The organism is Bacillus sp. PK6-16 (assembly GCF_056530295.1).
The window spans coordinates 1,634,795-1,750,137 of the sequence record NZ_CP096511.1; the positions used below are offsets into that span (position 1 = coordinate 1,634,795).

Consider the following 115,343-nt stretch of genomic DNA (forward strand, 5'->3'; position numbering starts at 1 on the left):
TTTTGATCAGTGGAAGAGCTTTTTAGGAGAACGTTTAGAGCAAGCGCAAGACAAAGGTTTAGATGGCGGTGCGGTATCAGATATGGCGTTTCGTGTTGGCGACTATCTTGCTAATGAAGTAGAAGGACGCAATGACCAAGAGAAATTATTAGCTGAGCTTTGGAAAGTTGCTGATGAACAGGAGCAACATACAATTGCAAATTTAATGGTTAAGTTCGTACAACATAAGTAAAAGTAGAGAGGAGATTCTCCTCTCTACTTTTTTTGTATAATAATTACACAGGGTAGATTATACATTTAGCTTCCCTATTAAGGTGAAATCATATAATATAGTACGTAGGTGTAAAGTAAGCAAGGGGAGTGATCTTGGATGATTGAATGGTATTTTGAATATGAAATACATAAAAACCGACCTGGCTTGCTTGGTGACGTTTCTTCGTTAATCGGTATGCTCGGCATTAATATTGTCACAATTAATGGTGTAGATAATGCACGACGTGGGTTACTTCTTATGTGTGATAATCAAGAGCAAATCTCTAGACTTGAATCAATTTTAAATACGATGGATAACATAACGGTAACGAAATATCGTCCGCCCAAGCTAAGAGATAAGCTAGCGGTTAGGCATGGTAGGTACATACAACGAGATGCAGATGATAAGAAAACATTTCGATTTGTGCGTGATGAATTAGGCTTACTTGTAGACTTTATGGCAGAAATTATGAAAAAAGAAGGCCATAAACTAATTGGGATACGCGGAATGCCTCGTGTCGGAAAAACAGAATCCATTGTTGCTGCAAGTGTTTGTGCAAATAAAAGGTGGTTATTTGTATCATCTACTCTTATTAAGCAAACTGTTCGTAGTCAATTAATTGAAGATGAGTATAGCGATGACAATATTTTCATCCTAGATGGAATTGTGTCAACGAAGCGTGCTAACGAAAGACATTGGCAGCTCGTTCGTGAAATTATGAGATTGCCTGCAACGAAAGTTGTGGAACATCCTGATGTATTTGTGAGTCAGTCAGAATACACATTGGATGATTTTGATTATATTATCGAGTTGCGTAACGATTATGATGAAGAAATTCAATATAATTTAGTAGATGAAATTGAGCAAGGTACGCAAAATAATTTCTCTATGTTTGACTTTTAAAGAAATATTGAGGTGTTAGTAGTGACGGAATTGGGACAAAAGCTGAAAGAAGCAAGAGAAGCGAAAGGCTTGTCTATTGATCAGCTGCATGAGATTACAAAAATTCAAAAACGCCATTTAGTGGCAATTGAAGAAGGCAATTATGATGTATTGCCAGGAGCTTTTTATGCGCGTGCATTCATTAAACAATACGCAGATGCGGTTGGATTAAATGGAGAGGAACTGCTCGTAGAACATCAGAGTACGATACCACAATCTGAAAAGCGTGAAGTTCCACAAGTATCAACGGGACAAAAAACACAAGAAACAATGCAAAAATCTTCATCATGGCCAATTGCAGATCACATGCCGAAAATCTTAGTTGCGCTGTTAGTAATCGCAGTTGGAGTGGTAATCTGGTTTGTGTTTCAAGCGTTAACTGGAAAAGATGATGAAAAAGTTCCGAGCGCTCAAAGTGAGAAAATTGAAGTTCAAAAAGCGAAAGATTCTCCGTTAGATACGAAGAAAGATGAAGTGAAAGCGGAAGAGCCAAAAAAAGAGGAACCAAAGAAAGAAGAACCAAAGAAAGAGGAGCAACCAGCACAACCAACTGGACAGCAAGAAGTGAAAGTAGTTGGAACAACTGGAAAGGTATCTACTTTGGAAATTCATAATAATAAAACATTAGAACTGGAATTATCGGGTAAAGGTGCGAGTTATGTAGATGTTAAAGATGATGCTGGGAATGTGATTCTAAACGCTACAGTACAAGAGGGCCAAATAGAAAAACGTGATGTATCAACATTAAAAGAAGTGCGACTTAATATTGGAAATGCAACGAATGTTGAAGTTAAACTGAATGGCCAAGTGGTCGCTTATCCATTGGATCCAGAAAAAGAACTTCACCAAAGATTGGTGATAAAAAACCAAGGGATAGAGCAACCTGCACAATAACAGTCATCGCTTCGATGACTTTTTTTCGATGAACAAATGTTTTTGATATGATGGAGGAATAGCTGTGAATTTACCAAATAAAATTACAATATCTAGAATCTTCTTAATTCCAATTTTTATGGTAATTATGTTAGCACCCTTTGATTGGGGTTCATACAAAATTGGTGATGTTGATTTACCGATTCAACATTTAGTGGGGGCACTTATCTTTATCATTGCTTCAGCTACAGATTGGATTGATGGACATTACGCAAGAAAATATAATCTTGTAACGAATTTAGGGAAGTTTCTTGACCCGTTAGCTGATAAATTACTTGTTTCGGCAGCACTTATTACATTGGTAGAGATGCAATATGTACCGGCTTGGATTGTTATTGTAATTATCAGTCGTGAGTTTGCGGTAACTGGTTTACGTCTTGTACTTGCTGGAACAGGGGAAGTAGTTGCAGCAAACCAGCTAGGAAAAATTAAGACATGGACACAAATTATTGCGATTGCAGCATATTTATTACACGATGTACCTTTAAATTTAATCCATATTCCAGTTGCGGATATCTTCATATGGATTGCATTAATCTTTACTGTTATTTCAGGATGGGATTATTTCTGGAAAAATAGAGCTGCTTTTGTAAACTCAAAATAGAAGTTTATGGGGGAATTGGGATGAATGCTGAGATTATTGCGGTTGGAACTGAATTATTACTTGGACAAATTGCAAATACAAATGCCCAGTTTTTATCTGAAAAGTTAGCTTCAATCGGAATTAACGTGTACTATCATACTGTTGTTGGTGATAATAATAAGCGATTGCAAAAGGCGATTGAAGCTGCGGAAGAACGTGCTGATATACTTATTTTTACAGGTGGATTAGGACCGACAAAAGATGATTTAACGAAAGAAACGATAGCTATTAGTTTAGATGAAGAGCTTGTGTATGATGAAAAGGCATTAGCCTTAATAAGTAATTACTTTAAGCGTACAGGCCGTGAATTTACGGAGAATAATAAAAAGCAAGCGCTCGTTTTAAATGGAGCAACAGTATTTGCAAATGACCACGGTATGGCGCCGGGTATGGGGGTAAATAAAAACGGAAAAGTTTATATTTTATTACCAGGGCCGCCAAAAGAAATGAAACCAATGTATGTAAGTTACGTAGAGCCTTTTTTACGTAATTTTACAACAGGAGAAAACATTTATTCTCGTGTGCTTCGTTTCTTCGGTATTGGGGAGTCCCAATTAGAGGTGAAAGTTCAAGATTTAATTGATGGACAAACAAACCCAACAATCGCCCCGTTAGCAAATGATGGAGAAGTGACATTACGTTTAACCGCTAAGCATCAAAATGTTAGCGAAGCGGAGAAACTAATTCAACATGTGGAAGATTTGATTTTAGAAAGAGTAGGAGAATTTTTCTACGGATATGACCAAGAATTTTTGCATTATAAGGCAATCGAGTTATTGAAGAGAAAAGGGTTAACTTTAGCGTGTGCAGAAAGTTTAACAGGTGGTCTTTTTGGAAATCAAGTAACTGAAAACGCTGGTGTTTCTTCTGTGTTTAAAGGCGGTGTCATTTGTTATCATAATGATGTGAAGCAACATGTTTTACGTGTGCCTGAAGAAGTGTTGCATACTGATGGTGCAGTTAGTAAAGAATGTGCTCGTTATCTTGCTGAAAATGTTAAGGATGTACTAAAAGCGGATATCGGAATTAGTTTCACTGGTGTAGCAGGGCCAGATGCTTCAGAACAGAAAGAACCAGGAACAGTATTTGTTGGGCTTTCGATTAAGGATGAACCAACTGTAGTCTTTCCTCTTAATTTAAGCGGAAGTCGTCAACAAATTAGAGAACGAACAGCAAAATATGGATTTTATCATTTATATAAAAAGCTAGAAGAGATATAAGTTTCTTCTAGTTTTTTTACGGTTAAATTTAGATATTATTTGATAGAAAATAAAAAAATCGAATAAATGTTCGATTTTTGTTGGCAAATTGAATTGAAAATAGGTATAATAAGATTAGCAATTCAGTTAAGGAGGAATTTTGAATGAGTGATCGTCAAGCAGCGTTAGATATGGCGTTAAAACAAATAGAGAAGCAATTCGGTAAAGGTTCAATTATGAAATTAGGAGAACAAGCGGAGCGTAGAGTTTCTACGGTTTCTAGTGGTTCTTTAGCACTTGATGTGGCACTAGGGGTAGGCGGATATCCACGTGGCCGTATTATCGAAATTTACGGACCTGAAAGTTCAGGTAAAACGACAGTTTCATTACATGCAATTGCAGAAGTACAACGTCAAGGTGGACAAGCAGCATTCATCGATGCGGAGCACGCAATGGATCCTGTATATGCACAAAAATTAGGCGTTAACATAGATGAATTACTATTATCACAGCCTGATACAGGGGAGCAAGGATTAGAAATCGCGGAAGCACTTGTACGAAGTGGTGCGGTTGACATTATCGTAATTGACTCTGTAGCAGCTCTTGTACCGAAAGCAGAGATTGAAGGCGACATGGGTGACTCACACGTAGGTTTACAAGCACGTTTAATGTCACAAGCACTTCGTAAGCTTTCAGGAGCAATCAACAAATCAAAAACAATTGCAATCTTTATTAACCAAATTCGTGAAAAAGTTGGGGTTATGTTCGGAAACCCAGAAACAACTCCAGGTGGTCGTGCGTTGAAATTCTATTCAACTGTTCGTCTTGAAGTGCGTCGTGCGGAGCAATTAAAGCAAGGTAACGACATCGTTGGTAATAAAACAAAAGTAAAAGTAGTGAAAAATAAAGTAGCACCACCATTCCGTGTTGCTGAAGTTGATATTATGTACGGAGAAGGTATTTCAAGAGAAGGTGAAATCTTGGATATGGCTTCTGAGCTTGATATCGTTCAAAAGAGCGGTGCTTGGTATTCTTATAATGAAGAACGCCTAGGACAAGGTCGTGAAAATTCGAAGCAGTTCTTAAAAGAAAATACAGATTTAAGAGAAGAAATTGCCTTCTTTATTCGTGAGCATCACGGAATTAGTGAAGATTCTGGTGCTGAGGGTGCAGAAGATCCAACTCTTCTTGATTAAAAAAATAAAAGACACGGCCTCGTGTCTTTTATTTTTTTATCTACTATTAAGGAGCATAATATTATAGATAAAAAATATTTTTTTACTTCAAATGCGTTGTGTAAAGAGGGATATTTAAATATTTTAAGTAAAAGAAATGGGAATTACTAAGGTTTTCCAGTATAGTAGGCTCCTTACTTTTAAAATTTAGGTCACATTCAAGGCTGAAGGCAAAGAAAGTAAAAGTAGACAACGCTTGACAATGAAAATTACGATAGATACAATGAGAATGTATATTTTTTCTTATATACAATATACTCTTCTCAAGAAGAGAAGTAATATTCGGAGTAAGGTTTAAATCTTACCGAAATAATAATATGACATTTTAATTGTGAAATGAAGAAAGTCCCTTAAAAAAGCGGGACGACGGTCTTTGCTGTATGTTGTAATTCAATGTACATGCCGACAGTCTTTTTTCATTCATAGCAAGGGGAGGTGAAATCATGACGAGTACAGTTTGGATACTCATCTCCATTTTGCTTGCAACAGTCGGTGCAGTTGTTGGCTTTTTTGTTCGAAAGTCTATTGCTGAAGCGAAGATTAATGGTGCGGCTAATGAAGCGAGACGTATTTTAGACGAAGCGAATCGTGATGCTGAAGCACTTAAGAAAGAAGCGCTTTTAGAAGCAAAGGATGAAATTCATACACTTCGTACAGAAGCTGAATTAGAAATTCGTGACCGTAGAAGCGAATTACAAAAACAAGAAAATCGTTTAATGCAAAAAGAAGAGAACCTTGATCGTAAAGACGAAACGCTCGATAAACGCGAGCAACAGTTAGAGAAGAAAGAGGAATCTCTTGTAGCGAGACAACAACAGATTGAAGAGTTGGAAAGCAAAGTGGGAGAGTTAGTTCAAAAGCAACAAACAGAATTAGAGCGCATTTCCAATCTGACACGCGAACAAGCGAAAGCAATTATTCTTGGTAAAGTAGAAAGTGAAGTTTCTCATGAAATCGCTGTTATGGTAAAAGAAAGTGAAGTTCGCGCGAAAGAAGAAGCGGATAAGAAAGCAAAAGAGATTTTATCTCTTGCAATGCAAAGATGTGCAGCTGATCATGTTGCTGAAACAACCGTTTCGGTTGTAAATCTTCCAAATGACGAAATGAAGGGACGTATTATCGGGCGTGAAGGTCGTAATATTCGTACGTTAGAAACGTTAACGGGTATTGACTTAATTATCGATGATACACCAGAGGCGGTAATCCTTTCTGGATTCGACCCAATTCGTCGTGAAACAGCTCGTATCGCTCTTGATAAACTAGTACAGGACGGACGTATTCACCCAGCGCGTATTGAAGAGATGGTCGAAAAATCAAGACGTGAAGTGGACGAGTATATTCGCGAAGTCGGAGAGCAAACAACGTTTGAAGTGGGTGTTCACGGATTACATCCAGATTTAATTAAAATTTTAGGTCGTTTAAAATACCGTACAAGTTATGGTCAAAACGTCTTAAAACACTCTATGGAAGTTGCATATTTAACTGGACTTATGGCGGCAGAGCTTGGCGAGGATGAAAAACTAGCAAGACGTGCAGGTCTATTACATGATATCGGAAAAGCGATTGACCATGAAGTAGAAGGAAGCCACGTTGAAATTGGTGTTGAACTTGCAACGAAATATAAAGAGCATCCTGTAGTTATAAACAGTATCGCATCTCACCATGGTGACACAGAACCAACTTCTATCATTGCAGTTTTAGTTGCAGCAGCAGATGCTTTATCAGCTGCAAGACCAGGAGCTCGTAGTGAAACACTTGAAAACTATATTCGTCGTCTTGAAAAGTTAGAAGAGATTTCAGAGTCTTATGAAGGCGTTGAAAAGTCATTTGCAATTCAAGCAGGACGTGAAGTTCGTATTTTGGTAAAACCAGATACAATCGATGACTTAGAAGCTCATCGTTTAGCTCGTGATATCCGAAAACGTATTGAAAATGAACTGGATTACCCAGGACATATTAAAGTAACTGTTATTCGTGAAACACGTGCAGTGGAATACGCAAAATAAAGTGGTGAAACACCACTTTATTTTTTTGTGTTGGAATTGGATAAAATAAATACAGTTAGTTATATAGTATAAAAGTGAAACAAACTTATAATAAACATATTATAAGGAATTTACTTGATGCTATAGCAATAAAAAATGCAGTACATAGAAAGGGTAAGACATATGAGAATATTATTTGTTGGGGATGTAGTAGGATCTCCTGGTAGAGGTATGATTCAACAATACGTACCGGCATTAAAGAAAAAATATACACCTACAGTAACAATCATTAATGGAGAAAACGCAGCAGGTGGCCGTGGGATTACAGAAAAAATATATCGAAACTTTTTAGAATGTGGGGCGCAAGCAGTTACACTTGGAAACCACGCTTGGGATAATCGTGAAGTATTTGAATTCATCGATGATGCAAAATATCTTGCAAGACCAGCTAACTTCCCAGAAGGAACTCCAGGAAAAGGACTTATCTTTGTGAACTGTAATGGAACAGAAGTTGCAGTTATTAACTTACAAGGACGTACTTTCCTTCCTCCGATTGATTGTCCATTCCGTAAAGTGGATGAATTAATTAATATTGCGAAAAAACGTACGAATATTATCTTTGTTGATTTCCATGCGGAGACTACAAGTGAAAAACAAGCGCTAGGTTGGTATGTAGATGGGCGTGCTACAGCAGTAGTAGGTACGCATACGCATGTCCCTACAGCAGATAACCGTATTTTACCAAGCGGAACAGCATACATTACAGATGTTGGGATGACAGGGCCATATGACGGAATATTAGGTATGGACAGAGAAGCAGTATTGAAGAAGTTTTTAACAAACTTACCAGTACGATTTGAAGTAACAAATGGTAGAACGCAATTAAGTGCAGTGTTAATTGATGTGGATCCAAATACAGGAAAAGCAAAGAAAATTGAACGTATTTTAATTAATGACGATCAACCATTTTTTGAGTAAATTCCCGTTAAATTTTAGATAAGTTATTATATTTTAATTTTTTAGAAAAATTACGAAAATTTAGCAGGAATACGCGCCATTCCTCGTGAATATAAGTTAAAGTGAAATAATTGCTAATACTTTTTAAAGAAACGAGGAGGAAACGCGGAATGGAAATATTAAAAGTTAAAGCAACGTCGGTCCCTAATTCTGTAGCTGGTGCACTTGCAGGTGTTATTCGCGAACGCGGAACAGCAGAAATTCAAGCTATTGGTGCAGGTGCATTGAACCAAGCGGTAAAGGCAGTAGCAATCGCAAGAGGATTTGTAGCGCCTAGTGGTTTGGACCTGATTTGTATCCCAGCGTTTACAGATATTATGATTGATGGCGAAGAGCGTACAGCAATAAAATTAATTGTAGAACCTCGTTAAGTTTTAAACAACCTGTTTGCAGTATGCAAACAGGTTGTTTTTATAATGGAGGAATGAAAATGAAAATTTTTGATGCTCATTGTGACGTGCTTCTTCAGTTATGGAGTGCACAAGGGAAAAGGAATTTTAACGATGATTCACAATTACATATTACATTTGAACAGTTAAAGAGAAGAAAAGGAAGTATACAATGTTTTGCTATATATGTACCAGAAACAGTGGCATATGAAAACCGATTTGAAGCAGCATTACAAATGGTAGATATTTTTTATAATGAAATTTTATCCCTACCAGGTGTAAAGTTTATTCAGACAAAAGATGATATTAACATGTTAAAACAGGACGAGGTTGGAGCGATATTAACACTAGAAGGATGCGAAGCAATTGGAAAAGAAGCAATGAAATTACGGTTGTTGTATCGCCTAGGAGTACGTTCTTTTGGACTAACATGGAATTATGCCAATCTCTTAGCTGATGGTGCGCTAGAGACACGTGGGGCGGGTTTAACGAATTTTGGTAAACAGGTTGTACAAGAACTGAATGCGCTACATGTATGGACTGATGTGTCTCATCTGAATGAAAGAAGTTTTTGGGATGTTATAGAGATTGCAAAAAATCCTATTGCTTCCCACTCAAATTGTATGAAACTTTGCGAGCACCCACGTAATTTAAACGATGAACAACTTAAAGCTCTTATAAAGAAAAATGGCATGATCGGTGTCACTTTTGTACCGCAGTTTCTAACGAATGAAAATGAAGCAAATATAACAGATATAGTAAGACATATCGAATATATTTGTTCATTAGGTGGAGAGTACAATATAGGATTTGGTTCAGATTTTGATGGGATTTTAGAAACAGTTGTAAATGTATCAGTTTATCGAGATTATGAAAATGTAATGAATGAGCTTTGTAAACACTATGCTGCATCTACTGTAGAACGATTTTTATATGATAATTTTGTAGAACATATGAGTTTTTAAGTTTTGGTTTAAAATTCAGAAAAATTAAAATTAATTCATTTGATTTTATTGCTTTTTTTAAGACCTAATACTAGAATGAAAAACAAAATAGCTTTATACTAAAGATTCAGGGAAATCAGAAGAGGCATAATTTGCGTCCGTTGTAGTTTATTTGCATAAAAAATGCTAAACTATTACTGTAAAAAAATACACTACAATGAATGCAGCCAAAAGGGGTGTAGGAGATGATTAGTCAACTTTCATGGAAAGTTGGAGGCCAACAAGGTGAAGGAATTGAAAGTACAGGAGAAATCTTCTGTATTGCATTAAACCGATTAGGATATTACCTATACGGTTACCGCCACTTCTCATCACGTATAAAAGGCGGCCATACAAATAATAAAATTCGTGTAAGTACAACAGAAGTACGAGCGATCTCAGATGATTTAGATATTTTAATTGCTTTTGACCAAGAAACAATTGATTTTAATTTCCACGAACTACGTCCAGGTGGAATTGTAGTTGCGGATGCGAAATTTAATCCAACAATACCTGACAATACAGATGTAAATCTATATGTGATACCGTTTACAGATATTGCTTCAGAATTAGGCACATCATTAATGAAAAACATGGTTGCTGTTGGAGCATCAAGTGCAGTATTAGGATTAGATGAAACAGCTTATTTAGATGTTGTTGAAGAAATCTTTGGTCGTAAAGGAGAGCAAGTCGTTCAAAAGAATATGGACGCAATTAAACGCGGCTCTCAATATATGAAAGAATTACTAGGTGAGAAAGTAAACATGATGCAGCTTGAAAAAGCTGATGGTAAAAAACGCATGTTTATGATTGGTAACGATGCAATCGCATTTGGTGCGGTAGCTGGTGGTGCTCGTTTTATGTCAGCATACCCAATCACACCTGCATCAGAAATTATGGAATACTTAATTAAAAAATTACCGAAAGTCGGCGGAACAGTAATCCAAACTGAGGATGAAATCGCAGCTTGTACAATGGCAATCGGTGCAAACTATGCTGGTGTTCGTACATTAACGGCATCTGCTGGTCCAGGTCTTTCATTAATGATGGAAGCAATCGGTTTAGCAGGTATTACAGAAACTCCATTAGTAATTGTTGATACACAACGTGGCGGCCCAAGTACAGGATTACCAACTAAGCAAGAACAGTCTGACTTAATGGCGATGATTTACGGTACGCATGGTGAAATTCCAAAAATCGTAATGGCGCCAAGTACAGTTGAAGAAGCTTTCTATGACATTGTAGAAGCATTTAACTTATCTGAAGAATATCAAGTTCCTGTTATTTTCTTAACAGATTTACAGCTTTCTTTAGGAAAACAAACAGTAGAACCACTTAAATTAGATAAAGTGGAAATTCGTCGTGGTAAGCTTGATTTAGAAGTAGAATTACCAGAACGTGAAAATAAAGCATACTTCAAGCGTTATGAAGTAACAGAAGACGGCGTTTCACCACGTGTTTTACCTGGTATGAAAAATGGTGTTCACCATGTTACAGGTGTAGAACATGATGAAACTGGAAAACCATCGGAATCAGCAATAAACCGTAAAGATCAAATGGACAAACGTTTCCGTAAAATGGAGAACTTGAAGTTTAATACCCCTGTTTATAAAAATGTTAAGCATGAAGAAGCAGACGTATTGCTTGTTGGATTTAACTCAACTCGTGGTGCGATCGAAGAGGCAATGACGCGTTTAGAACAAGAGGGTATGAAAGTAAACCATGCTCATGTGCGTTTAATTCACCCGTTCCCAACAGCTGAAATCGATCCACTTGTGAAAAAGGCGAAGCGTGTTGTAGTAGTAGAAAACAATGCAACAGGTCAGCTTGCTAACATTATGAAAATGAATCTTGGTAATGGTGAGAAAATTTCTAGTCTTTTAAAATATGATGGAAACCCATTCTTGCCGAAAGAGATTTACAACGAATGCAAAAAAGGGGTTGTATTAAATGGCAACATTTAAGGACTTTCGTAACAGTGTAAAGCCAAACTGGTGCCCAGGTTGCGGAGACTTCTCAGTGCAAGCTGCAATTCAACGTGCGGCAGCTAACGTTGGCCTAAATCCAGATGAACTTGCTGTTATTTCTGGTATCGGCTGTTCAGGCCGTATTTCAGGTTATATTAATTCATATGGTGTGCATAGTATTCATGGTCGTGCCCTTCCAATTGCGCAAGGTGTGAAAATGGCAAATCGTGATTTAACAGTTATCGCTTCAGGTGGTGACGGTGATGGGTTTGCGATTGGTATGGGTCACACAATCCATTCTATTCGTCGTAATATCGACATTACGTACATCGTAATGGATAACCAAATTTACGGATTAACAAAAGGGCAAACTTCACCACGTAGTGAAGCTGGATTTAAAACGAAAAGCACACCACAAGGTTCAATTGAACCATCACTAAATGTAATGGAAATGGCCTTAACAGCTGGTGCGACATTTGTGGCGCAAAGCTTTTCGAGTGATTTAAAAGAATTAACACAAATTATTGAAGCTGGTATTAACCATAAAGGATTTTCATTAATTAACGTATTTAGCCCATGTGTTACTTACAATAAAGTAAATACTTACGATTGGTTTAAAGAGAATTTAACGAAACTAAGCACAGTAGAGGGATATGATCCATCTAATCGCATGATGGCTATGCAAACTTTAATGGAAAATAACGGTTTAGTAACAGGGTTAATTTATCAAAATACTAAGCAACCATCATATCAAGAACTTGTTAAAGGCTATAGTGAAGAGCCTTTAGTGAAATCTGATTTAAATATGGATCAGAAAATGTTTGATGAGCTTGTTGCTGAATTTATGTAATGTAAGAAGAGGAGGTTGCCGATTTGGTAACCTTTTTTTTATGTACAAAAATATAGGGTAGCCTTATTTACTTAGAAAATTCAGAATGATAAAATAATATATAAATCGTTGTATGAAAATGGCAAGTTCATTGCTTATGAAATGTAAGATAATAAAGGGCCTCTTTATTGTTAAAATTGGCGAAATACATCATACTATGGTAATGTTTATAGGGATAAAGCAATATGCTTTTTGGTAGGACAACAAGAAATGATAAAAAGGGAATGTCTATTTGCGTGGGGAAGACTTCATTCTTATGAATGATTAGATTGATTACTCAAGTTTCAAAGGACAAGTTATCTCTCAAGCTATCTAACCATTTTTGAGGTGAGTCTAGGCGCATTAAAATGGACTATAGAGTATGTATAGTTAAGGGTGAAAGGAGATTACCGATGAACGAGCAACAACGATTAGCAAGTCAACAAGCAAATTCCTCTACGAAAAAAGAAGAGAAAGATTATAGTAAATACTTTGAAAATGTATATCAACCACCTTCCTTAAAGGATGCGAAAAAGCGCGGGAAAGAAGAAGTTAAAATTGAACGGGATTTTGGCTTACCTGAAGAGTTTCGCAATTTTGGTACAGGAAGAAAGTTCTATATTCGTACATATGGTTGTCAAATGAATGAGCATGATACGGAAGTAATGGCAGGTATTTTCACCGCACTTGGATATGAACCAACTTTTTCAACTGAGGATGCAGATGTAGTTTTATTAAACACTTGTGCAATTCGTGAAAATGCTGAAAATAAGGTGTTTGGTGAGCTAGGCCATTTAAAGTCACTCAAACGAAGAAATCCAGACCTTTTAATTGGTGTATGTGGTTGTATGTCTCAAGAGGAATCTGTTGTAAATAAAATTATGCAAAAAAATCAGCATGTAGATATGGTATTTGGAACGCATAATATTCATAGATTACCGTACATTCTAAAAGATGCGATGTTCTCGAAAGAGACGGTAGTTGAAGTATGGTCAAAAGAAGGTGACGTAATTGAAAACCTTCCGAAAGTACGTCGTGGTGATATTAAAGCTTGGGTAAATATTATGTATGGCTGTGATAAATTCTGTACGTATTGTATTGTACCGTATACACGCGGAAAAGAGCGAAGTAGACGTCCAGAAGATATTATCCAAGAGATTCGTCATTTAGCTGCAAATGGTTATAAAGAAATTACTTTACTTGGTCAAAACGTAAATGCATATGGTAAAGACTTTGAAGATATAGAATACGGTCTTGGCGATTTAATGGACGAACTTCGTAAAGTTGATATTGCCCGTATTCGTTTTACAACGAGCCATCCACGTGATTTCGATGATCACTTAATTGAAGTGCTTGGAAAAGGTGGCAACCTAGTAGAACATATCCATTTACCAGTTCAATCTGGAAGTACGGATATGCTGAAAATTATGGCACGTAAATATTCGCGTGAGCATTATTTAGAACTTGTAAGAAAAATTAAAGAAGCAATTCCAGATGTAGTATTAACAACAGATATTATCGTTGGTTTTCCAAATGAAACAGATGAGCAATTTGAAGAAACGATGTCGTTATATCGTGAAGTAGGGTTTGATACTGCCTTTACATTCATTTACTCTCCTCGCGAAGGTACACCAGCTGCAAAAATGAAAGATAATGTACCGATGGAAGTAAAGAAAGAACGTCTTCAACGCTTAAATACACTAGTAAATACGTTGGCAATTGAAAAGAATAGTCGTTACAAAGGTCAAATTGTAGAAGTGTTAGTTGATGGGGAAAGTAAAAATAATCCGGAAGTACTTGCAGGTTATACTCGTACGAATAAACTTGTAAACTTCGTCGCTTCAAAATCTTTAATTGGTCAGCTTGTGAAAGTAAAAATAACGGAAGCAAAAACTTGGTCTCTTAACGGGGAATTAGTTGAAGAGCCGATTGAGGTGAAATAATAGATGAAAGTATATTCGAAAGATGACATTGTTGAACAAGCGAAAGAATTAGCAAAAATGATTTCTGAAACAGAAGAAGTTGATTTTTTTAAGAAAGCAGAGGCGCAAATTCATAAAAATGAAAATGTAAAGCGCGCAATCGATGAAATTAAAGCACTGCAAAAACAAGCAGTAAACTTGCAACATTACGGGAAATGGGAAGCTTTAAAAAAGGTAGAAGCTGAAATTGATGCATTGCAAGATAAGTTAGACAGTATTCCAGTCGTACAACAATTTAAATCTTCACAAACATACGTAAATGACTTATTACAGTTAGTTGCTAGTACAATTTCTAACAACGTAACAGATGAAATATTAATTTCAACTGGTGGCGATGTACTAAAGGGTGAAACTGGCGCAGCGGTAGAAAGTAAAAAAGGAAATTGTGGTTGTTAAAGAGATGTCATATTGACATCTCTTTTTTTGTGGATTAAACGTAAGGTCTTCTCAAAAAAAGAATGACACATTCCGCTATTGTCACGCATATGATTAAGTGAATAGTGATTGAGGAGGGTTACGAATGTCCGAATTTAGAGAGATTATTACAAAAGCAGTGGTTGGAAAAGGACGTAAGTATACAAAGTCAACGCATACATGTGAATCGAATAATGAGCCAACAAGTATTTTAGGGTGCTGGGTAATTAACCACTCGTACGAAGCAAGAAAGAATGGAAAACATGTGGAAATTGAAGGTTTCTATGATGTGAACACTTGGTATTCATTTGATGGAAATACAAAGACTGAAGTTGTAACAGAACGTGTGAACTACACGGACGAAGTAAGTATTGGTTATCGTGATAAAAACTTTTCTGGTGACGATTTAGAAATTATTGCTCGTGTTATTCAGCCGCCAAATTGTTTAGAAGCACTTGTATCACCAAATGGTAATAAAATTGTTGTAACTGTAGAACGTGAATTTGTAACAGAAGTAGTTGGAGAAACGAAAATTTGTGTAAGTGTAAATCCTGAAGGCTGCGTAGAATCAGATGATGATTTCCAAATTGCTGATGATGAATTTGAAGAATTAGATCCGAACTTTATCGTTGATGCAGAAGAAGAGTAATAGAAAGCTAGGGAGAAGTTCTTCCTAGCTTTTTACTTTACATAAGTGGCGCTGAATGAACATGATTCTTTATGAAATATGTTATAATGAAGAAAGACTCCTGAAATAGGAGATAAGAGTGTCCGTGAAATGCGACATATATGAAAATAGATTATCATGTAAGAATTATGGAGGAAAAGTATGACTCAATATACGCCTATGATACAGCAATATTTAAAGGTTAAGGCAGATTATCAAGATGCCTTTTTATTTTTTCGCTTAGGCGATTTTTATGAAATGTTCTTTGAGGATGCTGTTAAAGCAGCCCATGAACTTGAAATTACATTAACGAGCCGAGATGGCGGTAGTAGTGAACGTATACCAATGTGCGGTGTACCATATCATGCGGCTAAAAACTATATTGAACAACTTGTTGAAAAAGGATATAAAGTAGCTGTTTGTGAGCAAGTAGAAGATCCGAAAACAGCTAAAGGTGTAGTACGTCGTGAAGTAGTACAATTAATTACGCCAGGAACGATGATGGAAGGGCGTACAATTGATGAGAAAGAAAACAACTTCTTAGCCGCATTAACACATTTTGAAGATGGATCATATGCATTAGCTTGTAACGACTTAACGACTGGACAAAATACAGTAACGTTACTGACTGGTTCAGTAGAAGATATTTTATTAGAAGTGTATGCAACTGGTTCGAAAGAAATTGTTGTTGATTCTTCATTTTCTAAAGATGAACTAAACAAGTTAACTGAAACATTGAAAATGACGATTTCGTATGAAGATGCAACGGCAATTCCGGAAGGATTAGAACATCTTGTGAAAAATGTTTCACAAGCAAAATTAATTAAAGCAGTTGGACGTTTATTTAACTATGTAATAAGAACGCAAAAACGTTCTTTAGATCATTTGCAACCAGTAGAAATTTATTATACGAATCAATTTATGAAAATTGATGTACATTCAAAGCGAAATTTAGAACTGACAGAAACACTTCGGACGAAAGAAAAAACAGGATCACTATTATGGTTATTGGACAAGACGAAAACAGCTATGGGTGGTCGTATGTTAAAACAGTGGATGGAACGTCCACTTATACAGAAAGAAAGAATTGAAGAGCGTTTAGAAATGGTTGAAACGTTTGTAAATGATTACTTCTTACGTGAAGATTTAAAAGAAAAGTTAAAAGAAGTATATGATTTAGAACGCTTAGCAGGAAAAGTTGCATTTGGTAACGTAAATGCAAGAGACTTATTACAATTAAGACGTTCATTACTTCAAGTGCCAGCTATTTTAGAAGCAATTAGTTTGTTAGATAACGCTTATGCATCGAGATTAATTCAAGGTGCAGATCCATGTGAAAGCTTAACAGAATTACTAGGAAGAAGTATTCAAGAAAACCCACCGCTTTCAATTAAAGATGGAGATATTATTAAAGATGGTTATAATGACAAGCTTGATCAATATCGTTACGTGAGTAAAAACGGGAAAACGTGGATTGCTGAGCTTGAAAAAAGAGAACGTGATATTACTGGAATTAAATCGTTAAAAATCGGATACAACCGTATTTTTGGTTACTACATTGAAGTAACGAAAGCGAATCTTGCAGCACTTCCAGAAGGCCGCTACGAACGAAAACAAACGCTTGCTAATGCTGAACGTTTCATTACAGATGAACTGAAAGAAAAAGAAACGTTAATCTTGGAAGCTGAAGAAAAAATCGTACAGCTAGAATACGATTTATTTACAGCACTTCGTGAAGAAGTAAAAGTATTTATTCCGAAATTACAACATTTAGCGAAAGTAATTAGTGAATTAGACGTACTGCAAAGTTTTGCGACAGTTAGTGAAGAAGAACAGTTTGTAAAACCTGTACTGACAACGAAGCGCGAAATCTTTATTAAAGATGGTCGTCATCCTGTCGTTGAAAAAGTATTGAACGGGAAATTGTATGTACCGAATGATTGTATTATGCCAGAGAATATGGATGTCTTTTTAATTACAGGGCCGAACATGTCTGGTAAAAGTACGTATATGAGACAATTAGCACTTGTAACGGTTATGTCGCAAATCGGTTGTTTCGTACCAGCAACAGAAGCAGTATTACCTGTATTTGATCAAATCTTTACGAGAATTGGTGCAGCGGATGATTTAATATCAGGTCAAAGTACATTTATGGTCGAAATGTTAGAAGCGAAAAATGCAATTGCAAACGCATCAGAAAGAAGTTTAATTTTATTCGATGAAATTGGACGCGGTACATCTACCTATGATGGTATGGCACTTGCACAAGCAATTATTGAACATATTCATGACCAAATTGGTGCAAAAACGTTATTCTCTACGCATTATCACGAATTAACGGTGTTAGAAGAGAGTTTAGATCAACTGAAAAATGTACACGTTTCAGCAATTGAAGAGAATGGAAAAGTAGTATTCCTTCATAAAATTCAAGACGGGGCAGCAGATAAAAGTTACGGAATTCACGTTGCGCAACTTGCAGAGCTTCCAGATAGCTTAATCGCCCGCGCGAAAGAAGTGTTAGCACAGCTAGAAGGACAGGAAGAAATTATTATTCCAAAACGAGTAGAAGTGAAAGTACAAGAAGCTGCTCCAGAACCTGTAGTTGTAAAAGAGGAAATAGCAGAAATACAGGAAACGAAAGTAGAGACTGAAGAAGAATCGCAACTATCTTTCTTTGGAGGAGAACAGTCTTCGAAGAAACAAGACAAACCTCTGCTAGATCAAAAAGAAACAGCAGTATTGGCGCAAATTAAAAAAATCGATTTACTTGATATGACACCTTTAGAAGCGATGAACGAATTGTATCGCTTACAGAAAAAGTTAAAGAAAGGATGAGTAAGTAGATGGGGAAAATTCGCAAACTCGATGACCAACTCTCTAACTTAATTGCGGCAGGGGAAGTAGTAGAGCGCCCTGCTTCAGTCGTAAAAGAACTTGTGGAAAATTCTATCGATGCGAATAGTACATCTATTGAAATCCACTTAGAAGAAGCTGGGTTATCGAAAATTCGTATCATTGATAACGGTGATGGTATTGCAGAAGAAGACTGTATCGTCGCTTTTGAACGCCATGCGACGAGTAAAATTAAAGATGAAAACGATCTGTTTCGCATAAGAACACTCGGTTTCCGCGGTGAGGCATTACCGAGTATTGCCTCTGTTAGTGAATTAGAATTAATTACTAGCACAGGTGATGCGCCTGGTACACACCTCATAATTAAAGGTGGAGATATTATCAAGCAAGAGAAGACTGCGAGCCGAAAAGGAACAGATATTACAGTACAAAACTTATTCTTTAATACACCAGCGCGTCTTAAATATATGAAAACCATTCATACGGAGCTCGGGAATATTACAGATATCGTGTATCGTATTGCAATGTCACATCCAGAAGTATCGTTAAAACTGTTTCATAATGAAAAGAAATTGCTTCATACATCAGGTAACGGTGATGTAAGACAAGTACTTGCATCGATTTACAGTATTCAAGTTGCGAAGAAGCTTGTTCCAATTGAAGCTGAATCTTTAGACTTTACAATTAAAGGCTATGTAACATTACCAGAAGTAACGAGAGCATCTCGTAATTATATGTCAACGATCGTAAATGGTCGTTACGTTCGAAACTTTGTACTAATGAAAGCAATTCAGCAAGGATACCATACATTACTGCCAGTCGGCCGGTATCCAATTGGCTTCTTATCGATTGAAATGGATCCAATGTTAGTTGACGTTAACGTACATCCAGCGAAGTTAGAGGTTCGTTTTAGTAAAGAACAAGAATTGCTAAAGCTGATCGAAGAAACATTGCAAGCTGCATTTAAAAAAATACAGCTCATTCCAGATGCAGGCGTAACAACGAAGAAAAAAGAAAAAGACGAAAGTGTGCAAGAACAGTTCCAGTTTGAGCATGCGAAGCCGAAAGAACCATCTATGCCGGACATTGTTTTACCAACTGGCATGGATGCAAAACAAGAAGAACCGCAGGCTGTGAAACAGCCACCACAACTGTGGCAACCGCCGAAACAAGAATGGCAACCACCACAGTCGCTCATAAGAGAAGAACAAAGTTGGCAACCATCCACTAAACCGATAATCGAAGAACCAATTCAAGAAGAGAAATTGTGGGACAGTAATGAAGAGGATTTTGAACTAGAGGAATTAGAAGAAGAAGTTCGGGAAATAAAAGAGATTGAAATGAACGGGAATGACTTACCACCACTTTATCCAATTGGACAAATGCATGGAACATATATTTTCGCTCAAAATGATAAAGGCTTATATATGATTGACCAGCATGCCGCGCAGGAACGTATTAATTATGAATACTTCCGTGATAAAGTAGGAAGGGTAGCGCAAGAAGTACAAGAGTTACTTGTACCGTACCGTATTGATCTATCTCTTACTGAATTTTTACGTGTCGAAGAACAGTTAGAAGAACTAAAAAAAGTTGGGCTATTTTTAGAACAATTCGGCCATCAATCCTTTATCGTCCGCTCGCATCCAACATGGTTCCCGAAAGGACAAGAAACAGAAATTATCGATGAAATGATGGAGCAAGTTGTTAAACTAAAAAAAGTGGATATTAAAAAGTTACGTGAAGAAGCAGCCATCATGATGAGCTGTAAAGCATCCATTAAAGCGAATCAATATTTAACGAACGATCAAATATTTGCCTTACTGGAAGAATTACGTACAACAACAAACCCATACACATGCCCACACGGAAGACCGATTCTTGTGCATCATTCTACTTATGAGTTGGAGAAGATGTTTAAGAGGGTTATGTAGAGTGAATAAATTATATTTCAAAAGGGAGCAACATTTACTGTTGCTCCCTTTTCATATGTAGATTTAATAGTTAAACGAGAATATGGTGGAGTAATTTTACAGTTTATTTCTTGGTCGTGTTAGCTTAAATTTATCTATGTATAAAAAAGCGCTGTATACAGCACTTTTTAAAATGTGCATGAATTGTATCATTACTAACTAAATAACTATGCATGGTTGAATGTTGCTTCTTATTTGGCTAATTGTTATAAAGGTCTATACAATTATTTATTTTTATTATTATTGATTTTTTCAGTGTATAGAACTTGCTCTTTATAGTGCTTCTTAATTGGAAAGTTATGTGTACCTGTCCCGTTCTTGAATTTTTTGTCAATGGGGTTCTTTAGAGGAACTGTTGTAGTTTCAGTAAATTCATATGGGTAATTTATTTTAGATTTATCTTCAAACATGAAAATGCCTCCTTTTAGGATCTCCTAAATTCTTTACTATAACATGATATGCATATAGATATTTTTTGGACTAGTTATTTATATAGGTTAATGGAATTTAATTACATAACTACTGAAACATTTTAAAGGAAAACAATTTGAGAAAGAAATGGTATGAATAGCTGTTGGCTCCTATTGTTGTTTTTTTGTTTGACAGCACAGTGAATTATGTATATAAATTCAATATAGATTGTTTTTATAATATGGTTTATATGGGGTTTTCCTGATAATATAATGTGGAATATTATAGTGTTATTAGGTTATTAGGAACATTTAATGCTGTTTCATAACTGAAAGGGAATTGAAAAAAAACTGAAACTTTTCTCATAAAAATTCAATCTAACTTGAAAAATGAAAGGAAAATGAAATTTTCCAAAAGATATTCTTTGTTAAGATAAAAAGCATACATACAAAAAGTATTGACATATCTTAAAAATGTATTTTCAAGATATAGTGGGGGAAAAGATGAGATTAGAAAAACAATTAATAAAAAAGATGTATTATGAAACATTCCTAATGGAGAATGAAACAAAACCAACTCTTGACGTACTTGGACAAGCTTATGTAAACGAAGAAAAAAATGAGATTTCTGATGGGTCTTATATTCGTTTTGCACAAGGTGAATTTTATTATCGTCATCAAGATTTTGAAGCAGCTATTTTTAAATGGGAGAAGGTTAGTAATGAATTAGCACCATGGGCACAAAAAAATATTGCGGATGCTTATTTCGAACTGAATCAGTTATCATTTGCTGAAAATATTTATACTTCTATTACTACTGATAATAAAATATTGATGACCGAAATTAGACTACAATTACTTTCTCTTTACATTGAGCAAAATAATTTTGACTCAGCTTTCGGTGTTATTAAAGAAGCAGTTTCTTTAAATCCTGATTATCCGAATGTCACAAAAATTGCCCGTTCCTTTTATGAGGAACAGCAAGATTTTGATAGTGCAGTAGAGCTTGCTGTGAATGAGTTAATTCGCATAGAATCGTATCCTTGGTTTGAGGTGTTAAAAGGATATATCGATAAAGGGTTTACTAAACATATTTCACCAGACTATTTTTATGATGCATTAGCTACATTAAATAATGTAGATCAAGTACAATTTACGCAAATGGTTTCATCACTCTGGAACAGTTATAAAAATGAAAAAAATTACTTATTGTGGCTTAACACAATAAATGAATTTTTCTTACATATTGAAATACATTCGTCCGATATATGGAACAAAGTTTCTGCTCTTTACGAAGAAACGTACTTTGCATTAATTCAAGGTCAATATACGCTTAGACAATTAAACGATATCATACCAAATCTGTTAGCAAATTGGTTAAAGGTAGTCAATCCATCTTATGCTGTATTTCCATCTGCAGCTGTATTGGCATGGGATGAGATTTTCCCTTCCAAAATAGATTCAGCAAATATAGAACATGCGGAAAACTTACTGTCACATTCTATTAATCATGTAAATGGCTTAGAGTACAGCTTACACCTTTTTGAATCTATTACACAGTGGGCACAAAAGCAGAATATAGAAATAGGTCACCGATTTAAATGGTTAGTTGACGAGCTCGCAGATTTAAGAACAAATCGTATTTTAGTAACGGGAACTTCAGGGAACGGAAAAACTACATTTATTAACTCTATATTAGGAGAAAATATATTAGAAAAATCAATTTCAAATGTAGTAGTTTTAAAAAATGATGCTCATATAGAAATAAACGCTATAACAGACTCAGCAATTACAACAACGGAAGATGTCTCTGATTACCATAATATGATGTCTCAGCACCATCAAACATATAGAGATAGAGCGTGTGTTGAATTTAAATTACCATGCAGATTTTTAAATGAAAATAAACTTACATTTGTAGTGACACCTGGCTTTAATAGGAATAACGACACTAGAGATGAGATATTCGAATATTTAAATTCTGTAGACGAATTACTGTTCGTATTGAATGCGGATTCACCTTTTACTGATAAAGAACGTGACATTCTATTAAGTATTCAAGAGCATACGCCAAATTTACAAATTCATTTCTTATTAAATAAAATCGATAACATTTACAGTGAAGCAGAAGTGAAAAGGGTATTACATGATACGGCAACGAGAATAAACACATATTTCCCGTATGCGAGAATTTTCCCTTATTCCTCGTTATATACAAGTAGTCAACAATTAAATGATTTAACTGAGTTTATTCATTTTAACTTTAATCATAAAAATATCGATGCAGAACGTACTGAAAAGTTATTATTTTTCATTCGAAAAACAATTACATATCTTTTGGATAAACGTGTTGAGAAAGAAAATAATCTGGTGGATGCTATTAATTGGAATGAAGATATGCTAGTGAAACTAAACGGTAGCATTAATAACCTTACTACATTTGAGAGGGAAAAAATTCATTTCATTACACAATCATATCGTTCAATGAAGACTGAAATTACAAATGATCTTACTGAAAATATTCCGAAGATATTAAAGAGCTGTTCTAATTTAATTAGTGAAGAAAGTGATTTCGGGCACATGGATACGGAACTAAATAAAGCAATGAATGAAAGAGTGCATAAATATTTAGAACAAACTGTGTTACCTAATCTGGCTCTTTCTATGCAAAATTGGATTGCAACTTCTAATAATGAGCTTCTTCAAAGTCAAACGTATTTAGAAGAACTTAGTGAAGGGCTTAATTCACTATTTGGAGAAAATAGAATACAGTTAGAATGTGACTTTAAAGTACTTGATGACTGGCGCAGAGATACTGACAGGATGACGACTAGAATACAAATGGATGAAGTAAATATTTTACGTCGATTTACGCCAGCACAATTTTTACTGAAAAGTGCCGGTAAATTATTTGGAGTTCTTCCTAAAAATAAATCTATGCTATATAACAAATACAAACAGTATGTAGAAAATGAAGATTATACTGAAGTAACGGCTTCTATTATGAAGAAATTTTTCTTGCAATTTGAGCTGTTTGAAAACACACAAGAGCGAGATATTAATATATTCTTTAGGAATCCATTTAACTCCTTAAAGCAAGCTGTAGAAAACACGCATTTAGAAATACAAGAAAAACAAGAGATATTACATAAGATGAAATCAAATCCTGAAATCTATCACGATTCTATCATGCTCTTTGAATTGAGATTGCGTCAATGTGAAGTGATTTTAAATATAGATGATAATAATACTTTTGCGGATGTAGTTTTAGAAACAAGCGTAGAATAAAAAATCTGATGTGTTATAAGAAAGTAAAAAGGAGCAACTGTAATAAGTTGCTCCTTTTTCATATAGATTATTTTTCTGTTTCTTTAATTTTAGTTTGTACTTCGCCAGTTTTAATTTTATTACTTTCTGAGAAACGTAATAAATCGCCTTCAATAATTTTGTCAGACATTCGTAATTCATTTTGTGCACGTTTAATGAGGGCTTGAGCTTCTTTTTTTGGTAAATCTACAATTTCACCTGTTATACGGTCGTAGAAAGTGTTGTTTTTGTATGCATACTTATCTGTAACGAAGCTACCATCACGTAAAACAACAAAGCCAGTATATTCATCTGAAAACATATCATGGCCAAAACGGATATCATTCGTAGAATCAACACCTAATAAATTTAGAATAGTAGGCTTCATATCGATTTGTCCCGTAGGCTTTGAAATAGTTTGACCTTCTGTTTGTCCAGGAATATGAATATATAAAGGTGTACGTTGTAAATTTAAAGTATCAAATTCTGTTATTTGATCTTTTTCTAAAAACTGTGCCATTGCACGATTATGTTTTTCGGAAATGCCATAATGATCACCGTATAACACAATAATAGAATTATCGTAAAGCCCCTCGGCCTTTAGACGTTCAATAAATTTTTTAATGGATTCGTCTAAGTAACGTGCTGTTACGATGTAACGATCAAATACGCCATTACCAGAGTTGTATGGTTCAATGAATTTTGTATCTTCATCATACGTAAATGGATAATGGTTTGTTAAAGTAAGGAAACGAGCATAGAATGGTTGATTAACAGTTTTTAATATATCTACTGATTGATCAAAGTATTCGATATCTTTTAATCCCCAATTTAAATTTGTTTCTGGCGTGATTTTGTAATCAAGTTCATTATAGTAACGGTCATAACCAAGAGCGGAGTACATAATATTACGATTCCAAAATGTTGCGTTATTCGCATGAAATACAGAAGTGAAATAACCTTGCTGACGTAAAATTTCTGGAGTTGCAGTATAATCATTGTTACCGTGTGTAAAGAATACAGCTCCTCGATTTAATGGATACAACGACGTATCGATTAGAAATTCAGAATCAGATGTTTTCCCTTGACCAGTTTGATGGAAAAAGTTATCAAAGTAATAACTTTCATTTATGAATTCATTTAGGAATGGTGTAACTTCTTGCCCGTTCACTGATGCGCCTATTAAGAAGGTCTGCAAGGATTCAAGAGTGACGACAATTACATTTTTTCCTTTCGCTGCACCAAACATATTAGGGTTTGGCTCGCTTTGATTTGCTTTTACGTAGTTTTCAGTTTCTTGTAATTTACTACTATCAGCAAGTGCTTTTTGTGACCCAGCTTTTACTTGCAGTGTTAAGTCATATACTTGGTGAGTATATAAGCCTAAATTTTTGACAAGCATGACTCGGTCGAATGATCTTGTTAATAATTCAGGGCGCTCTTTTTCTGCAAGATGTAGATTCGCAAAGAATACACCAATCGTTAAAAGAAAGTATAACAAGCGCGTAGAATGAGTTACACGTTCTGTTTTAAAGACCAATGATTTCTTTTTTAATAAAATAAAGAAGAAAACAATGTCTACGAATGCGAGTATAATTTTGTAGTTTAATATTTCTATAATACTGCCGCCTAATTGGCCAAAGTTTGAGGTTTGTCCAAGTACTGGTAATGTAACGAAATCATTATAAAAATCATAGAACATTACATTTCCAACAAGCACGATTGTTAATAAGAAATTAATACAGAGCGCTATATAATTTCGCTTTTCACCAGTTGCAAATAATGCTAATCCAACAAATGCTAATGATGCGGCTAGAGGGCTAATAAACAAAATGAGCTCTTGCGTCGAAGACTCGATTTTTAAATCAAAACTGAATCGCGTAATAAGATATGTTTTTAACCATACTGCTAAACCCATTATTATAACAAAACTTATATTTTGTATTTGTAAATTTATTTTGTTCTTCATTTTTACACCTTCTTTATATAATTTATTTAACTAAAGTTATATATTATGTTTTTATAACTATTAGAGTGTAATGAACCATTTAGACTTTGTTTTCTAAAGGGAATAATTTGAAGTATTCATATATATAATGGGGTTTTTTAAAGCGTAGTAGCATAAATATAACTCTTTTTGAGAAACGGGCAGAACAAGTCATAGTTGTAGTGAAATTGACTTATAGACATCCTACCATATTAAACACTATGATGATGTTACAAAATATCGAACAAATAAAAGTGAAAATGGATAGAGACTTTTAAAACGGTTGACATTCAATTTATTAGAATTGAATGTCAATCGTTTTAAATATACAGTTATATTACATATGTATTTTGTAAAATCAAGATTTTTTGTCTGTTAATCATTAGCCGTGAAGGGTAGGGGACTTATTAATATACTTTTACTATATAAGTAAAGTGTTTTGAAATTGAAAATATTTGATTGACATCTTAATGATAAAAATTAAATGTCAGATAAGTACTTTCCAACATACAGACCACTTGCAGCTGCTTGAGATAATGAATGCGTAACGCCTGAACAATCTCCAATTAAAAATAGCCCATGTACACTAGTTTCAAAATGATTATTAATTTTTATCGTAGGAGCATAGAACTTTCCATCAATTCCATATAGTAAAGTATGTTGATCGATAGGCTCTTGTATAAATTGTTCTAAACGTAATAAAAATTCTTTTAGCCCTTCAATATATAATTGAGGAATTTCTTGATTCAAATCTCCATAATCTCCCTGTAGTGTAGGTTGTATACGATTATGTTCCATGCTGTTTTCCACCGTAGGTTGTTTCTTTAGTAAGTCCTCTAAGCGCTGTATAACAATCCGATCTCGTCCTTGGTTAATGCCTTGAATAATTGAACTTGCGTATACATTTGCTTCTTTGAGAGTTGGAAAATAGCGAGGAATAAATAAAGTGAAATTTAAGTTAGAAGTGCCAGTTCCTTGCTCTCGAAAATTTTGACCGTCAGGCATAACTAAACCTTCTTCGTACTTTCGAATGATGCGTCCTTTTGGATTCATACAGTAAGTAGTTGCTATGAAATGCTCACCTTGATAAGAAAGTTTTGTTTCAAAAGTATCTTTTAATATAGAGCGTAATTGATGTTCTTTCATTTCTACTCTAATTCCTAAATCTACACGTGTTTGCTCCTGAGAAATATTTAGGGAACTGCACATTTCTTTTAACCAATCGGCTCCAGAGCGCCCAGTTGCTAATACTAGTTGCTTAGTTTGAACTGTTCCTTGATTTGTCTCTATTGTAAAATGATCTTCCTGTTTCAGAATATGTTGTACATCTATATGAAATTGGATCTTTATTTTCGTCAGTAAAAATTCATAGAGCTGCTGAAAAATGTTACTGGAAAGTGTAGTACCAAGATGTCTTACTTCTGTTGTTAGCATTTGTAAACCACACGCTTCAGCTCTCTTAGTGAGACTTGAATTTTCAGTAGAATATTTTGAAACCGAACTTCCACCAAACTGACATAGAATTTCATCTACTTCAGCCATGAGTTGTATAAAACCCTCTTTACCGACTTTCTTCTCAAGTTCTCCGCCAAATCCGTTTGTATAATTAAATTTCCCTTCAGATTTGCCTAAACCACCAAACCCGAAATATTTATCACATGTAGTACAATTACACACTTTTCCTTCGTCTAAAGGACAATGGCGATCTTCTAGCGCTTTACCTTTATCAAGAATTAAAACTTTTTTGTTACTTTTAGCTAGTGAATAAGCCATAAAAATGCTACTTACTCCAGCGCCGATAATCGTAACATCATACATATTCTTCCACCTGCTAACGAATAGTTTGTTTTTTATTTTTCTAGTGTATAACAATTTTATGAAGTTAAGAAATAGCTTTTATTAATAAAGTGGGAGTTTTTGAACTTGATGCTTTATTAATTTCTACGAGTGGTGGAGTAAATACAAAAATTTTTATTTGAAAGAAAAAATAGTTTGAAAAATAACTATGTCATATGATTAATAACATCTTACATAGAAAAAAACAGACCTTTTAAGTGAAAAGGTCTGTTAATGATTTTAAATCTTATTTAGCAAACACATGGTTACCAATTACTGCTACTGTTTGACGTGTCGTAATCCACTTGTCTGTTGATGTTTTTGGATTGTAGAAATAAAGCCAGTCAGAATGTACTCCATTTGTGGAGATAGCCTCTTCTACAGCCATTTTTGCTTCTGCGCTTGCAGGCTGATTAATTCTTCCATCTGTAACAGGAGTAAATGCATATCCGTATTTAATAGGTTCATAAATAACGCCTGTTATTGTATTTGGAAAACCTTTTGCATTTACACGATTTAGTATAACTTTCGCTACTGCTACTTTTCCTTTATACGATTCGCCACCTGCTTCAGCAGTAACTAAGCGTGCCATTAAGTCTTTTTCTTTTTGTGAAATGCTTGAGTTGATTTTTAAATGTTGTCCTGTATAAAGCTTGTTTCCGACTGTATTGTTCATTTGTTTTATAGATTGGACAGTGACATTGTAACGCCTTGCTATCGTTTCTAATGAATCTCCCGGTTGTACTTGATAAATAATTTGTCCAGAAATGTTCGCTGGCTTGGCGTTTTGAGGAACAGTGATTTCATTTGATTTCACGGACCCTGGAATATGTAACTGTTCGCCAATAAAGGTTTGATCGTTTCCTTTATTATTAGCCTGTTTAATGGATTGTATTGAAACTCCGTATTGTTTACTAATGCCCCAAAGTGTATCGTTCTTTTTTACTGTATGAATGGTAGAAGCTTCAGCTGTGCTTTGACTACATACGAATGTAATTGCAGCTGCAGATAAAGGGATTATATGTTTTAGTTTTAGTAATTTCATTGTAAATCCTCCTAAGAAAAAATTAAGGTGAAACTATTAAGTAATGTAGTTTGAAATGTATATATGCGTAATATATTAATGTAAGTATATTAGCACATATAAAATAAATAATCACTATAAGTTTCATATTCGTGTAGTGTAGAGTCCGAATATGAAATATTGCATATGAAAATACATTGAAGTTCATATTTCTGATTACTATAATCTATTTAGTAGAAAGGGAATACGTTATAGAAATAAAATCATTATAGATTAATATAATAATTAATTATTAATAGGAGGATTAATGGAATGAAAATATTTCAAAAAATGTGTGCGTCAACTGTAATGATTACAGCACTTTTAGGAACAGGAGGTACTATCAATAGTGTACATGCTGATTCTATAGAACAGCAGATTAAATCAGGGATAGAACAAGAAACAGATAAGCAAATCATTGTAAAATTTAAAGCGGATTTGGATTTGCCATATGAAGATGGTATTGAAAAACAAATACAATCTCAAACGAATGATAAAGTAATAAAAGATCTTTTGACAGAATATCCAGATGTAACATTTACTCGTTTATTCACATCTGTAAGCCCGGAACAAATACAAAACCTTGAAGTGAAAGCACCTAATCATGTATCTACAAGTTTATTAAACTACTATATTCTTCAAAATCAAAATAGTGGGTATGAAGAAGAAATAGTAGATAAGTTAAAGGCATCTTCTTTAATAGAAGATGCATATATGAAGAGAAAAGAGAAAATAATGCCACCTGAAGTGCAATCATCAAGTGTAGCTCTTAATCCTAGTAACAATCCTAGATTTAAAAAGCAAGGTTATCTTGAAGCGGCCCCATACGGTATTAATGCGCCTTTCGCCTGGGAAATTCAAGGCGGTAATGGAAATGGTATCACTTTTGTTGATATGGAATACGGATGGCTATTAAATCATGAGGATTTATTACATCAAAATATTGAATTAATGTCTGGAAGAAATATAGATCAGCATGTCGGTCATGGGACGTCTGTACTAGGAATTGTATCCTCTGAGGACAATGAAGTCGGGAATATTGGGATTGCGCCAAAAGCGAAAGCAAAGGTTATCTCTCAAATAAGAGATAACGGACAGTATAATACGGCTGATGCAATATTAAGCGCTGTAAATCAGTTAGAAGCTGGGGATGTTTTATTGTTAGAGGCGCAAGCATCTTTCGATGGATATGGTGATAAATATTTACCTGTTGAAGTACAACCAGATATCTTTGATGCAATTCGTGCTGGTACAGATAAAGGGATTGTAATTATAGAGGCTGGAGCAAATGGGTGGAATGATTTAGACCAGTTCAAAGATAGAAAAGGTAAGCAAGTCTTAAATCGTAATAGTAAAGATTTTAAAGATTCGGGTGCAATTATGGTAGGCGCTGGCTCTTCATCTTTCCCTCATGAACGTATGTGGTTTTCGAATTATGGAAGCCGTATTGATGTGTACGGATGGGGAGAAAATGTAGATACAACTACAGCTGAACAAAGTAGAAGTGCTGTAAATCTTTATACTTCAAGCTTTAGCGGAACATCTAGTGCTTCGCCAATTATTGCTGGGGCAGCGACTTTAGTACAAAGCATTGCTAAAGAAAATTTAGGACAACCATATAGACCTAGTGAACTAAGAGCAATATTAAGCAACCAGAGCACAGGAACAAAATCTAAAGATCCATATGCAGATAAAATTGGTGTTTTACCAGATTTGAAGTCTATACTAGTAAACTTAGGCTATGAACAAAGAAAACCAAACGGTGGGAATGAATTACAAGTAACAGAAAATGAACCAAATAATGATCCTAGACAGGCAAATAAAGTTAACTTTCATACACCGGTGAAAGGAACGCTACATAATAGTGATAGAGTAGATGTATTTACTTTCCAAATTGACTCGCCGGAAAATATTAATATTTCTCTACTAAATGAACAAAATATCGGAATGACATGGGTACTTCATCATGAATCAGATTTAAATAACTATGTAGCATATGGTGAAAATGAAGGCAATGTAGTTAAAGGAACTTATAATGCAAAGCCAGGTAAATATTATTTATACGTCTATAAATATGAGAATAAAGATGGTTCATACGTATTGAACATAAAATAAGTAAAAGGAACTTCAGATGAAGTTCCTTTAAATTTTTCTAATTTAGTATATGTGAATGATTTTTTAACTTTACTTCTATGCAATATTTCATATTGATGAAATGTTATTTATTTTTTCTGAACTAGCTTATATTATATTCAATAAGTTTGATATAAAAACAGAAAAAGAGAGGGATAATAATGAGCAATAAGAAGTTAATTTTGAAATTATTCATATGTAGTACAATATTTATCACATTTGTATTTGCTTTACATGATAAGCAAGTAGTTGCAGCTAGCTCTGTTAATGAGCTTGAAAATTGGTCGAAATGGATGCAACCTATACCTGATAATATCCCGTTAGCACGAATTTCAATTCCAGGAACACACGATAGTGGGACGTTCAAGTTGCAAAATCCGATTAAGCAAGTATGGGGAATGACGCAAGAATATGATTTTCGCTATCAAATGGACCATGGAGCTCGCATTTTTGATATAAGAGGACGTTTAACAGATGATAATACGATAGTTCTTCATCATGGGCCATTATATCTTTATGTAACACTGCATGAATTCATAAACGAAGCGAAACAATTTTTAAGAGATAATCCGAGTGAAACGATTATTATGTCTTTAAAAAAAGAGTATGAGGATATGAAAGGGGCAGAAGATTCATTTAGTAGTACGTTTGAAAAAAATTATTTTGTTGATCCTATCTTTTTAAAAACAGAAGGAAATATAAAACTTGGAGATGCTCGTGGGAAAATTGTACTACTAAAAAGATATAGTGGTAGTAATGAATCTGGAGGATATAATAATTTTTATTGGCCAGATAATGAGACGTTTACCACAACTGTAAATCAAAATGTAAATGTAACAGTACAAGATAAATATAAAGTGAGTTATGATGAGAAAGTAAAATCTATTAAAGATACAATGAATGAAACGATGAACAATGGTGAGGATTTAAATCATCTATATATAAATTTTACAAGCTTGTCTTCTGGTGGTACAGCATGGAATAGTCCATATTACTATGCCTCTTATATAAATCCTGAAATTGCAAACCATATAAAACAAAAGAATCCTGCGAGAGTAGGCTGGGTAATTCAAGACTACATAAATGAAAAGTGGTCACCATTATTGTATCAAGAAGTTATAAGAGCGAATAAGTCATTAATAAAAGAATAAAGATGATGAGAGTGAGAAGCGATAAAATATATCGCTTCTTTTTATTTTCCAATAACCAACATTAGAGATACAGTGTATCTTGTAAATGGAACAATTTTCGAGTTATCTCAGTTGATGTTTCATTATGAAAAGACTAAACTTTTAAATTGAATTAATTTTAAATGAAAAATTATCGTGTGAAAAAAGCAACTGGTCCTAAGTGATCAGTTGCTTTTTATTTTTAAAGTGGATGAGTAAAAAAACACGAAAGTGGTTGGTCCGCTTTTTACAAACATCTATTATGATAAGAGAAGAAAGGTAGTATGTTATCAACGTTTTAAAGAGGAAGGTTTTTATGTAAGTTCTTTCATTAAAATAGATGGGTCTTAGAGAGGTGAAAAGACAATGAGTTTTGCAATTTCACTAGTCGTTATTATTGTAATTGTATCGCTATTTGGGACTGTACTAGTTGCAAGAAACGTGGAGGAGAATTACGGAAAGTCTACAAAGAGAAATGTGAAAAACTTATCAACTATTTATATTATCCTTCTTTTCGTACTACTTGTTGGAGTAACGTGGTATGCAGTAGTGATTTAATAGTTTTTAAAGAAAAAGGTTAATATTGTGTATGATGGAGGAAGATGATTTTGATAAAAAATGAACGTCACGTTTTAATTGTTTTTCCGCATCCAGATGATGAGTCATATTGCGTGGCGGGTACAATTTTAGCTTATGTCCAGCGGAATGTTCCTCTAACTTATGTTTGCTTAACGTTAGGTGAAATGGGGAGAGCGATGGGAAATCCTCCTTTTGCAACACGTGAATCATTATATGCTATAAGAGAGAAAGAACTAAAGAGGGCTACAAATATTTTAGGTATTAAAGATTTACGTATGATGGGATATCGTGATAAGACCCTTGAATTTGAAATTCCTGGAGAGTTAAGACGTGTAATACAAAAATGTGTAGAAGAATTGAATCCTTCATTGGTCATTTCTTTTTATCCGGGATATGCAGTTCATCCAGATCATGATGCAACAGGAGAAGCGGTGGCTGCGGCTTTAGCTACTATTCAGGAAAATAAAAGACCAACGTTTTATGCGGTAGCTTTTTCAAATAATCATGAAGTGGAAATAGGTCCGCCACATTTTAAAAATGAAGTGAAAGAATATGTTCCAAAAAAGCTAGAAGCATTGCAAGCACATGCATCACAGTTTACGACTAAAGTAACAGAACTACAAAGAGAGTATGAAGATGGTGTACCGGAAACAGTCGAGTGGTTAGAAAGAGAACCGTTTTGGATATATTCATTCAAAGATAAAAATAAGTGATGCTACAGCTGAAGGTGATGAATATGTATTTTGTATATAAGAATCGAAAGTTTTTTTATAATATAGAAGGATCAGGTCCAGTCATATTGTTTTTACATGGGCTTGGAGGAAACGCAAATAATTGGTTATATCAAAGGCAATATTTCAAGAAAAAATGGACAGTGATCTCACTTGATTTACCAGGGCATGGAAAATCTGAAGGGCTAGAAATTAACTTTAAAGAATATGTAAATGTTTTGTATGAGTTATGCAATTATTTAAAGTTACAAAAAGTAGTCATTTGTGGACTTTCAAAAGGGGCTAGAGTAGGGGTTGATTTTGCTATCCAATATCCAGAATGTGTTTCTAGCTTAATTATTGTAAATGCATTTCCCTATTTGGAGCCTGAGGATCGAAAGAAGCGGCTTGAAGTATATGATTTGCTTAGCTTACATGATAACGGGAAAAAATGGGCGGATACATTGTTGAAGGCGATGGGAGTAGCGAATAATGAAGTAATTGTCAGGGGATTTTATCAATCTTTACAGTTTATTAATCCGGTGCATATTCAAAGATTATTTGCTGAATTAGTAGATTATGATCAAAGACCATTTCTTTCGAATATTACATGTTCCGCTTTAATTATAAGAGGGGAAAATGATGATTTTGTCCCCGAGAAATATGTAAGAGAGTTTGAAAGCCGTTTGAAAAATACAACTTTTATTGAGTTTAAAAATAGTGGACACTTACCTTATTTAGAAAAGCCAAGTAGCTTTAATGTGACAGTAGAAAGATTTTTAAATCATGTAATTAATTAATACTATTATTACAGTCAATACTGTTATTAGTGAGTAAAATATAGTTAGTTTTGAGAGGGGGCAACTATATGGAATGGAAACCAAATCGTGTAGATAAGACACCTGTATATAAACAAATTGCGGATTATATTGAAAGAGGCATTTCTTCAGGGGAATTTCCTTCTGATAGTAAGTTACCTTCTGAGCGTATGTTAGCAAAGAAATTACAGGTGAACCGGAGTACAATAGTAGCTGCGTATGAAGAATTAAAATCACTTGGAGTAGTAGAACGACAAAAGGGAAGCGGAACACGGGTCAATACAGACATATGGGGTGTCTCACATAAACGAATACCGAACTGGGGTAGGTACGTGGAGGATGGATCGTTCTTACCTAACGTACCACTCGTTCAACAAATTCGAACGGAAACACAAAAAGATGATTTAATTAATTTAGCAAGTGGTGAACTGTCACCAGAATTAATTCCAAGTGATAGATTTCGAACAATTTTGTCGGAGAAAACATTTATAGAAAATCTCGGCTATGACCATCCACTTGGAAATGAGATGTTGAGAAAAACAATTGCAGCACATGTTCAGCAATATAAACAAATTGAAGCAGATTCAAGCTCTATTCTTATTACGTCTGGAGCACAACAGGCGCTTAATCTTATCGTTCAATGTTTATTAAAACCTGGCGATGCGATTGCGATTGAAGATCCGTCATATTGTTTTTCGCTTCCAATGTTTAAATCGGCCGGTTTAAACATATTTCATTTACCTGTTGATGAGCATGGAATGAATCCAGATGACTTAATCGATTTGCACAAAAAGCATCGCATTCGTATGGTATTTTTGAATCCAGATTATCAAAATCCAACAGGTACTGTGCTTTCATTAGCGAGACGTAAAAAAATTTTAGAACTGTCTTCTGAGTTCGGTATACCAATTGTAGAAGATGATCCGTATAGTTTAATTTCTTTTAATGGAGAAGTGAACCCGACATTAAAATCAATGGACCAAAATGGAAATGTTCTTTATATAAGTTCATTATCAAAAATTGTTGCATCAGGATTACGTATTGGATGGATAATTGGTCCTACACGTGTAATTGAGCGTTTAGCAGATGCAAAGCAACAAGTTGATTTTGGCCATAGTGTATTTACGCAGTGGGTAGCAAATCAATTTTTAGAATCAAAGGATTTTCATACACATATTACGATACTTCGTGGACAATTGAAGCAAAGAAGAGATGAATTAATTGCAGAGCTTGAAGGAACATTGGGCGACCGAGTTGAATGTTTCGTGCCAGAGGGTGGAATACATGTATGGTGTAAAGTGAAAGGAAAGTTTGATGAATATCACTTATTAGGTGAATCTATACGGAATGGTGTCGCATTTGTTCCGGGCAGTGTTTTAGGTTCGAAAAATGAATATATACGATTTACGTTTGGTAGAGCGAATATAGAACAAATTCAACTTGGAATTAAACGGTTTGCCGACACGCTAAATGAAATTTCATAATATGGATGTGTGATAGTGAAATGAGGGAAAGAAATGAAGTACGTGATGCTTTTACTTCAAGTAGGCGTGCTATATATATTTAGCTTAGTGGGTACGTGGATTCAGGGAATATTCCATCTATCAATACCGGGAAGTTTAATAGGGATGTTAATGCTGTTCCTGCTCCTTTCCACTCGCATTTTACCGTTAAAATGGTTTGAGTTAGGTGCGGAAAAGTTAATCGTATTTTTACCGTTATTTTTAATCCCTTCGACAACAGGGCTGATGGAATACGGGTCTTTTCTTTTCAGTAAGGGGAGTATTATATTCCTTTTAGTAGTTGCAAGTACTGTAGTAACTTTGATTGTTTCAGGGTATATAAGTCAATTATTAATAACAACAAAAAAATAAAATCGACAAGGTGCACGATTCAAATGGTCTTAATTATTATTACTGTAGCAATTTATTTCTTGGCGACAAAGCTATATAAAAAATTTACGTTTGCATTTACGTTACCGGTGTTAACAGTTACGGCAATTATGATTTGTTTATTTTTCATTTTTGGTATTTCTCATCATGAGTATAGGGAAAATGGAGGAGACATTCTTTCAAGCTTATTGAGCCCTGCAATTGTAGCATTAGCCATACCTCTATTTAAAGAGCGAAAGATACTTATGAAAAATTTTTTATCGATACTTATTGGAGTAGTGATAGGTATAGTGGCTGTAACGAGTATGAATGTAGTGATTGGCGGAATTTTAAATATAGATAAGGAACTTATATTAACTACTTTACCACAGTTAGCAACGATGCCTATTGCCCTATCATTATCGGATCAAATTGGTGGTATTCCATCTATGACTTCTAGTTTTGTAGTTGTTGCAGGAATAACAGGTGCTATGATCGGACCAACAGTACTTAAGTTTTTCCGTATAACAAGTATGATTGGAAAAGGAGTCGGGATGGGGTGTGCATCACATATTATTGGTGTGAGCCGTCTCGTGAAGGAAGGCGAGAAAGAGGCGACAATCGGTTCGGTGACGATGATTGTAACTGGAATACTCATTAGTATATTCATACCGTATGGAACGAAATTTATATTTTAAAATGTAATGGAGATGATGAAAATGACAACATGGTTTATAGTTACATTATTTATTTTTGGCGCTCTTAAAGTGCTAGTTTCTAGTATGCCCACTTCTGTTGTAGAATCAATTATTAGTAGATTTGAATTGCATCAAAAGCTTGAGGCGGAAAATACTTCTATATCGATAGATGGAAAAAATATAGAGGGAGAAATGAAACTACAAGTTATTCATGAATTTAATGAGGCTTTGTTTTTAGATAAACATTATTTCCCGCCGCACGGAGAAGGGACACCAATAGTCATTGATACGAAGAAAGGGAATAAAGAGATTAGATTTTCTCTATATAGCTATGAGGAACATGTTGATGTCATTAAGCAATATAAGAAGAAAGTCGTTGCCTATCGTTTACGCTCTAAAAGCCTTCAAACATTGGCACCATTAGCAATAACGGAAGAGTATGCTTAAGAAGGGACCTATAATGGTCTCTTTATTTTTTTATCCAATTATATACGTTCCAAATAAAAGAATGAAAAATCATATAACCAAATAAAGAATATGTATGGTTCCAATTCGCGCTATGTACAAATAAACCTAAACTTTCAGCAATCTGTTCAAAAAGGCTAGCACAAATACCGATTGAAATAATAAATAAAATTCTAGAAACTTTAGATAATTTTTTTGAAATGTGTATAAAGATAACTGTTAAAATCGGCAGTACGAACAATGTAAAAGCTATATTAACCGAAAATGTGGATGAGAAGGGCCTAGCCGGAAAGGAATATATTTGTTTATGAACAAAAAAGGCATCTAAGCAAGTTCCAATAATAGAAGAGAGAAAGATTGTAACTACTAATGCTAGAAACTCATTCTTCTTCTCGGAGGAGGACATTTTTCTTTGCGAGAATGGCGAGTTCAATTTTTTCGAGTGTTTTGCAGTAGTCTTCTGTAATTTGTCCATTTATATTTTCCTCCTTATCAACTAAGTAATTTACAACTTGCCAATCGGTAAACCAATCTTCACTGTCAACTTCTTCATGCTTCATATCTCGCCATGCATAGATGAGTGCAGGGCTGTATATGCGATAAGCGCCATTTCGTAACTGGCATTTCTTTATTCGGCGCTTATAAAACTCACGGGAAAAAGATTCATTTACACTTGAAAATAAATGGGGCCAGTAATCTTTCCTTGATCCTGTATGTGGATGGTGTTGAGCCCAGCTTATTATTTGAGATAAAACATGTGTATCTCGAAATAATAATGAGTACAATCTTTTTCCAATTAATATCCGTTCATGTAAGGAAGTGAAATGTTTCATTGTATCACCAAATAGTAATACTTTTTGTTTCTTATCATTTTCGTAGAATGGGAAAAGAATATGATTAAACTGAAAGAAATCAAAGAGTTTAAATCCAATACTATTTAGTACAGTCTTTTTAAATTGTACATTTTGAATCACTCTTTTTTCTAAGTAGTTTTGTTCATTAATAATAGTTGCAATCGCTAAAGTTTTTTTGTTACCTGTTTTCCAAAAATGGTTCCACATCGTTTCCATAAATGTAGAAACATTTAGGTGAGAAAGAAGGTGAAATAACTTTTGTGATCTCTTTACACTTTGTTCGTAAAGTAAAAATTGAGGGTATACATCTTGGAAAATAAGCCAATTCCCTCTTTCTAAAAAAGAAAAAAATATGAATTGATCTTTCTCTGATAAAATTCTCGTATATAAATCACCCTTTAAATCAGTCATATTCCAACCGCCGTTACGTGATACCATATGTCCAAGCAGTGCCCAATGTATTTCTGGATATTGAATGTAAAATTGGTAGTATGCGCGTGTTCTTGTAACATTATTTTTATTTAGCTGTTCTGTTTGTATTTTTATTTTGTTGATGATGAGTTGTTCTTCTTTCGTTAATTTATACATGGTGTCAGAAGGAATAAGCTTGCTTTTTTGTTTTAATTCATTTTTTACGTCGAATAGGGAGAGAGGCAGTGCTTTGGAAGGTCCGTTATATGTATGATTTGAATTGCTTCGGTCCATTCCGTTACCTCCCTTTTTCATAAATTTAAACATGATTATTGGCTATGAATCATTCTATTTATTTTATTACGAGTATAAGAAATAAATGAGCGGTGTTTTTTTACAAGGAATTTATTTATCATGCAAACAGTATAAAAAATCTTACTGTTGTGAGGTGAAATGAAAAACAGAAACTATGTTTAATAGTTTCTGTTTTTTTATTTTGTCAATTAAATGTAACAAACGACGATTATGATTTGAATCAATTGAAAATAATTCAATAAATATTATTTAAATTGAGATGTTTCGTAGGAGGAAAAAGAATGTTAAATAAAATAATTTTAATTACTGGTGGGACAGGTTCGTGGGGGCATGAACTTATAAAACAACTATTAGAAAAATCACCGAAAGAAATTAGAATTTTTTCAAGAAATGAAACGGTTCAGTTTGAAATGCAGCAACAGTATATAAATGATGATAGGTTAAAATTTATTATTGGAGATATTCGTGATAAAGATCAACTAGTCTATGCTTGCCAAGGTGTACATTATGTGTTCCATCTTGCAGCTTTAAAACATGTTCCAGTATGTGAGTATTATCCTTATGAAGCTATAAAAACCAATATACATGGTACGCAAAATGTAATTGAAGCCTCTATACAGATGCAAGTTGAAAAAGTTATATATGTTTCAACGGATAAAGCAGCCGATCCATCAAATACGTATGGGATGACAAAAGCAATTGGTGAAAAATTAATGGTTCATGCGAATATACAAACGAAGAAAACAAAATTCATTTGTGTTCGTGGTGGAAATGTTTTAGGAACGAGTGGAAGTGTAGTACCGCTTTTTAAACAACAAATTAAAAAATCTTCACAAGTAGGGATTACCGATGCCAATATGACTAGATTTTTCTTAACAGTTGAAGATGCTGTTGGATTGTTATTTAAAGCCGTATATCAAGGTAGAGGCGGGGAAATCTTTGTTATGAAAATGCCGGCATGTAAAATAACAGATTTAGCAGAAATATTAATTGAAGATTCAAAAAAAGAAAATATTAAGGTGAAAGAGGTAGGGATAAGACCGGGTGAAAAATTAAGTGAAATGCTTCTATCTGAGGTAGAGAGTAAAACAAGTATAAGTTTTGATCAAAATTATTTTGTGGTACTACCGACGATTCCTATAGAAGGACTTCAAGAATATTATTCTAGCTATCCGCTAGTGGATGTGAAGAGTTTTAGTTCTCAACAAGACTTGCTTGCAAAACATGAGGTGAAACAAATGCTATTAAAAGGAGGGTTTTTGCGATGAAAAAAAATGCGAGCCTTTTAATAACTGGTGCAAATGGTTTCACAGGACGCCATGCTTGCCACTATTTTTTAGAGCAGGGCTTTCATGTAATTCCTATGTTTCAAAATCGTGCACATAGAGAAAAAATTAGAAATGGTATTACGTGTAATTTAACTAATAAGAGCGAAGTAATGAAGGTAATGAAACAAATAAAGCCAGACTACGTATTGCATTTAGCAGGAAGGAATTCGGTTATAGAATCTTGGACAGCTGCTCTTGAGTATATAGAGATTAATGTAATAGGAACGTTATATTTATTAGAAGCAATTAAGCAAGAAGCCTCGCATTGTAGAACATTAGTTATAGGATCTGCTTTGCAAACAGATAGTATGAACGAAATAAAAATTTCAAATCCATATAGTTTAAGTAAAACGATGCAAGTCATTATTGCAGAGGCTTGGGGAGGATTAATGGATTCAAATATTATCATTGCAAAGCCCTCAAACTTAATTGGCCCAGGGGAATCGAATGGCATTTGTTCGATTCTCGCAAAGAAAATGATAGATATAGAATCAGGTAGAAGTAAAGCCATTATTGAAGTAAACAGTTTGAAAGATAGTAGAGATTTTCTAGATGTACGTGATGCGATTAAAGCGTATCATGTGTTATTACGAGATGGAATAAATGGAAAACAATATAATATCGGATCAGGAGTAAAACGATCTTTATTAGATGTACTAGAACAATATAAAGAATTAACACAGCTAAATTTTTTTATAGAGGAAACAGAGAAAAGTGGGAGCGACTCAAATGAGAGTTTAGCAACAGAGGAAATAAAAAAGTTAGGTTGGATCCCAGAAATTGAATTTCATCAATCATTAAAAGATGTACTTGAGTATGCGAAGTGTAGTGACATCTGCATGCAATGAAAAACAAAAAAGGGTGTAAGAAATATATGAATGGTTATGAAGTAATAGATAATCAAAATACGCTATTTCTTTCAATTGTTGATACGCTGGACTGGAGAGATGAGGAAGCGCATGTATTGCTTATTTATGAGGCAATACATAAATATCAAGCGTATGTAGAAGAAAAAAGGGTTAATCGAATAAAGTCAGCATTAGAGACGGAAACTAGGTATGTGATTCAAATCTTTGCTCAATACGAGTGTAGTGAGTATGGAAATGATTTTTATGAACTCATTAACGATCTTTTACAAGATATAGGGGTGGAGTTAAAGATTTGTATAAAAAATAATAAGTTTATTTACATTTAAAAGGTAAAGAGAAAGCTAGATTTTTAATAATAAAGGTGGGTATAGGTTATGAGCAAAACGATTCTTTTTACTGGGGGCGGTACAGCCGGACACGTTATGATTAATATTGTATTAATTCCTAAATTTATAGAGAAAGGCTGGAGAGTCGAGTATATTGGATCCAAAAATGGAATTGAAAAATCATTAGTGCAAAATGTTAAATACAATAGTGTTTCAACGGGAAAGCTTAGGAGATATTGGGATTGGGAGAATTTTAAAGATCCTTTTAAAATTATACGCGGTTGTTTACAAAGTTATAATTTAATTAAGAAAACAAAGCCTGACGTTATCTTTTCAGCAGGAGGATTTGTTTCAGTTCCTGTAGCTATAGGAGCATGGTTAAATCGTGTGCCTATAATTATACGTGAACCAGATAGCACATTAGGGCTTGCCAATAAAATAGCATTACCTTTTGCTACAAAGCTATGCACAACATTTCCTCAGACAGGAGAAAATGTAAGTAATGAGAAGAAGGTTTATGTAGGACCAATTGTAAGGGAAGAAATTGAGAAGGGTAACGTATTACGAGGAAGAAGATATTGTGAATTTCAGCAAGATAAACCAGTATTATTAATTATGGGTGGGAGTCAAGGTGCTAAGTGGATAAATGATATGGTAAGGGAATGTGTAGATACAATACTATTAAACTTTAATATTATTCATATATGTGGTAAAGGGAAGGTAGACCCATCTATTGGCATGGAGGGATATATGCAATTTGAATATATAGGCGACGAGTTGCCGCATATACTAAATATGGCAAGTGTTGTAGTTTCTAGAGCGGGTTCTACTGCTATTTCTGAATTGTTATTTTTGAAGAAACCGATGTTGCTTATCCCGTTAACTAACAGTTCCAGTAGGGGAGATCAAGTTTTAAATGCTGAATATTTTTCACGGCAAGGATATGCGGAAGTTATACTCCAAGACAGAGTAAGTACGAATACATTTATACATGCAGTAAATAAGTTGTATACAAATAAGGAGAAATATATTCAAAACATGAATGGATATAAGAAAACAAATGATGAGGGAATTCATCAAATAATAGATATAATAAATGAAGTGGTGAAGTAATAGAAATGTAAATAGAAAAACAAAAGGAAAGAAGGTATCTTCTTTCCTTTTTGCTATATTTGTTCTAATTAGTTATGTACTATGGGTGAATGCCGTTTTCTAATAGCTCAGTAAATGCATGAATATGAATAGGTTTACTGTAATAATAACCTTGAATAAACTGACATTTATTTTTTTGAAGGAAATTTACGTGCTCTTTCGTTTCTACACCTTCAGCAATGACAGACATTCCTAATGTATTTGCTAATGTGATGATCGTTTTAATAATTTCCATTCCATCATCACATGTTTCAGACATTGTAATAAATTCTCTCGGGATTTTTAACGTATCAATTGGATACAAAGGTAAGTAGGCTAGCGAAGAATAACCTGTACCAAAATCGTCGATAGAAATGTGAATCCCTAAACTTTTTAGTGTACGCAGTTTTATCAATGTTTCTCGCTCATCCATCATTGCAATTCGCTCTGTTAATTCAAGATCAAGAGAGCTTGCTGGTAAACCTGTATTTGTTAAAGTAGAAGAAATAGATTTTACAAAATCCTCTTGTTCAAATTCCTTAGCAGATAAATTTACACCTATTTTTAAATGTGAATATCCGAGTGCGTGCCAACGTTTCATTTGTTTACAAGCCTGCTCTAATGTCCATTTACCTATTGAAATAATTTGTAGTGTTTCTTCTGCAATCGGAATAAACTCGTATGGAGAAATAATACCTAATTCAGGATGATTCCACCTAATTAAAGCTTCTGCACCGATAATTTTATTAGATTCACTATCAACTTGAGGTTGATACAAAAGGAACAATTCTTCATTTTGTAGTGCGTTTGGTAAATCTTTTTCTAATCGCAATCGTCTTTCAATTTTTTTAGCGATTACATCGTCATAAATAGATACAGAGTTAAGTTCTTTTGCTTTTGCATCATACATTGCAACATTAGCGTTTTTCAGAAGTGTAGCGGTATCGATTCCGGAATGTGGATAAATAGCGATGCCGATACTCAGTGATAAAGTTAATTTATGCTCATGTATGATAAATGACTTTTTCATGCATTTAAATAATTGGTTACATAATTGGAATAAGTAATCTTCGTCAGTATAGTTTTCAATTATGATTGTAAATTCATCGCCACCGATTCTTGAAAGATGAGTATGTGATGGAAGACATGATTGGAATCGCTTTGCTACTTCTTCTAATATGTAATCTCCTGATGAATGTCCAAGTGTATCGTTAATTGCTTTAAAGCGATCTAAATCTAAATATAATAATGCAAACTCGCTTTCTGTTATTTCAGCATTTTTTATAACTCTCTTTAATTTCTTATGGAAAAAGGCACGGTTACCAATTTTCGTTACAGTGTCATGGAATGCTAAATATTTTATTTCTTCTTGCTGTTTTTTTAGTGCAGTAATATCTTTCACCATAATATAGCTTCCTGAAATTTGTCCGTCTATTATAATAGGAATGATTGTAACGTATAAAAAATAAGTAAAGCCATCTTTATATTGAGAACTAAGTTGTAAAAATGCCGATTCTTGTTGTTTCACTTTTTCTAATGCCAATGCTAGCTTATGCTTATCTTCATCTAAAATGATCGAAAAACAAGTTTCACCTAGTAACTCATCCGTTGGTGCCCCAAGTAGTACACTCCCAGCCTTATTTACATTTAAGAATATTCCATTTAAATCAATGGTGAAGATAGGGTCAGGATGATATTCATATAATGATTTAAACTTTTGCTGTTTTTGAGAAAGAGCCTCTGATTTATGAACTAAATCAGACGTCCGTAAAGTAACTTTTTCTTCTAGTTGGGCATTAAATGCCTGCAAACGTTTTGTTAAGGAATTGTTTTGCATACGTACGATAGAATGACGAATGAGTACGAAAATAAAAGTAATACAATTTCCTGTAATGAGAGTTGAAGATGATGTTTGTTCTTTTAATGTAAACCCGATTAGTATTGCAACAGCAAGATAGGGAAATACAACTAAAGCTTTTTTTCCTATTATAGGGTTTACAAGGAAATAATTTTTATGGCTATTATGATCTTCTGAAATAGAGCCAGCTATTGCAATAAGTAATATAGGTATTCTATATAAAAGACGTAATAATATTATCGTTTCAGTTGATAAGTGGTTATTTAAGTAAAAATAAATATAGTTAAAAGTTGCAGAACTTATTAATACAAAAATAAAGATATAAATTTTCCGTTTGGAATTAAAAATTGTTGGACGGAAAAAGAGACTAACACCTAGCAGTAGAAATAATAAATCTGCAATTGGGTATAAAAATGAAAGGAAAACATCTCCTAGTGAAAGAGCGAATATATTTAAATTTGGTTGATTAAATAAATACCATTCTAATGTAAATATGGAAGTAAGCACTATGCATATATCACAAATAAAGAACGCTTTTTCCCATTTATTGCATTCCTTTAAGATTTTATAGCAGAAAGCGATAAGACAGAAAAATAGAAAAAACATGTAAAATACATCAGAAACCGTAAAACGATGTATTGGAATTTCGAAGAAGCTATCTTGATATGTATATACTATTTTCCCTAATAAAAAACTACCAATTGCTATTGTAATACATATCCAAAACGGATTTGAACTGACTTTTTTAGAATATATAGAGTAAATCAGTGATACAAATGTAATGGCTTCAACGACAAGTGAAGCGAAGCGTACATCTGAATTTGAAAAATGAGTAGGGAATAGATAGAAAAACATAAAATAGATTGAATAGCATATTAATGTTCCGATTAATATACATAATTGTAAATTTTTATTTAATTCCAATGAAATCACCTTCTTTAATTATGCACTATGTTCGTTATATCTATACATAATAATATTATTTAAGAATTGTATCAGATTTCCTTATAAAAATCATGTTTATAAGGAAAGTGTTAAAGAGTGTAAGTATTCTTAAGGTTGAAAAAATATTGCGGTTGATAGTACAGACTGTATTAAGACTTTAAATAGAAATTGTATATTTAGTCATCCTTTGAATTGTAAAGTTTTTTTAGTGATTTGTAAGTGGAGATGCAAAATTGCATATAAAATGAGGAGTATCTTTTTTTGGTGAGCTTTTTATTTTTAATCTGAAAATTAATATTTGTGAAAATGTTGAGAAAAGATATAAAATAAGAACATGTATTCTTACAGAGTGGAATAGTATTGCCACTAAATAGGGAGGCTTTTTTATGATATATCGAATTAAAGATGCAGAAATATACTATGAAATTGTGGGAGAGGGTAAACCGGTCATTATCATACATGGCTGCGCCCCTGACCATAGGTTAATGATGAAATGTATGGAATCAGTATTTCAAAAATATGAAGGTTATAAGCGAATATATATTGATTTACCTGGAATGGGAAAATCGAATGCTCGAAATTGGATAAATAGTTCAGATCGTATAGTAGAAGTGCTTATCACATTTATTGAGGAAATCATTTCTACTGAAAAATTTTTATTGGTAGGAGAATCATATGGAGGCTATTTAGCCAAAGGTATACTTGCAAAGATGTTTGAGAGAGTTAGCGGATTACTATTAGTATGTCCTGTTGTTGTAGCGGAGCCAGAAAAAAGGATTCTTCCATATAAACAGGTAATTGTACAAGATGAGGAATTTTTAAATACGCTCACTTCCACAGAAAGAGAGGAATTTTGTGAGTTAGCTGTAATAGCAAATGAATATACATATAAGCGATTTAAAGAAGAAATTAAGCCTGGGTTAGATGTTGCTAATTATGAATTTATTGAAAGGTTGCAAAAGAATTACTCTCTTACTATGGATTTTCAGCGTAAAAAATATGAAAATCCCGTTCTTTTACTGACTGGAAGACAAGATATATCAGTAGGTTATCAAAATATTATAGAAATTATTGAAGAATATCCAAGGGCAACATTAGCAGTGTTAGATATGGCAGGGCATAATTTGCAAATTGAGCAGCCTGAATTATTTGAGAGTTTAGTAGGAGAATGGATTAGACGAACAAATCAGCACAGTTTATAAAGTATTTTAGTATTACGCCTAAGTGTTGAAATGGGATAAATGAACGTGATTTATTAACTCATCTCGCTATTTGCCGGGCAGCCCGATTAGTGAGGGCTGATTAAAGTTTCACTTGATAAAAAATTTTAAGGAGAAATTATGAGCACATATATTTATATGGTTAGACATGGTGAATCACCAAAACTAGAAGGAAATGAAAGAATGCGCGGGTTAACTGAGAGGGGACATATGGATGCCCGTAGAGTAACTGACATATTAAAAGCGGAGAGGATTGATACTTTTATTTCCAGTCCTTATAATCGGGCTATGTTAACGATAGAGGAGTCAGCTAATTTCCATGAAAAAGAAATAGTAGTATATGAAAATCTTAAAGAGTGTATGTTTTCAAGTGAGGATCAGGTTATATCAGACAAAGAGGTGTATCCACTTGTACAGAAGATGTTCTCTAATCCAGACTTTGCACGAACGAAAGGAGAGTCATATGCAGATTGCCAGAGAAGAGTAGTGAAAGTATTAAAAGAAATCTTATTGGATTTTCAAGGACGCAAAATTGTAATTGGTACACATGGGCTTGTCATGACATTAATGATGAACTATTTTGATAAACAATATGGTTTTGAATTTTTAATGAATACGTCAAAACCGGATATATATAAGATGGAATTTAAAGAAGAACAATTAATGAATGTAGAGAGATTATGGAAAGCTGAATAAAATTAGTTGCATGGATTTTGTTGTAAAAGTTACTTTTATAACAAAGTCTTTTTTTGAATAGAAAGCATCTTTATCAACTATTGTTAGAATGTTAAATAAATAAGTAATTATTCAGTCTTTGAATAAATTATGGAGAAATTGGTTTAGGGAAACAATTTTAAATGTGTCAAAATTCCAAACGTTGGATTTATATTCAATAGGAGAAAAAGATGTAGAATTTTGTCTTACAGTCCCCGTTTACTTTTCATTTCATTACATATAGGCTTTGTGGTGTAAGGGAGGACATTGCCTTTACGTAAAATCTATAAGGAGGTCATTGTAATGAAACAGATTAAAAAGTTTGCGGGAGTTGCTTTAGCGGGGACGATTGGATTAAGTGGATTACTGTTTTTAGAACCAAGTGTAAGCGTTGCGGAAGCACAGCAAGTGAAAGTAAAAAATTTCAATACAATTGATGTAACGATGAATCTAAATGAATTGTATGTATTAAGTGGCAGAAGCATTGATATTCTTTCTGGAGATAAAGAAGCAATTCAGTTAAATAAATACACAATTAGTTTTAATAAACCTGGGAAGTATGTGATTAAAGTAAATGGCTGTATTTATGATGATGTATATACTTTTATTGTAAATGAGTAGTATATATTCTTAAATTGCGAGATAAAAACAGAAACACCCTATTTGCGATGAGAGTCGTAAATAGGGTGAATTTATTTGTATTAAGCTGTACTTTAAATATGTTCACTAATTTTCTTTTTGTTATGTAAAAGTGTTAACAATGTAAATGAAATATACATCTTCACAGTCAAAAAAGTTAAAATATTTCGTTTTAAGGATTATAATGGAGGGAGGAACATAAAAGGGAGTGAATGAACTTGAAACAAGAACTTATTGAAAGATTTACGAGATATGTAAAAATTGATACGCAATCAAATGAAGAAAGTCATACAGTACCAACAACACCAGGACAAATTGAGTTTGGTAAGTTATTAGTGGAAGAGCTAAAAGAAATTGGTTTAACAGAAGTAACGATGGATGATAATGGCTATGTAATGGCAACACTTCCAGCTAATACGGACAAGGATGTTCCTGTAATCGGATTTTTAGCCCATTTAGATACGGCAACAGACTTTACAGGGAAAAACGTCAAACCACAAATTCATGAAAATTTTGATGGTAATGCAATTACGTTAAATGAAGAGCTAAATGTTGTGTTAACACCAGAGCAGTTCCCGGAATTACCATCATATAAAGGACATACCATTATTACAACTGATGGTACAACACTTCTAGGAGCAGATGATAAAGCTGGTCTTACAGAAATTATGGTTGCAATGAACCATTTAATACATAATCCGCAAATTAAGCACGGGAAAATAAGAGTAGCATTTACACCGGATGAAGAAATTGGTCGTGGGCCAGCGCATTTTGATGTAGAAGCGTTTGGTGCATCATTCGCTTATACGATGGATGGAGGTCCATTAGGTGGTTTAGAGTATGAAAGTTTTAATGCTGCAGGTGCTAAGTTAACGTTTAACGGAACGAATACACATCCTGGAACAGCGAAAAATAAAATGCGCAATGCTACTAAACTGGCTATGGAGTTTAACGGGTATTTACCAGTAGAAGAGGCGCCAGAATATACAGAAGGCTATGAGGGATTCTATCATTTACTTTCTTTAAATGGTGATGTTGAGCAAAGTAAAGCGTATTATATTATTCGAGACTTTGATCGTGAAAATTTTGAGGCACGTAAAAATAACGTTAAAAATATTGTGAAGACTATGCAAGAAAAATATGGCGAAGATGCAGTCGTTTTAGAAATGAATGATCAATACTATAACATGCTTGAAAAAATTGAACCGGTAAGAGAAATTGTTGATATTGCATATGAAGCAATGAAAAGTTTAGACATTGAACCAAATATTCATCCGATTCGCGGAGGCACAGATGGATCACAATTATCATATATGGGATTACCGACGCCGAATATTTTCACTGGTGGTGAAAACTATCACGGTAAATTTGAGTATGTTTCGGTAGATACTATGGAAAAAGCTGTTCAAGTTATTGTGGAAATTGCAAGACGTTTTGAGGAGCAAGCTTAAAAAAGAACCAAGTAGTACGAATGTGCTACTTGGTTCTTTTAATATAGTACTCGCCACAAATAAAAAGTCGCATAAGACTCCCAATTAGCCCAGTTTGCCGCGAAATCTTTTATTTCATTTTTAGTCGGTTTATTTTCGGAACCTGTTATAAATTTAATTGCATTATGCAGACCAACATCATCAATTGGAAAAGCTGAAGGAAATCTTAAACAACGCATTAAAACATAGTTGGAAGTCCATGGTCCTATACCATGGATAGCGGTTAATTGTTTCTCAGCAACCTTTACATCTTGTGTTTGCAGTAAATCCTCTTTTAATAGTTTTCTCTCTGTAATAAGCTTCGCAATACCGATTAAATATTCACATTTTCTAGTCGTCATTTTTAATTGTTGGAGATCTTCTACATGTAGATTTGCAATTGTTTCAGGTGATGGGAATATCCAATGCTTTCTACCGTCCCATTCTACATAACTTCCAAATTGCTCAACTAATCTTCTTTTTAGCGTATAAGCATATGTTAAGTTAATTTGTTGACCGATAATTCCCCAGGAAAGTGCCTCAAATAAGTCTGGAATACCTAAAGTACGAAGGCCGTAATATTGTTCAATTGGTCCTTGAAGGAGTAAATCATGTTTAGCTAATGTATAAAAGGGAGCTAAATCAGTAGTTAAATCAAACCATTCTTTTACATAGTTAGCTACAGCTTCACGTATCGATTTTTCAGATGTATATGATTCTTCTAAACAGTGTATTTGAATATTGCCATCTGTATTCACACTAATTTCAACTAAAGGATTTACATCTTGAACAGGGATAACTTTATAAATTTTGTTATCTTCAATATGGAACATACATTCATTGTTAGAACGTGATAGATAACGTAAATTTTCTTGGAAACAAAATTCTTTTGGAACTGCTATAGATAATACGCTATTATATTCTGCTGTCATATGAATTCCACCTGCAACTTTTCTAATGTAAGCAATTTTTTCTTCATTTCTAATCCACCCCTAAATCCGGTTAGTTTCCCATTCTTCCCAATAACGCGGTGACAAGGAATGGTGATAAGAAGAGGATTAGCAGCAATAGCAGAAGCAACGGCGCGCACAGCTTTAGGTTTTTGAATTCTTTCAGCAATTTCTGTATAAGAATATGTCTTTCCATAAGGAATTTCACGTACCGTATTCCAAACAGATAATTGAAAATTAGTTCCATAAGCATCGATAGGGAATGTAAAAGTTTCTCGCTTGTTTTCTAAATACTCGATAACTTCTTTCGTATATATTTGCAAGTAATCTGGACTATGGATCAATATATGTTGGGGCAGTTTTTTTCTAGCCCATATATTTAATTCTTCAAAGTTTTCGTCTTGTGATCCAATGAAACATAGTCCATTTTCAGTTGCAGCAATATGAAATCGCCAATTTTTATGTGTAAGTAGCGTCCAATATATATAATTATTTTTGTAGGAATTCATTATCGTATCCCTCTTTCATTTCGTTCTTTTTTCGATATTCAGTAGGAGTAAATCCGGTTTTCTTTTTAAATAAAGTTGCGAAATACTCTGGGTTTTCTATCCCGACAGCAGTACTAATTTCTTTAATAGATTGATTTGTGTGTAAAAGGTATTTGGTTGCTTTAAGAACCCTGAATTGTTGTATATATTCTATAGGAGTTAACCCTATTATGCTTTTGAAAGTACGTTGTAAATGAAAAGGGCTACCGTGACACATTTCCGCAAGCATGTCGAGAGTTAAGGATTCGTCATAATGCTTTTCGATATAGTCTTTAATTTGTTCTACCCACTCTTCATTAGGTAAAGTGATTCCATTTGGCTTACAACGTTTGCACGGGCGAAAGTTCTCACTTAATGCTTGCTCTGCATGATGAAAAATTCGTACATTGTTTCTATTCGGTATTCTTGATTTGCATGATGGCCTGCAAAAGATTCCAGTTGATTTCACAGCATAAAAGAATTTGCTATCATAGGAAGAATCATTATGAATAATTGCTTGCCAATACTCATTTGTTAATGTAACTCCTTCATTGTGCATAGAACATCACCTCTGGAATTAGTATAACCTGAATAAAGTGCGTATGTATGTATTCATAAATGTAAGAGCAAGATTACAAAGGTGAAAATATGATTGTTTTTCTATTTTGTGATAGCATGAAATTTGGAAATAAACATCAAGAGGAGGGCTAAAAGTGAAGTTAATTTCATGGAATGTAAATGGTTTGCGAGCAGTTATCGCAAAAGGTGAATTCTTGGAATATCTCGAGGAATCAAGTGCTGATATATTTTGTCTACAAGAGATTAAATTACAAGAAGGGCAAATTGATTTAAATCTAGAGGGATATTATACATACTGGAATTATGCTGTGAAAAAAGGATATTCAGGAACTGCTATTTTTTCGAAAAAAGAACCGCTTTCAGTTACATATGGTTTAGACATTGAAGAGCATGATCAAGAAGGGCGACTTATTACTTTAGAATTCGAAGATTTTTATATGATAACGTTATATACACCAAATTCAAAACGTGGATTAGAACGATTAGATTACAGAATGAAATGGGAAGATGATTTCAGGTCCTATATCAAACGATTAGATGAGAAAAAACCAGTTATTTTTTGTGGAGACTTAAATGTTGCTCATAAAGAAATCGATTTGAAAAATCCAAAAAGTAATCGTAAAAATCCTGGATTCTCTGATGAGGAGCGAGAGAAATTTTCAAGTATTTTAGAAGAAGGATTTATTGATACATATCGTTACCTTTATCCTGATCAAGAAGGTGCATACTCGTGGTGGTCGTATCGTATGGGCGCGAGAGCGAAAAATATCGGATGGCGTTTAGATTATTTTGTTGTTTCGGAACGAATGAAAGACCAAATAACAGAAGCGAAAATTAATAGTGAAGTGATGGGATCAGACCATTGTCCAGTTGAATTGCATATAAATTTCTAAAAAAAGAAGTATCTCCCTAATATCAGGGAGATACTTCTTTTTTAATTCAATTTGTTAAAATTTTTCAAATCATTCTTGAAATAATTTCATATTAAATATATACTTAGTAACGATAATCATTATCATTGAAAATGATTATCAAGTGATGGAGGCGTAAAAGAATTATAGTCTAGGGGAAGTGAACGGGAATGAGTTCTGGATAAAATTATTAATCTAATGAAATATATATATGGGACAAGGTTCATATAGTTAAAATTTATTGAGAATATAGTTTGAAAATTTGAGAGGAGACATATAAAGATGAACAAGAAATTATTTACTTTAGGGATGGTTACAGTTTTAAGTGTAGGTTTAGCAGCATGTAATAGTGCGGATAAAACTTCAGGCGAGCAAAAACAACAGACAAAAGCTACGGAAACGAAAAAAGATGAAAAACGAAAAATCACATATTTAGGTAAAGAGTATACAGTGCCAGCAAAAGTAGATAAAATTGCGACAGCTAGTTTAGAGTCAATGGAAGATGCGGCAGTACTTGGAATTAAACCAGTTGGTGCCATTACTGTAGGTGGTAAATTACCAAAATATCTTGAAAAAGAGTTAGAAGGTGCTAAATCTGTTGGTGAGAAAATGCAACCCAATTTCGAAACATTACTACAATTAAAACCAGATGTTATTACATCGAGTACGAAATTCCCAGCAGAAACAGCTGAAAAGTTTACGAAAGTAGCTCCTACATTCCCGGTATCACACGTTTCAACAAATTGGGAAGATAACTTAAAGTTAATGGGAGAATTAACTGGTAAAAAAGATAAAGCCGAAAAAATTATTAAGGATTACAATTCGGACGCTGAAAAAGCAAAAGCAAAACTAGGAGGTAAGTTAAAAGATAAAAAAGTACTTGTCATAAGACTAAGAGCAAACGAATTATTCCTATATCCAGAAGGAGTATACTTCAATCCTGTAATTTATAAAGATCTTGGACTAACTGCTCCAGAACAATTGAAAACTGTAAAAGCACAAGAGAAAATTTCATTTGAAAAACTTGCTGAACTTAACCCAGATTATATTTTCTTACAATATGAGGCAAGTGAAAATAAAAACCCGAAAGTGTTAGAAGAAATTGAAAGTAATCCAATTTGGCAAAGTATGAATGCTGCGAAGGAAAAGAAAGTATTTGTAAATGTTGTAGATCCAATGGCACAAGGTGGTACAGCTTGGAGTAAAACAGCATTCTTAAAAGAAGCAGTGAAAAATTTATCTAAATAATACAATAAGTAAGGTGCGTTGAATGATATGCAGAAAACAAATGCAGTACCAGTAACTATATTATGTATAGCACCCATACTCATCTTATTTACAGTTATACTTTCGATTTTGTATGGGGCAAAAAGTATTGACGCTGAAACAGTGTGGAACGCATTATTTCATTTTGATTCAAGCGATGTAAATCATAATATTATTATTACTTCACGTTTACCAAGGGTAGTTGCAGCTCTTTTAGTCGGAGCATTTCTAGCCATATCAGGAGCGCTTATGCAGGGGATGACAAGAAACTATCTTGCATCCCCTTCTATTATGGGTGTGACGGATGGTGCTGCCTTTGTTATTACACTTTGTATGATTTTTCTTCCGGGAATGTCATCAATTGGTATGGTTGTATGTTCAATGATTGGTTCTGCACTAGGAGCCGGTATCGTGTTTGGTTTTGGTTCGCTCCTTCAAAATGGCTTATCACCAGTTAGGTTAGCGATTATAGGAACAGTTATTGGAACATTTTTAAGTAGTGTATCGGCTGCAATGGCTTCGTATTTCCAAATTTCTCAAAATGTTAGTTTTTGGTTTAATGCAAAGTTAGATCAAGTAGATCCTAATATCATTAAAATCACGATACCGTTTGGGATAATTGGAATAATTTTAGCATTGTTAATATCAAAATCTATTACCATTCTTTCATTAGGCGAAGAGGTTTCTATTAATTTAGGGCAACGTACAAAACTAGTTAAAGCGATGGCAATTTTATCGGTAATTTTCTTAACAGGAACAGCAGTTACTTTAGTGGGGAAAGTTGGTTTTGTAGGTTTAATTATTCCGCACATTACGCGCTTTATAATTGGGGTAGATTATAAGTGGATTTTGCCATGTGCAGGTGTTATTGGTGGCGTTTTCTTAGCGTTATGTGACGTTTTGAGTAGATTTGTAAACTATCCATTTGAAACACCTATTGGAGTCGTTACCTCTTTAATTGGAATTCCTTTCTTCCTTTATTTAATCCGTACTAGAGGAGGAGAGAGACATGCTTAAAAGTTCAAGTCAACGTTTCGGAATGACGATGGGGATTATTATATTTTTAATACTATGTGCTATTTATATTAGTTTAACAAATGGTACGTTCGACATTACGATTACAGATGTATTTAAAACACTGTTTAGAATTGATCCAGTACCAGAACATGATTTAGTTATTTTTGAGTTTCGCCTTCCGCGCATCGTAATTGCTGGATTAGTAGGATTAGGCCTTGGTGTTGCGGGTGCCGTTATTCAAGGGATTACGAGAAATGGGTTGGCGGACCCAGGTATTTTAGGCGTAAATGCCGGAGCAGGAACAGCGATTGTCATTTTTATGTTTTTCTTTCAAGGGCAATTAAAAAGCACAGACTGGGTTTCTATTATGATGATGCCAATGTTTGGTTTAGTAGGCGGATTAGGTGCAGCTATCATCATTTATCTGTTTTCTTGGAAAAACGGGAAATTAGATTCGCAGCGACTTTTATTAACAGGGATTGCAATTGGATCAGGATTTGGAGCCTTTTCTATGTACTTATCACTCAAAATGAAGTCAACTGATTTTGAAATGGCCGCAGTGTGGGTGTCTGGAAGCATATATAGTGCAAACTGGAAGTATATTGTGGCTATGTTACCATGGCTTATTATCTTAATTCCGCTTATACAAAAGAAAGCTTATTTATTAGATTTATTTCAATTGGAAGAAACGAGTATTACAAGTTTAGGTGTTTCAGTAGAAAGAGAGAAATCGATTTTACTATTAAGTAGTATCGGGCTTGTGAGCGCATGTGTTGCTGTTTCAGGGAGTATCGGTTTTATTGGCTTAATGGCACCGCATATAGCGAAAAGGCTTGTCGGTATTCAACATAAGTATATAATTCCTACGTGCGGCGTAATCGGAATGTTTCTTGTAATTGCTTCAGACTTTATTGCGAAAACAGTTTTTACACCTGTAGAGCTACCAGTTGGAATCGTTATTTCTATTGTCGGTGTACCGTATTTCTTATATTTACTTTATAAGGCGAAAGCGTAAGAGGAGGAATAAAAGTGAGTATTTTAAGTGCAAAAAATTTAGAAACAAGTTATGAAAAGCTTACAGTGTTTCGCGATTTAAATGTGGAAATACAAGAAGGAAAAGTAACGACAATTATAGGTCCAAACGGTTGCGGTAAATCGACATTGTTAAAAACAATGGGAAGAATTTTAAAACAAAAAAGCGGTAAAGTATATTTGCAAGGACAGGATTTACATACAATTCCAACGAAAGAAATTGCGAAGCAGTTAGCTTTACTCCCGCAAACTCCAATTGCACCAGGTGAACTTAAAGTGGAAGAATTAATTTCTTATGGACGCTATCCACATCGAAATAACGTAAATAAGTTAACGACAAAAGATAAAGAAATGATTGATTGGGCATTAGATATAACGAAAACTTCTGAATTTCGAACGAGACAAATTGCAAATTTATCAGGTGGTCAAAGACAAAAGGTATGGCTAGCGATGGCATTAGCACAAGAGACAGAAGTGTTGCTATTAGATGAGCCAACTACATACCTTGATATGTCTCATCAATTAGATGTATTACAAATTGTGGAGAAGTTAAATAAAGAACATAATTGTACGGTTGTTATGGTATTACATGATATTAACCATGCAGCAAGATTTTCAGATGAAATTATTGCAATGAAGGAAGGAGAAATTGTTACAACTGGTAGCCCGGAAGAAATCATTACAAATGAAGTGTTAAAAGAAGTATTTCATATTGATGCACGTGTCATGATTGATCCGTATAACGGGGCTCCTGTTTGTTTCGGATATGATAGCCTTGTATCTGAAGAAGAAAAAATCGAAATATATGTAACAAGTTAAAAAAGAGGGGGAATAGGGTGAATACTACAGTTGAAAAACAGCAGATTATAACATCTAATACAGAGCAGTGGAAAATGTATTCAAAATTAGAAGGTAAGGAATATCAAATTCATATTTCAAAGCCGAGGCAACCAGCACCGGATTCAGGATATCCTGTCATTTACGTATTAGATGGCAATGCCTTTTTTCAAACATTTCATGAAGCAGTTAAAATACAATCAGTAAGAGCGGAAAAAACCGGTGTTTCACCAGCTATTATAGTAGGAGTGGGTTATCCAATTGAAGGCGCATTTTCAGGGGAAGAAAGGTGCTATGATTTTACGCCTAGCGTAATTTCAAAAGATGCCCCTTTAAAACCAGACGGTAAACCGTGGCCTAAAACAGGAGGAGCACATAATTTCTATACTTTTATTGAAGAAGAACTGAAACCACAAATTGAAAAGAATTTTGAGATTGATAAAAGTAAGCAAACGTTATTTGGACATTCTCTAGGTGGACTATTTGCTCTTTATATACTATTTACAAACTTAAATGCTTTTCAAAATTATTTTATTAGTAGTCCATCTATATGGTGGAATAATAAATCCGTACTTGAAAAAGAAGAGAACCTTATACATGAATTAAACAATGCTAAGTTTGAAACAGGAGTGTTCCTTACAGTTGGGTCACTAGAACGAGAGCATATGGTTGTAGGTGCAAATGAATTATCAGAGCGCCTTCTCCAAGTAAACCACGATAAACTTAAATTTAAGTTTTATGAAGCTGAAGGGGAGAATCATGCATCTGTTGTGCCGACGTCTTTAAGTAAAGGATTGAGGTTTATTAGTTACGTATAGGAAAAAAGGTTATGGATAAAACATTCCATAACCTTTTTTAATATGTAGAATTGTCCTTTTCGAAAGTTTTGTTTCAACTTTTCGTCTAAAGAGACAAAAAATTGTCACAAATCGGTCACAATTAGCATAAACATAAAATAGACGAAATGAACTTATTTCCAAAAAGGCTTGGTTTATTTCAATCATGATTCGTAGAGTTGAAAAAGCATGGATTAAAAGTTCACTATATTCCCAAGGAGGTAGATCGTATGAAAACAATTCTTGCTATCGCTGGACTTATTTGGGTTTTATCGCATGGCATCCCAATTTATGAAGGAGAACAAATTCGCAGTGCTCTGAATAAAAATTTTAATGAATATCATATCATTAATCGGCAAGATAATGTTGTGACAGTTCGAGTGAATGATTGTTTTCATACGGTAACCGTTGAAGGAACTTCAGTAGTGAATGATACAAAAGTATGTGATCAGCAATAATTATATATGGAAAGAAAAATTCTAGGGTTAAATATCTGAAAATTAAAATTGAAAAATTATAGACGAAGAATAAGCGGGGGCGGTTAATCCCCGCTTATTCTTGTTTCACTTTATTGAATTTTGATGAGAGATATAATGATTTTGTGACAAAAAGGAAAGGGTATACTGAAAATTGAGATTAAGAAGCTAATGAGTTGTTAAGAATAATCATAAAGTGTAAATATACTCTTATGGGGTATCATGCGTAGATATTTAATGCTATAATTGGTATACTCATAAAAAACAATTGTTTTATTGGATGAAGAGAAACTTTAAGAAGGTGATAATATGGATCATAAAGAGCATGAAGCAGTAACACATAGATCAGAAAAAGAAAAAGAACAGATTATAAATAGATTAAAGAGAATTGAAGGACAGGTCCGCGGTATTCAAAATATGATTGAAAATGATCGTTATTGCGTGGATATTTTAGTGCAAATTTCAGCGATTAATGCAGCGATGAAAAAAGTAGGAATGGGTGTATTAAAAAACCATACAAGTCATTGTGTTTCAGGTGCTATTAAAGATGGCAATGGTGACGAAGCAATTGAAGAATTAATGACTGTATTTGAACGTTTTTCAAAAGCGTAAAAACAAGCTAGTATGTCACTGGCTTGTTTTTTTGTTTACCTTCATAATAAGATCTCGGCGTATTGATGTGAAAAAGTGTGTGTAAAATAAACTTTTAGAAAATAATTGAAAAATCATGATATAAAACCATTGATTACCTTAGGGGGGTATGGTAAGATGTAATTGTGATTAACAAACAATGAATAAACAAGAGGAGGATTTTAAATGGAACAGTTAACATTACAGGTTGAAGGTATGTCTTGTGGACATTGTGTAAATGCTATCGAAAGCAGTGTGAAAGAGCTAAACGGTGTTGAACAAGTGAAGGTTCAATTAGCAGAAGGAACTGTTGAAGTTACTATCGACTCGTCTGCCGTAACATTAAAAGATATCGTTGCTGTAATCGAAGACCAAGGATACGATGTTCAATAATTATTTTTAGATATGGAAATAAATCGTACTTTAAATGAAGTACGATTTATTTTGCTAATCATTATACCTCATAAGGGTATATAGAGGTGAGAGACATGAATGAAAAAAAAGAGGCCAATCTTCAAATATCGGGAATGACATGTGCGGCATGTGCAAATAGAATTGAAAAAGGTCTAAAAAAAGTAGAAGGTGTTCATGAGGCAAATGTAAATTTTGCACTTGAAAAAACAAAAATAATGTACGATCCAACTAAAACAAATCCGCAACAGTTTAAAGAAAAAGTTGAATCGTTAGGATATGGAATTGTAAGTGAAAAAGCTGAATTTACTGTTTCAGGAATGACATGTGCAGCATGTGCAAATAGAGTTGAAAAGCGTTTAAATAAGTTAGATGGTGTGAACAAAGCGACAGTAAATTTTGCTTTAGAATCAGCTACAGTAGACTTTAATCCTGATGAAGTTAATGTAAATGAAATGAAGAGTGCGATTACGAAGCTAGGATATAAATTAGAAGTCAAACCAGATGATCAAGATGCATCAACTGATCATCGATTACAAGAAATTGAAAGACAAAAGAAGAAGTTTATTATTTCGTTTATTTTATCTTTCCCATTATTGTGGGCAATGGTTAGTCATTTCTCATTTACGTCGTTTATTTATTTACCAGATATGTTAATGAACCCTTGGGTGCAACTAGCACTTGCAACTCCTGTTCAATTTATCATTGGTGGACAGTTTTATGTTGGAGCTTATAAAGCGTTACGTAATAAAAGTGCGAATATGGATGTTCTCGTGGCGCTTGGAACGTCGGCCGCGTATTTCTATAGTGTATATTTAAGTATTCAATCTATTGGTTCTTCGAAACATATGACAGATTTATATTTTGAAACGAGTGCGGTACTTATTACATTAATTATTTTAGGTAAATTATTTGAAGCGAAAGCAAAAGGGCGCTCATCAGAAGCAATTAAAAAATTGATGGGTTTACAAGCGAAGACAGCTACAGTTGTGCGAGATGGAACAGAAATAAAAATTTTGATTGAAGAAGTAGTAGCCGGTGATATCGTCTATGTAAAGCCTGGTGAAAAAATACCAGTAGATGGTGAGATTGTAGAAGGAAAGTCAGCAATTGATGAATCGATGTTAACGGGTGAAAGTATTCCTGTTGATAAGTCAATTGGGGATGTAGTAATAGGTTCGACAATAAATAAAAATGGATTTTTAAAAGTGAAAGCAACTAAGGTAGGAAGAGATACTGCATTAGCTCAAATTATTAAAGTAGTAGAAGAGGCACAAGGTTCAAAAGCTCCTATTCAAAGGGTAGCAGATCAAATTTCAGGTATTTTCGTACCGGTTGTAGTTGTGATTGCGATTATCACATTTGCAGTATGGATGATATTTGTTACACCTGGTGATTTTGGCGGAGCACTTGAGAAAATGATAGCAGTACTTGTTATTGCTTGTCCATGTGCATTAGGTCTTGCAACGCCTACATCTATTATGGCAGGATCAGGAAGATCGGCTGAGTATGGTATTTTATTTAAAGGTGGAGAGCATTTAGAAGCAACGCACCGATTAGATACAGTTATTCTAGATAAAACAGGTACTGTGACAAACGGAAAGCCTGTGTTAACAGATATAATTGTAGCAGATGGATTCCATGAAGAAGAAATACTACGTTTAGTAGGTGCGGCAGAAAAAAATTCTGAACACCCACTTGCAGAAGCGATTGTGGAAGGAATTAGAGAAAAGAAAATTGATATTCCAAGTTCAGAAACGTTTGAAGCGATTCCGGGATTTGGTATCGAATCAGTTGTAGAAGGAAAACACTTATTAATTGGTACACGTCGATTAATGAAGAAATTCAATATTGATATTGAAGAAGTTTCTAAATCAATGGAAGCGCTAGAACGAGAAGGAAAAACAGCAATGCTTATTGCAATCGATAAAGAATATGCTGGTATAGTTGCCGTTGCAGATACTGTGAAAGATACTTCAAAAGCAGCTATCGCAAGACTGAAAAAAATGGGTCTAGACGTTGTGATGATTACAGGAGATAATACACAAACTGCTCAGGCAATTGCAAAGCAAGTTGGTATTGATCACGTAATTGCAGAAGTATTGCCAGAAGGAAAAGCAGAAGAAGTGAAAAAACTGCAAGCAAATGGTAAAAAAGTAGCGATGGTTGGAGACGGGATAAATGATGCTCCTGCTCTTGCTACAGCGAACATTGGTATGGCAATTGGAACGGGAACGGATGTAGCGATGGAAGCAGCGGATATAACGTTAATCCGCGGTGACTTAAATAGTATTGCTGATGCGATATTTATGAGTAAAATGACGATAAGAAATATTAAACAAAATTTATTCTGGGCATTAGCTTATAACGCGTTAGGAATTCCAATTGCGGCATTAGGTTTCTTAGCCCCTTGGGTTGCTGGAGCAGCGATGGCATTTAGTTCTGTATCCGTTGTATTAAATGCATTACGATTACAAAGAGTTAAATTAAAACCTTAAAAAGCTACATTAAGTAATTGAATAGAATTAAAAAACAATACTTGAATAAGTATTGTTTTTTTGTTCGTGTAGAAATTAAAACGATATAATAAAGCAGAAATATAGAATCGTATATAGTAGAAAAGTTAAGAGGTAGTTTGGTAAGGAGACTTATATATGTTAAAAGATATTATAATTAGAACATTTCAGAAAGAAGATTTAAATCAAGTATTACAATTGTTCTATGAAACAGTTCATACGGTTAATGCAAAAGATTATAATGAGTTACAGCTACAAGCATGGGCACCAGATCGACTAGATAGAGAAAGCTGGTTAAAGTCTTTAGAAAAGAATATTAGTTATGTAGCGGATCATAACGGTGTGATAGTCGGATTTGGAGATTATAATGAGGATCATTACGTAGATCGTTTATTTACACATAAATATTATCAGGGGAAAAGGATAGCCTCATCCATATTACAGAAGTTAGAAAAAGAAGCAGTGAACCTAGGGCATGGGGAAATCTATACAGAAGCGAGTATTACAGCAAAACCTTTCTTTGAAAGTAAAGGTTTTATTTGCATAAAGGAACAAAAGAAACAGCATAATGGTCAGATTTTTATTAATTATGTTATGAAAAAAATATCCTTCTCATAAATGAGAAGGATATTTTTCATTATTTTACAGCTTCTTTTAGTTCTTTACCAGCTTTGAAAGCAGGTACTTTAGAAGCTGCGATTTGCATTTCTTCACCAGTTTGTGGGTTACGGCCTGTACGAGCAGCTCTTTCACGAACTTCGAATGTACCGAATCCGATAAGTTGTACTTTTTCACCAGCAGCTAAAGTGTTAGTGATTGATTCTACTACAGTTTGTACAACTACAGTAGCTTCTTTTTGAGAAATCTCAGCATTTTGTGCTACGTTTTTAATTAATTCTGTTTTGTTCATGTTTTTCACCTCATATGTAAATAATGCTATTTAAGTTGTTATTATAACGTATAAAACATTCGAGAACAAGTGTACGTACATATATTCGCAAAAAAAATGAAATTTGTAATATTTTTTAGGACATTTTATAGACATTCCATTTAAGCGGACAGAGATTTGTTCTTCATTTCAGTCTTCTCTTGATGAGAAGGTAGTTTCTTATTATAAGATATGAAGTAAGGTAGTGCTACAAATAACATACCTCCTACTAAATTTCCAAAGAAAACAAAAATAAAGTTTGGAAAATATTCAGCCCAAGTGAAATGACCGGCAAAAATTGCGGCTGGGATGACAAACATATTTGCTACAACGTGTTGAAATCCAATCGCAACAAAAGTCATAACTGGGAACCAAATACCGATAATCTTTCCGATAAATTCTTTACTTCCCATACTGAGCCAAACAGCTAAACAAACGAGCCAATTACATCCGATTGCAGAAATAAATGCTTGCAATGGTGTATCTTGTAGTTTCGCTTGAGCGATAGAAATAGTTTTCGCTAAAAAAGCTCCTTCAGTTAAGCCGACGATATGACCGAAAAAATAGGCTACGAATACAGCTCCTATGAAATTGCTAAATGTAACAATAACTAAATTTCGTATGAAATAAAATAAAGTAATTTTCTTTTGAAGCCAAGCCATAGAAACTGTCATCATGTTACCAGTTACTAGTTCACCGCCTGCAAGAATAACGAGAATGAGACCAACAGGGAATACAGCAGCGCCTAGAAAACTAGAAAATGATCCCCAATATTTTGGCATTGTCCCAATAACATGAATATCGAGTAAATACCCTAATGCGATAAAAGCGCCACCAAAAAAACCAAGAATTAGCATAGGGAGCAATGATAAATGAGCTTTTTTTCTTCCTGAATTCGCAGCAAGTTCCGTAATTTCTTCTGGTGTAAATACAGACATGAATAATCCCTCCGTAATAAAATGATGGAATGAATAGAAAAAAATTCAAAAATCTATGTATTATAAAAATATGTTATGACTTCTGTATAAAATTGTCAAAGTGAATAGAGAGGAAATTACATATTGATAACATTGTTCATATTGTCACATGAATGTAACAATAAGGATTTAAAGTGTTTCTAGAGGTGAAAACATGAATACGAATCATGTAAAAAAAGAACGAAAAAAATCAATCGTAAAGATATTTATTATTAGTTTTATAAGTATATTAATGATACCAGTAAGTTTGTATTATTATGCGACAGAAATAGAACGAAAACTAGTAACCGTTACATGGAATGAAATAGAAGCTTCTACAATTCCTAAAGAGTTTAATAATAAAAAAATATTGCAGTTTTCAGATGTACATTTAGGACCAGAGTTTACACTGAAACAACTTGAACATTTAGTGGAGAAGATGAATGAATTACATCCAGATATAGTAGTTTTTACCGGAGATTTAATAGATAAATTTGGGTCTTATAGTGCGGAAAGAGAAGCAGCGAAGGCTATTTTGCAGAAAATTTACGCTCCCTTAGGGAAATATGCTGTGTTTGGGAATCATGATAGGGGCGGGGGCGGTAGTTTATTTTACAAAAAATATATGGAGGAAGCTGGTTTTTCTGTATTAGTAAATGAAGTGCAGAAAATTAAAGTGGAAAACGGCAAATATATTACAATATCAGGTTTGGATGATTTTCTATTAGGGAAGCCGAAAATAGATTCAACTTTAAAAAACTTGAAACAAAATGATTTCAACATGTTATTAGTACATGAGCCGGATGTTGTAACCAAAATAAATCGTTACCCAGTTGATCTTCAACTGTCAGGACATAGTCACGGAGGACAAGTCCAAATCCCTTTTGTAGGTCCGTTAATTACTACCAAACTAGCTGAGAGCTATGTTGAAGGTATGTATGAAGTGGAGGGGAAGAGTAAGCAGTTATATTTATATGTAAATCGTGGTATTGGGACTACTAGGATGCCTGTTAGATTTTGTAGTGTACCTGAACTTTCAGTTTTTGTGTTGAAGCAAAAGAGTGACTAGAATATTTAACAATATGATTCGGAGGAACGTGCGATGTTGGGCGATGGAAAACAGTTTCTTAAAACTTTAGATGTGACAAAGTAATTTTCATAAATAAAAAACAACAATAGGACCTATAAAGGGTCCTATTGCTGTTTTTATCCTGCATTGATTGCCCATAAATGTCCGATTGATGGGGGCTAATTATAGTTTTACTTTGTTATTTTTGCAAGGAAAGACCATCAAAATATGTTCTATAGTTATTTGAGAATTCGAAGTTGTTTTTTGCATCCCAATTAATAGACCAAGACATTAGGCCGCGGAATGCAGGATAGCCACTCTGGTTAGAAAGTTTATACTTTCCTCCGAACGGAACTCCTTTAATGATATAATTTAAAGCTTTTTTCATTTCAGTTGGCGAAATGTATCCACCACTTGGAGCTGCCGCTGGTGCTGCTGGAAGCCCAATCATGACTTGATCTGAACGAAGAGCTGGGAAAATGTTATTTGCATTACCACCTACAGGAAAACCATGTAAGAGCATATCTGCCATAGCGACCTCGTAGTCTGCAGTACCTTGATTGTAGTTATTACCGTCCATTCCAATCCCGCTACCAGCGTTGTAGTGTTGAACATGAATGTATGTTAGTTTATCTTTCACTCCGTAAATAATTGGTAAATATGCACCCCATATGCTTCCATATGCGCTATAACCGCCTTGAACATAAGCTGTTTCAGGAGCCATGCTTAATAGAAAATCTGGACCATAATGATCTGAGATTGTTCGAATAGCTGATATAAGATTTACGATTTGGGGAGTAGTTGGATTTTTGAAATTAGTGTCATTTCCGTTTAAGTAAATACCTGATTCAAGGTCAATATCTATCCCATCAAAACCGTATTTATCGATTAGAGACTGTATGGAATTAATAAAACGATCCTTAGCGGCATTGTCAGGAAGTAAAACAACTCCATTTTGTCCACCTATTGAAAGAACTACTTTCTTTCCTTTACTTTTTAAATAAGAAATATCTGATTTGAAGTCTGCATCTGTACCATACACAGGAGAAAATTCAACAGTGGAACGATCACCACCAGTTTCACCAAAAGATACATTGATTACATCCCATTTTGATGAAACGTCTTTTAATTTAATAATGCCAGTACCGTTATCAAAGTTATGCCAATATCCAACGAGTAATTTTGAACCTAAATTGTTTGCTGCTTGTGCTTGGAAAGGGGATAGCGGTAGAAGTAAGAACATTACTAAAATACAACAAAAAAATTTGAACTTGTTTAACATATCAACACTCCTATACAAAAAGTTGTCTAGATGTATAATCTTGTTTATTTAATAATATCTGAAAATTCTTTCTTTTGTAAGGGGACTATAATTTTCTCAACAATTGTGTATGGGAAAGTATTAAACCTAATGTAATAATTTTTGAAGAAGGTTGAATTGCAATTTTTAAATTCAGAATATTTTGATACATTTTAAAGTATAGGACAAAATCTTTCGCACAGTACTCTTACATAAGTTTCAAAATTTAGTTTGGAAGGGGATGTACAAGATTTGGATAAAAATCTAAAGAAAGACCTCAAAATACGCCACATTACAATGATTTCAATTGGCGGCGTAATAGGGGCTGGTTTGTTTGTTGGAAGTGGTGCAGTTGTACATTCGGCAGGACCAGGTTCTATCGTTTCATATGCATTAGCAGGACTTCTAGTCATTTTCGTCATGAGAATGCTAGGAGAAATGGCAGCTGTTAATCCGACAAGTGGTTCATTTGCAACGTATGCAAGAGAAGCGATTGGTCCTTGGGCGGGTTATACAATAGGCTGGTTATACTGGTTTTTTTGGGTAATTGTTATTGCAATAGAAGCCACAGCAGGTGCTGGTATTATCCAATATTGGATTCCACAAATACCGCTTTGGTTATTAAGTTTAATATTAACAATTTTATTAACGCTGACGAACGTTTTTTCGGTGAAATCATTTGGAGAGTTTGAATATTGGTTTTCTTTTATTAAAGTAATAAGTATTGTTTTGTTCCTTTGTCTAGGTCTTGCTGTTATTTTAGGATTTGTTCCAGGAACAGAAGCACCCGGCACTTCGAATTTAATTGGACAAGGTGGATTTATGCCAAACGGTATAAGTTCGGTCCTGCTTGGAATTACTGTTGTTATATTTTCATTTATGGGATCAGAGATTGTAGCAGTAGCCGCAGGTGAATCTGCAGAACCTGTAAAAGCAGTAAAAACAGCAACAAACAGTGTGATTTGGCGTATTCTTGTATTTTTTATTGGGTCTATAGCGGTAGTTGTTACGCTACTGCCATGGAATTCAGCAAACATATTAAAAAGTCCATTTGTAGCTGTACTTGAACATATAGGAATACCAGCGGCAGCACAAATTATGAATTTTATCGTTTTAACAGCTGTACTTTCTTGCTTAAATTCAGGCTTATATACAAATTCAAGAATGCTTTTTTCAATGGCAGAAAGAGGAGATGCTCCAAATTCATTTTTAAAATTGAACAGTAGTGGTGTTCCCGTTCGAGCGGTTTTATTTGGAACTTTCTTCGCTTATATTGGAGTTGTGTTTAGTTACATTTCTCCAGATAAAGTCTTTTTGTTTTTAGTGAATGCATCTGGCGGGATTGCGTTACTAGTTTATCTCGTTATTGCAGTTTCGCATTTAAAGATGCGTAAAAAAATGGGGAAAGTAGAACAACAAAATTTGAAAGTGAAAATGTGGCTTTTTCCGTATGTAACGTATGTTACAATTGCTGCTATTATAGCAGTTTTAGTTGCGATGTTCGCAATTGATACTTTACGTTCACAAGCATTTTTAACAATGTTTGTTACTGTTCTTATAATACTTTCTTATTTTATTTTTAATAGAAATAAAAATATCACAGTTTTGCATCCTAAAAGTAAGAATGAGGAATCTGTTCGATTCTAATTTTCTTATTTTCGAAGAGAGTTACACCCAATCATTGCTATAAAAGAATCATATATAATCATAGAAACAAGTAATTACTATTGTCATAGTGAATATAAACTTTTTTCTTGACTTTTTATACGAAGGCGAGCAAAATGGTAAAAAAGGAAGGGGGGATGATGATGGAAGAGTATGTATTAGAGCTGTATAACCTGTTATATACGACAGAATGGCAAGATATTGTTTCGTTTCTAGGAATCGTATTTTGCATGAAAATTGTAATTGTATATATGGAAGAGCAAGGTATGTTCTATTCCTTCTCATCTCCGTTCGATGTGCAGCGCGAGCCGTTGCTAAACTATGCCAATGTGAATTACGAACAATTTCCTTTTGTAGTTTTCTTTATGATTCGATTTATTACAGCAATTGTAAGGAAAAAGGAAAGTGACGATGAAGAGTGCCACTCAACTTGTAATATAGCGAATGTTTTTTAAGCTAAATACAAGGAGGAGATTTATATGTGGTTTCGATTTCTTATGATTGGTTTCTTTTCATTAACAGCAATTTCATTAATGGGATATCAAGTGTCTGAAATTTTTCAAGCATATAGCGATACATTTTTTAACAAAAACTAATCGCATTGCTATTTGAATAATAAAGCGATAAAATCCTTCTTAAGAAGTTTTATTAAGAAGGATTTTTTTCTTTGTCTGGTCTTGCTGTGTCAAACTATTGTCACATTTACACTGTGAATAATATGTTAAAATAGTGAGGTTATGTATACATACTTGAAGGAAGAGGGAGTGACCATTTTGGTGGATCAATCAACAAATCAGAAAAGCTATGCTCCTATTGTGATAACGCTTTCTGTAATTGTAAATGCGATTATTTTATTTTTGTTCTTTGGACCTGTTGGCTATGAAGGAGAAGTACATTTTGATGTAACGATTTTACCAATGTTAAACGCGATTTTTAATAGCTTTACGTTCGTATTTTTATTAGCAGCGTTATTCTCTATTATTAAAAAGAATGTGAAAATGCATCGTGGTTTTATCCTTGCAGCATTTACGACAACTTTACTATTTTGTGTGTCGTATTTATCGTATCATTACTTAGCGCCGGCAACACATTTTGGCGGAGAAGGATTCATTAAATATGTGTATTTCATCATTTTAATTACACATATTATCCTAGCAGCAATTATCGTACCACTTGCATTGTTTGCGCTTGTATTTGGTTTTACAAATCAATTAACACGTCACCGTAAAATTGTACGTTGGACGATGCCGATTTGGTTATATGTAAGTTTATCTGGTGTTATTGTTTACTTAATGATCTCACCTTATTACCAATAAAAAAATCTCAGCCTGTAGGCTGGGATTTTTTTATTAAGCAAATATTTTTGTGAAATGAAAAAAATATGGTATACAAAAGTATAGTTGCTTTTCATATAGAAGGGATGGTAAAGAAATATGCAAAATTTTGTATTTCGTAATCCAACGAAACTTATTTTCGGTAAAGGTCAATTAGAACAGTTAAAAACTGAAATTCCACAGTTCGGTAAAAAAGTTCTTCTCGTATACGGGGGAGGCAGCATTAAAAGAAACGGTATTTATGATAATATAATTTCTATTTTAAAGGATATTAATGTAGAAGTATTTGAATTAACAGGTGTTGAACCGAATCCACGTGTATCAACTGTAAAGAAAGGGATTCAAATTTGTAAAGAGAATGGTGTTGAATTTATTTTAGCAGTTGGTGGAGGAAGTGTAATCGACTGTACGAAGGCAATTGCAGCTGGTAGTAAGTACGATGGAGATGTATGGGATATTGTAACGAAAAAAACATTTGCTAATGAGGCATTACCATTTGGTACTGTACTTACTCTTGCAGCAACAGGATCTGAAATGAATGCAGGCTCGGTAATTACAAACTGGGAAACGAATGAAAAGTATGGATGGGGTAGCCCGGTTACTTTCCCGCAGTTTTCGATTTTAGATCCAGTTCATACTACTTCTGTACCGAAAGATCAAACAATTTACGGTATGGTAGATATTATGTCGCACGTATTAGAACAATATTTCCATCATGGAACGAATACAGAACTACAAGATCGTTATTGTGAAGCTGTTTTAAAAACAGTAATTGAGACAGCTCCTAAGCTTTTAAGTGATTTAGAAAATTATGAGCATAGAGAAACTATTTTATATTGTGGTACTATGGCGTTAAACGGCATTTTAGCAATGGGAGTAAAAGGAGATTGGGCGACTCATAATATTGAGCATGCAGTTTCTGCTGTTCATGATATACCACACGGGGGTGGCCTTGCGATTTTATTCCCGAACTGGATGAAGCATGTTGTAGAGGGAAATGTAAGTCGTTTTAAACAGTTTGCTATTCGAGTATTCAATGTAGAAACAGATGGAAAGACTGATCGAGAAATTGCGTTAGAAGGAATTCAGGCGTTACGTCAATTTTGGACTTCAATTGAGGCGCCAGTAACATTATCTGATTACGCTATTGGAGAAAATGAAATTGATTTAATGGCGGATAAAGCGATGGCGTATGGTGAATTTGGTAACTTTAAAAAATTAAATAAAGATGATGTTTTAAGTATATATAAAGCTTCTTTATAAGTGAATTTAGAAAAGAAACCTATTTGATTGTTTGATCGAATAGGTTTCTTTTTGCTGTTTATAAACGTTTTTGGATGTTTTTGATTATTTTTGATTGTTTACGGTTGATTTTTGTGACCGTTTTCATTATACTGTAATCAAAGAAGAGGTGAATAAAATGTTAACTCCTGAACGTCATCAAATGATATTGCAACTTGTAAAAGAACAGAAAGTTGTAAAATTACAGCAATTAGTTGAAAGAACAGAAAGCTCTGAATCGACAATTCGCCGTGATTTAGCGCAATTGGAAAAGCAAAGGTTATTAAAAAGAGTTCATGGTGGTGCCGCTGTTTTAACAGGAAAAGGGCAAGAACCAACGATGGTTGAAAAATCATCCAAAAACATTCAAATAAAACAACAAATTGCTAAGTATGCGGCTAGCGTTATTGAACAAGGTGATTGTATTTATTTAGATGCAGGAAGTACAACATTTGAAATGATTCCATTTTTAATAAATAAAGATGTTACTGTCGTTACGAATGGACTTATGCATATTGAAGCTTTAGTTGAAAATAATATTCGTGCGTATTTACTAGGCGGAATGATGAAGAGTAGGACGAAAGCTTTAATCGGTGCTATGGCACAGGAAAGTATGCAGAAGTATCGTTTTGATAAATGTTTTTTAGGTGCAAATGGTGTACATGAACAGCTTGGCTTTACAACGCCAGATCCAGAAGAAGCGCTCTTAAAACAAATGGCATTAACATTAGCAAACGAAGGATATTTCTTAATTGATGAAAGTAAGTTTTCAGAAGTTGCATTTGCGAAAATTGCAAATGTTGAAGATGCAAATATTATTACAAACCATTTAGAAATTGATTTAGAAAAATATAAACAACAAACCAATGTAATTGAGGCTGATAAACAATGATCTATACAGTTACTTTAAACCCATCTATTGATTATGTAGTGCAAGTTTCTTCTTTTGATTTAGGAACAATAAATCGAGCGGAAAAAGATATGAAGTTTCCTGGAGGAAAAGGAATTAATGTTTCTCGTGTTCTTCAGCGTTTAGGTGTTAAAAATATAGCACTTGGATTTACTGGTGGATTTACTGGTCAATTTATTAAAGAGGTATTACAGACGGAAGGTGTAACAACAAACTTCGTCCAAGTAGATGAAGATACTCGCATTAATGTGAAAATAAAAGGGGAAGAAGAAACAGAATTAAATGGCCAAGGTCCTATTGTAACAAAAGAGCAGTTCGAACAGTTAATGAAAAAAATTGAGAGTATGCAACCTGGAGATTGTGTTGTACTTGCTGGGAGTGTACCAGTTTCTATTCCAAGTACCTTTTACGAATCAATTGCTGCGTTTGGAGCTGAAAAAGGTATTCGTGTAGTAGTAGATGCAAGTGGAAGTGCACTGCAACATGTAATTAAAAATAAGCCATTTTTAATTAAGCCAAACCACCATGAACTTGGTGAGTTGTTTGGAGTGGAGCTTTCAACAGTAGAGGACGTTTTACCTTATGGAAGAAAATTAATTGAACAAGGTGTAAAACACGTTATCGTATCGATGGCTGGAGAGGGAGCTTTATTATTTACGGCAGAAGGTATATATGAAGCGACTGTTCCAAAAGGTGTTGTAATTAATTCAGTTGGGGCCGGGGATTCTCTTGTTGCAGGGTTTGTAGGCAAATATGAACAGACAAAAGATATTGAAAAGGCATTTCAATACGGCGTTGCAACAGGGAGTGCAACAGCATTTTCAGCTGATTTATGTAAGAAGGAAAAAGTAGAAGAATTATTGTCGCAAGTAATTGTAGCTAAGCGATAGGGGGAAGCAACATATGAAAATTACAGAACTATTAAAAAGGGATACAGTCATTATGGATTTGACAGCTTCAAATAAAGAAGCTGTCATAGATGAATTAGTTGAGAAATTAAACGGGGCAAATCGTTTAAATAGTAAAACGGAATTTAAAGAAGCTATTTTAAAGCGGGAGGCCCAAAGTACGACTGGAATAGGGGAAGGTATTGCAATACCTCATGCGAAGACAAAGGCTGTTAAACAACCATCGATTTGTTTTGGTAGAAGTGTAAGCGGTATCAATTATGAGTCGCTTGACGGACAGCCAGCACACTTATTCTTTATGATTGCTGCAAGTGAAGGAGCGAATAACACTCATTTAGAAACGTTGTCTCGTTTATCGACATTATTAATGGATGAAGGATTTCGCAAGCAACTATTAGAAGCAAAGGATGAAAGTGAGCTTCTTCAACTATTTGATGAAAAAGAGAATGAAAAAGAAGAAGAGATTGAAGTCGCAAAACCAGAAGGAAATGAACCGTACGTACTTGCTGTTACAGCTTGTCCAACTGGAATCGCTCACACATATATGGCAGCGGATAGCTTAAAAGCAAAAGCGACAGAATTAGGAATAGCGATTAAAGTTGAAACAAACGGATCAACAGGTATTAAAAACGGTTTAACGAAAGAGGATATTGAACGTGCAACAGCTATTATTGTTGCGGCGGATAAACAAGTAGAAATGAATCGTTTTGCTGGTAAACATGTCATTCAAGTGCCAGTTGCTGATGGGATTCGAAAAACGGAAAATCTGCTTAAGCGAGCTGTCAAACAAGATGCACCAATCTTTAAAGGTGTAAAAGAGGACGGGAAATCAGAAAGTATTGAGGGAGAAAAAGGATTAGGAATTTATAAGCATTTAATGAGCGGTGTAAGTAATATGCTTCCATTCGTTGTTGGTGGCGGGATTTTAATAGCGCTAGCGTTTTCGTTTGGTGGTATAAAGGCGGAAGGTCCTTTAGCTGAATTGTTCATGTCAATTGGTGGAGGAAAAACAGGTGCGTTTTTATTCCTTGTACCAATTTTAGCTGGATTTATTGCAAGTTCTATTGCTGATCGTCCTGGTTTTATGCCTGGTGTTGTAGGTGGATTTTTAGCGGCGAATGCGAATGCTGGATTTTTAGGTGGGTTAATTGCTGGTTTCTTAGCTGGATATGTTGTTTTAGGGTTGAAAAGATTATTTTCAGGACTACCAGTACAATTAGAAGGAATTAAACCTGTATTGTTATATCCAGTCTTTGGATTATTGATTACAGGAGTTGTAATGCAAAAAGTAGTAATTCCGCCTGTAGTAGCATTAAATGAAATGTTGACAGGGTGGTTAAATGGTTTAAACGGTACGAATGCTATATTACTAGGTCTTATTTTAGGTGGTATGATGGCAATTGATATGGGGGGGCCAATTAATAAAGCGGCATTTACGTTTGGTATTGCTGCAATAGAAGCACAGAATTTTGGAGTGCACTCAGCAGTTATGGCTGGTGGGATGGTACCGCCACTCGCGATTGCATTCGCAACTACATTCTTTAAATCAAAGTTTACAGAAGCGGAACGTAAATCTGGTTTAACAAATTATATTATGGGAGCATCGTTCATTACAGAAGGTGCGATTCCGTTTGCTGCTGCAGATCCGGTTCGAGTAATCGTAAGTTGTGTTGTTGGTTCAAGTATTGCAGGTGCGTTATCTATGTTATTCCAAATTACATTACCGGCACCGCATGGTGGATTATTTGTAATAGCGTTAGTAAATAAACCGTTACTATATATTTTCTCTATATTAATTGGAACAATTGTTTCGGCTGTTATGCTAGGTGTTTGGAAAAAGAAAGTTCAATAACAAATAAAAAGAGAGCAGTTTTAGTAGCTGCTCTCTTTTTATTACAAAAAAATAGGTTAACAATTGAATATTGATGTTTTTTGGTAAAGGATGTAACGAATTGTGAATTTTTTGTAACAAAAAAGTAACACTGTAATTTTTTCTGGAAAAAAGTTCTTGTGCTCGTATATGAAAAATATATGAAAACCACTGGAGATTGTATTAGAAATACATTTTATTAATATGGAAATTTATGTTACAACTCGTTAATCGTATATTACGAATGCTTTGTAATTGTGTGATTTCTAAAAATTCTAAAAATCTGTTGCTATAATGAAAATACGAAAACAAAGCAAATGGAGGCTATTCATGAAAAAATTATTAGGTATAGCAACAGCAGCAGTTTTTGGTCTTGGGATTTTTGCGGGTTCTGCTAAAGCGGAAACAATTGTAACAACAGACGTATTAAATGTTAGAGAAAACCCAAATGTAGAGTCAAAGCTTGTAGGTAAAGTGTTCAGTGGGAATACACTAGATGTTATAAATACAGAAAATGGATGGACAAAAATTAAGTTGAACGGTAAGGAAGCGTTTGTAAGTGCCGATTTTACAAAGAGCACATATTATGTAACGGCGGGCGTATTAAATGTTCGTGCTGGAGCGAATACTGATTCTGAAATTTTAGGTAAACTTAATAAAAATGATGTGATTGAAACGACGAATCAAGTTCAAAATGAATGGTTACAATTCGACTACAATGGAAAAGTTGGATATGTTCACGTGCCATTTTTAACAGGAACAGCACCTGTAATCGAAAAGAAAGAGGTTGTAGCTCAAGAAGAAGCGCCAGCTAGAACAAATACGCCAGTTAAAAATAATACAGTAGTTAAGAATAAAGAGTCTGTTAAGAGTAACGATTCTATTAAGAATGTAGAATCAAGTAAACCTGTGGTAAAAGAAAAACCGGCTGCAAAACCAGTTGCAAAATCTACTGAAACAAGTGCGCCTACTGGTGGTCGTGAAATTACAGTAGAAGCGACGGCATATACAGCAAATCCGAGTGAGAATGGTTCGTATGGTGGTCGTGTATTAACTGCAATGGGGCATGATTTAACAGCAAATCCAAATATGAAAGTAATTGCTGTTGATCCGAAAGTAATTCCGCTTGGATCAAAAGTATGGGTAGAAGGATATGGAGAAGCGATTGCTGGAGACACTGGTGGTGCGATTAAAGGAAATCGTATTGATGTATTAGTCGGTTCAGATGGTAGTGCTAATAGCTGGGGGCGCAAATCTGTAAAAGTGAAAGTTATACAATAGGTTATCGATATTAATATAAAAAGCGGTTGCTTGAAACTATGTAAGCAGCCGCTTTTTATGGATTATTGAAATGGATAAATAGTTTTACCTGTAATAATTTTATATGCACTGCAAAATTGCGTTTGTATATATTCTGTATTTTTATTTTCTGGATGTAATGTTGTTTCATGGAGAGTAGAATGAAAAGCCCGTAGTAAACAATTTAGGGCGAAGTATAATTCCTCTTGTGAACAATTTTGTTCTTTTGTAGAAGTGGCTAAAATGAGGTCTTTTGTCAAAGATGAAAAATTGATGGTGGATTGTTTCATAGTTAACTCATCCTCTCGAAACTATTTTTATCATGTATATGCAGAATTGGACAAACTATGTTCTTTTTTCTGTATAATTTCATGTACCGAAATGAAAGAACTTGCAATCATGCCGTTAAAATTGGTAAGATTGGGTATAATCAATAGATGGAGTATATTACATAAAGAGAGTTGAATGATATGGGAGAAGTGCAACGTGAAAAAGTTGCTGTCATCATTGGACCAACTGCTGTTGGAAAGACGAAGTTAAGTATCGATCTTGCCAAAGCGTTGAACGGTGAAATTATTAGTGGTGATTCCATGCAGATCTATCGAACGATGGATATTGGAACTGCAAAGGTAACAAAAGCAGAGATGGACGGAATTCCACATTATATGATCGATATAAAAAATCCGGAAGATTCATTTTCTGTCGCGGAATTTCAAGAACGTGTTCGCAAGCATATTCGAGAAATTACAGAACGTGGTAAATTACCAATTATAGTTGGTGGGACCGGTCTTTATATACAATCTGTTTTATTCGATTATCAGTTTACAGATGATGCTGGTGATGTGATATACCGAGAGCAAATGGAAAAGTTAGCTTTAGAACGCGGTGTGGAATATGTACATAAAAAATTGCAAGAAGTAGATCCAGAAAGTGCGGAGCGTATTCATGCAAATAATGTACGACGTGTCATTCGAGCGTTAGAAATTTTCCACATGACGGGTGAAAAAATGAGTGACCAAATTGAGAAACAAGAAAAAGAGTTACTCTATGATGTTTCATTAATTGGCTTGACAATGGATCGAGAAATGCTATACGATCGCATTAACTTACGAGTGGATTTGATGATGGAACAAGGCCTATTAGAGGAAGTAGAAGGGCTGTATAATAGAGGGATACGAGATTGTCAATCTATTCAAGCGATTGGATATAAAGAAATCTATGATTATTTTGAGAATCGAGCCTCTTTAGAAGATGCGGTGTCACAATTAAAGACGAATTCGCGTCGTTATGCAAAACGTCAATTAACGTGGTTCCGTAATAAAATGGATGTCACGTGGTTTGATGTTACAGACGGTGAAAAAACGTCAGAAATTTTACGATACATAGAAGGAAAGTTACAAGTAAAGTCGAATAATAGTAAGTAGAGAAAAAGAGGAGGATTCGACATGAAGCAATCAATCAATATTCAAGATCAGTTTTTAAATCAACTCCGTAAAGAAAATACGTTTGTTACGCTGTACTTATTAAATGGTTTCCAGCTTCGTGGACTAATTAAAGGATTTGATAATTTTACAGTCCTGCTGGAAACAGAAGGTAAGCAGCAGCTTATTTATAAACATGCAATTTCTACATTTGTACCACAAAAAAATGTTTCAATTGAATTAGAATAGTAATGAATTATTGTACATAACAAAAAAGAGCGAGTTTCCTCGCTCTTTTTTTATTTGTCATAAACAATATATGATGAAATTTAAGCGATTCTAAATACAGTAAGGCGGATATTAGTATTTCCTGTCGCAGGGATCGTAATCTCATTAAGAGTAGATTGAACAGAAATTCTTGCACCAGCTGCTAATGTTTCGATTGTAGTAAATGAAAGTGAGTCGCCTATTAAATTTGAAGAGAAATTATCAGTTGCGACTGCTCCATTAATTGAAATTCCTACTCCGAGTGGAGCGCATCCTGGCGCAGTTGTAGAAATGGATACGCTAATTACATAAATACCACCGTTAATAACAGTAACTGTATCTGTGCCGTTGAAGATAATATTGTTTACGTTAATTGCAGTACTAAAAATAAAGTTATTAAATTGCAGTACTGTTTGCTGAATATTGTTTGTTACAACAATTGTTGCTATAGGGAAGCTAGGTCCAGTTGGCCCAGTAGGTCCGGTAGGTCCACCAGAAGGTCCAGTAGGTCCAGTAACTCCTATGCCAGTAGCGCCGGTAGCACCGGTAGCACCAGTAGCACCTGTGTTACCTTGAACACCTTGAGGTCCAGTAGCACCAGTGGCACCCGTGTTACCTTGAGCACCCTGAGGTCCAGTAGCACCAGTAGCACCTGTGTTACCTTGAACACCTTGAGGTCCAGTAGCACCAGTGGCACCCGTGTTACCTTGAGCACCCTGAGGTCCAGTAGCACCAGTAGCACCTGTGTTACCTTGAACACCTTGAGGTCCAGTGGCACCGGTAGCACCTGTGTTACCTTGAACACCTTGAGGTCCAGTAGCGCCGGTAGCACCCGTTGGTCCTTGAATGCCTTGAGGTCCAGTAGCGCCGGTAGCACCAGTAGCACCTGTGTTACCTTGAACGCCTTGAGGTCCAGTGGCACCGGTAGCACCTGTGTTACCTTGAACACCTTGAGGTCCAGTGGCACCGGTAGCACCTGTGTTACCTTGAACACCTTGAGGTCCAGTGGCACCAGTAGCACCCGTGTTACCTTGAACACCTTGAGGTCCAGTGGCACCGGTAGCACCTGTGTTACCTTGAACACCTTGAGGTCCAGTAGCGCCGGTAGCACCCGTTGGTCCTTGAATGCCTTGAGGTCCAGTAGCGCCGGTAGCACCTGTGTTGCCTTGAACGCCTTGAGGTCCAGTGGCACCGGTAGCACCTGTGTTACCTTGAACACCTTGAGGTCCAGTAGCACCAGTGGCACCCGTGTTACCTTGAACACCTTGAGGTCCAGTGGCACCAGTAGCACCCGTGTTACCTTGAACACCTTGAGGTCCAGTGGCACCGGTAGCACCTGTGTTACCTTGAACACCTTGAGGTCCAGTAGCGCCGGTAGCACCCGTTGGTCCTTGAATGCCTTGAGGTCCAGTAGCGCCGGTAGCACCTGTGTTGCCTTGAACGCCTTGAGGTCCAGTGGCACCGGTAGCACCTGTGTTGCCTTGAACGCCTTGAGGTCCAGTGGCACCAGTGGCACCCGTGTTACCTTGAACACCTTGAGGTCCAGTGGCACCAGTAGCACCCGTGTTACCTTGAACACCTTGAGGTCCAGTGGCACCGGTAGCACCTGTGTTACCTTGAGCACCTTGAGGTCCAGTAGCACCAGTGGCACCCGTGTTACCTTGAGGTCCGGTAGCACCAGTAGCACCTGTGTTACCTTGAACGCCTTGAGGTCCAGTAGCGCCGGTAGCACCTGTGTTACCTTGAGCACCTTGAGGTCCAGTAGCACCAGTAGCACCTGTATTGCCTTGAACACCTTGAGGTCCAGTAGCACCAGTAGCACCCGTGTTACCTTGAACACCTTGAGGTCCAGTAGCACCAGTAGCACCTGTGTTACCTTGAGCACCTTGAGGTCCAGTAGCACCGGTAGCACCTGTGTTACCTTGAACACCTTGAGGTCCAGTAGCGCCGGTAGCACCAGTAGCACCCGTGTTACCTTGAACACCTTGAGGTCCAGTGGCACCGGTAGCACCTGTGTTACCTTGAGCACCTTGAGGTCCAGTAGCACCAGTAGCACCTGTGTTACCTTGAGGTCCAGTAGGTCCAGTAGGTCCAGGAGGCCCGCCAGAAGGTCCGGTAGGTCCGGTAACTCCTATACCAGTAGCGCCAGTGGCACCGGTAGCACCTGTGTTACCTTGAACACCTTGAGGTCCAGTAGCGCCGGTAGCACCAGTAGCACCTGTGTTACCTTGAGCACCTTGAGGTCCAGTGGCACCGGTAGCGCCAGTAGCACCCGTGTTACCTTGAGGTCCAGTGGCACCGGTAGCGCCCGTGTTACCTTGAGGTCCGGTAGCGCCAGTAGCGCCCGTGTTACCTCGAGGTCCAGTAGCACCAGTAGCGCCAGTAGCGCCAGTAGCACCCGTGTTACCTTGAGGTCCAGTAGCGCCGGTAGCGCCCGTGTTACCTCGAGGTCCAGTGGCACCGGTAGCGCCAGTAGCGCCCGTGTTACCTTGAGGTCCAGTAGCGCCGGTAGCGCCCGTGTTACCTCGAGGTCCAGTGGCACCGGTAGCGCCAGTAGCGCCCGTGTTACCTTGAGGTCCAGTAGCGCCGGTAGCGCCCGTGTTACCTCGAGGTCCAGTGGCACCGGTAGCGCCGGTAGCACCCGTGTTACCTTGAGGTCCAGTGGCACCGGTAGCGCCCGTGTTACCTCGAGGTCCAGTGGCACCGGTAGCGCCCGTGTTACCTCGAGGTCCGGTAGCACCGGTAGCGCCTGCTGGTCCAGTAGGTCCGGTAGGTCCTTGAATGAACGAAGCAGAATTAACTAGAGCAGTTTGTAATGCTGCTATTAATTTAAGAAGCTCTTGAAGTGTGCAAGGGTCAATTCGGAATAATTTTGTAATGTATAGTAAATAGTTAATGAGATTTTGAAGCTCAATAAATACAGCGCTTGCTACAAAGGTTGGATTTCTTAATATAGTTATTAAGTTTTTAATGATAGCTAACCCTTGTGCTTTCAGGGAGGAAGTAGCGTCTAGTGAACAAATAAATTTACTCAGTAGGTTCAATGTATCGATTAGATCTTCAATATTTTGGGGAGATGGATTTGCGAAAAGTGTTGGGATTATTTTTGTTAAATCAATAATAATCGCACGAAATGTTCTAAGTTGAGCTTTAGTAATTGGGATTGATGGAGTATTTGGGATTCGTCCGGCGCTACTTGGAAAGCATGGTTTGGAGAATTTGTTTTGATTGTCGTTATAACGAGACATTAAATCTCTCCTTTCTCACGAAAATGTGAACGAAACTCATCATAGTAGATGCAGAAATTAGTTAAATGGTCATAGTAAAATCGTTTGTTTAAAGAAAAAATAGAAAAAACGCCTTACAATAAGGCGTTTTTTCTATTTTCTGCGTATTGATAATATCGCTTTAATGAAATTTTTGATTTGAATCCAGCGAGTTTTATAATTTCTGATTCAGGAGTTTCTTTTTTTATTAAGTTTAAAATATAGGTGTTACGAAAATGTTGTCCTGAAATTCCTTTACGTAAATTGGCTCTAGCCACTTCGAGGCGAATCATTTTTTGTATAGCAATTTCCGTTAATGCCTTTGGTGCATCATTTTCATATACCCACCTGTATGTTCCGCGGTTAAAATCGAATGCGACAAATAATGGATCATCACTATGGTATTTAGGACGAACTGGTTCCGGGATGCTTTTGTAATAATTATATAGTTGTTTTTTGTCTTCTTTTGCTAATGTAATTGTTCTTTCTACACCTGCGGTTGCTGGGATTGATAATGTGTTAGTTTCAAAGTGAACGTGATGCATTGTTAATGCTGTAAGTTCCTGTAAGGATAAACCGTAGTCAATCAATAGATTTAAAATAGCAATATTGCGATCCATTAATAAGGGGCGCACAGGAAGTTGTTTTTCTGAAAGTCCTTCTAATGAAGTGACTATATACTTTAACCTTTTTTCTTCATCAGGTGAAATGAAATCTTCGTTACGAAGTGTACGGTCTGGTTGAATAGATATCTCCATATTTTTCAATGGATTAGGAATGTTTAGAAAATGATGCATTCTATTTAGTACAATAAATACACGATGCATCGTTTTTTCTGAGTAATGTCGATTCGTTTTTAAATCGGAAAAGTAATCTTCGTAGTCTTTTGTACAAAGTGTAGCCCATATATTACTGGAAGGGAGCTTTTTGTTTTTTTCTAACCAATGTCCGAAGTCTTCAACGTCATAAACATAACGTTTAATAGTTGAGGGTTTTCGGCCTTTATTCAATAAAAAAATAGAAAAGGCTTGTATTGTATCATGGAATTCCGTTGTCTCCATAGTCCCACCACCTTAATTATTTCTTATATTATAGCAAACTTTTCTGAAAATAGGCATTTACAAGGGGGACAGGAATAATAATATTTGGTGAGTGGATAAAATGAGGTGATTGTATGGAACAATCGATGCGAAAGAAAAACAACAATCAAATTAATATTGTGTTAAACCATCGAAAGAAAATTTCTTTGCCAGCCGCAGAAAATAAAACGGTAATTTCAAATGAAACTACAATTAAACATGAAATGCTGCAGAGAATTGAAGAAGAGATGGGGAAGCTTGTTGGGATGGATGATATAAAAAAGATAATAAAAGAAATATATGCTTGGATTTATGTGAATAAAAAAAGACAAGAGAAGGGATTGAAGTCTGAGAAGCAAGTGCTTCATATGCTGTTTAAAGGGAATCCGGGTACAGGGAAGACAACTGTTGCTAGAATGATAGGAAAATTGCTGTTTGAGATGAATATTCTATCGAAAGGCCACTTGGTTGAAGCTGAACGTGCTGATCTTGTAGGAGAGTACATCGGCCATACAGCTCAAAAAACAAGAGACTTAATAAAAAAAGCAATGGGAGGTATTTTGTTTATTGATGAGGCGTATTCTTTAGCTCGAGGAGGAGAGAAGGACTTTGGAAAAGAAGCAATTGATACGCTTGTAAAACATATGGAAGATAAACAACATGGTTTTGTATTGATTTTAGCTGGATATTCAAGAGAGATGAATCACTTTCTTTCATTAAATCCAGGGCTGCAATCTCGTTTTCCGTTTATTATTGAATTTGCGGATTACTCGGTAAATCAGTTGTTGGAAATTGGGAAAAGAATGTATGAAGAGCGTGAATATCAGTTATCGAAAGAGGCTGAATGGAAATTTAGGGATCATTTACATGCTGTAAAGTATTCGTCGCAAATTACATCGTTTAGTAATGGGCGGTATGTACGGAATATTGTTGAAAAATCAATTCGTACACAGGCGATGCGGTTGTTGCAAGAAGATGCCTATGATAAAAATGATTTAATTGGAATATCGAGTATGGATTTGATGCTCGAAGAGGAGACGCACAGTACATAAACTGTGCGTCGATTTTTGTGTATAAGTTCGTTTACTCTTTTTTTGCTTTTTCTTGGTGTGCTTTATGGAAGTGTTCCATTTTAGCGCTCTTTTCGTGTGCTGAATTAGGATCGTGCCCGAATTGATTTACTGAGCTTTTTTGAGCTCCTTTATTAACGTGGTTTGTCATTTGTATTCACCTCACTTTAAAAATTAGTATAAACATTATATAAAGAAAAAATCGTTAGAAAAGAAAAACCTCTTTACGATATGTAAAGAGGTTAGATTGCTATTTATGCATTGAACGTTCTTTCGTTTCGATACGTCTGTGCGGTAAATGCCATTTGTAATGAATAGAAACCATGCGGAAGCAAACAATTAAAATGAATAAAATGTAAAGAGCCCAATCGCTAACAATAATTTGAGCGCCAATTAAGAAACCTGCTAAAATTGTCCAAAAGGCATATACTTCAGCTCGAAGAACGAGAGGTTTTCTGCGGGCTAAAAGATCGCGGATGATACCGCCGCCGATACCAGTTAAAACAGCTGCTACAATTGTGGCGCTAATTGGTAAATTTAATTTTTGGGCATATAATGCTCCTTGTACAGCAAATGCTGATAAGCCGATAGCGTCAGTGATATTTTCCCACTTTTTCCAATGTCTAATTAACTTATTTGGAAAAAGAAAAATAATAGTCATTGATAAAAGTGCGATTTGGAATAACATGTCTTGTTGCCAAAACGCGACAATCGGATAACCGATTAATAAATTACGAAGGGCACCTCCCCCAAATGCGGTTGCCATTCCTAAAATATACACCCCGAAAATATCATAATCCTCTTCCATTGCAACAATGGCTCCGCTTAGTGCGAAAGCGATTGTGCCTATGATGCTAAAAATCTCCCATGCCATGAATTTTCTCCCCCGCTAACTAGATGAAATGTGCTTCCTCTGCTATTATATTAGAAGGTTTAAATTTCGAAAAGGATGAGTGAACATATTTGATGGAAGAAAAAGAAAAAGTCATATTAGTAGGCTGTCAATTGCCACAAGATGATGATGAAAAATTTATGCATTCCATGAAAGAGCTTGCATCACTAGCGAAGACTGCACGAGCAGAATTGTTAGTGTCAACAACGCAAAAACGACCAAAGTTTCATCCGGCAACTTACATAGGTAAAGGGAAATTAGAAGAGCTTACAATGTTAACTGAAGAATTAGAGCCGGATGTTATTGTATTTAATAATGAATTAACGCCGAGTCAAATTCGGAATTTATCCTCAGTATTAAATGCGAGAGTAATTGATCGAACGCAACTAATACTGGATATTTTTGCGCAACGTGCGAAGTCGAGGGAAGGTAAGCTTCAAGTAGAATTAGCTCAGTTGCAATATACAATGCCGCGTCTTATGGGGCAAGGATTGTCCTTATCGCGTCTTGGTGGTGGTATTGGAACGAGAGGACCAGGTGAGACGAAATTAGAGACGGATCGTCGTCATATTCGATCCCGTATTGATGAAATAAAGAAACAACTTGCAGTTGTTGTGGAACATCGAAAAAGATATCGTGAGAGAAGAAAAGATAATAAAGTATTTCAAGTTTCGTTAATAGGGTATACAAATGCAGGGAAATCGACACTGTTTAATAGATTAACGGAAGCTGATACGTTTGAAGAAAACCTTCTGTTTGCAACATTAGACCCAACGACGAGGAAGATGCCGTTACCTTCTGGTTATACAGTATTACTAACTGATACTGTTGGTTTTATACAAGATTTACCCACTTCATTAATCGCTGCTTTTCGTTCGACACTGGAAGAAGCGGGGGAAGCAGATGTCATTTTACATGTAGTTGATTCCGCGGATCCTAACTACATAGGGCATGAAAAAACAGTAAAACGATTATTATCAGAACTTGAAATTAACCATATTCCTATTATTACGTTATATAATAAAAAAGATGAATTACATCAAAACTTTATTCCGTTTCCGAAAAGTGATTTCTTAATGACTAGTGCTTTTGAAGAAAGTGATTTATTGCGTATAAAAGAAGCGATAGAAACGAAGATGAAGAAAGAAATGGATTGTTATCGAGTGGAAATCCCTCCGAGTGAAGGTAAGTTGTTAACGCTTTTAAAGACGGAAACTCTATTAGCTAAGATGGAGTTTCTAGAAGATAAATTTGTATATGATTGTGCAGGGTATATTTTTACTCATTCATCGCTTAATGTGCAATTAAAGAGATTTTTAGTGGAAGAAGGAGAAAATAAAAATGTTTGATCGTTTGAAAAATGGAGAAAAAATTGCTCCAATTGTAAAAGAAGTAGAGAGTCAGATTACAGAAGTACATAAACGTGCGGATGAAGTGATTGAAAGCAATCAGTTTCGTGTATTAGAAAGTTTTCGGAAACATAAAATTAGTGACTCGCATTTTATCCCGACAACAGGTTATGGTTATGATGATATTGGCCGTGATACGTTAGAAAAAGTGTATGCTGATGTATTTGGGGCGGAAGCTGGACTTGTTCGTCCGCAAATTATTTCAGGTACTCACGCTATCTCTACAGCGTTATTTGGTATTTTACGCCCGGGAGATGAGTTATTGTATATCACTGGGAAACCGTATGATACGTTAGAGGAAATTGTTGGTGTACGTGGGAAAGGTGTAGGTTCATTTAAAGAATATAATATCGGTTACAATGCAGTTCCGCTAACTAGTGCTGGGCTTGTTGATTTTGAGACTGTTGCAGCGGCGATTCATAATAATACGAAAATGATCGGTATTCAGCGTTCGAAAGGTTATGCTACTCGTCCATCGTTTACTATTTCTCAAATTAAAGAGATGATCGCGTTTGTTAAAGAAATTAAACCTGATGTTGTTGTGTTTGTAGATAACTGTTATGGCGAGTTTATTGAAGAGCAAGAGCCATGTCATGTTGGTGCAGATTTAATGGCGGGTTCGCTTATTAAAAACCCGGGCGGCGGAATTGTTAAAACTGGTGGTTATATTGTCGGGAAAGAACAGTATGTTGAAGCGTGTGCATATCGTTTAACGTCTCCGGGAATTGGTGCGGAAGCTGGAGCGTCTTTATACAGTCTGCAAGAAATGTATCAAGGGTTCTTCTTAGCGCCACATGTTGCAGGACAAGCGCTGAAAGGTGCAATTTTTACAGCTGCGTTTTTAGAAAAGTTAGGAATGAACACGTCACCAGCGTGGAATGCGTCAAGAACAGACTTAATTCAATCGGTTCAATTTGATGATAAAGACCGTATGATTGCCTTCTGCCAAGCGATTCAATATGCATCTCCAATTAATTCGCATTTTACTCCGTATGCAAACTATATGCCAGGTTATGAAGATGATGTAATCATGGCGGCGGGAACGTTTATTCAAGGTGCAAGTATTGAATTGTCTGCTGATGGTCCAATTAGACCACCGTATGTTGCGTATGTGCAAGGTGGCTTAACGTATTCGCATGTTAAAATTGCGATTTGTTCTGCGATTGACGAATTGATTGAAAAGAATTTATTAATAATTTCTTAATGGGAAGCTGTCGATTTTGGCAGCTTTTTTCGTATAAAAGTAATGATTTATGCGATTAGAAAAAAGAATGAAAAAATTCATAAAAAAATTATAAAAAATCATGTAAGAAAAGCTAACATCTATTGACACTAAACATAACATGGTATAAAATGAGAAGCAGTTAAGGCGAAGGAGGAACTGAAAAATGAAAGAAGATAGACGTTCTGCCCCGCTGTTTCCTATTGGTATTGTTATGGATTTAACACAATTGTCTGCACGTCAAATTCGCTACTATGAAGAGCATAATCTTGTTTCTCCAACCCGTACAAAGGGGAATCGTAGATTATTTTCATTTAACGATGTAGATAAGTTGTTAGAAATTAAAGATTTGTTAGATCAAGGCCTGAATATGGCTGGTATTAAACAAGTGTTACTAATGAAAGAAAATCAAACAGAAGCAGTGAAAGTAAAAGAAGAAACGAAAGAAATTTCAAAAACTGAGCTTCGCAAAATACTTCGAGATGAACTACAACATACAGGTAGATTCAATCGAACTTCATTGCGACAAGGTGACATTTCAAGATTTTTTCACTAAAGATAACTGATTCTGAAGGCGATTAGAGGGACTAAGGAGGAATTTATAATGTCTAGATACACAAAAGAAGATATTTTCCGTTTGGCGAAAGAAGAGAATGTAAAGTATATCCGTTTACAATTTACGGACCTTTTAGGGGTAATTAAAAACGTAGAGATTCCAGTGAGACAATTAACGAAAGCTCTTGATAACAAAATGATGTTTGATGGATCTTCGATTGAAGGTTTCGTACGTATTGAAGAGTCTGATATGTATTTATATCCTGATTTAGACACTTGGGTAATTTTCCCTTGGACAGCTGAAAAAGGTAAAGTAGCTCGACTAATCTGTGATATTTACAATGCAGATGGCACTCCATTTGATGGAGACCCACGTAACAACTTAAAACGTGTGTTAAAAGAAATGGAAGCTTTAGGATTTTCAGACTTCAATCTTGGACCAGAGCCAGAATTCTTCCTATTTAAGGTTGATGAAAAAGGAAATCCAACATTAGAACTAAACGATAACGGTGGATACTTCGACCTTGCGCCGATGGATCTAGGGGAAAACTGTCGTCGTGATATCGTTCTTGAACTTGAAGAAATGGGATTTGAAATTGAAGCATCTCACCATGAGGTTGCTCCAGGACAGCACGAAATTGACTTTAAATATGCAAATGCAATTCGCTCATGTGATGACATTCAAACATTCAAACTTGTTGTAAAAACAATTGCTCGTAAACATGGTTTACACGCAACGTTTATGCCAAAACCACTATACGGTGTGAACGGTTCAGGTATGCACTGTAACTTATCATTATTTAAAAATGGTGAGAACGTATTCTTTGATGCAAACGGTGACTTACAATTAAGTGATGATGCTCGTCACTTCATCGCAGGTATTTTAAAACATGCACCAGCATTTACAGCGATAGCAAACCCAACTGTAAACTCATATAAACGTCTAGTACCTGGATATGAAGCGCCTTGTTACGTAGCATGGTCTGCACAAAACCGTAGTCCGTTAGTACGTATCCCTGCATCTCGTGGTATTAGTACACGCGTAGAAGTACGTAGTGTTGACCCAGCTGCAAACCCATATTTAGTAATGGCTACATTATTAGCTGCAGGTCTTGATGGAATTAAAAACAAATTAACTCCACCAGCAGCAGTAGATCGTAACATCTATGTAATGACAAAAGAAGAGCGCGAAGAAGCAGGTATCGTTGACTTACCAGCAACATTAGCGCAAGCATTAGTTACATTACAATCTAATGAAGTAGTATGCGGTGCACTAGGAGAACACTTACTTGAGCACTTCATCGAAGCGAAAGAGATTGAGTGGGATATCTTTAGAACACAAGTTCACCAATGGGAACGCGATCAATATATGTCTCTATACTAAGAGGCTTGAACCCTTGATACAACTCGTATCAAGGGTTTTTTAATTCCCTATTATTACAATTTTATGTGGTTGCAAAATGAAAAATAGCCACATAAAAGCCAATAATTAATAACAAGTAGTGATATCATAGAAAAACATTATCAGATAAACGTAAGTTTTATATAATTTATGAACTAAAAAAGCCTTGATACTACGGTATCAGGGCTTTTTTAGTGAAGTTATTGGATATATTAACTACTAGATAATGGATTGTTTTTGGTTATTTTGAATCATGTTACTAAGAAAATCTTTTCAAAAGAATTGATTTTATCTTTTTTAAATCACTTGTGCTATAACTTAATAATTCTTTACTGCCTGTACAACGCGAGCGATGATTTTTATGTCCTCATCTGCAAGGCTATAAGTTTGTGGCTTGTGAATCAGATTATCACTCAATGATATTAACGTAATGATGCTTAGTTATAACGCAGTCTTATTCAGGATTTCGTTAGTTCATTTTCTAAATTTAGGGAATAAATATAGTTTAGTACCTTGCAATAAACAATACTAAGTGGTATATTATGGATAAAACAGGTACCGTGTATTGAACAGTACTAAGATAGGAAAGGAGGATGGCACTTGAACGTTCAATTTAAAAAAGGTGTGCTTGAACTTTGTGTATTAGCACTTGTAAAACGTAAAGATAGTTACGGTTATGAACTTGTTCAGCAAATTTCTAATAAATTTTTAATATCGGAAGGATCAGTATACCCTTTATTACGTCGTTTGACGAAAGAAGGGTATTTTCAAACGTATTTAAAGGAATCTACGGAAGGGCCACCTCGTAAATATTATCAATTAACAGAGCAAGGGGAGACGCAATTTCATTTGTTAGTAACAGAATGGCGTGATTTTGCGAAAGGGGTACAAGAAATTATTGAAGGGGTGGAATGGGATGAGTAAAGAAGGGTTTCTTAAAGAATTATCAAGTTATCTTAGAAAGTTACCAGAGGAAGAGAGGCAAGATATTTTATTGGATTATGAAGAGCACTTTCAGTTTGGACTAGAAGAGGGGAAAACTGAATCGGAAATAATACAGGGCCTTGGTTCTCCGAAAGTAATCGCGAAAGAATTACTTGCGATGTATCGCTTCGATGAAATGAAAAAAAATCCATCGACTTCAAATGTGACAAGAGCTGTTATGGCAGCGATTGGACTTAGTTTGTTTAATTTTATTATTGTGTTAGGCCCGTTAGTCGCAATTATTGCTTTTATATTTTCTTTTTGGATCGGTGGTATTGCTAGTGTAGTAACACCACTTTTCGTTATTGGAAAAGTATTTATGGGTACTTTTATATGGTTGGATCTTTTCGTTAGTATAACGTTTGTTGGAGTAGGTTTATTGTTATGTATTATCGCTTTTTATAGTACAAAGTGGTTTAAGAGATTGTGTGTACGATATGTAATATGGAACTTCAAAATGATAAAAGGAGAGTAAATGATGAAAAAACTATTTTTAATCGCTATCGCTTGTATCGTTATTGGAGTAATAGGAATTTCCCAAACATATGAAAAAGCAGTACAAACTGCTGAAAAAGGCGATAAAGAAAATGTAATTAAAAACGAAACATTAAAAAATATAGAAGTTAAGTTAGATGCCGGGGATATTATTGTCCAAAAATCTCCTGACTCTTCTTTTTATGTAAAGCAATCGGGAGATGTACGTAAACAAGAGATTCGTATCGCAGAAGATGGTGACACATTAAAAATTATTGGGGAAAGAGAAAAAGGTGCTTCATTTGATTTTTCTTTTTACGATTTTAGGTTTCAAACGTCTAAATTGACTCTACTTGTGCCCGAACGCTCTTACCAAGATGTAAAAGTAAATTCATCTGCTGGACAAATCGAAATGAGTGATGTGAAAAGTGATAGCGTAAGTGTTAGAACACTTGCTGGAGAAGTAGAGTTGAAACAAGTAACGGCTAAGAATGTGGAGGGATCGACAAAAGCTGGTGAGGTGAACTTTAAGAAGGTATTAGGGAAAGTGACCGCAAAAACAACAAGTGGGGAAATAAATATTCAAGATCATGATTCTAAATATAATCTAGAAGCAAGTTCAACTGCGGGAGATATAGATATTACTTTATCGGAAAAACCACAAGATGCGGTAATTACTGGGCAAAGTGCTGCGGGAGATGTAACGATTTTTAATGAAGAGAATAAAAATGTAACAATTGGAAATGGTAGTAAAAAGATTAGCGGTAAAACGGCTGCGGGAGATGTGACGATTGAAACTCGTTAATAAGAAATAGAATGCATGGAAATCTATCAAAATACAAAAAGAAGATAATTACCGTATATAAATAAGGTAATTATCTTCTTTTTGTTATTTTTAATGTAAATCACGATATACGCCAATTACTTTCCCGATAACTGACACTTGTTTTAAAATGATAGGTTCTAATGAAGAGTTTTCTGGTTGTAGACGGAAATGGTCTTTTTCTTTATAGAAACGTTTAACTGTTGCTTCGTTATCCTCTGTTAAAGCGACTACAATTTCACCATTATATGCAGACTGCTGTTGGCGAACAACAACTAAATCTCCATCGAAAATACCAGCTTCAATCATACTATCTCCAGAAATACGTAACATGAACACTTGGTCTGCTCCAGCAACAATACTAGCTGGAAGTGGGAAATGTTCTTCTACGCTTTCGACCGCTGTAATTGGTAAACCAGCAGTGACTTTTCCGACAATTGGAACTTGAATAACAGATTGTGTTTCCGTATCCATTCGATCTTCACCTAAAATTTCAATGGCACGTGGTTTTGTTGGATCGCGTCGAATGTATCCTTTTTCTTCTAATCGTGATAAATGTCCGTGCACTGTAGAACTAGAAGCGAGGCCGACTGCTTGACCAATTTCACGTACGGAAGGTGGATATCCTTTTTCTTGTACTTTTAGCTTAATAAAGTCGAGAATGTCTTGCTGGCGTTTCGTTAACTTTTCCATGTTTTCTAACACCTCGTTTTCTTTCATTTTTCTTATTAATAAGTATAACATGTGAAAAAACATTCTACAAACATAAGTTCGAACAAATGGCGGATTTATGTTACACTATAGGGAAATAATAGGGAGAAAGAGGGGTTCAAAATGAATGCAATTATTTATGCACGTGTGAGTACAACGAAAGAAGCGCAAGAAACATCATTATTACGTCAAAAAGATGAATTATTGCATTTAGCTGAGCGCTATCAAATGAATGTTACTAAGGTGATTGAAGAGCAGGCTAGTGGATATACAATTGAACGTGACGGTATATTAGAGGTGTTGGATACAATTCGAGACGAACAAATTGATGTGTTACTTATACAAGATGAAACGCGTCTTGGTAGAGGAAATGCGAAGATCGCGTTAATGCATTGTTTACATAAAGAAGGCATAAAAGTATATACGCATACACATAATGGTGAATTACAATTGTCGGATTCTGATTCAATGGTATTAGATATTATTGGTATTGTTGAAGAATATCAAAGAAAGATTCATAATTTGAAAATTAAACGAGGTATGCAACGTGCAGTAGAAAAAGGTTATCGTCCAGAAAAAAATTTAAAAAATCGTCATTTAAGTGTAGGAAGAGAGAAAAAAGAAGTGCCAATTGAGGAAATTGTACGTTTGCGAAAAAGTGAACTCACGTTTGAAGAAATTGCAGCAACATTACGTGGATTTGGTCATAATGTTTCAAAGGCGACTGTACATCGTAGATATGTAGAGTATACGAAGCAATTGCTTGATAAAGAAGAGTAACTATTGTATGATAATAATCAGTTTTGATTAGAAGGGGGATTCGAGATGATTAATCACGAACTCGTTGAACGCATTAACTTCTTAGCGAAAAAAGCAAAAGCTGAAGGTTTAACTGAAGAAGAGCAACGTGAGCGTCAATCGCTACGTGAACAATATTTAAAAGGATTTCGTCAAAATATGTTAAACGAACTTAAAGGTATTAAAGTTGTTAACGAAGAAGGTACAGATGTTACACCGACGAAATTAAAAGCTTTAAAAAAGCAAGATAATGCAAGATTAAATTAAAAGATGGGCGAAGCCCATCTTTTTTATATGTAAAAATCGTTATTTAATAACTTTCCAGTTGTTATTAACTGTTGCTTCTATCGTTTTATGTTCCAATATATAATTAGCGATAAGTTCAGACATATCTGTGGGGATATCTTTTACTACCGGTTTGTTTTGAAACATAAAGAAATTTCCCCCGCCACTTGCACGATAATTATTCATTACAACGTCATATTCTTCATTCATATTAAGAGGAGCACTGTTATGCTGTAAAGATTCTACTCTTTCACCAATTGGTTTTGAAATGTTTAATACGTATGAAATCCCTTCCCACATATCATAATTATAATGTTGTGGCTTTGGTTCTATGTAGGTAGGACTTACGGTGATGGATCCATCTGTTTTTAATGTGAAATAAGAAGCAGAGAGTTCAAGAGCATTTTTTATGTCCGCTCCAGTTAGTCTAATTACTTTTAATGTGTTCGGATAAATATAATTAGAAACGATGTCACGCATTGTTACATGTTCTGGGAAACCTGGAGATGTATTATGGAACAAACTTGTACAAGAAATTGATACATTAGCTATATCCATCTGTATTTTATTTATGAATTCGATAAAAGGATGATCATGCAAACGAGTTTGCATAGCATCTGAAATTTGCATATCCCCCTGAATGATTCCAATAGGTTGATCAAGCCACTTTTGTGTTTTCTCTTCGTAATCGGCTACCAATGAAAGTGCATCTTGATCAGCCTCAACTCCTTGTACAGATAATAATTCAGAAGAACTCTCTTTTTTAACCCATTTATGTTTTGTTTTTTCGAATGTTATTTTTACTTTTCCAACTAAGTTTCCATTACATCCGGTCTGTAAAATTGTTACACCGTTAGCCATTGTGTGAGCAATTTCCCGGTGTTGGTGGCCTGTTAATAAAATATCTATGTCTTCAATTTCATGGCACATTGCATATCCTTGGTTTTCTCCTGTTAAAACTTCAGTCGGTACCCCGGTTTGTAAATCTCGTTCAACTCCCCCGTGATACGCTACGACTAGTAAATCTGGTTTCTCATGTTTGCGAATGTAAGAAACCCACTTTTTCGTTGTTTCTAATGCATCTTCAAATTGTAAGTCTTTAATGTGATGGGGTTGTTCCCAATTGGTAATGTAGTGCGTTGTCACCCCTAAAATAGCAATTTTTATATTGGATTCAATCTGTTTGATTATATAAGGTTTTCCGAAATAAGGCTTCTTTATGTTTTTATCTAAAATGTTTGCTGATAGGTACGGGAAGTTCGCAGTAGTCACAGCATTATTTAATATATCCATCCCGTAATTAAACTCATGATTGCCGATAATTGCAGCGTCATACTGTAAGTAATTCGCTAATAAGGACATTGGGTTTTTTTTGTTTTTTTCGTATGTAACATAATGATAAGTAAATGGTGTTCCTTGAATAAAGTCGCCATTATCAATTAAAAGAACGTTTGTATTTTGGGAACGTTCTTTTTTTATAAGAGTAGAAATTTTAGCTAAACCAAGTTCTGCTGGGGAGTTATCTTGGTAGTGAATAGGATAAACAGTGCCATGTATATCGCTTGTTAATAAGATGTTTAAAGTTACAGTTTGATTTTGTTCCAATATGACTCACCTTTTCTATTGTTATCTTCCAATTCATCATATCAAATATGTGAAGAGAATTTTAATGTGAGTGTATAGAATGTGTAAAGATTCTGTAAATAATCAATTATTTGTAAAAATATGTGATATATTTCTTCATGTTTATGAAAGGTTATTTTATAACAATGAAAAATGGAGGCATTAATATGTTGAAAAAAGTTTTTGCAATGAGCACAACAGTTGTACTAGCAGCGGGATTATTAAGTGGCTGTGGAACGAAGGAATCAAGTGCAAGTAAAAATGAAGATACGAAAAAAGGGTATGTACCGAAGACTTTAAATGTTCAATTTGTTCCTTCTCAAAATGCAGATACGTTAGAGGCGAAGGCAAAACCGCTTGAGAAGCTATTAAGTGATAAGTTAAATATTCCAGTAAAAGTTAGTATTTCAACGAACTACAATACAATTGTAGAAGCGATGGCATCTAAACAAGTAGATGTAGGATTTTTACCGCCAACAGCGTACGTATTAGCACATGAAAAGAAGGCTGCAAATGTAATTTTACAAGCACAACGTTTTGGAGTAGAGGATGAAACAGGAGCTCCTACAAAAGATTTAGTAGATTATTATAAATCTGAGTTTGTTGTTAAAAAAGACTCTAATATAAATAGTGTAAAAGATTTAAAAGGTAAAAAGATTGGTTATCAAGATGTAACATCATCAGCAGGGTATGTATGGCCTGCAGCTGTTCTATTAAAAGAGGGAATTGATCCGTTAAAAGATGTGAAACCTGTTACATTAAAAGGTCACGATCAGTCGCTTATTGCTCTTTTAAATGGTGACGTAGATGCAGCTGTTGTATTCCAAGATGCTCGTAATATTGTAAAAAAAGATTATCCGAATATATTCGAGCAAACGAAAATAGTGAAATTTACGGAGAAAATTCCAAACGATACGATTTCGGTACGTTCTGATTTAGATGAAGAGTGGAGCAAGAAATTACAGGATGCTTTCATTGAAATTGGAAAAAATGAGGAAGGTCACAAAATCATTAAAGAAGTATATTCACATGAAGGATATGTTAAATCTGATGATAGTAAATTTGACATCGTTCGTGAATATGGGAAGAAAGTAAAAACGCAATAATACATATGGAAATGGCAGCTAGCTGAAAGGGAATGTTTTCAGTTAGTTTGCCGTTTTGAATACATAGAAGGTAGGTAAGATGTGTGATAGAATTTCGAAATGTCTCCAAAGTGTATCCAAATGGTACAAAAGGATTGAATAATATAAACTTGAAAATTCAAAAAGGTGAGTTTGTTGTAATGGTAGGGCTGTCCGGAGCTGGAAAGTCTACACTTCTAAAATCGGTAAATCGCCTTCATGAGATTACAGAAGGCGAAATCATGATTGAATGTGAGTCTATTACTGCTGCAAAAGGAAAAGATTTACGACGTATGCGCCGGGATATTGGTATGATCTTTCAAAGTTTTAACCTTGTAAAGCGATCAACAGTATTGAAGAATGTATTAGCTGGCCGTGTTGGATATCATTCGACATTGCGTACAACGTTAGGTTTGTTTCCGAAAGAGGATGTGGAGCTCGCATTTCAAGCGTTAAAAAGAGTGAATATTTTAGAAAAAGCATATGCACGTGCTGATGAATTATCAGGAGGACAACAACAACGTGTATCGATAGCTAGAGCATTGGCGCAAGAAGCAAAAATCATATTGGCAGATGAACCTGTTGCGTCGTTAGATCCGCTAACAACAAAGCAAGTATTAGATGATTTAAAGAAAATTAATGAAGATTTTGGAATTACAACAATTGTAAACTTACATTCTATTGCTTTAGCTAGGCAATATGCGACGCGTATTATTGGATTACATGCAGGTGAAATTGTTTTTGATGGTTTAGTAGAAGCAGCAACGGATGAAAAGTTTGCTGAAATTTATGGTGACGTAGCACAGAAAAGTGAATTGTTAGAGGTGGCAGCTAAATGAATGATGTGACGATATATTCGAAGTCGATACCGAAGCCGCCGAGTAAGTTAAAACATATGTTAACGTTTATTCTAGTCATTTTACTGTTGTGGGGAAGTAGTATACAGGTCGACGCATCATTTTCAAAGCTAGTAGTTGGTTTTCCTAATATAATGGATTTGTTAAAAGAAATGGTGCCGCCAGATTGGAGTTATTTTCAAGTTATTACAACAGCAATGCTAGATACAATACGTATGGCGATTATTGGGACGACTTTAGGAGCGATTTTAGCTATTCCACTTGCACTGTTTGCGGCAAGTAATGTGTTTACTAGTACATTTTTATACAGTCCAGCTCGATTGATTTTAAATTTTATTCGAACGATACCAGATTTATTATTAGCGGCAATTTTCGTAGCTATTTTTGGAATAGGACCACTTCCGGGTATTTTAGCTCTTACTTTTTTCTCAATTGGGCTCGTGGCGAAATTGTTGTATGAATCAATTGAATCAATTGACCCTGGCCCACTAGAAGCGATGACAGCTGTAGGGGCTAATAAGGTGCAATGGATTGTTTATGGAGTCATTCCACAAGTAAAAGCACACTTTGTTTCCTATGTACTATATACATTTGAGGTGAATGTACGGGCAGCGGCTGTCCTAGGTTTAGTAGGAGCAGGTGGTATTGGACTATATTATGATCGTACACTTGGATTTTTACAATATCAACAAACTGCATCTATTATCATCTATACTCTTGTTGTTGTATTGGTAATTGATTATGTAAGTACATTGTTGCGGGAGAAATTATAATGAGTAAAACGACGATAATCGTACCAAAACCGAAGAAACCGAGTGTGTATCGCTCGTTTATTTTTATAGCACTTACATTTGTTTATATATGGGCTTTTTCAGGAGTACCGCTAGAGGGAATAAAGGAAACGGCGGGAGAAATTACAAAAGCAATTATGACAGGGATATTGAGTCCAGACTGGTCGTATGTATCTTTGCCAGATGGTGAAGATTTATTACATGGATTAATTGATACGTTGGCAATTGCGATATTAGGTACATTTATTTCTGCATTTTTATCTGTTCCGTTTGCCTTTTGGGCGGCAACGAATATGAGTAGTGGAAAATTAACTTCAGGATCTGGGAAAATTGTACTTAGTTTTGTTCGTACGTTTCCTGAATTAGTTATGGCTCTTTTATTTATAAAAGCTGTTGGTCCAGGCTCTTTTGCAGGAGTATTAGCCTTAGGATTGCATTCTATTGGAATGTTAGGAAAACTATATTCAGAAGGAATTGAAAACATAGATAAAGGACCGACGGAAGCGTTACTAGCAACAGGAGCAAATCGTTTTCAAATACTTTGGTATGCGGTGTTACCGCAAGTGTTACCAGATTTTCTATCGTATACGTTATACAGATTTGAAATTAATGTACGATCCGCTGCAATTTTAGGGGTTATTGGAGCAGGAGGGATTGGTACACCTTTAATTTTTGCGCTGAGTTCACGGAATTGGTCTCGTGTTGGTATTATTTTATTAGGTATTATTTTAATGGTAATTATAATTGATTTGATTTCAAGCTCGATTCGGAAACGGATTGTTTAACTTATTTGAAAAGCATCGAAGTTAGATGCTTTTTTATGTTTTTAAAAACTTATTTAAAAAAGTAAGTATAGAAGGAATTTGTATAAATATACAGATAATTCCCTTTCTTTTTAAAATAAAAATAATGAAAAAGTATGTCATATTGAATGCCCATACATTCCCGGAAACATTGATTTTTTTATAAAAAATCAAAAAAATATCAACATATTTGTCGATACATGTTGTATAATCTTGCGTGGGAAGCTATCATATAAATGTATAAAACGTTTACTAATATAAGCGAAGGGAAGAATAGCATGTCACATTCAATCGAACAACTTTCTATCAACACGATTCGCACATTATCCATCGATGCGATTGAAAAAGCAAACTCTGGTCACCCAGGAATGCCAATGGGTGCAGCACCAATGGCTTATACATTATGGACTCAATTTATGAAACACAATCCAAATAACCCAACGTGGTTTAACCGTGATCGTTTCGTATTATCTGCAGGTCATGGTTCAATGTTATTATACAGCCTACTTCACCTATCTGGTTATGATGTAACAATGGATGACTTAAAGAACTTCCGTCAATGGGGAAGCAAAACTCCAGGACATCCTGAGTACGGTCATACAGCTGGTGTAGATGCAACGACTGGTCCACTTGGACAAGGTATTGCAACTGCTGTAGGTATGGCAATGGCTGAAAGACATTTAGCTGCTAAATATAACCGTGATGCGTATAATGTAGTAGATCATTATACATACGCTATTTGTGGTGATGGAGATTTAATGGAGGGCGTTTCTGCTGAAGCATCTTCATTAGCTGCTCATTTACAATTAGGTCGTCTTGTTGTGCTTTACGATTCAAACGATATTTCATTAGATGGCGATTTAAATCGTTCATTCTCTGAAAGTGTAGAAGATCGTTACAAAGCATACGGATGGCAAGTAATCCGTGTTGAGGATGGAAACGATATTGAAGCAATCGCGAAAGCAATTGAAGAAGCGAAAGCTGACGAAAAACGCCCAACGCTAATTGAAGTAAGAACGACAATTGGTTTCGGTTCTCCAAACAAATCAGGAAAATCAGCTTCACATGGTTCTCCACTTGGTGTAGAAGAAACAAAATTAACGAAAGAAGCATATGCTTGGACTGCTGAGCAAGACTTCCACGTAGCAGAAGAAGTATATGACAACTTCCGTAAAACAGTACAAGATGTTGGTGAAACTGCGCAAGCTGAGTGGAACACGATGCTAGGTGAATATGCACAAGCATACCCAGAATTAGCAAACGAATTCCAAGCAGCAATGAACGGTCAACTTCCAGAAGGTTGGGAGCAAAACTTACCGACTTATGAATTAGGATCAAAAGCAGCAACTCGTAATTCTTCTGGTGCTGTAATTAATGCAATTGCAGAGTCTGTACCATCATTCTTCGGTGGATCTGCTGACCTTGCTGGTTCTAACAAAACATACATGAATAACGAAAAAGACTTTACAAGAGATGATTACAGCGGTAAAAACATTTGGTACGGTGTACGTGAGTTCGCAATGGGTGCAGCAATGAACGGTATTGCACTACATGGTGGTTTAAAAACTTACGGTGGTACGTTCTTCGTATTCTCTGATTACTTACGTCCAGCAATTCGCCTTGCAGCATTAATGCAATTGCCAGTAACGTATGTATTCACACATGACAGTATCGCTGTTGGTGAAGATGGTCCAACACATGAACCAATCGAGCAATTAGCAGCGCTTCGTGCAATGCCAAACGTTTCTGTTATTCGTCCTGCTGATGGTAACGAATCTGTTGCAGCTTGGAGACTAGCTTTAGAATCTACAAACAAACCAACTGCTTTAGTATTAACTCGTCAAGACCTTCCAACATTAGAAGGTGCAAAAGATGATACGTATGAAAAAGTAGCAAAAGGTGCATATGTAGTTTCTGCAAGCAAGAAAGAAACGGCTGATGTAATCTTACTTGCAACTGGATCTGAAGTAAGCCTAGCTGTTGAAGCTCAAAAAGCATTAGCAGTAGACGGCGTTGACGCAGCTGTTGTCAGCATGCCATCTATGGATCGCTTCGAAGCTCAAACTGCAGAGTACAAAGAATCTGTATTACCAAAAGCAGTAACAAAACGTTTCGCAATCGAAATGGGTGCTACATTCGGATGGCACCGTTACGTAGGTCTTGAAGGAGATGTGTTAGGTATCGATACATTCGGTGCTTCTGCTCCTGGTGAGAAGATTATGGAAGAGTATGGATTTACTGTAGAGAACGTTGTTCGTAAAGTAAAAGAAATGCTTTAATGATTTCAGAAAAATCTCTCCGGCATGGAGAGGTTTTTCTATGTAAATGAGTTTTTTCGACAGAAAAAGTTTTTTATCTCTCCGCAGTCAGACAATCATTGCAAATTTTCTTATATATAATGAAGAGAAAAGGTTGTCCAGATTGGGAGTGGAAAAATGAAAACGTATGAATTGTATTTAATTCAAGAGGATATTGCGAAAGCTTATTTTGGTCGTGAATATTTGTTTTTTGATTTATTTGCTCGATTTTCAGAATCTGGGTCCCTTTCGGAGAAAAAAGTGTTATATAAGCAAATGATGTATATAACGATGCCATTGCAAGTAATGAAAATTCATCATAAATTAGAACAAGCTTTGCGCGTTCTTGGTAAATATGATAGAACACATCATACACATACACTTTATACGGGAGCGGAGTACGGCGAAATAATGGTGAAACCGCACTATATTCGTATGAATACCTCTGGAAATGTCTCTATGGAAACGACGTTCTTTGAGGTGTTAAGAAAGTGTGAATTAACATTTTTAGCTATGGATTATGAAAATACAAAGTACGGATGGCTGAATCCTCTAAAACAAGTACGAACATATGTGTAAAAAATGTCGAATTGTATCTTGTCTTATTGAAAAGGTTTTAGTACACTGTAAGGTAGACAACATGAAGGAGGAAAATATATGCCAATTTGGTTAGGTATTCTAGTGGGCGTAGTAGCACTAGTAGCAGGCGTGGCGTTAGGATTTTTCATTGCCCGCAAATACATGATGAATTACTTACAAAAAAATCCACCAATTAACGAACAAATGTTAAAAATGATGATGATGCAAATGGGACAAAAACCTTCCCAAAAGAAAATCAATCAAATGATGAGCGCAATGAACAAGCAACAAATGAAATAAGCGCTAAAAGACACTCGCTAAGAGTGTCTTTCTTTTTGTTAGTTATAGTTTTTAAAACTTTTAAAAATTCTGTATTTTTGGTAAACTGAAAACATCGCTCATTTTAAGGGAGGAGGAAAAAAATGAAAGTGTTTATGAATTTAGCGTGGTTTTTTAAACAAGAAAAACGAGCGTACATAACTGGAATTATTTTATTGTTTGGCGTTGCACTTTTAGAACTTGTAGCACCAAAAGTAATTGGAATCGTTGTAGATGAAATTAATGATGGAACATTGACGACCGATAAGTTACTAAAATGGGTTGTACTATTAGTAATTGTAGGTATTACGATGTACATATTACGTTACATATGGCGTATTATGATTTTCGGGTCTTCATTAAAATTAGCTCGCCAATTACGAAAAAATTTGTATGAACATTTTACAAAGATGAGTCCATCTTTCTATCAGTCAAATCGAACAGGTGATTTAATGGCACATGCGACCAATGATATTCAAGCGATCCAGCAAACTGCTGGAGCAGGTGTTTTGACGCTTGTTGACTCATTAGCTGTCGGAGGATGTGTACTCGTAGCGATGGGTTTTACAATTAGTTGGAAGTTAACATTATTAAGTTTAATTCCAATGCCGATTGTAGCTATTTCGACAAATTATTATGGAACTTTATTACATAAAAGGTTTCATAAAGCACAGCAATCGTTTTCGGAAATCAATGATAAAGTGCAAGAGAGTATGAGTGGAATGAAAGTGATTCGCTCGCTTGGACAAGAGAAAGAAGATTTACAGGCGTTTCGAAGAAAATCAGAAGATGTTGTACATAAAAATGTGTTAGTTGCACGTATTGATTCGTTATTTGATCCGACAATCTCTCTTATCGTTGGATTTTCTTTTTTAATCGCAGTATGTTACGGATCAGTATTAGTTGTAAGAGGTGAATTAACAGTAGGTGATCTCGTTACATTTACGACATATTTAGGTACCCTCGTTTGGCCAATGTTAGCGTTTGGATGGTTATTCAATATTATGGAGCGTGGGCGTGCTTCATATGACCGTGTAGAAAAAATTCTTTCACAAAAATCAGATGTAGTAAATAGCGAAAATGCTGTACATACAATAGCGAGCGGTAATGTTTCGTTTGCCGTTGATTCATTTTCGTATAAGAAAAATGAATTGTTACATTTAAACGATATTCACTTTGATTTGAAGAAGGGCGAAACGCTAGGAGTTGTAGGACGTACAGGCGCAGGGAAAACGACTTTATTAAAATGTTTAATCCGTGAGTATGATCATTTTAATGGTGAATTAAAAATTGGGGAGCGAGATATTCGAGATATAACACTTCATGGTGTCCGTTCTGCCATTTCATACGTGCCGCAAGATCATTTTTTATTTTCAGCAAGTATTGGTGAGAATATTGCCTTTGGAAAGGCGGATGCTACATATAATGAAATTACCAAAGCTGCAGAGATTGCTTGTATTCATAATGACATCCTCCAATTTTCAGAAGGATATGAAACAGTAGTAGGGGAAAGAGGTGTTTCGTTATCTGGTGGTCAAAAACAGCGAATCTCTATTGCTCGTGCTTTATTAACAAATGCTGAAATTTTAATTTTGGATGATTGTTTATCAGCGGTAGATGCAAAAACAGAAGAGACGATTTTAAGTGCCTTAAAGAGGGAGAGAGCAGGGAAAACGACGATTATTACTGCACACCGATTAAGTGCAATTCAGCATGCCAATCTTATTCTTGTTGTTGATGAAGGTAGAATTGTACAAAGAGGTACACATGAGGAATTAATGAAGGAAAACGGCTGGTATAAGGAAATGTATGAAAGCCAGCAATTAGAAGCTTTAGTCGAGAAAGGAGGCGTATGATGGTAGAGAAGAAGCGAAGTGATTTAAGTAGATTGCTTTCCTATATGAAGCCATATAAAGGGTTACTATCTTTAGCATTTATCTTTTTAGTTGGTGCGACAGTAACGGAAATGATGGGTCCTTTTTTAATTAAACAATTCCTCGATGAACACCTAGTACCGCGGGATTTTGAACGATCAGCGCTCGTTACTTTATTTGTAATTTACATAGTTGCTCATTTATTAAAAGTACTATTTACGTATTTAAATCTATTGTACTTTCAGAACATTGCTTTTAAGATTGTTCAAGATATGCGAGTTGAAGTATATGAACATGTTCAAAAGCTGTCATTAAGTTTCTTTGATCGTACGCCGATTGGTACACTTGTATCGCGTATAACAAATGATACGGAAGCGATTAAAGATTTTTATGTCAGTGTATTATCAACATTTGTAAAAAATGTAGTCTTTTTAGTAGGTATTTTAGTAGCGATGTTTTTATTAGATGTAAAATTAGCGCTATTTTCTCTCGTATTAATTCCGATAATGTTTGCGATTATGGTATTATATCGCCGGAAAAGTGCAGCTTTTTATTTAGAAGTACGTAATCAACTAAGCGTGTTAAATGCAAAGTTGAACGAGTCCATACAAGGAATGAATATTGTTCAAGTGTTCAGACAAGAAAAACGTATGAGAAAAGAGTTTGAAGAAGTGAATAATAAACATTATAGTGCAGGGCGACGTACTTTGAAGTTAGACGCATTACTTTTACGACCAGCTACGGATTTAGTACATATTGTAGCTATTGCGTTAGTACTAGGTTTATTTGGGATTGATGCTTTAAAGAGCCCTGTTGAAGTAGGAGTTTTATATGCTTTTGTTAACTATATACATCGTTTCTTCCAACCTGTAAATGAGATGATGATGAAATTGTCCTTCTTCCAACAGGCACTTGTTTCGTCATCACGTGTATTTCATTTAATGGACGAGAAAGATTTAGCACCGGTTCAAAAAGGCAATGAGAATCCTCAAATCGTGGATGGAGATATTGAATTTAAAAATGTTACTTTTTCATATGATGGAAAGCGTGACGTTTTAAAAAATGTATCATTTCACGTGAAACAAGGGCAAACGGTTGCTTTTGTTGGGCATACTGGTAGCGGAAAAAGTACGATTATGAATTTATTAATGCGATTTTATAATATTAAGTCAGGAAATATTGTAATAGACGGTGTAGATTTAGAAAAATTTGAAGAACGAGAAATTAGAAAGAAAATAGGACTCGTATTGCAAGATGCATTTTTATTTGCTGGAAATGTAAAGCAAAATATTCGTATGTATAATGAAGAAATTACGGATGAAGAAGTAAAAGAAGCTGCTCGATTTGTGCAAGCGAATACGTTTATTGAAAAGTTACCAAAACAGTATGAAACAGAAGTAGTAGAAAGAGGTGCAGCATTTTCAAGCGGTCAACGACAATTAATTGCTTTTGCTAGAACGATAGCAACGAATCCGAAAGTATTAGTATTAGATGAAGCAACAGCTAATATCGATACAGAAACAGAAGAGGCTATTCAAACAGCGTTGCAACAAATGCGAAAAGGTAGAACGACGATAGCCATTGCGCATAGGTTATCTACAATTCAAGATGCGGATCAAATTTTTGTGATGCATGATGGAGAGATAGTAGAGAGAGGGACACATCAAGAATTATTAAGTGAGCAAGGTTTGTATTATAATATGTATTTGCTACAAAATAAAGTGAGTTTGCAAAAGGCCTTGTAATACAAGGTCTTTTTTATTTTGTATACAAAATATGTTTACTCTTTGTTTCTATAGCATAAATGTCGTGTCCTCTTATGAAACTTGTACATATTGTATGTATACGAAGTAAAAAAATGATAGGAGATTTTATATGCAAAACAGATCAAGTTCAAATGTTACGTTTATTGATGTGTCTCATTGGGAAGGAAATATTGATTGGAATGCAGTGAAGGCATCTGGAATTCCAGCAGCGTATGCAAAAGCGACAGAAGGTGTAAACTACATTGATCCTACTTTTACTAAGAATGTACAAGCAGCACGAAATGCGAATGTATTAATTGGTGCATACCATTTTGCACGCCCAGAACAAAATGATGCAATTTCAGAGGCAAAATATTTTGTGAGTATATTACAAAATAACCAGACAGACTTAATGCCAGTTCTGGATTTAGAATCACCAATAGATCCGAGTAACAGTAATTTAACTGGTAACGCTATATCGAATTGGGCAAGAAGCTTCATAAATTATGTGAAACAGGCTACTGGAAAAGATGTAATGTTATATACAGGAGTTTGGTATATTAATGAGTTCGGAATTAGCGGATTAAGTGATATACCGCTTTGGATTGCTAAATACTCGAGTACACCGCCTGCTGATGCTGGTGGATGGACAACGTGGACAGCGTGGCAGTACACAGATTCTGGACAAATTTCAGGCGTAGGAAATTGTGATGTATCAGCTGCAGTTTCATTAGAAGCTTTAAAAGGGAATGGAGCAAGTGGTGGAGGTAATGTTTCCCCGCCTAATAATGCAACTCCAGTGTACGGGGTTGCTATAATTAATGGAGATAATGTGAATTTGAGAAGTGGACCATCTTTGCAGTCTAGTGTAATTCGCCAATTGAATCGTGGCGAAACATATGAAGTTTGGGGAGAACAAGATGGATGGCTTTGTTTAGGGACAAATCAGTGGGTATATAATGATCCGAGTTATATTCAGTATAAACATTATGTGGCGACTATTACTGGTGATAATGTAAATTTGCGTGATGCTCCATCATTAAATGGAAATGTTATAAGACAGTTACATCATGGTGAATCGTATCGAGTATGGAGTAAGCAAGATGGATGGCTTTGCTTAGGGACAAATCAATGGATATACTACGATCCAAGTTATATTCAGTATGGTGTACAATAGAGTGAAAATAAAAGGTGCCCCGTCAGAGGTGCCTTTTATTAAAAATATACAACTTTTACAAAGTCTATATCGAAACCATAGTATACTATAATAGATATATTTATAAAAAATAATCGAAAATGAAATAAAGGGGTAAAAATATGAATTATGTGCTAATAGGTGCGGTTTTAATATTATTAGCTGTAGTATTTGTGCTGTTTTATAAAAATAAACAGTTAGAATCAGAGAGTCAGCAAGTAGAATTTGAAAAGAAACAAGCGATTGAAACGTATAAAAATGAAATTGCAGCTACGGTGATAGAGCATAAAGAACAACAAAATAATTTAAAAAATATGGAACAGAAAAAATACAATGATTTACAAGTAAGTGCAAATAGAGAAATTGAAAATATGCGTATGATGAAAAATCAATTAGCTGTGCAGCATAGTAAAGAACGTAGTGAAATGCAAAATAAACATAATAACGAAATACATATGTTTCAAAAACTAATTGCAAATCTACGAGAATATACTAAAAACGGCGCTGAAATGAATACGTACGAAACATTACATTATATGAAACGAGGATTCATAGAGCAAGGCACCATATTAGATGCTGAAATTCAAATCATGCCGAATGTTTTTATTAAAAATAATAGTGAAATAAACGATAATCGAATCCATCATCTCATCTTGTGCAAAACTGGTATTTATCTACTTGAGACGAAAGAATGGGAAGAGAAATTAATTCATGGTTTAACGAAAGAAAATGCTGGTATATATTCATTTATGATTGATGAAATGGGTAAGTATCAACAAGAAGTTGAAAAAGAAGAGACATTTGAATATATAGTAGGTAAAGATTCGTCAACTATACAAGTGAAAAATGAAGGGAATCCAGTATATAGGGCGAAGAAACTATCTCAAATTTTATACAGTGGTTTGAAAGAAATGCAGGCTAATAGTATAAAAGAAAAAGTAAAACCAGTTGTATATTTTTATAATAAAAATGGAAAAGAAATAGTAGACCTTTCTAGTGAGGAAACACCTAGATTAAAAGATCGGGAGCAAATTGTAACGTTCTTTAGAAATGAAATATTAGCAGGGGAAGTAGTATATACAGTGCAAGAATTAGAACAGATTCAAGAAATGATTAGCCGGATGAATTATATAGTGAGTTAAAAGGGGAGATCTTTCTGAACGCTATGCTACGTGGCATTTTGTATGTCTTTTTTTGTTTATATATAGTAATGTACATTGTATTTATATTCGTCATTGATATGGTCCATATACCCTTAAGTGTAAGGAGCATTTTTGTAGTATTCATACCATTTGTTTTATTAGTCATGATTCAAAGGGCTATTTTATATGTTTCTAAAAATCGTAATGAAGAAAAGAAGCAAATGTTGGGGGGGTTAATAGTAGCACTCATACCATTAATAGTGTGCACTGTACAACTAAGTGTAAATGAATATACATCAAAGTTTAATCAAAATAGATGGTTAAATCATGCAGATAAGCGGGTACATATGGTAGATGATCTATTACAAAAATATAAATTAATAGGGAAATCAAATGAAGAAATTACACAATTGTTAGGAGCCCCAACGGAAACGAGAAGTGGGGAAGAAGGAGTTATCACTTTGTATTATCTTGGGGCTGAACGTGGCTTTATTCCAATAGATAGCGAACAGCTTATTTTACAATTTGATAGAGATGGTAAAGTCATGGAATATACGGTGCATAAAGATTAAAGAAACGTGGAGGGAAGCTATATGTTATAGCTTCTTTTTTATTTTTCAATATGTCAAGGAAGGGGGAGAAGGTTTTTGAGTGGAATAAGGAATGAAAGCGGAGGTGATGCATATATATAGATGCATTGGGCGATTATTCGCCCGATTGGTGAGGGTTAATAATCAATAAGTACGGACAAAAACCCCACTGATGAAAGTTTCACTTTATCATATTGTATAAATGAAAAGGAGGTAAGACGGTGAAAGCAATCCCGACTGATGTCCTGAGTAAAGAATTGATGGAAAGAGAAGGAGTTATATCTATTACAGTAAAGGAATTTGAAAAAATAGAAGTAGCTGGAGTAGTAGTAGCTGGTCCAGCGGTTATTTTGATTAATCAAGATTAAGTACATATCATTGAAATAAAAAGCATCCATCTAGGATGCTTTTTATTTGTATGTAAGGATAAATATGATGGATAATTGTGTTACTGGAGGGAAAGTCTGTGGCAATTATTATAACAATGTTAGTAATGGGTATTTTATTAGGATTTGTTGGAGCTGGAGGAGCTGGGTTTATTATCGCGATACTCACTTTAGTATTTCATATTCCTATTCATGTTGCTCTTGCAACATCTTTAACTGCAATGGCGTTTACGACATTATCAGGTGTTGTCAGTCATTACCGTGAAGGTAATGTAGCACTTATTATAGGCGGGATTGTTGGGGGATTTGGCGCAATTGGCTCTTATATTGGTTCTAAATTTGGTTCACTGATACCAGCACATCTTCTTCATTGGTTTACAGCTGGGATGTTATTTTTATCGGCGATTTTTATGTTTATTAAATTAATTATGTTCCAAAACAAAGAACAGTCATCTTTATATAAGCATAAAAAGTTTTCCATGAACTACTTGTTGAAATGTATATACCTTGGATTAGTTACTGGAATGATGGCTGGTTCATTTGGGATTGGTTCGGCACCGTTTATTCAGCTTGGATTAATGGTTCTATTGGGATTAACGATTCAGCAATCTGTAGGGACAACAATGCTTGTTATATTACCGATTGCAATTGGAGGCGGTCTAGGATATAGTTCGGAAGGATATTTAGATTATATATTGTTATTGCAAGTATTAATTGGGACCATGTTAGGTGCATATATTGGCGCGAAGTTTACAAATTATGCACCGCGAATGCTTTTGAGGTTTTCGATGATTATGACACCGGTTTTAGCTGGATGTATGCTATTGATGGAATAAGGTGAAATTATAATAAGTAGGGGGTTACTGCTTACAAATAGCGGGATAAAATTAATATAGCAAACTATTAATATATTTTACGAATGAATTATGTAGGTAATTCATATTTCCCATATAAAAGGATTTGTTTTAATATTATGAGTGTAAAGTTCGAGTATTCGAAGTACTACTTGAATTATATCCCTATCCCTTTTCTAAAAATGCGAACAAGTTTTGCCCTATTCTATTCAATAGTTAATTGCATAGAAATATATTGTTCGATGACCATTATGGAACGTACATAATGGGAAAATCCCGATCCTTAAAGAGGATGCCCCTAATCTTCATGTGAAAATATGATCGGATAAGAAAGCTGACCAATTTATGGTCGGCTTTCTTTTTGTTCAAAAACAATTTTTTCTTTAATTTCTGTTTGTAATAATACAGTTTTTCCGAAGCGACGTTTGCATTCCGCACGCACTTTTTCAATGGCTAGTAGCTGAGTAGTCGCGGGAACTGTGACAATAGCTTGGCGAGCCTTTCGATTTTCTTCACAAAAGACACATTCCACAACATAATTAGAAATCATATTTTCATCCTTCCAGTTTTAATTTCTAAAAAAGGATTGTCTATGAAGTTGATGTAATTTTTCGTCATTGTTTTATTATTTTCCTCTTTTTTTCAAGGGGAAAATAATAAAGAGGGCGAATTTTAGTAGGGGAGGGATGTTTATGGAGAGATGGATAGGTAGTGCAGCGGTATGTGTAAATGAAAGAAATGAAGTTTTAATGGTACTGCAGGGCAAAGAGGGAGAAGAAAAAAGATGGTCTGTCCCAAGTAGAGGACTTGAAAAGGGAGAGACACTAGAAGAATGTTGTATCAGGGAAGTTTGGGAAGAAACAGGTTACAATGTGGAAGTGGTAAATAAAATATATGAAAAAGAGGGTATTACATACGGTGTTCCAGTGTATGTCCATTATTATTTTGTTAAACAAATAGGCGGTAATATGAAAATCCAAGATCCTGATGAGTTAATACATGAAATTGCTTGGAAAGGGATACATGAAGTTGAACAATTGTGTTTAGCTTTTCCAGAGGATTATGAATTGCTGTGCCAATATATAGATAAAGAAGCAAGTATGTAAATACTTGCTTCTTTAATGTATCCAAGACAAGAAAAGCGGAACGATAACTAAACTAGCGCCTGCTGTTAAAAGCATGGATAAACTTGCAATTGTTCCTTCCACAGGACCGATTTCGAATGCTTTTGATGTACCGGTTCCATTTGCGCTCGTTCCTAACATAATACCTTTTGCGATTGCTGTTTTAATACGGCAAATACGTATGAGAGAAGGACCGAGCAATGCTCCTGTTAAGGCAGTTAAAACGACAAATACAGCAGTTAATTGTGACATACCACCAATCATTTCTGAAATAGCCATTGCGATTGGTGTTGTTACGATATGTGGCGCTAAACTATGTTCTAGTGATGAATCAATTTGAAAATAATTTGCTAGTAGTGCTGAAGTAATGACTGATAAAAACGAACCGACAATGACATTAAGTAAGATAGCCATTCCATGTTTCTTTAATAAATCAAAATATTTATAGATTGGCCATGCAAAAGCAACTGTTGCGGGCTTTAATAATTCAGTTAACCAGTGACCACCAGATTCATATGTTTCATAAGGTGTATCTAATCCGAGCAATAAAGCAATTAAAATAATGGGACAGACGAGAAGAGGAGAAAGTAGACTCCAATTCCAACGTTGATACATTTTTTTTGATATCCAATATGTGAATAGTGTTAATAGTAAACAAAGAAATCCGATCATTGCGTTGATCCTTTCCGCTTTAGTAGCAATTCTGTTAAAAGTCCTGTAACTAAGGTAACGCAAAGAGTGCTAATCATAATAATTAAAATGAGATCGATTCCATATTGTGTTAGTGTATCTCTGTAACGTATGACAGCGACTGCAGAAGGGATGAAAAATAAAATAAGTTCTTTTAATAAAAAATCTGCTCCGTCCTGTATCCATTCTTTTTTAACTAGGTTAAATTTTAACGAAATTAATAATAAAAAAATACCGATTATACTTCCTGGAACTGGGAGGTGTGCCTGTTTTGCAATCCATTCACCTGTCCAAGCGAAACAAAATAGTAATAAAATTTGTCCGCTTAACTTCCACCATTTCATACAGTAACCACCTCTTTCTTTTTTTACATAAAAATTGTAAAAAAGAATTAACAATTTCTACTATACGTTCATTCAAAATATTTGTCTAATATATAAATTATATGTTATTAATATATTAGACATATTAATCGAAAGTGAAAAGGGTGTCCAAAAATGGAATTACGGCATTTGCAATATTTTGTTGTTGTGGCAGAAGAGTTACACTTTGGACGGGCAGCTGCTCGTTTACAAATGACACAACCACCACTTAGTCAACAAATACAGCAATTAGAAAAAGAAATGGGAGTTACATTATTTTCAAGAACGAAAAGAAAGGTTGAACTAACAGAAGCAGGAGAAATGTTTTTAAAAGAAGTAAAAAAAGCGTTTGAACAAATTGAAAAAGCAGTAGAAGTTGCACAAAGTGCGCAAAGGGGAGAAGTAGGATCACTTTCAATTGGTTTTGTAGGTGCGGCGATATATGATATTTTACCATCAATTGTTAGGGAATATAGAAAGAAATTTCCGAGAGTGTCTGTTGCATTACATGAATTGTCAACACCAGATCAAGTTCATGCACTTCATGATAACCGTATCGATATTGGCTTTTTACGTCCACCAATTCCAACACAATTATTAGAATTAGAGCCAATTCAAAGGTTATCTTGCACCTTATGTTTACCAAAGGCACATCCACTTGCAGAGAAAGATGAAATACATATAGAAGATTTACGAGATGAGCCGTTTGTATTTATTACGAGACCAGTATGGCCAGCTTTGTATGATACAATTTTATCTCTTTGCAGAGAAGTTGGATTTAGTCCACGTATTGTACAAGAAGCAACAGAGTATCAAACAGTTATGGGGCTTGTAGCAGCAGGGATTGGAATTACAGTAATACCCGTATCGGCAAATAAGTTATATAAAACAGAAGTTGTATATAAAGAATTATATGATTCTAATTTTGTGGCAGAAATGTCAGTGGCTTACAAAAAAATGAATAGTAATCCAGAGCTACTAGAGTTTTTAAAAATTGCAAGAGAGAAGAAAAGAATAGAAGTAGAAGATGAGTAATAGTAGTAACAGAAAATGGAGTTAATTCAGATTTATAAAAGTACACCTTGTTAAACAATAAAGCGGAAATGCAACTTAAGTTGCATTTCCGCTTTATTGTTCTTTTTTTAGCTCGATACTAAATAGATAAACGTGTTCATTTTCTTTTAAGAGTAAATCAATACCTTTGTCTTCGTCAATTGTAGGGACGCTTACAGTTTCTTTACTTGTTTGGATTACAGCAGCTAAAATTGTTTTTTGATTGTATTTTAAATTTTTTATAGATTGGATTGTAGTAGTTGCGGAGCTATTTACGCTTGGTGGTGCTTCTTCATGAACAAGCGTTGAACCACCTTCAATATTCATATACCACTGCCTTTTTTCTTGTATATCTTTATTGAATTGGAAATGTGGTGGTAAAAAAGAAAGCTTTACTTTCTTTTTTGAAAAATGTGAGGTAGCTATATTAGCAATTTCTTTTGTTTTTTTACCATTGTTATAATAATCAATTGTAGCATTTATTTCATCTTTATCATTTTTAAGCGTAACGTTATAAAACATGCTATTTCCTTCTTGAAAAGGAGTCATTTGTAAAATAGAAGCTTGCTCTTTTGTTAATTTGTATGGCTCAACAATGGCAACTTCATTGTTTTTTATTTGGCTACAACTTGGGAGTAAGAATAAACACAAGATTGATAGTAATTTTATACGCATGCAATCTCCTCCTTTTTACAATTATATTCTAAATGTGATTTTTTATCATTTCGTTTTCTAGGACTAAAGACTTAGAAGAAATTCCGATTGTAGTGCGATGTTTAAAATGTCATATTTTTATACACTAGTAGTATAGAATGCGTATGTAATAAGGTAGGGGAAGAATTTTATGTCTTTATGTCGGTTAGCGAGAAAAAATATTAGAACATTTGCTACCAAAAGGATGAAGCAATTTATGTGGATTGCTATGAGTATTATGATTTTGTTTTTTATGATATCGTTACAATTTAATGAAGGAGCTATTTTGAAAGTAGGGGATGCATTTGTATTTCAAATGTATTTTTACACACTGTTTATTGTACTAATTTTCATATGTATTTTTACTACATATAAAATGATGTACTCCCTTTTGCTAGTGAGGAGAGAGGAGTTTACATCTTATGTAGCAGAAAATATAAAAAGAAAAGAAGTACTATGTTTATTATGTCAGGAGCAATTATTCCTTTATGGAGCAGCGTTTGTTTTTGGATTAGTTAATGGGATGTTATTTTTAAAATTATTTACGATTATCTTTATAAGAATAGCAGGAATACAAGGGATAAATAGTGCACCGATTACAATATATGCAATAGTAGTAGTGAGTATAATTATGATTGTTATCCTTCTATTATCGATGGTGCAATGTTTTCGATTTGTTCAAAGTTTACAAGATAAAAATTCGTTGCATTTCAAGAAAAAGGCATGAGAAATCATGCCTTTTTCCATTTTACACATAAAAATAATCATGTTACAGTGAAAAGACCTGACAAAGAATGGGAAGGAAAGGTTGTATAGAATGACAAATGAACAATCAATTGTAAAAGTCGATCGGTTAACGAAGCGAATCGGATCAAAGACACTTGTACAAAATATTAGTTTTGAAGTGAAAAAAGGCGAGGTTGTCGGTTTACTCGGACCAAACGGTGCTGGAAAAACGACTTTAATGAGAATGATGGTTGGTATGATTCGTATGACAGAAGGTGAAGTATGGATTGATGGTCAATCTGTGAAACAGCAATTCGAAAAAACAGCTGCGAAAATTGGAGCGGTAATTGAGACACCTGAATTTTATCCTTTTTTGAGCGGCTATGAAAATTTAACATATTTCGGACGAATGAATGGTAATGTGACCGAAGAACGTATCGATGAAGTAGTGAAATTGTTAGGGATGGGACAAGTAATTGATCGCAAAGTAAAAGCGTATTCCCTCGGCATGAGACAACGTTTAGGAATCGCTCAGGCACTTATTCACGATCCAGACGTGTTGATACTAGATGAACCGACAAATGGATTAGACCCTAGTGGAATACATGAAATGAGAATGTACATAAAAAAAATTGCACATGAACAAGGAAAAGCTGTACTTGTATCAAGTCACTTACTTTCAGAAGTTGAATTAATGTGTGACAGAGTTATCATTATTCAGCACGGGGAATATGTGGCTACGCAAAATATTCAGCATAGCCAAAGCGAAGAGATGGAGACGATCCGTATACGTGTAGATGATGCGAATAAAGCAGCAGAAATATTAGGGCATGATGTTTTAGTAAAAGATAATGAATTACTTATTAATGTAAAAGATGAAGAAATCCCAAATGTTATTCGTACATTGCTTGAGAAAAATATTCAAGTGTATCGTGTATATGAAGAAAGAAAAACGTTAGAAGAGCAATTTTTAGAATTAACAGGGGGAAAAGATATTGTTTAATTTAGTATATAACGAACTGTATAAAATATTTAAGCGGAAGCGAACGATTATTCCATTTGCAGTTATTGCAGTATTAATAATCGGATTAGGATGGGTTACGGTAAAGTATTTTGAACCGGAAACAAAAGGATGGAAAGTAGATTATACAGAACGAACTGTAGAAATTGAGAAAAAGCTTGGCATGAAAAAAGAAGCTATTTTAGCAGAAAAATCAGGGGATGAGCTTGTAAAAGAATACCAGCTTAAGATGAAGCATTTAGATACGGATACAGCACCGGCAAGCAGTTCTCCACTTTCTTTCATGAGAGATACAGGTTTTATCGCATTTCCAATTTTGCTCCCATTTATCCTCGTGTATGCAAGTACAATTTTTGCGAATGAATATAGCTGGGGAACATATAAATTTTTAACGATACGACCAGCGAGTCGCTTTAAAATTTTAACAGCAAAATTTTTAGCAATCGTTATATTTGCAGCTTTATTATTTATATTTAATATGATCTTCTCCGCTTTATGTGGACTTGTTATTTATAAATTCCAACAGCCTGCATGGAGTGAGTTTATTTTCCAAGATGGAAATATAATAAAACAAAACATTTTTGTAGAAGCAAGTAAATATTATGTTTTATCGTGGTTACCAACGGTTGTGTACGCATCGTTTGCATTTATGATTTCTGTGTTAACGAGATCTAGTGGAGGTGCAATTGGTATTTCACTATTCCTTGCTTTATCAGGCAATATTGCGTTATTAGCAGCCACTAGATATAACTGGGCGAAATATTTATTGCCAGCAAACACAGATTTATATAGTATTTCAAAGAACGGAAGTTTTATTGATGGAGTAACATTCCCGTTTGCATCATGTATGTTGCTACTTTATTTGTTCGTATTTTTATGTATTTCATATACTGTGTTTTTAAAACGTGATTTAACTTAATAAGAAAAGCCGTTCAGGGTGCTGAGATGCACTTTGAACGGCTTTTTTTATGAGAATTGTTTAAGTGCTCTTTCGGCTAGTAAAGCAAAGTATTCTGCACTTATAGGCAGTGCCTCTTCATTAATTGTAAAAGCAGGATGATGCCATTCATGTGTACCGCTCGTTCCCATAAAGACGAATGAACCTGGTATTTCCTGTTGGTAAAATGAGAAATCTTCTCCAGCCATTGATAGACTAGGCGAGATGATATTAAGATTCATCTTTGTGGCAACTTGAGTAGATAAGTCTGAAAGAGCTTTATCGTTGTGAACAGCAGGAGGACCTGAATAAAAACGGAATTTCGTTTTTACACCTAATGCATCAGATACACCTTTAATAATACGCTCCATGAGTGTTGGAATCTTTTCACGTGTTTCAGCTTGGAACGTGCGAATCGTTCCTTCTAACGTAGCTTTTTCAGGAATTACGTTCCACGTATTTCCTGCGTGAATATTTGTAACACTAACAACCGCATTATGAGATGAACTTATATTTCGGCTTACAATTGTTTGCAGTGCCATCACAATTTGAGAGGATGCGACAATAGGATCTACGCCAGCATCTGGTACAGCCGCGTGTGTACCAACTCCGTGAATTTCAATTTCAAATCGATCAACTCCAGCCATCAGTGGACCATCTTTAATGCCAATTGTACCTACTGGTAAATCAGGTTTATTATGCATGCCGAAAATCGCTTGCACATTACGTAAATGTCCAGCATCAATAACTTTGCAAGCGCCATTACTACTTTCTTCAGCTGGTTGGAATATGAAGCGAACCGTTCCATTTAGGGAAGATTCTCTTTCTTTTAATAAGAAAGCAGTACCTAAAATGGCAGCTGTATGAAAATCGTGTCCACAAGCATGCATTTTTCCTCGTACTTTAGATGCATAGGACAAATGTGTTTCTTCTTGAATAGGAAGGGCATCAATATCAGCACGAACT

At 35.0% G+C, this 115,343-nt stretch carries 111 protein-coding genes and 2 pseudogenes (2 of these 113 running past the window's edge); 87 read left to right on the forward strand and 26 right to left on the reverse strand.

Features of this window, described 5'->3' with window-relative positions; genetic code table 11:
- From M1D66_RS08530 to mutL, 17 genes are all read left to right on the forward strand, one after another.
- A protein-coding gene (locus tag M1D66_RS08530; RefSeq protein ID WP_000114450.1) for a DUF3243 domain-containing protein crosses the window boundary here: on the forward strand, positions 1-232 show its 3' portion. 17 nt of this gene lie to the left of the window's left edge; only the last 232 of its 249 coding nucleotides appear in the window; its start codon lies beyond the left edge, outside the window; it ends in the stop codon at positions 230-232.
- Between the two features lie 138 nt (positions 233-370).
- The gene (locus M1D66_RS08535; protein WP_000574107.1) at positions 371-1,156 is read left to right on the forward strand and encodes a DUF3388 domain-containing protein; all 786 of its coding nucleotides are present in this window, start codon (positions 371-373) and stop codon (positions 1,154-1,156) included.
- 21 nt (positions 1,157-1,177) lie between these two features.
- Positions 1,178-2,089, forward strand: coding sequence for a helix-turn-helix domain-containing protein (locus M1D66_RS08540; RefSeq protein ID WP_000137461.1), 912 nt, complete (start codon positions 1,178-1,180; stop codon positions 2,087-2,089).
- Between the two features lie 64 nt (positions 2,090-2,153).
- The gene (pgsA, locus tag M1D66_RS08545; RefSeq protein WP_001052967.1) at positions 2,154-2,732 is read left to right on the forward strand and encodes a CDP-diacylglycerol--glycerol-3-phosphate 3-phosphatidyltransferase; all 579 of its coding nucleotides are present in this window, start codon (positions 2,154-2,156) and stop codon (positions 2,730-2,732) included.
- Between the two features lie 20 nt (positions 2,733-2,752).
- Entirely contained in the window at positions 2,753-3,991 is a 1,239-nt protein-coding gene (gene cinA / locus M1D66_RS08550) for a competence/damage-inducible protein CinA (RefSeq protein ID WP_086386202.1), read from the forward strand.
- Between the two features lie 143 nt (positions 3,992-4,134).
- Positions 4,135-5,166 carry a recombinase RecA gene (gene recA, locus M1D66_RS08555; RefSeq protein ID WP_076875911.1) on the forward strand — a complete coding sequence of 344 codons (1,032 nt, stop codon included), beginning with the start codon at positions 4,135-4,137 and terminating at the stop codon, positions 5,164-5,166.
- 482 nt (positions 5,167-5,648) lie between these two features.
- Positions 5,649-7,211, forward strand: coding sequence for a ribonuclease Y (gene rny / locus M1D66_RS08560; RefSeq protein WP_000204911.1), 1,563 nt, complete (start codon positions 5,649-5,651; stop codon positions 7,209-7,211).
- Positions 7,212-7,373: 162 nt separating this feature from the next.
- Positions 7,374-8,168: a TIGR00282 family metallophosphoesterase gene (locus tag M1D66_RS08565; protein ID WP_001221095.1), complete on the forward strand. Its 795-nt coding sequence runs from the start codon at positions 7,374-7,376 to the stop codon at positions 8,166-8,168.
- 149 nt (positions 8,169-8,317) lie between these two features.
- A complete protein-coding gene (gene spoVS, locus M1D66_RS08570) occupies positions 8,318-8,578 on the forward strand; it encodes a stage V sporulation protein SpoVS (protein ID WP_000404341.1) in 261 nt (86 codons plus the stop codon).
- 59 nt (positions 8,579-8,637) lie between these two features.
- The gene (locus tag M1D66_RS08575; RefSeq protein WP_000688045.1) at positions 8,638-9,561 is read left to right on the forward strand and encodes a dipeptidase; all 924 of its coding nucleotides are present in this window, start codon (positions 8,638-8,640) and stop codon (positions 9,559-9,561) included.
- A gap of 224 nt (positions 9,562-9,785) precedes the next feature.
- Complete coding sequence (locus tag M1D66_RS08580) at positions 9,786-11,543, forward strand: 2-oxoacid:acceptor oxidoreductase subunit alpha (RefSeq protein WP_000625418.1); 1,758 nt, start codon at positions 9,786-9,788, stop codon at positions 11,541-11,543.
- Positions 11,530-12,396, forward strand: a complete 867-nt coding sequence (locus M1D66_RS08585) for a 2-oxoacid:ferredoxin oxidoreductase subunit beta (protein WP_000190155.1) — start codon at positions 11,530-11,532, stop codon at positions 12,394-12,396. The genes M1D66_RS08580 and M1D66_RS08585 overlap by 14 nt, the downstream gene beginning before the upstream one ends.
- A 431-nt stretch (positions 12,397-12,827) precedes the next feature.
- Positions 12,828-14,357, forward strand: a complete 1,530-nt coding sequence (miaB, locus tag M1D66_RS08590) for a tRNA (N6-isopentenyl adenosine(37)-C2)-methylthiotransferase MiaB (protein ID WP_001005379.1) — start codon at positions 12,828-12,830, stop codon at positions 14,355-14,357.
- Between the two features lie 3 nt (positions 14,358-14,360).
- Entirely contained in the window at positions 14,361-14,792 is a 432-nt protein-coding gene (locus M1D66_RS08595; protein ID WP_000870461.1) for a YlbF/YmcA family competence regulator, read from the forward strand.
- A gap of 124 nt (positions 14,793-14,916) precedes the next feature.
- The gene (gene cotE / locus M1D66_RS08600; RefSeq protein WP_001288799.1) at positions 14,917-15,459 is read left to right on the forward strand and encodes an outer spore coat protein CotE; all 543 of its coding nucleotides are present in this window, start codon (positions 14,917-14,919) and stop codon (positions 15,457-15,459) included.
- A 180-nt stretch (positions 15,460-15,639) separates the two neighbouring features.
- Positions 15,640-18,312 (forward strand): DNA mismatch repair protein MutS, encoded by a 2,673-nt coding sequence (mutS, locus tag M1D66_RS08605; RefSeq protein ID WP_000196026.1) that lies wholly within the window; start codon positions 15,640-15,642, stop codon positions 18,310-18,312.
- A gap of 8 nt (positions 18,313-18,320) precedes the next feature.
- The gene (gene mutL, locus M1D66_RS08610) at positions 18,321-20,264 is read left to right on the forward strand and encodes a DNA mismatch repair endonuclease MutL (RefSeq protein WP_242555102.1); all 1,944 of its coding nucleotides are present in this window, start codon (positions 18,321-18,323) and stop codon (positions 20,262-20,264) included.
- Between the two features lie 263 nt (positions 20,265-20,527).
- Here mutL and M1D66_RS08615 read toward each other — a convergent pair whose 3' ends face one another.
- Positions 20,528-20,713 (reverse strand): hypothetical protein, encoded by a 186-nt coding sequence (locus M1D66_RS08615; protein ID WP_000461138.1) that lies wholly within the window; start codon positions 20,711-20,713, stop codon positions 20,528-20,530.
- 504 nt (positions 20,714-21,217) lie between these two features.
- On the opposite strand from M1D66_RS08615, the gene M1D66_RS08620 reads away from it, so the two are divergent.
- The gene (locus tag M1D66_RS08620) at positions 21,218-24,001 is read left to right on the forward strand and encodes a dynamin family protein (protein ID WP_049107479.1); all 2,784 of its coding nucleotides are present in this window, start codon (positions 21,218-21,220) and stop codon (positions 23,999-24,001) included.
- A 67-nt stretch (positions 24,002-24,068) separates the two neighbouring features.
- On the opposite strand, the gene M1D66_RS08625 is transcribed toward M1D66_RS08620, so the two are convergent.
- From M1D66_RS08625 to M1D66_RS08635, 3 genes are all read right to left on the reverse strand, one after another.
- Entirely contained in the window at positions 24,069-25,988 is a 1,920-nt protein-coding gene (locus M1D66_RS08625) for an LTA synthase family protein (protein ID WP_000791014.1), read from the reverse strand.
- A gap of 498 nt (positions 25,989-26,486) precedes the next feature.
- Positions 26,487-27,824, reverse strand: a complete 1,338-nt coding sequence (locus tag M1D66_RS08630; RefSeq protein WP_000272403.1) for an NAD(P)/FAD-dependent oxidoreductase — start codon at positions 27,822-27,824, stop codon at positions 26,487-26,489.
- 265 nt (positions 27,825-28,089) lie between these two features.
- Positions 28,090-28,887, reverse strand: a complete 798-nt coding sequence (locus M1D66_RS08635; protein ID WP_000771175.1) for a cell wall hydrolase — start codon at positions 28,885-28,887, stop codon at positions 28,090-28,092.
- 291 nt (positions 28,888-29,178) lie between these two features.
- Between M1D66_RS08635 and M1D66_RS08640 the strand changes: the two genes are divergently transcribed.
- The 10 genes and pseudogenes from M1D66_RS08640 (at position 29,179) to M1D66_RS08685 (ending at position 37,330) form a co-directional block, all read left to right on the forward strand.
- Entirely contained in the window at positions 29,179-31,020 is a 1,842-nt protein-coding gene (locus M1D66_RS08640) for a S8 family peptidase (RefSeq protein ID WP_000689205.1), read from the forward strand.
- Positions 31,021-31,199: 179 nt separating this feature from the next.
- The gene (plcA, locus tag M1D66_RS08645; RefSeq protein WP_000066287.1) at positions 31,200-32,189 is read left to right on the forward strand and encodes a phosphatidylinositol diacylglycerol-lyase; all 990 of its coding nucleotides are present in this window, start codon (positions 31,200-31,202) and stop codon (positions 32,187-32,189) included.
- Positions 32,190-32,249: 60 nt separating this feature from the next.
- Positions 32,250-32,339 (forward strand): annotated as a pseudogene (locus M1D66_RS08650) (GntR family transcriptional regulator); the annotation flags it as partial.
- 234 nt (positions 32,340-32,573) lie between these two features.
- Positions 32,574-32,765, forward strand: a complete 192-nt coding sequence (locus tag M1D66_RS08655) for a hypothetical protein (protein ID WP_000006467.1) — start codon at positions 32,574-32,576, stop codon at positions 32,763-32,765.
- 53 nt (positions 32,766-32,818) lie between these two features.
- Positions 32,819-33,499 carry a bacillithiol biosynthesis deacetylase BshB2 gene (gene bshB2 / locus M1D66_RS08660; RefSeq protein ID WP_041184041.1) on the forward strand — a complete coding sequence of 227 codons (681 nt, stop codon included), beginning with the start codon at positions 32,819-32,821 and terminating at the stop codon, positions 33,497-33,499.
- Between the two features lie 23 nt (positions 33,500-33,522).
- Positions 33,523-34,296, forward strand: coding sequence for an alpha/beta fold hydrolase (locus M1D66_RS08665; protein ID WP_242555103.1), 774 nt, complete (start codon positions 33,523-33,525; stop codon positions 34,294-34,296).
- Between the two features lie 68 nt (positions 34,297-34,364).
- The gene (gene pdxR / locus M1D66_RS08670; RefSeq protein ID WP_000454992.1) at positions 34,365-35,798 is read left to right on the forward strand and encodes a MocR-like pyridoxine biosynthesis transcription factor PdxR; all 1,434 of its coding nucleotides are present in this window, start codon (positions 34,365-34,367) and stop codon (positions 35,796-35,798) included.
- Positions 35,799-35,831: 33 nt separating this feature from the next.
- Entirely contained in the window at positions 35,832-36,188 is a 357-nt protein-coding gene (locus tag M1D66_RS08675; protein ID WP_000878381.1) for a CidA/LrgA family holin-like protein, read from the forward strand.
- A 23-nt stretch (positions 36,189-36,211) separates the two neighbouring features.
- Positions 36,212-36,883 carry an LrgB family protein gene (locus M1D66_RS08680; protein ID WP_000242942.1) on the forward strand — a complete coding sequence of 224 codons (672 nt, stop codon included), beginning with the start codon at positions 36,212-36,214 and terminating at the stop codon, positions 36,881-36,883.
- Between the two features lie 21 nt (positions 36,884-36,904).
- On the forward strand, positions 36,905-37,330 hold the full coding sequence (locus M1D66_RS08685) for a YfmQ family protein (RefSeq protein ID WP_000214623.1): 426 nt from the start codon (positions 36,905-36,907) through the stop codon (positions 37,328-37,330).
- Between the two features lie 22 nt (positions 37,331-37,352).
- Here the strand turns inward: M1D66_RS08685 and M1D66_RS08690 are convergent, their stop codons facing one another.
- Positions 37,353-37,754, reverse strand: a complete 402-nt coding sequence (locus M1D66_RS08690) for a CBO0543 family protein (protein ID WP_033683151.1) — start codon at positions 37,752-37,754, stop codon at positions 37,353-37,355.
- On the reverse strand, positions 37,729-38,907 hold the full coding sequence (locus M1D66_RS08695) for a DUF2515 domain-containing protein (RefSeq protein ID WP_000376164.1): 1,179 nt from the start codon (positions 38,905-38,907) through the stop codon (positions 37,729-37,731). Before M1D66_RS08695 ends, M1D66_RS08690 begins: the two co-directional genes overlap by 26 nt.
- A gap of 302 nt (positions 38,908-39,209) precedes the next feature.
- Between M1D66_RS08695 and M1D66_RS08700 the strand changes: the two genes are divergently transcribed.
- From M1D66_RS08700 to M1D66_RS08715, 4 genes are read left to right on the forward strand one after another with little or no spacing between them, the layout of a single operon-like run.
- Positions 39,210-40,196, forward strand: a complete 987-nt coding sequence (locus M1D66_RS08700; RefSeq protein WP_000932595.1) for a UDP-N-acetylglucosamine 4,6-dehydratase family protein — start codon at positions 39,210-39,212, stop codon at positions 40,194-40,196.
- Positions 40,193-41,104 (forward strand): SDR family oxidoreductase, encoded by a 912-nt coding sequence (locus tag M1D66_RS08705; protein WP_000739082.1) that lies wholly within the window; start codon positions 40,193-40,195, stop codon positions 41,102-41,104. The genes M1D66_RS08700 and M1D66_RS08705 overlap by 4 nt, the downstream gene beginning before the upstream one ends.
- On the forward strand, positions 41,101-41,451 hold the full coding sequence (locus tag M1D66_RS08710) for a DUF6572 domain-containing protein (RefSeq protein ID WP_080353266.1): 351 nt from the start codon (positions 41,101-41,103) through the stop codon (positions 41,449-41,451). Before M1D66_RS08705 ends, M1D66_RS08710 begins: the two co-directional genes overlap by 4 nt.
- A gap of 48 nt (positions 41,452-41,499) precedes the next feature.
- Positions 41,500-42,564, forward strand: a complete 1,065-nt coding sequence (locus M1D66_RS08715; protein ID WP_000047564.1) for an undecaprenyldiphospho-muramoylpentapeptide beta-N-acetylglucosaminyltransferase — start codon at positions 41,500-41,502, stop codon at positions 42,562-42,564.
- Between the two features lie 79 nt (positions 42,565-42,643).
- On the opposite strand, the gene M1D66_RS08720 is transcribed toward M1D66_RS08715, so the two are convergent.
- The gene (locus tag M1D66_RS08720; protein WP_000422428.1) at positions 42,644-45,364 is read right to left on the reverse strand and encodes a putative bifunctional diguanylate cyclase/phosphodiesterase; all 2,721 of its coding nucleotides are present in this window, start codon (positions 45,362-45,364) and stop codon (positions 42,644-42,646) included.
- Between the two features lie 407 nt (positions 45,365-45,771).
- On the opposite strand from M1D66_RS08720, the gene M1D66_RS08725 reads away from it, so the two are divergent.
- The 4 genes from M1D66_RS08725 (at position 45,772) to pepT (ending at position 49,409) form a co-directional block, all read left to right on the forward strand.
- Positions 45,772-46,587, forward strand: coding sequence for an alpha/beta fold hydrolase (locus tag M1D66_RS08725; RefSeq protein ID WP_000640340.1), 816 nt, complete (start codon positions 45,772-45,774; stop codon positions 46,585-46,587).
- Between the two features lie 138 nt (positions 46,588-46,725).
- Complete coding sequence (locus tag M1D66_RS08730) at positions 46,726-47,301, forward strand: histidine phosphatase family protein (RefSeq protein ID WP_000109181.1); 576 nt, start codon at positions 46,726-46,728, stop codon at positions 47,299-47,301.
- Positions 47,302-47,622: 321 nt separating this feature from the next.
- Positions 47,623-47,940, forward strand: a complete 318-nt coding sequence (locus tag M1D66_RS08735) for a hypothetical protein (protein ID WP_000809496.1) — start codon at positions 47,623-47,625, stop codon at positions 47,938-47,940.
- Positions 47,941-48,176: 236 nt separating this feature from the next.
- Positions 48,177-49,409 carry a peptidase T gene (gene pepT, locus M1D66_RS08740; RefSeq protein ID WP_000807014.1) on the forward strand — a complete coding sequence of 411 codons (1,233 nt, stop codon included), beginning with the start codon at positions 48,177-48,179 and terminating at the stop codon, positions 49,407-49,409.
- Positions 49,410-49,447: 38 nt separating this feature from the next.
- Here the strand turns inward: pepT and M1D66_RS08745 are convergent, their stop codons facing one another.
- Genes M1D66_RS08745 through M1D66_RS08755 form a run of 3 tightly spaced genes read right to left on the reverse strand, consistent with a single transcriptional unit; the run spans position 49,448 to position 51,463 of the window.
- Positions 49,448-50,359: a DNA-3-methyladenine glycosylase 2 gene (locus tag M1D66_RS08745; RefSeq protein WP_242555104.1), complete on the reverse strand. Its 912-nt coding sequence runs from the start codon at positions 50,357-50,359 to the stop codon at positions 49,448-49,450.
- A complete protein-coding gene (locus M1D66_RS08750; protein ID WP_001089836.1) occupies positions 50,356-50,886 on the reverse strand; it encodes a methylated-DNA--[protein]-cysteine S-methyltransferase in 531 nt (176 codons plus the stop codon). Before M1D66_RS08750 ends, M1D66_RS08745 begins: the two co-directional genes overlap by 4 nt.
- Positions 50,867-51,463, reverse strand: a complete 597-nt coding sequence (locus M1D66_RS08755; protein ID WP_000551324.1) for a bifunctional transcriptional activator/DNA repair enzyme AdaA — start codon at positions 51,461-51,463, stop codon at positions 50,867-50,869. The genes M1D66_RS08750 and M1D66_RS08755 overlap by 20 nt, the downstream gene beginning before the upstream one ends.
- 154 nt (positions 51,464-51,617) lie before the next feature.
- On the opposite strand from M1D66_RS08755, the gene M1D66_RS08760 reads away from it, so the two are divergent.
- The 11 genes from M1D66_RS08760 (at position 51,618) to M1D66_RS08810 (ending at position 62,033) form a co-directional block, all read left to right on the forward strand.
- Complete coding sequence (locus M1D66_RS08760; RefSeq protein ID WP_000767598.1) at positions 51,618-52,376, forward strand: exodeoxyribonuclease III; 759 nt, start codon at positions 51,618-51,620, stop codon at positions 52,374-52,376.
- 300 nt (positions 52,377-52,676) lie between these two features.
- Positions 52,677-53,642, forward strand: coding sequence for an iron-hydroxamate ABC transporter substrate-binding protein (locus tag M1D66_RS08765; RefSeq protein ID WP_001035510.1), 966 nt, complete (start codon positions 52,677-52,679; stop codon positions 53,640-53,642).
- Positions 53,643-53,669: 27 nt separating this feature from the next.
- Positions 53,670-54,677 (forward strand): FecCD family ABC transporter permease, encoded by a 1,008-nt coding sequence (locus M1D66_RS08770; RefSeq protein WP_001173059.1) that lies wholly within the window; start codon positions 53,670-53,672, stop codon positions 54,675-54,677.
- Positions 54,670-55,692: a FecCD family ABC transporter permease gene (locus tag M1D66_RS08775; RefSeq protein WP_000920450.1), complete on the forward strand. Its 1,023-nt coding sequence runs from the start codon at positions 54,670-54,672 to the stop codon at positions 55,690-55,692. The genes M1D66_RS08770 and M1D66_RS08775 overlap by 8 nt, the downstream gene beginning before the upstream one ends.
- A gap of 14 nt (positions 55,693-55,706) precedes the next feature.
- The gene (locus M1D66_RS08780) at positions 55,707-56,528 is read left to right on the forward strand and encodes an ABC transporter ATP-binding protein (RefSeq protein ID WP_000025763.1); all 822 of its coding nucleotides are present in this window, start codon (positions 55,707-55,709) and stop codon (positions 56,526-56,528) included.
- 17 nt (positions 56,529-56,545) lie between these two features.
- On the forward strand, positions 56,546-57,364 hold the full coding sequence (locus M1D66_RS08785) for an alpha/beta hydrolase (protein ID WP_001098702.1): 819 nt from the start codon (positions 56,546-56,548) through the stop codon (positions 57,362-57,364).
- 248 nt (positions 57,365-57,612) lie between these two features.
- Positions 57,613-57,840, forward strand: coding sequence for a hypothetical protein (locus M1D66_RS08790; protein WP_000849104.1), 228 nt, complete (start codon positions 57,613-57,615; stop codon positions 57,838-57,840).
- A 327-nt stretch (positions 57,841-58,167) separates the two neighbouring features.
- A complete protein-coding gene (locus tag M1D66_RS08795) occupies positions 58,168-58,470 on the forward strand; it encodes a metal-sensing transcriptional repressor (protein WP_000349636.1) in 303 nt (100 codons plus the stop codon).
- 204 nt (positions 58,471-58,674) lie between these two features.
- A complete protein-coding gene (copZ, locus tag M1D66_RS08800) occupies positions 58,675-58,881 on the forward strand; it encodes a copper chaperone CopZ (protein ID WP_000436973.1) in 207 nt (68 codons plus the stop codon).
- A 95-nt stretch (positions 58,882-58,976) separates the two neighbouring features.
- Positions 58,977-61,397: a heavy metal translocating P-type ATPase gene (locus M1D66_RS08805; RefSeq protein WP_242555105.1), complete on the forward strand. Its 2,421-nt coding sequence runs from the start codon at positions 58,977-58,979 to the stop codon at positions 61,395-61,397.
- Between the two features lie 156 nt (positions 61,398-61,553).
- Positions 61,554-62,033, forward strand: a complete 480-nt coding sequence (locus tag M1D66_RS08810) for a GNAT family N-acetyltransferase (protein ID WP_000910163.1) — start codon at positions 61,554-61,556, stop codon at positions 62,031-62,033.
- Positions 62,034-62,052: 19 nt separating this feature from the next.
- Here the strand turns inward: M1D66_RS08810 and M1D66_RS08815 are convergent, their stop codons facing one another.
- Positions 62,053-62,325, reverse strand: a complete 273-nt coding sequence (locus M1D66_RS08815) for an HU family DNA-binding protein (RefSeq protein WP_001043904.1) — start codon at positions 62,323-62,325, stop codon at positions 62,053-62,055.
- A 140-nt stretch (positions 62,326-62,465) separates the two neighbouring features.
- Positions 62,466-63,281: a formate/nitrite transporter family protein gene (locus M1D66_RS08820; RefSeq protein ID WP_000110542.1), complete on the reverse strand. Its 816-nt coding sequence runs from the start codon at positions 63,279-63,281 to the stop codon at positions 62,466-62,468.
- Between the two features lie 193 nt (positions 63,282-63,474).
- Here M1D66_RS08820 and M1D66_RS08825 point away from each other — a divergent pair, with 193 nt between their 5' ends.
- Positions 63,475-64,368, forward strand: coding sequence for a metallophosphoesterase (locus M1D66_RS08825; RefSeq protein ID WP_001095342.1), 894 nt, complete (start codon positions 63,475-63,477; stop codon positions 64,366-64,368).
- Between the two features lie 199 nt (positions 64,369-64,567).
- Here the strand turns inward: M1D66_RS08825 and M1D66_RS08830 are convergent, their stop codons facing one another.
- Positions 64,568-65,650 (reverse strand): chitinase, encoded by a 1,083-nt coding sequence (locus M1D66_RS08830; protein ID WP_000932441.1) that lies wholly within the window; start codon positions 65,648-65,650, stop codon positions 64,568-64,570.
- Positions 65,651-65,920: 270 nt separating this feature from the next.
- On the opposite strand from M1D66_RS08830, the gene gabP reads away from it, so the two are divergent.
- The 8 genes from gabP (at position 65,921) to entD (ending at position 74,917) form a co-directional block, all read left to right on the forward strand.
- Positions 65,921-67,315, forward strand: a complete 1,395-nt coding sequence (gabP, locus tag M1D66_RS08835; RefSeq protein ID WP_086386205.1) for a GABA permease — start codon at positions 65,921-65,923, stop codon at positions 67,313-67,315.
- 134 nt (positions 67,316-67,449) lie between these two features.
- The gene (locus M1D66_RS08840) at positions 67,450-67,788 is read left to right on the forward strand and encodes a hypothetical protein (protein ID WP_002026213.1); all 339 of its coding nucleotides are present in this window, start codon (positions 67,450-67,452) and stop codon (positions 67,786-67,788) included.
- A 318-nt stretch (positions 67,789-68,106) separates the two neighbouring features.
- Positions 68,107-68,649, forward strand: coding sequence for a DUF420 domain-containing protein (locus tag M1D66_RS08845; protein WP_000228315.1), 543 nt, complete (start codon positions 68,107-68,109; stop codon positions 68,647-68,649).
- A gap of 117 nt (positions 68,650-68,766) precedes the next feature.
- Positions 68,767-69,930, forward strand: a complete 1,164-nt coding sequence (locus M1D66_RS08850; protein ID WP_242555106.1) for an iron-containing alcohol dehydrogenase — start codon at positions 68,767-68,769, stop codon at positions 69,928-69,930.
- Between the two features lie 157 nt (positions 69,931-70,087).
- Positions 70,088-70,840, forward strand: a complete 753-nt coding sequence (locus M1D66_RS08855; protein ID WP_000957279.1) for a DeoR/GlpR family DNA-binding transcription regulator — start codon at positions 70,088-70,090, stop codon at positions 70,838-70,840.
- Positions 70,837-71,748 carry a 1-phosphofructokinase gene (pfkB, locus tag M1D66_RS08860; RefSeq protein ID WP_000640859.1) on the forward strand — a complete coding sequence of 304 codons (912 nt, stop codon included), beginning with the start codon at positions 70,837-70,839 and terminating at the stop codon, positions 71,746-71,748. The genes M1D66_RS08855 and pfkB overlap by 4 nt, the downstream gene beginning before the upstream one ends.
- A gap of 13 nt (positions 71,749-71,761) precedes the next feature.
- The gene (locus M1D66_RS08865; protein WP_000704605.1) at positions 71,762-73,618 is read left to right on the forward strand and encodes a PTS fructose transporter subunit IIABC; all 1,857 of its coding nucleotides are present in this window, start codon (positions 71,762-71,764) and stop codon (positions 73,616-73,618) included.
- A 348-nt stretch (positions 73,619-73,966) separates the two neighbouring features.
- Positions 73,967-74,917 carry a cell wall-binding protein EntD gene (gene entD, locus M1D66_RS08870; RefSeq protein WP_000734611.1) on the forward strand — a complete coding sequence of 317 codons (951 nt, stop codon included), beginning with the start codon at positions 73,967-73,969 and terminating at the stop codon, positions 74,915-74,917.
- Between the two features lie 62 nt (positions 74,918-74,979).
- On the opposite strand, the gene M1D66_RS08875 is transcribed toward entD, so the two are convergent.
- Positions 74,980-75,225, reverse strand: coding sequence for a hypothetical protein (locus tag M1D66_RS08875; RefSeq protein WP_000814429.1), 246 nt, complete (start codon positions 75,223-75,225; stop codon positions 74,980-74,982).
- A gap of 180 nt (positions 75,226-75,405) precedes the next feature.
- Here M1D66_RS08875 and miaA point away from each other — a divergent pair, with 180 nt between their 5' ends.
- Positions 75,406-76,359, forward strand: coding sequence for a tRNA (adenosine(37)-N6)-dimethylallyltransferase MiaA (gene miaA / locus M1D66_RS08880; protein WP_000504927.1), 954 nt, complete (start codon positions 75,406-75,408; stop codon positions 76,357-76,359).
- Positions 76,360-76,380: 21 nt separating this feature from the next.
- A complete protein-coding gene (gene hfq, locus M1D66_RS08885) occupies positions 76,381-76,605 on the forward strand; it encodes an RNA chaperone Hfq (protein WP_000813896.1) in 225 nt (74 codons plus the stop codon).
- An 80-nt stretch (positions 76,606-76,685) separates the two neighbouring features.
- Here the strand turns inward: hfq and M1D66_RS08890 are convergent, their stop codons facing one another.
- The gene (locus M1D66_RS08890; protein ID WP_479831925.1) at positions 76,686-79,871 is read right to left on the reverse strand and encodes a Gly-Xaa-Xaa repeat protein; all 3,186 of its coding nucleotides are present in this window, start codon (positions 79,869-79,871) and stop codon (positions 76,686-76,688) included.
- Between the two features lie 113 nt (positions 79,872-79,984).
- Positions 79,985-80,950, reverse strand: coding sequence for a tyrosine-type recombinase/integrase (locus M1D66_RS08895; RefSeq protein ID WP_000450326.1), 966 nt, complete (start codon positions 80,948-80,950; stop codon positions 79,985-79,987).
- A gap of 113 nt (positions 80,951-81,063) precedes the next feature.
- Between M1D66_RS08895 and spoVK the strand changes: the two genes are divergently transcribed.
- Positions 81,064-82,020, forward strand: coding sequence for a stage V sporulation protein K (gene spoVK, locus M1D66_RS08900; protein ID WP_000438178.1), 957 nt, complete (start codon positions 81,064-81,066; stop codon positions 82,018-82,020).
- Positions 82,021-82,051: 31 nt separating this feature from the next.
- Here spoVK and M1D66_RS08905 read toward each other — a convergent pair whose 3' ends face one another.
- Together M1D66_RS08905 and M1D66_RS08910 are read right to left on the reverse strand one after the other, a co-directional pair.
- Positions 82,052-82,189 carry a hypothetical protein gene (locus tag M1D66_RS08905; RefSeq protein WP_000181500.1) on the reverse strand — a complete coding sequence of 46 codons (138 nt, stop codon included), beginning with the start codon at positions 82,187-82,189 and terminating at the stop codon, positions 82,052-82,054.
- A gap of 99 nt (positions 82,190-82,288) precedes the next feature.
- A complete protein-coding gene (locus M1D66_RS08910) occupies positions 82,289-82,912 on the reverse strand; it encodes a trimeric intracellular cation channel family protein (protein WP_000312267.1) in 624 nt (207 codons plus the stop codon).
- A gap of 92 nt (positions 82,913-83,004) precedes the next feature.
- Between M1D66_RS08910 and hflX the strand changes: the two genes are divergently transcribed.
- From hflX to glnA, 4 genes are all read left to right on the forward strand, one after another.
- Positions 83,005-84,279, forward strand: a complete 1,275-nt coding sequence (gene hflX / locus M1D66_RS08915) for a GTPase HflX (protein ID WP_000391407.1) — start codon at positions 83,005-83,007, stop codon at positions 84,277-84,279.
- Positions 84,272-85,543, forward strand: a complete 1,272-nt coding sequence (locus tag M1D66_RS08920) for a methionine gamma-lyase family protein (RefSeq protein ID WP_242555247.1) — start codon at positions 84,272-84,274, stop codon at positions 85,541-85,543. Before hflX ends, M1D66_RS08920 begins: the two co-directional genes overlap by 8 nt.
- Before the next feature lie 184 nt (positions 85,544-85,727).
- Entirely contained in the window at positions 85,728-86,117 is a 390-nt protein-coding gene (gene glnR / locus M1D66_RS08925) for a transcriptional repressor GlnR (RefSeq protein WP_000656783.1), read from the forward strand.
- 48 nt (positions 86,118-86,165) lie between these two features.
- A complete protein-coding gene (gene glnA / locus M1D66_RS08930) occupies positions 86,166-87,500 on the forward strand; it encodes a type I glutamate--ammonia ligase (protein WP_000092763.1) in 1,335 nt (444 codons plus the stop codon).
- Positions 87,501-87,836: 336 nt separating this feature from the next.
- On the opposite strand, the pseudogene M1D66_RS08935 reads toward glnA, so the two are convergent.
- Positions 87,837-87,956: pseudogene (locus M1D66_RS08935) on the reverse strand (LexA family protein); the annotation flags it as partial.
- A 162-nt stretch (positions 87,957-88,118) separates the two neighbouring features.
- On the opposite strand from M1D66_RS08935, the gene M1D66_RS08940 reads away from it, so the two are divergent.
- The 3 genes from M1D66_RS08940 to M1D66_RS08950 are packed head-to-tail and all read left to right on the forward strand — an operon-like array spanning position 88,119 to position 89,781.
- Positions 88,119-88,442: a PadR family transcriptional regulator gene (locus tag M1D66_RS08940; RefSeq protein WP_001102628.1), complete on the forward strand. Its 324-nt coding sequence runs from the start codon at positions 88,119-88,121 to the stop codon at positions 88,440-88,442.
- A complete protein-coding gene (locus M1D66_RS08945; protein ID WP_000031384.1) occupies positions 88,435-88,977 on the forward strand; it encodes a DUF1700 domain-containing protein in 543 nt (180 codons plus the stop codon). The genes M1D66_RS08940 and M1D66_RS08945 overlap by 8 nt, the downstream gene beginning before the upstream one ends.
- Entirely contained in the window at positions 88,978-89,781 is an 804-nt protein-coding gene (locus M1D66_RS08950) for a DUF4097 family beta strand repeat-containing protein (protein ID WP_000976242.1), read from the forward strand. It begins immediately after the preceding gene.
- A gap of 90 nt (positions 89,782-89,871) precedes the next feature.
- Here M1D66_RS08950 and lexA read toward each other — a convergent pair whose 3' ends face one another.
- Positions 89,872-90,492, reverse strand: a complete 621-nt coding sequence (gene lexA, locus M1D66_RS08955; RefSeq protein ID WP_000413738.1) for a transcriptional repressor LexA — start codon at positions 90,490-90,492, stop codon at positions 89,872-89,874.
- 141 nt (positions 90,493-90,633) lie between these two features.
- Here lexA and M1D66_RS08960 point away from each other — a divergent pair, with 141 nt between their 5' ends.
- Both M1D66_RS08960 and M1D66_RS08965 read left to right on the forward strand, forming a co-directional pair.
- Positions 90,634-91,290, forward strand: a complete 657-nt coding sequence (locus M1D66_RS08960; RefSeq protein WP_000991469.1) for a YneB family resolvase-like protein — start codon at positions 90,634-90,636, stop codon at positions 91,288-91,290.
- 45 nt (positions 91,291-91,335) lie between these two features.
- Positions 91,336-91,575, forward strand: coding sequence for a DUF896 domain-containing protein (locus M1D66_RS08965; protein ID WP_000607016.1), 240 nt, complete (start codon positions 91,336-91,338; stop codon positions 91,573-91,575).
- Between the two features lie 39 nt (positions 91,576-91,614).
- Here the strand turns inward: M1D66_RS08965 and M1D66_RS08970 are convergent, their stop codons facing one another.
- Positions 91,615-93,198, reverse strand: a complete 1,584-nt coding sequence (locus tag M1D66_RS08970; RefSeq protein ID WP_000437448.1) for a bifunctional metallophosphatase/5'-nucleotidase — start codon at positions 93,196-93,198, stop codon at positions 91,615-91,617.
- 185 nt (positions 93,199-93,383) lie between these two features.
- Between M1D66_RS08970 and M1D66_RS08975 the strand changes: the two genes are divergently transcribed.
- The 14 genes from M1D66_RS08975 to M1D66_RS09040 all read left to right on the forward strand — a co-directional run bounded on the left by M1D66_RS08975 (position 93,384) and on the right by M1D66_RS09040 (position 107,753).
- Complete coding sequence (locus M1D66_RS08975; protein ID WP_000915065.1) at positions 93,384-94,322, forward strand: phosphate/phosphite/phosphonate ABC transporter substrate-binding protein; 939 nt, start codon at positions 93,384-93,386, stop codon at positions 94,320-94,322.
- A gap of 83 nt (positions 94,323-94,405) precedes the next feature.
- Entirely contained in the window at positions 94,406-95,179 is a 774-nt protein-coding gene (gene phnC, locus M1D66_RS08980; RefSeq protein ID WP_000569244.1) for a phosphonate ABC transporter ATP-binding protein, read from the forward strand.
- On the forward strand, positions 95,176-95,970 hold the full coding sequence (gene phnE, locus M1D66_RS08985) for a phosphonate ABC transporter, permease protein PhnE (RefSeq protein WP_001000764.1): 795 nt from the start codon (positions 95,176-95,178) through the stop codon (positions 95,968-95,970). Before phnC ends, phnE (M1D66_RS08985) begins: the two co-directional genes overlap by 4 nt.
- The gene (gene phnE, locus M1D66_RS08990) at positions 95,970-96,773 is read left to right on the forward strand and encodes a phosphonate ABC transporter, permease protein PhnE (protein WP_000047893.1); all 804 of its coding nucleotides are present in this window, start codon (positions 95,970-95,972) and stop codon (positions 96,771-96,773) included. The genes phnE (M1D66_RS08985) and phnE (M1D66_RS08990) overlap by 1 nt, the downstream gene beginning before the upstream one ends.
- Before the next feature lie 296 nt (positions 96,774-97,069).
- Complete coding sequence (gene tkt, locus M1D66_RS08995; protein ID WP_000019766.1) at positions 97,070-99,070, forward strand: transketolase; 2,001 nt, start codon at positions 97,070-97,072, stop codon at positions 99,068-99,070.
- Positions 99,071-99,226: 156 nt separating this feature from the next.
- A complete protein-coding gene (gene sirA / locus M1D66_RS09000; protein WP_000860645.1) occupies positions 99,227-99,667 on the forward strand; it encodes a sporulation inhibitor of replication protein SirA in 441 nt (146 codons plus the stop codon).
- A gap of 78 nt (positions 99,668-99,745) precedes the next feature.
- Positions 99,746-99,967 carry a YneF family protein gene (locus tag M1D66_RS09005; RefSeq protein ID WP_001123317.1) on the forward strand — a complete coding sequence of 74 codons (222 nt, stop codon included), beginning with the start codon at positions 99,746-99,748 and terminating at the stop codon, positions 99,965-99,967.
- 122 nt (positions 99,968-100,089) lie between these two features.
- On the forward strand, positions 100,090-101,841 hold the full coding sequence (locus M1D66_RS09010) for an ABC transporter ATP-binding protein (RefSeq protein WP_006920021.1): 1,752 nt from the start codon (positions 100,090-100,092) through the stop codon (positions 101,839-101,841).
- Positions 101,841-103,604, forward strand: coding sequence for an ABC transporter ATP-binding protein (locus M1D66_RS09015; RefSeq protein WP_000229520.1), 1,764 nt, complete (start codon positions 101,841-101,843; stop codon positions 103,602-103,604). Before M1D66_RS09010 ends, M1D66_RS09015 begins: the two co-directional genes overlap by 1 nt.
- A 130-nt stretch (positions 103,605-103,734) precedes the next feature.
- Complete coding sequence (locus M1D66_RS09020) at positions 103,735-104,781, forward strand: GH25 family lysozyme (protein ID WP_001181393.1); 1,047 nt, start codon at positions 103,735-103,737, stop codon at positions 104,779-104,781.
- Between the two features lie 140 nt (positions 104,782-104,921).
- Entirely contained in the window at positions 104,922-105,941 is a 1,020-nt protein-coding gene (locus tag M1D66_RS09025) for an NERD domain-containing protein (RefSeq protein ID WP_001110280.1), read from the forward strand.
- A gap of 23 nt (positions 105,942-105,964) precedes the next feature.
- On the forward strand, positions 105,965-106,513 hold the full coding sequence (locus M1D66_RS09030) for a hypothetical protein (protein ID WP_000943742.1): 549 nt from the start codon (positions 105,965-105,967) through the stop codon (positions 106,511-106,513).
- Between the two features lie 239 nt (positions 106,514-106,752).
- Positions 106,753-106,899 carry a BC1881 family protein gene (locus M1D66_RS09035; protein WP_000644411.1) on the forward strand — a complete coding sequence of 49 codons (147 nt, stop codon included), beginning with the start codon at positions 106,753-106,755 and terminating at the stop codon, positions 106,897-106,899.
- Between the two features lie 98 nt (positions 106,900-106,997).
- Positions 106,998-107,753, forward strand: a complete 756-nt coding sequence (locus tag M1D66_RS09040) for a sulfite exporter TauE/SafE family protein (protein WP_000974661.1) — start codon at positions 106,998-107,000, stop codon at positions 107,751-107,753.
- A gap of 361 nt (positions 107,754-108,114) precedes the next feature.
- On the opposite strand, the gene M1D66_RS09045 is transcribed toward M1D66_RS09040, so the two are convergent.
- Entirely contained in the window at positions 108,115-108,321 is a 207-nt protein-coding gene (locus tag M1D66_RS09045) for a DUF3903 domain-containing protein (protein WP_000625222.1), read from the reverse strand.
- Between the two features lie 142 nt (positions 108,322-108,463).
- Between M1D66_RS09045 and M1D66_RS09050 the strand changes: the two genes are divergently transcribed.
- Positions 108,464-108,877, forward strand: a complete 414-nt coding sequence (locus M1D66_RS09050) for an NUDIX hydrolase (RefSeq protein ID WP_000442984.1) — start codon at positions 108,464-108,466, stop codon at positions 108,875-108,877.
- Positions 108,878-108,889: 12 nt separating this feature from the next.
- Here M1D66_RS09050 and M1D66_RS09055 read toward each other — a convergent pair whose 3' ends face one another.
- Entirely contained in the window at positions 108,890-109,567 is a 678-nt protein-coding gene (locus tag M1D66_RS09055) for an LrgB family protein (RefSeq protein WP_000578954.1), read from the reverse strand.
- A complete protein-coding gene (locus tag M1D66_RS09060) occupies positions 109,564-109,929 on the reverse strand; it encodes a CidA/LrgA family holin-like protein (protein ID WP_000872365.1) in 366 nt (121 codons plus the stop codon). The genes M1D66_RS09055 and M1D66_RS09060 overlap by 4 nt, the downstream gene beginning before the upstream one ends.
- Before the next feature lie 153 nt (positions 109,930-110,082).
- Between M1D66_RS09060 and alsR the strand changes: the two genes are divergently transcribed.
- Positions 110,083-110,982, forward strand: coding sequence for an acetoin biosynthesis transcriptional regulator AlsR (alsR, locus tag M1D66_RS09065; protein WP_000423234.1), 900 nt, complete (start codon positions 110,083-110,085; stop codon positions 110,980-110,982).
- A 93-nt stretch (positions 110,983-111,075) separates the two neighbouring features.
- Here alsR and M1D66_RS09070 read toward each other — a convergent pair whose 3' ends face one another.
- A complete protein-coding gene (locus tag M1D66_RS09070; RefSeq protein WP_001220597.1) occupies positions 111,076-111,675 on the reverse strand; it encodes a hypothetical protein in 600 nt (199 codons plus the stop codon).
- Between the two features lie 169 nt (positions 111,676-111,844).
- Between M1D66_RS09070 and M1D66_RS09075 the strand changes: the two genes are divergently transcribed.
- From M1D66_RS09075 to M1D66_RS09085, 3 genes are all read left to right on the forward strand, one after another.
- Positions 111,845-112,420, forward strand: coding sequence for an ABC transporter permease (locus tag M1D66_RS09075; protein ID WP_000050619.1), 576 nt, complete (start codon positions 111,845-111,847; stop codon positions 112,418-112,420).
- A gap of 90 nt (positions 112,421-112,510) precedes the next feature.
- Positions 112,511-113,422, forward strand: a complete 912-nt coding sequence (locus tag M1D66_RS09080; protein ID WP_000180622.1) for an ABC transporter ATP-binding protein — start codon at positions 112,511-112,513, stop codon at positions 113,420-113,422.
- Entirely contained in the window at positions 113,415-114,359 is a 945-nt protein-coding gene (locus M1D66_RS09085; RefSeq protein ID WP_242555246.1) for an ABC transporter permease, read from the forward strand. Before M1D66_RS09080 ends, M1D66_RS09085 begins: the two co-directional genes overlap by 8 nt.
- A gap of 47 nt (positions 114,360-114,406) precedes the next feature.
- Here the strand turns inward: M1D66_RS09085 and M1D66_RS09090 are convergent, their stop codons facing one another.
- On the reverse strand, positions 114,407-115,343 hold the 3' portion of the coding sequence (locus M1D66_RS09090; RefSeq protein WP_000253677.1) for a M20 peptidase aminoacylase family protein. Its footprint extends 209 nt past the window's final position; only the last 937 of its 1,146 coding nucleotides appear in the window; its start codon lies off the right edge, out of view; it ends in the stop codon at positions 114,407-114,409.

Coding starts and splice junctions, on each gene's coding strand:
- M1D66_RS08535 (WP_000574107.1), top strand. CDS start 371: ATGATTGAATGGTATTTTGAATATGAAATACATAAAAACCGACCTGGC.
- cinA (WP_086386202.1), top strand. CDS start 2,753: ATGAATGCTGAGATTATTGCGGTTGGAACTGAATTATTACTTGGACAA.
- recA (WP_076875911.1), top strand. CDS start 4,135: ATGAGTGATCGTCAAGCAGCGTTAGATATGGCGTTAAAACAAATAGAG.
- rny (WP_000204911.1), top strand. CDS start 5,649: ATGACGAGTACAGTTTGGATACTCATCTCCATTTTGCTTGCAACAGTC.
- M1D66_RS08565 (WP_001221095.1), top strand. CDS start 7,374: ATGAGAATATTATTTGTTGGGGATGTAGTAGGATCTCCTGGTAGAGGT.
- spoVS (WP_000404341.1), top strand. CDS start 8,318: ATGGAAATATTAAAAGTTAAAGCAACGTCGGTCCCTAATTCTGTAGCT.
- M1D66_RS08575 (WP_000688045.1), top strand. CDS start 8,638: ATGAAAATTTTTGATGCTCATTGTGACGTGCTTCTTCAGTTATGGAGT.
- M1D66_RS08580 (WP_000625418.1), top strand. CDS start 9,786: ATGATTAGTCAACTTTCATGGAAAGTTGGAGGCCAACAAGGTGAAGGA.
- M1D66_RS08585 (WP_000190155.1), top strand. CDS start 11,530: ATGGCAACATTTAAGGACTTTCGTAACAGTGTAAAGCCAAACTGGTGC.
- miaB (WP_001005379.1), top strand. CDS start 12,828: ATGAACGAGCAACAACGATTAGCAAGTCAACAAGCAAATTCCTCTACG.
- M1D66_RS08595 (WP_000870461.1), top strand. CDS start 14,361: ATGAAAGTATATTCGAAAGATGACATTGTTGAACAAGCGAAAGAATTA.
- cotE (WP_001288799.1), top strand. CDS start 14,917: ATGTCCGAATTTAGAGAGATTATTACAAAAGCAGTGGTTGGAAAAGGA.
- mutS (WP_000196026.1), top strand. CDS start 15,640: ATGACTCAATATACGCCTATGATACAGCAATATTTAAAGGTTAAGGCA.
- mutL (WP_242555102.1), top strand. CDS start 18,321: ATGGGGAAAATTCGCAAACTCGATGACCAACTCTCTAACTTAATTGCG.
- M1D66_RS08615 (WP_000461138.1), bottom strand. CDS start 20,713: ATGTTTGAAGATAAATCTAAAATAAATTACCCATATGAATTTACTGAA.
- M1D66_RS08620 (WP_049107479.1), top strand. CDS start 21,218: ATGAGATTAGAAAAACAATTAATAAAAAAGATGTATTATGAAACATTC.
- M1D66_RS08625 (WP_000791014.1), bottom strand. CDS start 25,988: ATGAAGAACAAAATAAATTTACAAATACAAAATATAAGTTTTGTTATA.
- M1D66_RS08630 (WP_000272403.1), bottom strand. CDS start 27,824: ATGTATGATGTTACGATTATCGGCGCTGGAGTAAGTAGCATTTTTATG.
- M1D66_RS08635 (WP_000771175.1), bottom strand. CDS start 28,887: ATGAAATTACTAAAACTAAAACATATAATCCCTTTATCTGCAGCTGCA.
- M1D66_RS08640 (WP_000689205.1), top strand. CDS start 29,179: ATGAAAATATTTCAAAAAATGTGTGCGTCAACTGTAATGATTACAGCA.
- plcA (WP_000066287.1), top strand. CDS start 31,200: ATGAGCAATAAGAAGTTAATTTTGAAATTATTCATATGTAGTACAATA.
- M1D66_RS08655 (WP_000006467.1), top strand. CDS start 32,574: ATGAGTTTTGCAATTTCACTAGTCGTTATTATTGTAATTGTATCGCTA.
- M1D66_RS08665 (WP_242555103.1), top strand. CDS start 33,523: ATGTATTTTGTATATAAGAATCGAAAGTTTTTTTATAATATAGAAGGA.
- pdxR (WP_000454992.1), top strand. CDS start 34,365: ATGGAATGGAAACCAAATCGTGTAGATAAGACACCTGTATATAAACAA.
- M1D66_RS08675 (WP_000878381.1), top strand. CDS start 35,832: ATGAAGTACGTGATGCTTTTACTTCAAGTAGGCGTGCTATATATATTT.
- M1D66_RS08680 (WP_000242942.1), top strand. CDS start 36,212: ATGGTCTTAATTATTATTACTGTAGCAATTTATTTCTTGGCGACAAAG.
- M1D66_RS08685 (WP_000214623.1), top strand. CDS start 36,905: ATGACAACATGGTTTATAGTTACATTATTTATTTTTGGCGCTCTTAAA.
- M1D66_RS08690 (WP_033683151.1), bottom strand. CDS start 37,754: ATGTCCTCCTCCGAGAAGAAGAATGAGTTTCTAGCATTAGTAGTTACA.
- M1D66_RS08695 (WP_000376164.1), bottom strand. CDS start 38,907: ATGGACCGAAGCAATTCAAATCATACATATAACGGACCTTCCAAAGCA.
- M1D66_RS08700 (WP_000932595.1), top strand. CDS start 39,210: ATGTTAAATAAAATAATTTTAATTACTGGTGGGACAGGTTCGTGGGGG.
- M1D66_RS08705 (WP_000739082.1), top strand. CDS start 40,193: ATGAAAAAAAATGCGAGCCTTTTAATAACTGGTGCAAATGGTTTCACA.
- M1D66_RS08710 (WP_080353266.1), top strand. CDS start 41,101: ATGAAAAACAAAAAAGGGTGTAAGAAATATATGAATGGTTATGAAGTA.
- M1D66_RS08715 (WP_000047564.1), top strand. CDS start 41,500: ATGAGCAAAACGATTCTTTTTACTGGGGGCGGTACAGCCGGACACGTT.
- M1D66_RS08725 (WP_000640340.1), top strand. CDS start 45,772: ATGATATATCGAATTAAAGATGCAGAAATATACTATGAAATTGTGGGA.
- M1D66_RS08730 (WP_000109181.1), top strand. CDS start 46,726: ATGAGCACATATATTTATATGGTTAGACATGGTGAATCACCAAAACTA.
- M1D66_RS08735 (WP_000809496.1), top strand. CDS start 47,623: ATGAAACAGATTAAAAAGTTTGCGGGAGTTGCTTTAGCGGGGACGATT.
- M1D66_RS08745 (WP_242555104.1), bottom strand. CDS start 50,359: ATGACAGCAGAATATAATAGCGTATTATCTATAGCAGTTCCAAAAGAA.
- M1D66_RS08750 (WP_001089836.1), bottom strand. CDS start 50,886: ATGAATTCCTACAAAAATAATTATATATATTGGACGCTACTTACACAT.
- M1D66_RS08755 (WP_000551324.1), bottom strand. CDS start 51,463: ATGCACAATGAAGGAGTTACATTAACAAATGAGTATTGGCAAGCAATT.
- M1D66_RS08765 (WP_001035510.1), top strand. CDS start 52,677: ATGAACAAGAAATTATTTACTTTAGGGATGGTTACAGTTTTAAGTGTA.
- M1D66_RS08770 (WP_001173059.1), top strand. CDS start 53,670: ATGCAGAAAACAAATGCAGTACCAGTAACTATATTATGTATAGCACCC.
- M1D66_RS08775 (WP_000920450.1), top strand. CDS start 54,670: ATGCTTAAAAGTTCAAGTCAACGTTTCGGAATGACGATGGGGATTATT.
- M1D66_RS08790 (WP_000849104.1), top strand. CDS start 57,613: ATGAAAACAATTCTTGCTATCGCTGGACTTATTTGGGTTTTATCGCAT.
- M1D66_RS08795 (WP_000349636.1), top strand. CDS start 58,168: ATGGATCATAAAGAGCATGAAGCAGTAACACATAGATCAGAAAAAGAA.
- copZ (WP_000436973.1), top strand. CDS start 58,675: ATGGAACAGTTAACATTACAGGTTGAAGGTATGTCTTGTGGACATTGT.
- M1D66_RS08805 (WP_242555105.1), top strand. CDS start 58,977: ATGAATGAAAAAAAAGAGGCCAATCTTCAAATATCGGGAATGACATGT.
- M1D66_RS08810 (WP_000910163.1), top strand. CDS start 61,554: ATGTTAAAAGATATTATAATTAGAACATTTCAGAAAGAAGATTTAAAT.
- M1D66_RS08815 (WP_001043904.1), bottom strand. CDS start 62,325: ATGAACAAAACAGAATTAATTAAAAACGTAGCACAAAATGCTGAGATT.
- M1D66_RS08820 (WP_000110542.1), bottom strand. CDS start 63,281: ATGTCTGTATTTACACCAGAAGAAATTACGGAACTTGCTGCGAATTCA.
- M1D66_RS08825 (WP_001095342.1), top strand. CDS start 63,475: ATGAATACGAATCATGTAAAAAAAGAACGAAAAAAATCAATCGTAAAG.
- M1D66_RS08830 (WP_000932441.1), bottom strand. CDS start 65,650: ATGTTAAACAAGTTCAAATTTTTTTGTTGTATTTTAGTAATGTTCTTA.
- M1D66_RS08840 (WP_002026213.1), top strand. CDS start 67,450: ATGGTAAAAAAGGAAGGGGGGATGATGATGGAAGAGTATGTATTAGAG.
- M1D66_RS08850 (WP_242555106.1), top strand. CDS start 68,767: ATGCAAAATTTTGTATTTCGTAATCCAACGAAACTTATTTTCGGTAAA.
- M1D66_RS08855 (WP_000957279.1), top strand. CDS start 70,088: ATGTTAACTCCTGAACGTCATCAAATGATATTGCAACTTGTAAAAGAA.
- pfkB (WP_000640859.1), top strand. CDS start 70,837: ATGATCTATACAGTTACTTTAAACCCATCTATTGATTATGTAGTGCAA.
- M1D66_RS08865 (WP_000704605.1), top strand. CDS start 71,762: ATGAAAATTACAGAACTATTAAAAAGGGATACAGTCATTATGGATTTG.
- entD (WP_000734611.1), top strand. CDS start 73,967: ATGAAAAAATTATTAGGTATAGCAACAGCAGCAGTTTTTGGTCTTGGG.
- M1D66_RS08875 (WP_000814429.1), bottom strand. CDS start 75,225: ATGAAACAATCCACCATCAATTTTTCATCTTTGACAAAAGACCTCATT.
- miaA (WP_000504927.1), top strand. CDS start 75,406: ATGGGAGAAGTGCAACGTGAAAAAGTTGCTGTCATCATTGGACCAACT.
- hfq (WP_000813896.1), top strand. CDS start 76,381: ATGAAGCAATCAATCAATATTCAAGATCAGTTTTTAAATCAACTCCGT.
- M1D66_RS08890 (WP_479831925.1), bottom strand. CDS start 79,871: ATGTCTCGTTATAACGACAATCAAAACAAATTCTCCAAACCATGCTTT.
- M1D66_RS08895 (WP_000450326.1), bottom strand. CDS start 80,950: ATGGAGACAACGGAATTCCATGATACAATACAAGCCTTTTCTATTTTT.
- spoVK (WP_000438178.1), top strand. CDS start 81,064: ATGGAACAATCGATGCGAAAGAAAAACAACAATCAAATTAATATTGTG.
- M1D66_RS08905 (WP_000181500.1), bottom strand. CDS start 82,189: ATGACAAACCACGTTAATAAAGGAGCTCAAAAAAGCTCAGTAAATCAA.
- M1D66_RS08910 (WP_000312267.1), bottom strand. CDS start 82,912: ATGGCATGGGAGATTTTTAGCATCATAGGCACAATCGCTTTCGCACTA.
- hflX (WP_000391407.1), top strand. CDS start 83,005: ATGGAAGAAAAAGAAAAAGTCATATTAGTAGGCTGTCAATTGCCACAA.
- M1D66_RS08920 (WP_242555247.1), top strand. CDS start 84,272: ATGTTTGATCGTTTGAAAAATGGAGAAAAAATTGCTCCAATTGTAAAA.
- glnR (WP_000656783.1), top strand. CDS start 85,728: ATGAAAGAAGATAGACGTTCTGCCCCGCTGTTTCCTATTGGTATTGTT.
- glnA (WP_000092763.1), top strand. CDS start 86,166: ATGTCTAGATACACAAAAGAAGATATTTTCCGTTTGGCGAAAGAAGAG.
- M1D66_RS08945 (WP_000031384.1), top strand. CDS start 88,435: ATGAGTAAAGAAGGGTTTCTTAAAGAATTATCAAGTTATCTTAGAAAG.
- M1D66_RS08950 (WP_000976242.1), top strand. CDS start 88,978: ATGATGAAAAAACTATTTTTAATCGCTATCGCTTGTATCGTTATTGGA.
- lexA (WP_000413738.1), bottom strand. CDS start 90,492: ATGGAAAAGTTAACGAAACGCCAGCAAGACATTCTCGACTTTATTAAG.
- M1D66_RS08960 (WP_000991469.1), top strand. CDS start 90,634: ATGAATGCAATTATTTATGCACGTGTGAGTACAACGAAAGAAGCGCAA.
- M1D66_RS08965 (WP_000607016.1), top strand. CDS start 91,336: ATGATTAATCACGAACTCGTTGAACGCATTAACTTCTTAGCGAAAAAA.
- M1D66_RS08975 (WP_000915065.1), top strand. CDS start 93,384: ATGTTGAAAAAAGTTTTTGCAATGAGCACAACAGTTGTACTAGCAGCG.
- phnE (WP_001000764.1), top strand. CDS start 95,176: ATGAATGATGTGACGATATATTCGAAGTCGATACCGAAGCCGCCGAGT.
- phnE (WP_000047893.1), top strand. CDS start 95,970: ATGAGTAAAACGACGATAATCGTACCAAAACCGAAGAAACCGAGTGTG.
- tkt (WP_000019766.1), top strand. CDS start 97,070: ATGTCACATTCAATCGAACAACTTTCTATCAACACGATTCGCACATTA.
- sirA (WP_000860645.1), top strand. CDS start 99,227: ATGAAAACGTATGAATTGTATTTAATTCAAGAGGATATTGCGAAAGCT.
- M1D66_RS09005 (WP_001123317.1), top strand. CDS start 99,746: ATGCCAATTTGGTTAGGTATTCTAGTGGGCGTAGTAGCACTAGTAGCA.
- M1D66_RS09010 (WP_006920021.1), top strand. CDS start 100,090: ATGAAAGTGTTTATGAATTTAGCGTGGTTTTTTAAACAAGAAAAACGA.
- M1D66_RS09015 (WP_000229520.1), top strand. CDS start 101,841: ATGGTAGAGAAGAAGCGAAGTGATTTAAGTAGATTGCTTTCCTATATG.
- M1D66_RS09020 (WP_001181393.1), top strand. CDS start 103,735: ATGCAAAACAGATCAAGTTCAAATGTTACGTTTATTGATGTGTCTCAT.
- M1D66_RS09025 (WP_001110280.1), top strand. CDS start 104,922: ATGAATTATGTGCTAATAGGTGCGGTTTTAATATTATTAGCTGTAGTA.
- M1D66_RS09030 (WP_000943742.1), top strand. CDS start 105,965: ATGCTACGTGGCATTTTGTATGTCTTTTTTTGTTTATATATAGTAATG.
- M1D66_RS09045 (WP_000625222.1), bottom strand. CDS start 108,321: ATGATTTCTAATTATGTTGTGGAATGTGTCTTTTGTGAAGAAAATCGA.
- M1D66_RS09050 (WP_000442984.1), top strand. CDS start 108,464: ATGGAGAGATGGATAGGTAGTGCAGCGGTATGTGTAAATGAAAGAAAT.
- M1D66_RS09055 (WP_000578954.1), bottom strand. CDS start 109,567: ATGATCGGATTTCTTTGTTTACTATTAACACTATTCACATATTGGATA.
- M1D66_RS09060 (WP_000872365.1), bottom strand. CDS start 109,929: ATGAAATGGTGGAAGTTAAGCGGACAAATTTTATTACTATTTTGTTTC.
- alsR (WP_000423234.1), top strand. CDS start 110,083: ATGGAATTACGGCATTTGCAATATTTTGTTGTTGTGGCAGAAGAGTTA.
- M1D66_RS09070 (WP_001220597.1), bottom strand. CDS start 111,675: ATGCGTATAAAATTACTATCAATCTTGTGTTTATTCTTACTCCCAAGT.
- M1D66_RS09075 (WP_000050619.1), top strand. CDS start 111,845: ATGTCTTTATGTCGGTTAGCGAGAAAAAATATTAGAACATTTGCTACC.
- M1D66_RS09080 (WP_000180622.1), top strand. CDS start 112,511: ATGACAAATGAACAATCAATTGTAAAAGTCGATCGGTTAACGAAGCGA.